The organism is Prosthecobacter sp. Pr1 (genome assembly GCF_057652315.1).
Genome location: NZ_JBYFBS010000005.1, coordinates 115,344 through 230,686, shown reverse-complemented (window position 1 = coordinate 230,686; position 115,343 = coordinate 115,344). Strand labels below are relative to the sequence as shown.

The 115,343-nt window shown below is 59.0% G+C and carries 99 protein-coding genes, 2 tRNA genes and 1 pseudogene (2 of these 102 cut by a window edge); 68 read left to right on the top strand and 34 right to left on the bottom strand.

Annotated features, from left to right (window positions below):
• From AC24GY_RS10610 to AC24GY_RS10600, 3 genes are all read left to right on the top strand, one after another.
• Positions 1-335, top strand: partial view of an efflux RND transporter permease subunit gene (locus AC24GY_RS10610; RefSeq protein ID WP_487682677.1) — the end only. Its footprint begins 2,782 nt before the window's first position; only the last 335 of its 3,117 coding nucleotides appear in the window; its start codon lies beyond the left edge, outside the window; the stop codon is at positions 333-335.
• Positions 332-1,738: an efflux transporter outer membrane subunit gene (locus tag AC24GY_RS10605; protein ID WP_487682675.1), complete on the top strand. Its 1,407-nt coding sequence runs from the start codon at positions 332-334 to the stop codon at positions 1,736-1,738. The genes AC24GY_RS10610 and AC24GY_RS10605 overlap by 4 nt, the downstream gene beginning before the upstream one ends.
• Positions 1,739-1,844: 106 nt before the next feature.
• Positions 1,845-2,225, top strand: a complete 381-nt coding sequence (locus AC24GY_RS10600) for a RidA family protein (RefSeq protein ID WP_397384686.1) — start codon at positions 1,845-1,847, stop codon at positions 2,223-2,225.
• 65 nt (positions 2,226-2,290) lie between these two features.
• Here AC24GY_RS10600 and AC24GY_RS10595 read toward each other — a convergent pair whose 3' ends face one another.
• Positions 2,291-3,976, bottom strand: coding sequence for a formylglycine-generating enzyme family protein (locus tag AC24GY_RS10595; protein ID WP_487682673.1), 1,686 nt, complete (start codon positions 3,974-3,976; stop codon positions 2,291-2,293).
• A 327-nt stretch (positions 3,977-4,303) separates the two neighbouring features.
• On the opposite strand from AC24GY_RS10595, the gene AC24GY_RS10590 reads away from it, so the two are divergent.
• The 4 genes from AC24GY_RS10590 (at position 4,304) to AC24GY_RS10575 (ending at position 6,883) form a co-directional block, all read left to right on the top strand.
• Entirely contained in the window at positions 4,304-4,867 is a 564-nt protein-coding gene (locus tag AC24GY_RS10590; protein ID WP_487682671.1) for a WcaF family extracellular polysaccharide biosynthesis acetyltransferase, read from the top strand.
• A gap of 101 nt (positions 4,868-4,968) precedes the next feature.
• Positions 4,969-5,700 carry a class I SAM-dependent methyltransferase gene (locus tag AC24GY_RS10585; protein WP_487682669.1) on the top strand — a complete coding sequence of 244 codons (732 nt, stop codon included), beginning with the start codon at positions 4,969-4,971 and terminating at the stop codon, positions 5,698-5,700.
• Positions 5,697-6,029, top strand: a complete 333-nt coding sequence (locus AC24GY_RS10580) for a hypothetical protein (protein ID WP_487682667.1) — start codon at positions 5,697-5,699, stop codon at positions 6,027-6,029. The genes AC24GY_RS10585 and AC24GY_RS10580 overlap by 4 nt, the downstream gene beginning before the upstream one ends.
• 23 nt (positions 6,030-6,052) lie before the next feature.
• Positions 6,053-6,883 carry an FkbM family methyltransferase gene (locus AC24GY_RS10575; RefSeq protein WP_487682665.1) on the top strand — a complete coding sequence of 277 codons (831 nt, stop codon included), beginning with the start codon at positions 6,053-6,055 and terminating at the stop codon, positions 6,881-6,883.
• Positions 6,884-6,948: 65 nt separating this feature from the next.
• Here AC24GY_RS10575 and AC24GY_RS10570 read toward each other — a convergent pair whose 3' ends face one another.
• Entirely contained in the window at positions 6,949-7,668 is a 720-nt protein-coding gene (locus tag AC24GY_RS10570) for a glycosyltransferase family 25 protein (RefSeq protein WP_487682664.1), read from the bottom strand.
• A gap of 84 nt (positions 7,669-7,752) precedes the next feature.
• Between AC24GY_RS10570 and AC24GY_RS10565 the strand changes: the two genes are divergently transcribed.
• The 12 genes and pseudogenes from AC24GY_RS10565 to AC24GY_RS10510 all read left to right on the top strand — a co-directional run bounded on the left by AC24GY_RS10565 (position 7,753) and on the right by AC24GY_RS10510 (position 21,418).
• The gene (locus AC24GY_RS10565; protein WP_487682662.1) at positions 7,753-9,063 is read left to right on the top strand and encodes a lipopolysaccharide biosynthesis protein; all 1,311 of its coding nucleotides are present in this window, start codon (positions 7,753-7,755) and stop codon (positions 9,061-9,063) included.
• 37 nt (positions 9,064-9,100) lie between these two features.
• A pseudogene (locus tag AC24GY_RS10560) lies at positions 9,101-10,150 on the top strand (NAD-dependent epimerase/dehydratase family protein).
• 465 nt (positions 10,151-10,615) lie between these two features.
• Positions 10,616-11,566: a CgeB family protein gene (locus AC24GY_RS10555; protein ID WP_487682660.1), complete on the top strand. Its 951-nt coding sequence runs from the start codon at positions 10,616-10,618 to the stop codon at positions 11,564-11,566.
• A 230-nt stretch (positions 11,567-11,796) separates the two neighbouring features.
• Positions 11,797-12,477, top strand: a complete 681-nt coding sequence (locus AC24GY_RS10550) for an FkbM family methyltransferase (protein ID WP_487682658.1) — start codon at positions 11,797-11,799, stop codon at positions 12,475-12,477.
• A 520-nt stretch (positions 12,478-12,997) separates the two neighbouring features.
• Entirely contained in the window at positions 12,998-13,732 is a 735-nt protein-coding gene (locus AC24GY_RS10545) for an FkbM family methyltransferase (RefSeq protein WP_487682657.1), read from the top strand.
• Positions 13,733-13,804: 72 nt separating this feature from the next.
• Positions 13,805-14,956 (top strand): hypothetical protein, encoded by a 1,152-nt coding sequence (locus tag AC24GY_RS10540; protein ID WP_487682655.1) that lies wholly within the window; start codon positions 13,805-13,807, stop codon positions 14,954-14,956.
• On the top strand, positions 14,953-15,903 hold the full coding sequence (locus tag AC24GY_RS10535) for a glycosyltransferase family 2 protein (RefSeq protein ID WP_487682653.1): 951 nt from the start codon (positions 14,953-14,955) through the stop codon (positions 15,901-15,903). Before AC24GY_RS10540 ends, AC24GY_RS10535 begins: the two co-directional genes overlap by 4 nt.
• A gap of 13 nt (positions 15,904-15,916) precedes the next feature.
• A complete protein-coding gene (locus tag AC24GY_RS10530) occupies positions 15,917-17,143 on the top strand; it encodes a glycosyltransferase family 4 protein (protein ID WP_487682651.1) in 1,227 nt (408 codons plus the stop codon).
• The gene (locus tag AC24GY_RS10525) at positions 17,133-18,206 is read left to right on the top strand and encodes a glycosyltransferase family 4 protein (RefSeq protein WP_487682648.1); all 1,074 of its coding nucleotides are present in this window, start codon (positions 17,133-17,135) and stop codon (positions 18,204-18,206) included. Before AC24GY_RS10530 ends, AC24GY_RS10525 begins: the two co-directional genes overlap by 11 nt.
• 6 nt (positions 18,207-18,212) lie before the next feature.
• Positions 18,213-19,103 (top strand): glycosyltransferase family 2 protein, encoded by an 891-nt coding sequence (locus AC24GY_RS10520; protein WP_487682646.1) that lies wholly within the window; start codon positions 18,213-18,215, stop codon positions 19,101-19,103.
• A 211-nt stretch (positions 19,104-19,314) separates the two neighbouring features.
• On the top strand, positions 19,315-20,130 hold the full coding sequence (locus AC24GY_RS10515) for a class I SAM-dependent methyltransferase (protein ID WP_487682644.1): 816 nt from the start codon (positions 19,315-19,317) through the stop codon (positions 20,128-20,130).
• A 43-nt stretch (positions 20,131-20,173) separates the two neighbouring features.
• Positions 20,174-21,418 carry a glycosyltransferase family 4 protein gene (locus tag AC24GY_RS10510; RefSeq protein ID WP_487682642.1) on the top strand — a complete coding sequence of 415 codons (1,245 nt, stop codon included), beginning with the start codon at positions 20,174-20,176 and terminating at the stop codon, positions 21,416-21,418.
• Between the two features lie 43 nt (positions 21,419-21,461).
• Here the strand turns inward: AC24GY_RS10510 and AC24GY_RS10505 are convergent, their stop codons facing one another.
• On the bottom strand, positions 21,462-21,662 hold the full coding sequence (locus tag AC24GY_RS10505; RefSeq protein WP_487682640.1) for a hypothetical protein: 201 nt from the start codon (positions 21,660-21,662) through the stop codon (positions 21,462-21,464).
• A gap of 55 nt (positions 21,663-21,717) precedes the next feature.
• On the opposite strand from AC24GY_RS10505, the gene AC24GY_RS10500 reads away from it, so the two are divergent.
• The 7 genes from AC24GY_RS10500 to AC24GY_RS10470 all read left to right on the top strand — a co-directional run bounded on the left by AC24GY_RS10500 (position 21,718) and on the right by AC24GY_RS10470 (position 31,017).
• Complete coding sequence (locus AC24GY_RS10500) at positions 21,718-23,208, top strand: hypothetical protein (protein WP_487682638.1); 1,491 nt, start codon at positions 21,718-21,720, stop codon at positions 23,206-23,208.
• Between the two features lie 55 nt (positions 23,209-23,263).
• On the top strand, positions 23,264-24,175 hold the full coding sequence (locus AC24GY_RS10495) for a glycosyltransferase family 2 protein (RefSeq protein WP_487682636.1): 912 nt from the start codon (positions 23,264-23,266) through the stop codon (positions 24,173-24,175).
• Positions 24,172-26,481: a glycosyltransferase gene (locus AC24GY_RS10490; protein WP_487682634.1), complete on the top strand. Its 2,310-nt coding sequence runs from the start codon at positions 24,172-24,174 to the stop codon at positions 26,479-26,481. The genes AC24GY_RS10495 and AC24GY_RS10490 overlap by 4 nt, the downstream gene beginning before the upstream one ends.
• Before the next feature lies 1 nt (position 26,482).
• Positions 26,483-27,658 carry a glycosyltransferase gene (locus AC24GY_RS10485; protein WP_487682632.1) on the top strand — a complete coding sequence of 392 codons (1,176 nt, stop codon included), beginning with the start codon at positions 26,483-26,485 and terminating at the stop codon, positions 27,656-27,658.
• Between the two features lie 77 nt (positions 27,659-27,735).
• Entirely contained in the window at positions 27,736-28,749 is a 1,014-nt protein-coding gene (gmd, locus tag AC24GY_RS10480; RefSeq protein WP_487682630.1) for a GDP-mannose 4,6-dehydratase, read from the top strand.
• On the top strand, positions 28,749-29,684 hold the full coding sequence (locus AC24GY_RS10475; RefSeq protein ID WP_487683019.1) for a GDP-L-fucose synthase family protein: 936 nt from the start codon (positions 28,749-28,751) through the stop codon (positions 29,682-29,684). Before gmd ends, AC24GY_RS10475 begins: the two co-directional genes overlap by 1 nt.
• A 115-nt stretch (positions 29,685-29,799) precedes the next feature.
• Positions 29,800-31,017, top strand: a complete 1,218-nt coding sequence (locus tag AC24GY_RS10470) for a glycosyltransferase family 4 protein (RefSeq protein WP_487682628.1) — start codon at positions 29,800-29,802, stop codon at positions 31,015-31,017.
• A gap of 167 nt (positions 31,018-31,184) precedes the next feature.
• On the opposite strand, the gene AC24GY_RS10465 is transcribed toward AC24GY_RS10470, so the two are convergent.
• Positions 31,185-32,258 (bottom strand): alpha/beta hydrolase family protein, encoded by a 1,074-nt coding sequence (locus AC24GY_RS10465; RefSeq protein WP_487682626.1) that lies wholly within the window; start codon positions 32,256-32,258, stop codon positions 31,185-31,187.
• A gap of 415 nt (positions 32,259-32,673) precedes the next feature.
• Positions 32,674-33,369: a zinc metallopeptidase gene (locus tag AC24GY_RS10460; RefSeq protein ID WP_422314465.1), complete on the bottom strand. Its 696-nt coding sequence runs from the start codon at positions 33,367-33,369 to the stop codon at positions 32,674-32,676.
• 138 nt (positions 33,370-33,507) lie between these two features.
• Here AC24GY_RS10460 and AC24GY_RS10455 point away from each other — a divergent pair, with 138 nt between their 5' ends.
• The 4 genes from AC24GY_RS10455 (at position 33,508) to AC24GY_RS10440 (ending at position 36,680) form a co-directional block, all read left to right on the top strand.
• Complete coding sequence (locus tag AC24GY_RS10455) at positions 33,508-34,242, top strand: hypothetical protein (protein WP_487682624.1); 735 nt, start codon at positions 33,508-33,510, stop codon at positions 34,240-34,242.
• A 94-nt stretch (positions 34,243-34,336) separates the two neighbouring features.
• Positions 34,337-34,576, top strand: coding sequence for an acyl carrier protein (locus AC24GY_RS10450; RefSeq protein ID WP_294399132.1), 240 nt, complete (start codon positions 34,337-34,339; stop codon positions 34,574-34,576).
• A gap of 819 nt (positions 34,577-35,395) precedes the next feature.
• On the top strand, positions 35,396-35,842 hold the full coding sequence (gene tnpA / locus AC24GY_RS10445) for an IS200/IS605 family transposase (protein ID WP_487683016.1): 447 nt from the start codon (positions 35,396-35,398) through the stop codon (positions 35,840-35,842).
• A 676-nt stretch (positions 35,843-36,518) separates the two neighbouring features.
• Positions 36,519-36,680 carry a hypothetical protein gene (locus tag AC24GY_RS10440; protein WP_487682621.1) on the top strand — a complete coding sequence of 54 codons (162 nt, stop codon included), beginning with the start codon at positions 36,519-36,521 and terminating at the stop codon, positions 36,678-36,680.
• A 177-nt stretch (positions 36,681-36,857) separates the two neighbouring features.
• Here the strand turns inward: AC24GY_RS10440 and AC24GY_RS10435 are convergent, their stop codons facing one another.
• Both AC24GY_RS10435 and eno read right to left on the bottom strand, forming a co-directional pair.
• A complete protein-coding gene (locus tag AC24GY_RS10435; protein WP_487682619.1) occupies positions 36,858-37,181 on the bottom strand; it encodes a septum formation initiator family protein in 324 nt (107 codons plus the stop codon).
• Between the two features lie 6 nt (positions 37,182-37,187).
• A complete protein-coding gene (gene eno, locus AC24GY_RS10430) occupies positions 37,188-38,474 on the bottom strand; it encodes a phosphopyruvate hydratase (protein ID WP_422323032.1) in 1,287 nt (428 codons plus the stop codon).
• Between the two features lie 823 nt (positions 38,475-39,297).
• Here eno and AC24GY_RS10425 point away from each other — a divergent pair.
• The gene (locus AC24GY_RS10425) at positions 39,298-41,388 is read left to right on the top strand and encodes a hypothetical protein (protein ID WP_487682617.1); all 2,091 of its coding nucleotides are present in this window, start codon (positions 39,298-39,300) and stop codon (positions 41,386-41,388) included.
• A 14-nt stretch (positions 41,389-41,402) separates the two neighbouring features.
• On the opposite strand, the gene AC24GY_RS10420 is transcribed toward AC24GY_RS10425, so the two are convergent.
• Positions 41,403-42,698: a DUF1501 domain-containing protein gene (locus tag AC24GY_RS10420; RefSeq protein ID WP_487682615.1), complete on the bottom strand. Its 1,296-nt coding sequence runs from the start codon at positions 42,696-42,698 to the stop codon at positions 41,403-41,405.
• 398 nt (positions 42,699-43,096) lie between these two features.
• Here AC24GY_RS10420 and AC24GY_RS10415 point away from each other — a divergent pair, with 398 nt between their 5' ends.
• Positions 43,097-43,345: a hypothetical protein gene (locus AC24GY_RS10415; protein WP_487682613.1), complete on the top strand. Its 249-nt coding sequence runs from the start codon at positions 43,097-43,099 to the stop codon at positions 43,343-43,345.
• Positions 43,346-43,682: 337 nt separating this feature from the next.
• Here AC24GY_RS10415 and mutL read toward each other — a convergent pair whose 3' ends face one another.
• A complete protein-coding gene (gene mutL, locus AC24GY_RS10410) occupies positions 43,683-45,638 on the bottom strand; it encodes a DNA mismatch repair endonuclease MutL (protein WP_487682611.1) in 1,956 nt (651 codons plus the stop codon).
• Positions 45,639-45,774: 136 nt separating this feature from the next.
• Here mutL and AC24GY_RS10405 point away from each other — a divergent pair, with 136 nt between their 5' ends.
• The 5 genes from AC24GY_RS10405 to tgt all read left to right on the top strand — a co-directional run bounded on the left by AC24GY_RS10405 (position 45,775) and on the right by tgt (position 52,331).
• A complete protein-coding gene (locus tag AC24GY_RS10405) occupies positions 45,775-46,107 on the top strand; it encodes a HesB/IscA family protein (protein ID WP_487682609.1) in 333 nt (110 codons plus the stop codon).
• Positions 46,108-46,257: 150 nt separating this feature from the next.
• Positions 46,258-47,052, top strand: a complete 795-nt coding sequence (locus AC24GY_RS10400) for a hypothetical protein (protein WP_487682607.1) — start codon at positions 46,258-46,260, stop codon at positions 47,050-47,052.
• 518 nt (positions 47,053-47,570) lie between these two features.
• Positions 47,571-48,680: a phosphoribosylglycinamide formyltransferase gene (purN, locus tag AC24GY_RS10395; protein WP_487682605.1), complete on the top strand. Its 1,110-nt coding sequence runs from the start codon at positions 47,571-47,573 to the stop codon at positions 48,678-48,680.
• Positions 48,677-50,683, top strand: a complete 2,007-nt coding sequence (locus AC24GY_RS10390; RefSeq protein ID WP_487682603.1) for an ATP-dependent helicase — start codon at positions 48,677-48,679, stop codon at positions 50,681-50,683. The genes purN and AC24GY_RS10390 overlap by 4 nt, the downstream gene beginning before the upstream one ends.
• A gap of 19 nt (positions 50,684-50,702) precedes the next feature.
• Positions 50,703-52,331, top strand: a complete 1,629-nt coding sequence (gene tgt, locus AC24GY_RS10385) for a tRNA guanosine(34) transglycosylase Tgt (protein WP_487682601.1) — start codon at positions 50,703-50,705, stop codon at positions 52,329-52,331.
• 401 nt (positions 52,332-52,732) lie between these two features.
• Here tgt and AC24GY_RS10380 read toward each other — a convergent pair whose 3' ends face one another.
• Positions 52,733-52,993 carry a DUF1232 domain-containing protein gene (locus AC24GY_RS10380; RefSeq protein WP_487682599.1) on the bottom strand — a complete coding sequence of 87 codons (261 nt, stop codon included), beginning with the start codon at positions 52,991-52,993 and terminating at the stop codon, positions 52,733-52,735.
• A gap of 89 nt (positions 52,994-53,082) precedes the next feature.
• Positions 53,083-54,783, bottom strand: coding sequence for a glutamine--tRNA ligase/YqeY domain fusion protein (locus AC24GY_RS10375; protein ID WP_487682597.1), 1,701 nt, complete (start codon positions 54,781-54,783; stop codon positions 53,083-53,085).
• A 208-nt stretch (positions 54,784-54,991) separates the two neighbouring features.
• On the opposite strand from AC24GY_RS10375, the gene AC24GY_RS10370 reads away from it, so the two are divergent.
• From AC24GY_RS10370 to hemB, 6 genes are all read left to right on the top strand, one after another.
• A complete protein-coding gene (locus tag AC24GY_RS10370) occupies positions 54,992-56,302 on the top strand; it encodes a phosphoribosylaminoimidazolesuccinocarboxamide synthase (RefSeq protein WP_487682595.1) in 1,311 nt (436 codons plus the stop codon).
• Between the two features lie 92 nt (positions 56,303-56,394).
• Positions 56,395-56,469, top strand: a tRNA-Asn gene (locus AC24GY_RS10365).
• Positions 56,470-56,476: 7 nt separating this feature from the next.
• Positions 56,477-56,551, top strand: a tRNA-Met gene (locus AC24GY_RS10360).
• Between the two features lie 123 nt (positions 56,552-56,674).
• Positions 56,675-56,917: a hypothetical protein gene (locus AC24GY_RS10355; protein ID WP_487682593.1), complete on the top strand. Its 243-nt coding sequence runs from the start codon at positions 56,675-56,677 to the stop codon at positions 56,915-56,917.
• Positions 56,917-57,375: a type II toxin-antitoxin system VapC family toxin gene (locus AC24GY_RS10350; protein ID WP_487682591.1), complete on the top strand. Its 459-nt coding sequence runs from the start codon at positions 56,917-56,919 to the stop codon at positions 57,373-57,375. Before AC24GY_RS10355 ends, AC24GY_RS10350 begins: the two co-directional genes overlap by 1 nt.
• A 46-nt stretch (positions 57,376-57,421) precedes the next feature.
• Positions 57,422-58,396, top strand: coding sequence for a porphobilinogen synthase (hemB, locus tag AC24GY_RS10345; RefSeq protein ID WP_487682590.1), 975 nt, complete (start codon positions 57,422-57,424; stop codon positions 58,394-58,396).
• A gap of 20 nt (positions 58,397-58,416) precedes the next feature.
• On the opposite strand, the gene AC24GY_RS10340 is transcribed toward hemB, so the two are convergent.
• The 5 genes from AC24GY_RS10340 to AC24GY_RS10320 all read right to left on the bottom strand — a co-directional run bounded on the left by AC24GY_RS10340 (position 58,417) and on the right by AC24GY_RS10320 (position 67,613).
• Complete coding sequence (locus AC24GY_RS10340) at positions 58,417-61,260, bottom strand: DUF1553 domain-containing protein (RefSeq protein WP_487682588.1); 2,844 nt, start codon at positions 61,258-61,260, stop codon at positions 58,417-58,419.
• Positions 61,261-61,320: 60 nt separating this feature from the next.
• The gene (locus AC24GY_RS10335; RefSeq protein ID WP_487682586.1) at positions 61,321-65,064 is read right to left on the bottom strand and encodes a WD40 repeat domain-containing protein; all 3,744 of its coding nucleotides are present in this window, start codon (positions 65,062-65,064) and stop codon (positions 61,321-61,323) included.
• A gap of 24 nt (positions 65,065-65,088) precedes the next feature.
• Positions 65,089-66,483 carry a S1C family serine protease gene (locus AC24GY_RS10330; RefSeq protein ID WP_487682584.1) on the bottom strand — a complete coding sequence of 465 codons (1,395 nt, stop codon included), beginning with the start codon at positions 66,481-66,483 and terminating at the stop codon, positions 65,089-65,091.
• Between the two features lie 51 nt (positions 66,484-66,534).
• Positions 66,535-67,242 (bottom strand): class I SAM-dependent methyltransferase, encoded by a 708-nt coding sequence (locus AC24GY_RS10325; RefSeq protein WP_487682582.1) that lies wholly within the window; start codon positions 67,240-67,242, stop codon positions 66,535-66,537.
• A 131-nt stretch (positions 67,243-67,373) separates the two neighbouring features.
• Positions 67,374-67,613: a hypothetical protein gene (locus AC24GY_RS10320; RefSeq protein ID WP_487682580.1), complete on the bottom strand. Its 240-nt coding sequence runs from the start codon at positions 67,611-67,613 to the stop codon at positions 67,374-67,376.
• A gap of 149 nt (positions 67,614-67,762) precedes the next feature.
• On the opposite strand from AC24GY_RS10320, the gene AC24GY_RS10315 reads away from it, so the two are divergent.
• The 5 genes from AC24GY_RS10315 to purU all read left to right on the top strand — a co-directional run bounded on the left by AC24GY_RS10315 (position 67,763) and on the right by purU (position 72,890).
• Positions 67,763-68,824 carry a hypothetical protein gene (locus tag AC24GY_RS10315; RefSeq protein WP_487682578.1) on the top strand — a complete coding sequence of 354 codons (1,062 nt, stop codon included), beginning with the start codon at positions 67,763-67,765 and terminating at the stop codon, positions 68,822-68,824.
• Between the two features lie 162 nt (positions 68,825-68,986).
• Positions 68,987-70,009 carry a phosphate acyltransferase PlsX gene (gene plsX, locus AC24GY_RS10310; RefSeq protein ID WP_422321177.1) on the top strand — a complete coding sequence of 341 codons (1,023 nt, stop codon included), beginning with the start codon at positions 68,987-68,989 and terminating at the stop codon, positions 70,007-70,009.
• Positions 69,996-71,015, top strand: a complete 1,020-nt coding sequence (locus AC24GY_RS10305; RefSeq protein WP_487682576.1) for a beta-ketoacyl-ACP synthase III — start codon at positions 69,996-69,998, stop codon at positions 71,013-71,015. Before plsX ends, AC24GY_RS10305 begins: the two co-directional genes overlap by 14 nt.
• 225 nt (positions 71,016-71,240) lie before the next feature.
• Complete coding sequence (proB, locus tag AC24GY_RS10300; protein ID WP_422321179.1) at positions 71,241-72,017, top strand: glutamate 5-kinase; 777 nt, start codon at positions 71,241-71,243, stop codon at positions 72,015-72,017.
• Between the two features lie 12 nt (positions 72,018-72,029).
• The gene (gene purU, locus AC24GY_RS10295) at positions 72,030-72,890 is read left to right on the top strand and encodes a formyltetrahydrofolate deformylase (RefSeq protein WP_422321180.1); all 861 of its coding nucleotides are present in this window, start codon (positions 72,030-72,032) and stop codon (positions 72,888-72,890) included.
• 330 nt (positions 72,891-73,220) lie between these two features.
• On the opposite strand, the gene AC24GY_RS10290 is transcribed toward purU, so the two are convergent.
• From AC24GY_RS10290 to AC24GY_RS10265, 6 genes are read right to left on the bottom strand one after another with little or no spacing between them, the layout of a single operon-like run.
• A complete protein-coding gene (locus AC24GY_RS10290; protein WP_487682573.1) occupies positions 73,221-74,870 on the bottom strand; it encodes a glycoside hydrolase family 75 protein in 1,650 nt (549 codons plus the stop codon).
• A 45-nt stretch (positions 74,871-74,915) separates the two neighbouring features.
• Complete coding sequence (locus AC24GY_RS10285) at positions 74,916-75,593, bottom strand: ABC transporter ATP-binding protein (RefSeq protein WP_397385923.1); 678 nt, start codon at positions 75,591-75,593, stop codon at positions 74,916-74,918.
• Positions 75,594-75,631: 38 nt separating this feature from the next.
• Positions 75,632-76,093 (bottom strand): tRNA (cytidine(34)-2'-O)-methyltransferase, encoded by a 462-nt coding sequence (locus AC24GY_RS10280; protein WP_487682571.1) that lies wholly within the window; start codon positions 76,091-76,093, stop codon positions 75,632-75,634.
• A 6-nt stretch (positions 76,094-76,099) separates the two neighbouring features.
• Positions 76,100-76,609: a GtrA family protein gene (locus AC24GY_RS10275; RefSeq protein ID WP_487682569.1), complete on the bottom strand. Its 510-nt coding sequence runs from the start codon at positions 76,607-76,609 to the stop codon at positions 76,100-76,102.
• Positions 76,610-76,660: 51 nt separating this feature from the next.
• Entirely contained in the window at positions 76,661-76,978 is a 318-nt protein-coding gene (locus tag AC24GY_RS10270; RefSeq protein WP_397385920.1) for a YMGG-like glycine zipper-containing protein, read from the bottom strand.
• Between the two features lie 39 nt (positions 76,979-77,017).
• The gene (locus AC24GY_RS10265) at positions 77,018-77,254 is read right to left on the bottom strand and encodes a YMGG-like glycine zipper-containing protein (protein WP_422321352.1); all 237 of its coding nucleotides are present in this window, start codon (positions 77,252-77,254) and stop codon (positions 77,018-77,020) included.
• A 215-nt stretch (positions 77,255-77,469) separates the two neighbouring features.
• On the opposite strand from AC24GY_RS10265, the gene AC24GY_RS10260 reads away from it, so the two are divergent.
• Positions 77,470-78,075 (top strand): hypothetical protein, encoded by a 606-nt coding sequence (locus AC24GY_RS10260; RefSeq protein WP_422321353.1) that lies wholly within the window; start codon positions 77,470-77,472, stop codon positions 78,073-78,075.
• 3 nt (positions 78,076-78,078) lie between these two features.
• Here AC24GY_RS10260 and AC24GY_RS10255 read toward each other — a convergent pair whose 3' ends face one another.
• The 4 genes from AC24GY_RS10255 to AC24GY_RS10240 form a co-directional block, all read right to left on the bottom strand.
• Positions 78,079-79,185, bottom strand: a complete 1,107-nt coding sequence (locus AC24GY_RS10255; RefSeq protein WP_487682566.1) for an AMP-binding protein — start codon at positions 79,183-79,185, stop codon at positions 78,079-78,081.
• 2 nt (positions 79,186-79,187) lie between these two features.
• Positions 79,188-80,153: an enolase C-terminal domain-like protein gene (locus AC24GY_RS10250; protein WP_487682564.1), complete on the bottom strand. Its 966-nt coding sequence runs from the start codon at positions 80,151-80,153 to the stop codon at positions 79,188-79,190.
• Positions 80,154-80,196: 43 nt separating this feature from the next.
• Positions 80,197-81,093, bottom strand: coding sequence for a 1,4-dihydroxy-2-naphthoate polyprenyltransferase (locus tag AC24GY_RS10245; protein ID WP_487682562.1), 897 nt, complete (start codon positions 81,091-81,093; stop codon positions 80,197-80,199).
• A gap of 292 nt (positions 81,094-81,385) precedes the next feature.
• Positions 81,386-84,511 (bottom strand): PVC-type heme-binding CxxCH protein, encoded by a 3,126-nt coding sequence (locus AC24GY_RS10240; RefSeq protein WP_487682560.1) that lies wholly within the window; start codon positions 84,509-84,511, stop codon positions 81,386-81,388.
• 56 nt (positions 84,512-84,567) lie between these two features.
• Between AC24GY_RS10240 and AC24GY_RS10235 the strand changes: the two genes are divergently transcribed.
• Positions 84,568-86,793, top strand: a complete 2,226-nt coding sequence (locus tag AC24GY_RS10235) for a trypsin-like peptidase domain-containing protein (protein WP_487682558.1) — start codon at positions 84,568-84,570, stop codon at positions 86,791-86,793.
• A 103-nt stretch (positions 86,794-86,896) separates the two neighbouring features.
• Here AC24GY_RS10235 and AC24GY_RS10230 read toward each other — a convergent pair whose 3' ends face one another.
• Positions 86,897-87,739 carry a class I SAM-dependent methyltransferase gene (locus tag AC24GY_RS10230; RefSeq protein ID WP_487682556.1) on the bottom strand — a complete coding sequence of 281 codons (843 nt, stop codon included), beginning with the start codon at positions 87,737-87,739 and terminating at the stop codon, positions 86,897-86,899.
• 88 nt (positions 87,740-87,827) lie between these two features.
• On the opposite strand from AC24GY_RS10230, the gene AC24GY_RS10225 reads away from it, so the two are divergent.
• The 11 genes from AC24GY_RS10225 to AC24GY_RS10175 all read left to right on the top strand — a co-directional run bounded on the left by AC24GY_RS10225 (position 87,828) and on the right by AC24GY_RS10175 (position 100,485).
• The gene (locus AC24GY_RS10225; protein WP_487682554.1) at positions 87,828-88,799 is read left to right on the top strand and encodes a L,D-transpeptidase; all 972 of its coding nucleotides are present in this window, start codon (positions 87,828-87,830) and stop codon (positions 88,797-88,799) included.
• A gap of 9 nt (positions 88,800-88,808) precedes the next feature.
• Positions 88,809-90,230, top strand: coding sequence for a M81 family metallopeptidase (locus AC24GY_RS10220; RefSeq protein WP_487682552.1), 1,422 nt, complete (start codon positions 88,809-88,811; stop codon positions 90,228-90,230).
• Positions 90,231-90,285: 55 nt separating this feature from the next.
• The gene (locus AC24GY_RS10215; RefSeq protein ID WP_487682550.1) at positions 90,286-91,926 is read left to right on the top strand and encodes a prenyltransferase/squalene oxidase repeat-containing protein; all 1,641 of its coding nucleotides are present in this window, start codon (positions 90,286-90,288) and stop codon (positions 91,924-91,926) included.
• Between the two features lie 132 nt (positions 91,927-92,058).
• Positions 92,059-92,253 (top strand): hypothetical protein, encoded by a 195-nt coding sequence (locus AC24GY_RS10210; protein ID WP_487682548.1) that lies wholly within the window; start codon positions 92,059-92,061, stop codon positions 92,251-92,253.
• A complete protein-coding gene (gene ccoN / locus AC24GY_RS10205) occupies positions 92,246-94,630 on the top strand; it encodes a cytochrome-c oxidase, cbb3-type subunit I (protein ID WP_487682546.1) in 2,385 nt (794 codons plus the stop codon). Before AC24GY_RS10210 ends, ccoN begins: the two co-directional genes overlap by 8 nt.
• Positions 94,631-94,654: 24 nt before the next feature.
• Complete coding sequence (locus AC24GY_RS10200) at positions 94,655-94,807, top strand: hypothetical protein (protein WP_300931642.1); 153 nt, start codon at positions 94,655-94,657, stop codon at positions 94,805-94,807.
• Positions 94,808-94,820: 13 nt separating this feature from the next.
• A complete protein-coding gene (locus tag AC24GY_RS10195; protein ID WP_422321365.1) occupies positions 94,821-95,489 on the top strand; it encodes a cbb3-type cytochrome c oxidase N-terminal domain-containing protein in 669 nt (222 codons plus the stop codon).
• Positions 95,490-95,504: 15 nt separating this feature from the next.
• On the top strand, positions 95,505-96,938 hold the full coding sequence (gene ccoG / locus AC24GY_RS10190; protein ID WP_487682543.1) for a cytochrome c oxidase accessory protein CcoG: 1,434 nt from the start codon (positions 95,505-95,507) through the stop codon (positions 96,936-96,938).
• The gene (locus tag AC24GY_RS10185) at positions 96,901-97,083 is read left to right on the top strand and encodes a hypothetical protein (protein WP_487682541.1); all 183 of its coding nucleotides are present in this window, start codon (positions 96,901-96,903) and stop codon (positions 97,081-97,083) included. The genes ccoG and AC24GY_RS10185 overlap by 38 nt, the downstream gene beginning before the upstream one ends.
• A complete protein-coding gene (locus AC24GY_RS10180; RefSeq protein WP_487682539.1) occupies positions 97,080-97,772 on the top strand; it encodes a sulfite exporter TauE/SafE family protein in 693 nt (230 codons plus the stop codon). The genes AC24GY_RS10185 and AC24GY_RS10180 overlap by 4 nt, the downstream gene beginning before the upstream one ends.
• 361 nt (positions 97,773-98,133) lie before the next feature.
• On the top strand, positions 98,134-100,485 hold the full coding sequence (locus AC24GY_RS10175) for a heavy metal translocating P-type ATPase metal-binding domain-containing protein (protein ID WP_487682537.1): 2,352 nt from the start codon (positions 98,134-98,136) through the stop codon (positions 100,483-100,485).
• Positions 100,486-100,670: 185 nt separating this feature from the next.
• On the opposite strand, the gene AC24GY_RS10170 is transcribed toward AC24GY_RS10175, so the two are convergent.
• Positions 100,671-101,369, bottom strand: coding sequence for a class I SAM-dependent methyltransferase (locus AC24GY_RS10170; protein ID WP_487682535.1), 699 nt, complete (start codon positions 101,367-101,369; stop codon positions 100,671-100,673).
• A gap of 212 nt (positions 101,370-101,581) precedes the next feature.
• The gene (locus AC24GY_RS10165) at positions 101,582-102,865 is read right to left on the bottom strand and encodes a sulfatase family protein (RefSeq protein WP_487682533.1); all 1,284 of its coding nucleotides are present in this window, start codon (positions 102,863-102,865) and stop codon (positions 101,582-101,584) included.
• A 225-nt stretch (positions 102,866-103,090) separates the two neighbouring features.
• Between AC24GY_RS10165 and AC24GY_RS10160 the strand changes: the two genes are divergently transcribed.
• Positions 103,091-103,714 carry a hypothetical protein gene (locus AC24GY_RS10160; RefSeq protein WP_487682531.1) on the top strand — a complete coding sequence of 208 codons (624 nt, stop codon included), beginning with the start codon at positions 103,091-103,093 and terminating at the stop codon, positions 103,712-103,714.
• A 67-nt stretch (positions 103,715-103,781) separates the two neighbouring features.
• Positions 103,782-105,242 (top strand): DUF1501 domain-containing protein, encoded by a 1,461-nt coding sequence (locus AC24GY_RS10155; protein WP_487682529.1) that lies wholly within the window; start codon positions 103,782-103,784, stop codon positions 105,240-105,242.
• A gap of 241 nt (positions 105,243-105,483) precedes the next feature.
• On the opposite strand, the gene AC24GY_RS10150 is transcribed toward AC24GY_RS10155, so the two are convergent.
• Entirely contained in the window at positions 105,484-106,467 is a 984-nt protein-coding gene (locus AC24GY_RS10150) for an endonuclease/exonuclease/phosphatase family protein (RefSeq protein WP_487682527.1), read from the bottom strand.
• A gap of 82 nt (positions 106,468-106,549) precedes the next feature.
• On the opposite strand from AC24GY_RS10150, the gene fabG reads away from it, so the two are divergent.
• On the top strand, positions 106,550-107,296 hold the full coding sequence (gene fabG / locus AC24GY_RS10145; protein WP_487682525.1) for a 3-oxoacyl-[acyl-carrier-protein] reductase: 747 nt from the start codon (positions 106,550-106,552) through the stop codon (positions 107,294-107,296).
• Positions 107,297-107,753: 457 nt separating this feature from the next.
• Here the strand turns inward: fabG and AC24GY_RS10140 are convergent, their stop codons facing one another.
• From AC24GY_RS10140 to AC24GY_RS10130, 3 genes are all read right to left on the bottom strand, one after another.
• The gene (locus AC24GY_RS10140; protein WP_487682523.1) at positions 107,754-108,587 is read right to left on the bottom strand and encodes a CPBP family intramembrane glutamic endopeptidase; all 834 of its coding nucleotides are present in this window, start codon (positions 108,585-108,587) and stop codon (positions 107,754-107,756) included.
• 2 nt (positions 108,588-108,589) lie between these two features.
• A complete protein-coding gene (gene sppA, locus AC24GY_RS10135) occupies positions 108,590-109,624 on the bottom strand; it encodes a signal peptide peptidase SppA (RefSeq protein ID WP_487682521.1) in 1,035 nt (344 codons plus the stop codon).
• A 556-nt stretch (positions 109,625-110,180) separates the two neighbouring features.
• Positions 110,181-111,644, bottom strand: coding sequence for an AsmA family protein (locus AC24GY_RS10130; protein ID WP_487682519.1), 1,464 nt, complete (start codon positions 111,642-111,644; stop codon positions 110,181-110,183).
• Positions 111,645-111,783: 139 nt separating this feature from the next.
• Here AC24GY_RS10130 and AC24GY_RS10125 point away from each other — a divergent pair, with 139 nt between their 5' ends.
• A complete protein-coding gene (locus tag AC24GY_RS10125; protein ID WP_487682517.1) occupies positions 111,784-113,106 on the top strand; it encodes a glutamate--tRNA ligase in 1,323 nt (440 codons plus the stop codon).
• A 41-nt stretch (positions 113,107-113,147) separates the two neighbouring features.
• Entirely contained in the window at positions 113,148-113,603 is a 456-nt protein-coding gene (locus tag AC24GY_RS10120) for a hypothetical protein (RefSeq protein WP_487682515.1), read from the top strand.
• A 4-nt stretch (positions 113,604-113,607) separates the two neighbouring features.
• On the opposite strand, the gene cutA is transcribed toward AC24GY_RS10120, so the two are convergent.
• Positions 113,608-113,925 (bottom strand): divalent-cation tolerance protein CutA, encoded by a 318-nt coding sequence (gene cutA, locus AC24GY_RS10115; RefSeq protein WP_487682513.1) that lies wholly within the window; start codon positions 113,923-113,925, stop codon positions 113,608-113,610.
• 12 nt (positions 113,926-113,937) lie between these two features.
• Here cutA and AC24GY_RS10110 point away from each other — a divergent pair, with 12 nt between their 5' ends.
• Both AC24GY_RS10110 and AC24GY_RS10105 read left to right on the top strand, forming a co-directional pair.
• Positions 113,938-115,101, top strand: a complete 1,164-nt coding sequence (locus AC24GY_RS10110) for a two-component system sensor histidine kinase NtrB (RefSeq protein WP_487682511.1) — start codon at positions 113,938-113,940, stop codon at positions 115,099-115,101.
• A 142-nt stretch (positions 115,102-115,243) separates the two neighbouring features.
• On the top strand, positions 115,244-115,343 hold the 5' end (the start) of the coding sequence (locus tag AC24GY_RS10105) for an SWIB/MDM2 domain-containing protein (protein ID WP_422314952.1). Its footprint extends 182 nt past the window's final position; 100 of the gene's 282 nt are visible here — the first part of the coding sequence; the start codon lies at positions 115,244-115,246; the stop codon falls past the right edge of the window.

Below are 115,343 nucleotides of genomic sequence, written 5' to 3'. Positions count from 1 at the left end.
TGATCGACTTTGCTCTGCAAACCGAACGCGAACGAGGGCTTGATTCATTCCAGGCCATCTTTGAAGCCTGCAAGCTGCGTCTGCGCCCCATTTTGATGACCACCTGTGCCGCCTTGCTCGGTGCTTTGCCATTGGCACTCGGGACCGGCGTTGGCTCTGAGTTGCGCAGACCGCTCGGTGTTGCCGTTGTTGGCGGATTGATTGTCAGCCAGATGCTCACACTTTACACCACGCCCGTGGTCTACTTATTCCTCGATGGTCTCAGACTGCGGTTCCTGAAAAAACATCGCGCCGCTCCGGTCATGAATGCTGCTCCTGTTCCCGCTACTCTATGAATCGTCTTTTTGTCATCATTCTCCTGTTCTCCGCCGCAGGCTGCAGTTTCTCACCCAAGAAACAGGCTCCGGTGATGAATCTGCCGGCAAACTTCAAGGAGAGCCGCGGCTGGAAAGTTGCGCAGCCCGCCGATCATCTGCCGCGTGGCAACTGGTGGTCCATCTTTCATGACAGCGATCTGGACGCCATCATGAAAAGCTTGGAGGTTTCCAATCAATCGCTGCAGTCCGCCGTGGCGAAAGCGCAGCAGACCTCGGCTTTGCTCACGGCCGCCAAGCTTGCCTTCCTGCCAACGGCCTCTGCTACGAGCGACTACACCGTGAATAAGAGCGGTGCTCTAGGCGGTTCCAGCAACGCCAACTCCATCAATGCCGCCCGCAGCGGTTCAGGCGTGAAAAGTATTCAATCCGTAGGAGGATCGGCCAATTGGGAACTGGATCTCTGGGGACGTCTGCGGCATACCGCCAAGGCCACCAAGGCGGATGTCGAGGCGGTGCAGGCCGATGTGGAGTCCACCCGGCTCACCCTGCAAACTCAGGCGGCGCAGAGCTACTTTTCACTGCGTGCTGCCGATGCTCAAAGGCTCTTGCTTGAGCGCCAGGTAGCCAGCTACGCCAAGTCACTGGAACTCACGCAAAACCGCAAAGCACAGGGTGTGGCCTCCGAGGCTGATGTCGCTCTCGCAGCGACGCAGCTTGCGACCTCGCGTGCCGCTTTGATCGAAATCGGTGTGACACGGGCGACGATGGAGCATGCTCTGGCCGTGCTGACTGGCCGTGCCCCCGCCGATTTCGGCTTGAAGCCGGCCACTCTCACCTCGCACATTCCCGCATTGCCAGCCACGGCTCCATCAACGCTGCTTCAGCGCCGTCCCGATATCGCTGCGGGCGAGCGTCGCGTGGCTGCTGCCAACGAACGTATTGGTGCCGCCATCGCCGCCTTTTTCCCCACCGTCTCTTTGGGGACCGCCACTGGCTGGCGTGCCTTGGCCAACCTGTTTGCGCAGGGCAACAATTTCTGGTCGTTTGGTCCTGATGCCAGCCTGGCGATTCTTGACAGCGGCCAGCGGTTGGCCGCCAAGGCGCAGGCGGACGCCACTTGGAGGCAGGCCGTCGCGGATTACCGGCAGGCTGTGCTAACCGCCATGCAGGAATCTGAAGATGCGCTGTCCACGCTGCGCATTTTGGCCGCCGAAACTGAAGCCCAGAATGAAGCGGTGCATGCGGCCCGGGAGAGCGAACGAATCGCCACCAATCAGTATGAGGCGGGTACCCTGAGCTACATCAACGTTGCCACCGCTCAAGCCACGGCCCTGAATGCCGAGCGCAGTGCCATTGATCTCCGCTCGCGTCGTCTGAATGCGACCGTGGCCCTGATCAAAGCCTTGGGTGGCGGGTGGTGAGCATGGGTAAATTAATCACTGGAGCCAAGCGCGGCCCTGATGAGGCAATCGATGGCGAATGAATCTCGAGGCTTGAATCGCAGGTGTGGATCGTTAAGAGATTCGCATGGAACTCATCAACAACACTCCCCAGGTCCCGGCTGCGGTCGGTCCGTATTCTCAAGCAGTGAAGCATGGTGGCCTGCTGTTTTGCTCAGGTCAGATTCCCATTGATCCGGCCGCAGGGAAGATCGTGGCGACGGATGTGGAAGGTCAGACGACCCAAGTGCTGGCCAATATCCGCGCGCTGCTGGAGGCGCAGGGGCTGACGCTGAGCTCTGTCATCAAAGCGACCGTCTTTCTACAAAACATGGCCGATTTTCCCAAGGTCAATCCGCTCTATGAGGCGGCATTTGCCGGTCACAAGCCTGCGCGTTCGACCGTTGCCGTGGCAGGACTGCCTCTGGGAGCCTTGGTGGAGATCGAAGTGATCGCGGCGCTGTCTTAAGTGCCACCAGATCACCATCCTCTCCGGACCCAATCCGGCGCCTGTTGAAGTTGTGCTGATGGCACTTAAGGCGTGCCAAAATCCAGCACACAGCGGAAGCCCAGATCTGCACGGGAGGCATTCTTGAGCGCATGTGAGCGGGCGGATGTCAGCAGGGCTTCTTTGTCAAAGCTCAGCCAGCTGCCGCCGCGGATGACGCGCTCTTCCGGCGCACCGGGCCATGCATCCGCGCACCATTCAGAGACATTGCCGCCCATTTCATAGAGGCCCAGGGCGTTTCCGCGCGCGCTGTCCACAGGTGCAGTGTAGGAGTAATTGTCTGTAGTGCCGGGGATTTTGGTGGCATCCAGATTGGCAGCGAGTGCTTGCGGTTTCCAGTCATCCGGCTTGGGCGTCCAGGGGTAATGTGTTTTGTCCGCGAGATGCCTCGCGGCGGGATCGGTGCCGGTTTCATTTTTCAAACCCGCAGCCAGGCTCCACTCGGTGTCGCTCGGCAGACGGTAGGAGGCGGTGGCCGGGATGAGCTTGCTGGCGCGGTCACGCTCGGTCAGCCAGGCGCAGAAAGCCATGGCATCTTCCCAGGACACACCGGCGGCAGGATGATTCCCACCCAGCAGAAAGGAGGGTTTCTGGCTCCAGTTGCGTCCGGTATCCCGCAGCCAGGTTTCGAAATCGCGCACGCTGGTTTCCGTGACGCAGATGAGAGGGCCGCTTTTCTCCTGCAAGGGGACAAAGCGCATGCCCAGCGCATTGATGAAGGAGCTGCCATCCGCTGCTGCGGGTTTGAGACTTCCAGGGTCGGGCAGGCCGCCATCATCGCCCTTGCCCTGCATCTGCTTGCGCAGTGCTTCCACCGCAGTGGCGTCCACCTTGCGGCTGTCCGTCATGGCCTTCATGCGTTCCTCCAAAGCCTGCTTCTTCTCCGCATCGGAGGCGGCCAGGAGGCTGGCGGTACGACGTTTGTCGTCAAACACACAGCGAAAGCCGATGGTGGGGGCCCGCAGGTCTGCAGGAACGACATACTGATAGGCCGAGGTGAGGCATTCAGCACGGAAATAGGCCCAGGAGCCGCCGCGCAGGACCCCGGTCGGTTGCGCCCGGATCTCCACTGGCTGGGTCCATTCCCAGACATTCCCCGCGAGGTCAAACAGTCCCTCCCGAGTAGGAGTGAAGCTTCCTACCGGTGCGGTGAATGCATAGCCGTCGTTCGCGTAGCCGGTGATCTCACCATCGGCAAAGTTGGCGGTCTTCGCTGGCGGCGGCCAGTCCTGCCCCCAAGGATAGATTTGATCGTCCAGCAGACGGTCTTCAGCGGAGAGGCTGACCTTCTTGCGACCACGGGCCAGACCCACGGCAGAGTCCCACTCTTCCGGCGTTGGCAGGCGATAGCTCTGGGAGCTGTCGATCAGGTGCTGTTCGCGCTCAGTTTCGGTGAGCCAATTGCAGAAAGCCACGGCATCCTGCAGGTTGACGCCTACCACAGGGTGCTCTGGCGATTGCTCAAAGTGCGTCTGATAGGACCATGGATACTTTTTCTGGCGCAGAAACTCATTCCATTCGGAGAGCCGCGTCTCCCAGATGGCAAACTGCACAGTAGTGCCGGGAATGCTGGCAAAGCGCGTGCCCAGGCTGCTCACCCGAGGGGCATTTGGGCTGGCACCTTCAGGCTTGAGGCTGGTTTGTCCCTGGGCGCAAAAACACGCGGCCAAGCCGAGGACAAGGGCAGTCAGAAGGGGAGGGGGGCGGCGCATGGAAATGGATAAATGCAAAAAAGGCCGGGTTCATCCAAAAAGAACTCGGGACACCACGACAACTCATATTTTGCCGGAGAAAAATGTACGCTGCCAGCACAGCTTGGTGTCAAAGTGTTAACATACCGGAGAACTTTATTCTTTGCGCTGGGTATCAGCATGGTACAGTCACCTCCCTTTTTGAAAATGCCGATCCTACCACGGCAAACCATCCAGGCCGCCGCTTAAGCGACCTTTGGCGGCAGCTTGGCTGCGTGGTTCGTTTTTAAAGTTTTTGAGTCGTTTTGACGCTTTGTTGGCAGGGTAAGCAAGTGCTTCAAAGATCTGATGATTGATCTGTCCAAGTTTGCCAATAAGGGCTTTGATCGAGGTGCGGAGCGCTGGAAGGAGGCGGCCTGGCTTTTGACGAAGCGGATTTTTTTTCAAACTTCGGTGCCGTGGCCCTCTTCTTTGCGATCGTCCCTGCTCCGTTGGTTCGGTGCGAAAGTAGGCGCAGGCGTTGTCATCAGGGCGAATGTGAACATTTCCTTCCCATGGCGGCTGATCCTGGGTGACTACGTCTGGCTGGGAGAAGAGGTCATGATCCTGAGTCTTGCCCCGGTGAAAATCGGATCACATGTCTGCGTTTCACAACGTTCGTTCTTGTGCACAGGCTCACACGATCATCGCAGGGAAACGTTCGATTTGATCGTGCGTGGCATCACGCTGGGCGATGGTTGTTGGATCGCCGCACAATCGTTCATCGGTCCTGGAGTGGAGGTGGGCAGCGGAAGTGTGGTGAGTGCAGGAAGTGTGGTGATGAACTCAGTCCCAGAACGCATTTTGGTCAGGGGAAATCCTGGAGTGGTGATCAAAACTCTGGCCATGAACTCAGATTCTCTGCGACTTTGAAAACCTCGTGATTGAACTGCCCCATTGCGAGTACGTGACACTACCTCGCCGACGTTGCCATCGAAGTGCAACGTGTTGGCCTAAAAGCATCTGAAACCTCCATGATTCCTCATCCAATCCTGCCCCATCGCTACACCCAGCCCGAAGAGCGGCAGGACTACGTCAAAGAACTCTTCGATCAAGGAGCCGCGCATTACGATCCCATCGTAGGCTGGGGATTTTTTGGCACAGGCAATCTCTACCGTAGGACGGCGCAGAGCCGCCATGGATTGCGGCCTGGCATGCAGCACCTTGATGTCGCCTGCGGGACTGGCCTCGTCGCCGTAGCCGCCAGCCAAGTGCTCGGTGGTGATAGCACCATCACCTGCGTGGAGCCCAGTGATGGCATGCTGGCTGTGGCCAAGGGAAAGCTGCCAGGCGCGCGTTTCATCCAGAGCCGCGCGGAGAGCATGCCTGTCGAAGCCAACGCCTATGACTTCCTTACGGTGGGCTACGCACTGCGCCACTTCGCCGATCTGGAGGCCACTTTCCGTGAATTTCACCGTGTGCTCAAGCCCGGCGGCCGTGTCCTCATCATGGAAGCCACCCGTCCAGCGGGCAGGATCGGCTCCGCGCTCTTCAAGCTCTACTTCGGCATCGTGTATCCCTTCTTCGCCCGACTGCTCACCCGCAGCAAGAAAGCAGAAGAGATGATGGTGTACTTTTGGGAGACCATGGACGCCTGTGTCCGGCCTGAGGCCGTCGTATCCGCCCTCAAGGCCGCCGGTTTCCAAGACGCCCGGCGCATCGCCTGCATGGGCGTCTTCAGCGAATACGCCGGCGTCAAAGCATGATGAATCTTCTCATCACTGGCCGGGCAGGCTTCATCGGCTCAAATCTCATCCGGCAGGTCATTGGCCAGCCTGAGATCTCAAAGCTTGTCAGTCTGGACTGCCTTACCTCTGCCACTTACCTGAAGCCCGAACTCGAGGGGCATTCGCGCAGCCTCATCACTTTTGTCTCTGACCGGCCCGGCCATGATCGACGCTACGCCATGGATGCGACGAAAATCGGTTTCGAACTCGGCTGGAATCCCGACCACACCCTTGAAAAAAGGCTGCATGATACCGTGTCGTGGTATCTTCAGCATCAGGGCTGGGTGGAATCGATCACTCGTGACTAAATTCATGTGGGATCCCATCTTCAATGAACCGTCTCTTAAGTGTGCTGCGCCATCCGAAGCCGCTTCGTTTTTTGGTCGCCCAAGTATTCTGGCTCACCGGCTGGGGGCGGCGGATCACTTTTCCAATGCGTTCGTTTCGTCTCCATCTGCATCCGGCCAACCTTGCCTGGCAGCTCTGGGTGGACCGACATCAAAGGGATGCCGATTTGGACATCATCCGTTCACTTCTCAAACCGGGAGACACGATGATTGACGTCGGAGCCAACATTGGATTTACCGTCATGGAAGGGGCACGCGCCGTCGGCGAGAATGGTGTTGTTCATGCCATCGAGCCACATCCCTTCATTCATCGGTGTCTGGAGGAAAACCTCAGCCTAAACCAGTTCAGTTCACCGCAGGTTCAGCGTTATTCAGTTGCCGTTGCAGACGCCCCCAGTGAAGAGGGGGCGCAGTTCACCGATGACCGCCGTGACGACATGAATTTCATGGTTCCCAATGGTTCCGCTCAGCACTTGGGCTTGAACACTAAAAGTATCACGGTTCCAGTCACCACTCTGGATGTTTTGTTTCCAGACTTGCTTCGCTGTGATCTCTTAAAGATCGATGTCGAGGGAGTGGAACTCGCCGTGCTGCGCGGTGCCAGCAGCCTGCTCAAAAACACCCGGCAGATTTTGATTGAGGCCGGAGATCCGAACTCAGTTCGTCATGGCTTCACCTCCAATGATTTGCTGACGTATTTGGAATCAGCCGGATTTGAAGTGCGCTCCGTGGAGCAAGGGAAGGGGATGAATGCTCCCGTTCAAATTGAAGATTACCGCAATCTTGTCGGAAACTGGCTGGCCGTTCGCAGGTAGACAGTAACGCTGGCTCAGACATGGAACGTATTGATCACAGAGTGAAGGCAACGACTCTGCGCCGATCATGGCCTTGCAGGGTTCAAGGCGGGATCGTTCATCCAACTCTCGAACGCCCCTTGGGTGACCAAGGGCGGCTCAGCCCAGTAAGAATGGATGTGCAAAGCTTGGCCTGCGGCATTCAAATGCCAGTCAATGGGACGGTTGAAAGGCGGATGCGCAAACCGGCTGGACAACACACGCTCCGCGCAGCCGGGATGAATCAGATACGCCTCCGTGCAGCGGGAGCAGCCGCCCCCACCCCACAGCAGGCCGCGTTTCCAGCCGCGCCAGTAGAGACGCTTGCCGGCGCGGCGCAGCCACCAGGGTACATGCAGATCGCAGCCCAGTCCGACAAAGCACATGTCCCACTCTTTGGGCAGCTCATTCAGGCAGTCTATCAAAGCGGGCAGAAAGCCAGGACGGATCAGGACATCATCTTCCAGGATCAGATGCCATGCGTGCGGCTCAGCCAGGACTTGGCGGTACACCGCCAGATGCTTCAAGACCAGAGAGACCGAACCCGCTGCGATCACTTTTGGGTCTCCCCACTCGCCGCGTTCAAACGCACCGTCTGCCAGCACTTCCTCGCGATCATGCGCTGTCATCCAGCTGACCGGAAAGTGGTCCAGCCCATGCTCCCGCAGCACACGCTCCATATGCGCCCGGCGTTCCGTCAGGCGGGTATAATGAATGACATGCACCCGCAGGTTTTCCGGAGTGATGGCGGCAGCGGCTTGTTGCATATGAGGATGGCAGTTTTTCACACACCCTGCAGTTCCTGCAACAGCTAAGAGCTGCCAGCTTGCTCAGCTCCTCACTCTTCTCGAATGTTATCATGGCTGTCACTTCGCCACAATCGACTGCGCCTGTACCGCTGGAGCGCGATCTTTGGCGGCTTCGCATTGGTGCAGCTGTTCGTACAGGCGCTGAATGCCATCGCGGGTTTCCTGCTGGTGCGCACTTTGGAAAAGCCGGACTACGCCTGGTTCACCATCGCCAGCAGCATGAGTGCCACGCTTTCCGTCCTGGCGGATGCAGGCATTGTCAGCGCCGTCACCTCCATTGGCGGCACGATGTGGCAGGACAAAGCATCATTGAAAGGCCTGGTGCATGCCGCGCTGCGTCTGCGGATGAAACTGGCAATTCTCTCATCGGTCATCGTTGCGGGCATTTCCTTATGGCTGCTGCTGCGCAATGGTGCAGGTCTCCCCTCCTCATTGGGGCTCACCGTGCTGGTGCTCGCGCCCATCTGGCAAGTTTCCACCACTTCAATTTTCAATGTCATCAACCGTCTGCAATCGCGCACCAGGCAGCTTCAGGTGGCAGATCTCGTGCCTGCACTTGTCCGCACCTCGGTGACGGCGGCTCTGGCACTGCTGGGCGGGCTCACTCCGCTCACTGCTCTCATGGCGGTTCTTGTCGCCCATCTTACCCAATATGGAATTGTTCGCAGGCAGGTTCTTCCATTGCTGGGGGAGCTGCAGCCCACTGGCATCGCCGATCATGCGGCGCGCATTTGGGAGGTGGTGCATCAGCTGCTGCCGAACTGCATTTTCATCTGCATTCAGGGCCAGCTCGCCACTTGGCTGATCAGCGTCTTTGCCACCACGAGCGAGGTCTCGGATCTCGGAGCGCTGAACCGCCTCGCCGTCATCTTCGCCGTGCTGGCCGGTCCTCTGGGGCAGTTCGTGTTTCCTTCCTTCGCCCGTGCCTCCGACAGAAAACGGATGTGGGCCATGGCGATCTCCCTGGTGGCTGGCACGGTGGCGTTCAGCATTGTTCTTCTAGTGTTCGCCTGGTGGCAGGGGCATTGGTTCCTCTGGCTCCTCGGCGGGAAATACGCGCATCTGCAGCGGGAAATGGTGTTGGTGCTGGCGGGCATGGCCCTCAACAGTTTGGCCGGTTTTGTTTGGGGAATGAATGTATCTCGTGGCTGGATTCGTCTGGCCTGGCTCAATATTCCGCTGACCCTCGCTACTCAGGCGGTGGCAGCCTGCCTGCTGCCGCTCGACAGTGTGATAGGGTTGGCGTGGTTCGTTATCGTCGCGGCGGTGGTGCAGTGTGGCCATGCCTTAACCACATGCCTCTTTGGTCTCACTCACGACAATCGTATCCAAGCACCGTCGCCCCAGTGCTGAAAGCTGTCACTCATTCTTTCCGACCTCCATTTTCTCTATCAATCTCCTCGTCACAGGTTCCTCCGGACTCATTGGTTCCGAAGTTGTCGGGTATTTTTGTCAACTGGGCTGGCAGGTTCACGGCGTGGATAACAACATGCGCGCCGACTTCTTCGGCCCTCAAGGGGACACCCGATGGAATCAGGAGCGGCTCAAAACGGCTCATCCCACATTCCAACACCTCGAGCTCGACATCCGGGACCGCAAGGCCGTGGTGGACTGCTTTTCTTCATTAAAGCCTCACGTTGTCGTTCACACCGCCGCCCAGCCCAGCTACGATCTCGCTGCGTCGCGCCCCTTCGATGATTTTGACACGAATGCCGTCGGCACGCTGAACATGCTGGAGGCCACCCGGCAGCACGCGCCCGATGCCGTATTCAGCCACATGAGCACGAACAAGGTTTACGGGGACCTCCCAAATACGATCAAAGTCAAGGAACTTGCTAATCGATGGGACTACGACGACCTGGTATACGCAAATGGCATCACCGAGGAGTTCTCCATCGATCAGAGCAAGCACAGCCTCTTCGGCGCGTCGAAGGTGGCTGCCGATGTCATGGTGCAGTAGTACGGGCGCTACTTTGGCATGAAGACCTGCGCCCTGCACGGTGGCTGCCTCATCGGCCCGAACCACAGCGGTGTCGAGCTTCATGGCTTCCTCAGCTATTTGATCAAGTGCAACCTCGCTGGAAAAAAGTACAATGTCTTCGGCTACAAGGGCAAGCAGGTGCGGGGTAATATACACAGCCTGGATGTCGTCCGCTTCATGCATGCTTTCTTTGAAAATCCCCGCTGCGGCGAGGTGTACAACATCGGCGGAGGTCGCGACAACAGCGTCTCCATCCTTGAAGCATTTGAAAGAATCACCGCTCTTTCCGGCAAACCCATGCAGTGGGAGTATGTGGACAAGAACCGGGAAGGGGACCACATCTGCTGCATCAGCGATCTGATCAAGATGGAGGCTCACTATTCAGGATGGCGGATCACCAAGACACTGGATGATGTCTTTGAGGAGATCCATGCCGCCAGCCTGGCAATTCATCACTAACCCGGATCGCTCATCTTAGCCAAGCACACTACGTGACGTGTCTTTTGCACACTCTCAGATACTACCTGGCAAACTCCTTGAGAGAACTGCTTTATCTGGAATCCATCCGTGGACTTGCTGCTTTGACAGTGGTTTTCACTCATTTTGTCGCTGTCTTTTATCCTTCCTCCATCTTCGGCGGAAGCTATTAGCCTCATGAGACGTGGGAATGTCTTTTCCGAAATACACCGATGGGCATCTTTTTGCCGGGCACGCCGCCGTTGCTTTGTTTTTATTCTAAGCAGGTATGTTTTGAGTGTCTAGTTTTTGGCCCCATCCGCAAAAACAAAGTCTCATCCAAGGCCAATAGAGATTGTCATTGCCTGGGCATCAATCTGCCTTGCTCCGATTCCGCATACTCGCTCTGTGCCGAAATGTTCACTGCCAAAAGGATGAGCCCCAGAAGAGCAACCGTGGGTTTATAGAATGTTCCAAGTTCTGCTTCCCACGCACGAATCGCACATTCTTCCGACCATCCGCATGCTGGTTCGGGCGCTTGAGGCCGAAGGTGTGCCATGCCATTCCAGCCTGCTGCAAAAAAGACCTCTCCGTGCTCTGGCCAGGCTTGCAGTCATGCTCAAAATAAGGAGGCTTCCTTTTCAAAACAGAAAGGAACCATTCTTCGCCCAGCTCAATCACGTCTGGCCCGCCGCTTTCTTCCCGTATATGCTGAGGAACCCACTGGTCACCTACAGCTTTGATCTGTGGCCCGATTTGTGGGACGGGTGGCAGCAAGTGTTTGAATACGCCCGTCCCAAAATTGCTTTCATTTCCGCCAAAGGCCCCATGGCGGAAATGCAAAGACGGATTCCTGGAATCGATTTTCGTTGGCTTCCTGAAGCGGTCGATCCTGACTGCTTCGATCCTTCCCTGCCTTTGATCAAACGGCCCATTGATGTCTTGGAGATGGGGCGACCTTTCACTGCTTTCCACGAACGCATTCGCCTGCCTCTCGCGAGAGCCCGCATAAACCATCGATTTCCGCTTCAGGGGCTTGTCGCCCCCACCCCTCATGAAGAAGTGCTTGTGAGCTACAGCCACGCCAAAATATGCATGGTTTTTCCCCGTGCCATCTCCCATCCCGAACAGGCTAAAGGTGTCGAAACCTCGACCTTCCGCTACTTCGAATGCATGGCCTCCAAGACACTGATGTTAGGCCATTGCCCCGCTGAACTGGTGGAGATACTGGGGTATAATCCCGTTATCGAGGCCAATCTGGACAACCCTGCCGAACAAATTCTTCGTGACCTGCTCCCCCACATCTCCGACTACCAGACGTTGGTAGACCGCAATCACGCTACATTGTCCTCCACCTGGACGGTTCATCATCAGGCCAGGGCCATTCGGGGTGCACTGGACGAGTTATCCGTTCTTTAGCCAAAATTGTCTCCATTGGATCTCCAACACGACAAAAAATGATGCAATTGCTACGTCAGACCTGCAGAATACTCTTCCCATCGCTGTGGGATCGCTTGGTCCTATGGAAATCAAGCAGGACTGAGAGGGTATGGTACTCTGAACGTGCTGCAATTGTTAAAGAGTGTCCAGATAACGCACGGATATTTCGGGTGCCAAATGCGGGGAAGGTGACTAATGGAATCCAGCTCATGCACAATGGCTTGCGTGTGATCAAGGATTGTTACTATGGCCAGGGTGGCACAAGCATTCTCAGCACCAACATGGGTTGCCACGAACCCCAGGAAGAGGCTGTATTTGATAACATCATCCGGAATTTGCCATCTGGATCCACAATGGTCGAACTCGGTGCTTACTGGGGATTTTATTCCATGTGGTTTGCCAAAGATGTTAGAAATGCCCGCGTTTTTTTGGTCGAGCCAGATGCTCTTCACTTGGACATCGGGCGGAAAAATTTTGAGATCAATGGCCTGCATGGAGATTTCACACATGCCTTCATCGGAGCTGCGGATGGCATTGATCCTTCTGGCGCGGCCGTCCGGTGTGTGGATTCCTTGGCAAAGGAGAAAAATTTGACTCACATCTCCGTTCTTCATTCCGACATCCAGGGCTTCGAATTGGATATGCTTAAAGGTGCCAGCAATCTCTTGAAGGAACGTCGTGTCGATTATCTCTTCATTTCCACTCACAGCATGGATCTTCACTATGGCTGCGCCGATTTTTTAAAAGCAATCGGTTACACGGTAAATGTCTCCGTCGATCTTGATGAAACTTACAGTGTTGATGGGTTGCTTGTCGCCCATTCGCCGACTGTGTCACCTCCTGACTTCGCTCACCCCTCTCGCCGAATGGTTAAGCCTGCCTCCAGCTGATGAATTTTCTTCTCAAAAGTGTTGTAGCCTCACCGATACAGGCTGTTCTGCGCAAGATCGGATGCCAACTTTCTTTTCTCGACGGACGAGACTTGCCAAACGACTTGGGGTGAAGGGCTTCTTGATACAAAATTTGTCAACGATGCTCAGTTCAGGACACTAGACTCTGTCGTCAGTGAGTTGAAATTTCCCGAAGTCGACCTTTTGAAAATAGACATGCAAGGGGGCGGGGCATTTGATATTGAAGGGGGCTGAACAATTCAGCGCAAGAAAGTTCATGCATCTCGCATTTTATGAATTTATCACCCTGCCAACTTGACAAGGACAGCTTAGATTTGACGCCGCACTGACCGCTTTTTTTCGAAAGAGGGTTCGATCTCTACCATATGTTTAAGCTGAGCCGCGATAATAAGGGATATCTCCGACAATTGGATGCAATCTTTGTCCAATAAGGGGTAACGTTCGACTCACTCAATGACTTTTGAAGTTATCATTTGAACTCAATCAAAAACTTTCTCAAATGCTGCAAAAATTGATTCTATCGTTGCTGCGGCGGATTCTGCGCCCCTTCGGGGCTTCCGTTGTTCGACTTCCACGCCTACCTACTGTGGAAGATCTCATTTTTCAATCCTTCGCGAATGCCAAGCAGGTTCGCTTCATTCAAGTGGGGGCTCATGACGGGACGCACAATGATCCAATCAGTTGTTTCAGAAATCGATCCAACTGGCAGGGGCTTTTGCTGGAGCCGAACCCTCGTGTTTACACTCGTTTGGTGAAGACCTTGGCCGCCAACCCCAATCGCCAAGCCCTCAATGTGGCCATCTCGGAGAAAGGTGGCTCGCTGCCCTTTTATGTGGTGCGCAATCCAGAAAGCTGCAGAGGAGGTCACTTTTCCGATCAAGTCTCATCCTTTGATCGTGAACATGTGGAAAAGATGCTCATTTGGTTTGGTTATTCCCAAGCGGAGTCCACCGACTGGATTGAGGAGACCCTGGTTGAAACGGTGACGTTTGCCGAGCTGCTCGACCGTTCGCCCGAACGGAATCTGGATCTTCTGTTCATCGACGCTGAAGGTGCTGACTTTCGACTGCTCAAGACTTTTCCCTTCGATCACTGCCGCCCCGGCATGTTGGTGTTCGAATATGCGCACCTTAACGCAGAAGAACGGCATGAGTTGCTTCCCTTCCTTTCGATGCACGGCTACTCGTTTAGCGTTGTTGGGGAGGACATTGTTGCTGTTCTCTGGCCGCACTGAGCCCGTTTCATCGATGGCCTGCCTTGTAGTACTGTCGATGAGCCACAAAAGTCTCGTTCATTTTCTGGTTCGTTGAAATTTGTTTTCATTCAGTGCTTCAGTCTTGGTGACGTCGGCGGCGGACCAAATATCCTCCGTTCGGTTGCCGAAGACGCCCCTGTCCCAGTCGCCAGCATCTGCACCGGATTTGGAAAGGAGCGTGCGGCATGGACGCTGGAAGAGTCGCTGATCCCCATTCGTCCCTCTCTCGGCAGGATTGATCGGACTCGTTTCGCTTGGTTGGGTGGCTACGTGGAAAGTCTTTGGAGCAGGTGCTTTGCGCAACGGCTAGAAAGGGAGTTGGTGAGGTTGAACGCCACCGATGTTCACCTGCTGCCTCATTCTTGGGGCGACTTTGTTGCGGGTTTTCGGGTGGCTCAACGGCTGGGATTGCGGGTGCATATCAGCATCCATGATGACTTCACCTACACTGCAAAGGAGCATCCCAGACTGGCGAAGATGGAGGTGGTTTTGCGGGAGGTCTGGCTGCAGGCCGCCACCCGATTCGTGATTTCACAGGAGATGGGTTTGGAGTATTGCCGGCGCTACGGTGACCGAACCTACCTCATCCACACGGATGGATGCGCCCCAAGTTTAGGATTGAAGTTTGTTCCCCCTTCAACTGAGGTCCGGCTCTATTTCATGGGCATGTTTAACAACACATACCTTCCCAACTTCCGAGCATTGATGACCGCATTGGAAAGACATCAAACAACCATCGGCCATGGGCGCCCCGTCCGGTTCACCGTACGAACACAGGGGTTCAATCCTGAGAATCTTGTCGGCAAGGAGTTGGTGAATCTTCTGCCCTTTGCGTCCTCTGAAGTTGTGGGGAAAGAAATGGGCTTTCAGCATCTCCTTTATTTACCTCTGCCACTGGAACCAGAATGGAGCAATCTCTGCCAGTTTAGTCTTTCCACGAAGATGGTCAGCTATATGGCGTCTGGTGTTCCGATTGTTTATCATGGTCCTGAATCATCAGCTGCGGGTCGCTATTTACGTCGAAACGATGCCGCTTTTGAGCTTTCTACCAATGATCCGGATGTCATAGCACAGAAGCTTGCGGATTTCCTGGCCGACACAGGGCGGATGAGAGTGATTAGCGAAAATGCTCAGTCTGCCGTGAAGGCAGATTTTGATCGAATAACGCTTAAGAACCGGTTTTGGACCGCAGTGATTAGATGATGCAGATCGATTTCATGCCAATCCACATCTCGTTTGTTATTCCCACGTTCAATCGAGGAGTTGTGCTGGTGGAGGCCATTCGCATGTTGCTGAACCAGGATTATCGCGCACATGAAATCGTAGTTGTGGATCAGTCCACGGAAACACCGCCATCCGTTTCCAAGCAATTGAACCAGTGGAGCCTTGAGAAGCAAATTGTCTGGATCAGGCAGGAAGAACCGAATGCCTCCATGGCGCGCAACCGGGGAGCGCTGGCATCTACGGGCGATGTCGTCGTTTTTCTCGACGATGACATTGTGGTGGACTCCAGATTTGTTCGTTCGTACGCCGCAGCTTTTGCTGATGTAAAAGTGAGGGCTGTCTCAGGCATGGTGCTGGAAGGCCAGGGCGAAAAAGTCTCTGAACTCGACCCTCGTGCTTTCGATCCTGAAATCGGATGGTTGTTTTGCAAACGTAACTACAACAAGCCATTCACAGGAAGTTTTTTGATGGCTGGAAACATGGGGGTGCGGCGGGAGGATTTCATTGCAGTAGGGGGCATGGACGAATGTTTCATGCGCGGCGCTTTTCGTGAAGAATCGGATTTTGGGATGCGTTGGAAGAGGAGCGGGCGAGTCGTTTACTATTGTCCTGAAGTAAGCCTTTACCATCTGGGTGGGGCTGGAGTTGTGGATGGCGGCGCACGTCATTGGACGCGTAAGAATTTTTGGACGGGCTGGCACCACTACTTCGGTTCGTGGTATTTTCTGCTTAATCACGCTACGTGGAAGTCTTTGCCCTACCTGCTGGCGGTTGATATCCGAAGCGCCGGCTTTAACAAGCGCACCTTGCGCACTCCCTGGATGGTGCCTGTACATCTTCTTCGCTGGCTGTCAGCATTTCCTTACGCACTGTGGTGTCGTTTCGCCGGGCCACGACTGATTCAGCAGAACACTGACAAGGTTTGACTTTTGTTGTCGAATGACCTTCGAACGCAACCGGCCATTGATCGATGTAGCTTATTGTGGGGTTCACCAAGCCTTCCAACTGGCTCTGGCTGCACAAGAATCAAGCTGGCTCAGAAGGTTTGACTGTTCCATATATGATGCCCCGGGGAAGTGGGGTGGATGGGTTGGAGGGATACTTGGAGCCAAGGCAACGCTTAATCGAAGATTGAACGGCCTTGATCCGGCTCTAATATTTGAACATCCCTGGCCTTTTCTCAAAGATTGGGTGGCACGGCGTATTCACGGAAATTGTGAATCGATGGCATTGTTTGAGTCTTTCGATGGATTGACGGCGCGTTTGATCGAACATTCTCCCCCGGCGCTTTTCGTTGGCACGGAACGTTGTGATCTCCTGAGCCTTCAAGCCGCTGCCCGCAGTGGTGCTTGCACCATTCACGACTGCCCGCAATTGCATCCTACCACTCTTGCTTCACTGATGCATGAGGCTGCGGATGCCTGCGAGGTTTCTTGGAACGGATTCGCTGACGGTGAGGCGATGAAGGAGCGCAAAATGCTTGAGTACGAACTCGCTGACCGACTCTTGGTATACTCGGATTTTCATCGTCAGAGTTTCACCCAGACAGGATTCGATGAGCGACGTTTATTTCAGTGCCCACTGTGGGTGGACCATGATTTTTGGCAACCGGCATCCAATGAGTGCAGGAAGGAAAAAAAATGTACTGCATTGCGTCTACTCTTTGTGGGAGAGTGGTCTTTGCGCAAAGGTCTTCCATTTCTCTTCCGTGCGCTACAATCGTTGCCGAAAGGGGTCACCCTCACTTTGGTTGGTGTTTCGACCAACCAGTTTCCCATTCCTGACAGGGTCGGGGGCGTAAAGGTGGAAGCCTTGGGGGCCGTTGGTAAAGCACAACTTCGCACACTTTATTCCACCCATGACCTCCTCGTACTGCCATCCATAGCAGACTCTTTTGGCTTCGTGGCACTGGAAGCCATGGCTTGTGGCATGCCCGTCCTGCTGACGGAGAATTGCGGTGTGCCTGTTCCTGATCCAAAATGGCGCATTCCAGCCATGAGTTCGGAGGCTCTTACTGAACAAATCGTCGGCTACTTGGATCAGCCGCAGAAGTTGATGGAGGCTGCCAGCAAGGCATCCCCGTTTGCTGTGAACTTTACGGCAAAAAGATATCGCGATCAAATTCGCCTTCTCTACCAGGAGATGCTCGGGCACGATGGCATCTGACCATCTGCTGCATAATAAAAATATAATGTCGCAGCACTGGCTCATCTATTCTCCGGCCTTTTATCCCTTGCAAGGGGGGGTGGAAACCGTGGTGCAAATCCTAGCCACTGAGTGGTCACGTCAGGGGATTGAGGTGACGGTGTTGACTTCGACTCCGAATCCGGCAGTCGATTCGTTCCCCTTCCGCGTCATCCGCCAGCCTTGTTTTGTGGCCACCGTTGTCGCCTATCGTTCTGCCGACGTCGTCATCCTTGCCAATATCAGCCTGTGGGGGCTGCTCCCGCTGCTGTTCTGCGGTTCCAGCCGCCCGCGTTGGATTGCTACCCACCATATCTGGTACGAGAACCCTGGCCATCCGGTCAGACCTCTCGACCGTCTCAAAAAAGCTCTCGCTTGCTTTGCCGATGCCAATATCTCCGTCAGCCACGCAGTGGACCAGTTCCTTCGGCTCAACGGTCAGGTGATTCCTAATCCTTATGATCAACAATTGTTTCGACGGCTGCCTGAGATCAAGCGGAATCGAGATATGGTCTTTCTCGGGCGTCTGGTTTCGGACAAGGGTTGCGATCTCCTTCTGGATGCTTTGGCGCTCCTGCGTGATCAGGGGCTCACGCCTTCCCTCACCATCATCGGGGCAGGTCCCGAACAACCCGCTTTGGAGGATCAGGTGAAGCGGTTTCATCTGGAAAATCAAGTCTGCTTCACTGGCCTGAAATCAGGAGAAGAACTGGTGCGGGTGCTCAATCATCACCAGATCATGGTCATCCCCTCTCGCTGGAACGAGCCTTTTGGTGTCGTCGCGATCGAGGGCATCGCTTGCGGTTGCGTCGTCATAGGTTCCAATGGGGGAGGACTCCCCGAAGCCATCGGGCCATGCGGATGGACCTTTCCAAATGGTTGTGCAAATGAGTTGGCCGATGCTCTTAGGGTCGCATTCACGCAGCCAGGAAAGGTCGAAGCCTGTCTCAGCCAAGGCCCTGCTCATTTAGTGGTGCACGAGAAGCAGGTCGTCGCAGCACAATATGCCCGGGTTATCTTTGCGATTTTACGAACTGCATCCTGACTAATTGTGACACTGGGAGTACTGATCACCAATTTCCAAGCGTGGAATACCACCTTGGCCACGCTTCGTTTGGTACTGCAACATGCCGGAGGAGGACTGGCTCAAATTGTGGTGGTAGACGATGCTTCGGATGCTCCTGACCAGTGGATTGGAGATCCCTTGGTGGTGGTGCATCGTAATCAAACCAATCTCGGTTATGCTCGAAGTGTGAACGTGGGCATGCGGCTTATGAAAACGGACTTGGTTGTCATCCTTGACTGTGATGCCCAACCTCTCACGCCATTTGTGCAGGAAATACGCCAGCGCTTTCTTGCCAATTCAAAACTGGCGGCACTCGGATTTACTCAAACCGATAGTAGTGGCGATTTGCGACCTTCAGGTGAGCGAGTGCCTGGAGTGGTTGACTTCGTTCTTGGTCCCGGCTTGTTCAATCGTCTCCCCGTAAAATGGAGGGAGTTCCTCCTGCCAGACGCATCAAAATGGTGCATTCACTCTTGTTGCATGGCGGTGCGAACCGAGAGTTTCCGCGCAGTAGGCGGGTTTGATGAAAGGTTTGACTTTTTGGATGCTGACATGGATTTCAGCTGGCGCTTGCTGGAACACGGATTGGTGAATGAAATTACCACTCAAGTGCTGTGTTTCCATCCGGGTGGCGGCAGTCCGCAAACTACTGGGCAGCGAGTGCTAAGACATCATCGAAATCGCTGGCTGCTACTGCGCCAACATGGATGTATTCGATTTCCAGTATTGATGAAATCGGCTTTGTTCGTGCGCCATCTTGCTGAATTCGGTCTCCTCGCTTTTTTGTCGCTCACCCCCGCACGCCACCGATTTTTAAACAAGTTGAACACGCGTTGGACTCTTCTGAAAACCGTGGCGACAGGTTATGCTATATAATTGCATTATTGACGTTGCTTGCACTATCAATAGCTGGAGTTAAAGGTCATTCAATAGAATCACTTAATTGCCAAAAATATCCTTCGAGTTGATTCAGAATGCCTCATTTATGTCAGTGCTATCTATGTTTATTTTATGTGCATTTGTAAAAATGTATTTCGTAAACTAAACACTTCAAAAAGTAATTGGCTGTTCATTAAATTTTATCTTCATGCGTAAATGGATTAAATTTGTCTTTCATGCTCTTGTTCCAGAGAGAATCAAAGTGCTATTATTGTCAGTGCGATCACGACGATTAAGCCATGCACGGCTCAAGGAGTGGGGGATGCCGCAAGTTAATGATAAGTTGATTCAGACATTTGGGAATAAGTGTATAAATGGACTTTTTCCTGGAATGATCCTGCCCAGTTTTCTTTACTCTGAGCAGATGGGGCCCTTTTTACTTGGAACATATGAGCAGGAAATTGCTTCATGGCTGAAGGCACAGAAAAATCGTAAATTCACATTGGTTATTGATATAGGATCCAAATTTGGTTTTTATGCTGTCGGTTTGGCGCAATGGTTTCCAACTACCAAGGTTATTGCATTTGATACTGATCCATGGGCGCAAAGAATGACACGGCGATTTGCTGAATCCAACAACACACCTAATGTGGAAACGCAAGGTTATTGTTCGCTAAAATGGCTGTCGAGGCATCTTTCTCCCTACTCATTGATCATTAGCGATTGTGAGGGCTATGAGTTTGTTCTCTTTCAGAGAGGGGCGATTCCGAACTTGAACACGGCAACACTAATTGTTGAATCTCATGACCTCCCACCGTGGGAAAAGCATGCCAAACTTATTGAGTCTTTTCAAAGCACACACGAAGTAGAGGAAGTTTCATTTGATACAAGTGATAGGAGTAAGCGTGCTAACGTAGACCTTTCATTTCTAAGCGATTCGGAGCTTTCTTTAGCTGTAGGTGAACCGAGAAGTTCCTTGCAAAAGTGGTTATATTTTCGGCCCAAATTGTTAGATGCAGTGTAAATTTTTTATAACTGCCTGAGTCTTATTGCATTTCTTACTTATTGTGAATATTCTCATCTCTCACCTCACCGGCAACCCCAATAGTTGTGCTGCTGGTGTGGCTTTCGCAGAGGTGGATAGTTTGGCGGCGTTTCATACGACGCTTGTAGTGCCAATGTGGCTGCGACGTGTGATTGCCCGGCTGGGACGGCGCAGTGGAATGGCGCAGCAACGGATGTTCCCTGAATTGCTACATCCCCATCTGCGCGCCCATCCAGCCCGTGAGATGCTGCGCTTGGCCTGCCGAGGATCGGCCCTGCTACGTAAAAGTACTTTGATCAAGCGTCTGGGTTCGCTGGACAAGGTTCTGTGGCGCTTTGATACGGATGTGGCAAAGGCGGTGAGGCGAAGCCAGGGAGTAGATGCTGTTTACGCCTACATGGGCGCAGCTGAGAAGACCTTTGAGGCTGCCAGGCAACGCGGGATCCAGACGATCTACGAACTGCCCACTCCCTACTGGCGTTTTACACGAGACATTGTAGCGCAAGAGGCGGTTCTGCAGCCAGGCTGGGCTTCTACGCTCCCGGCTCTGGAGGCGGCGAGTGCTGCCATGCAGCGGCGGGACAGGGAACTGCAACTGGCAGATCTCATCCTGGTCCCCAGTGCTGTGGTTCGCGACAGTCTGCAACTGGCCCCAGCGTTTCGTGGGGAGGTGTGTGTGATCCCTTATGGATGTCCGGAACCCATTCAAAGTTCAGTGTCTACAGTTGAAAGTTTCACGGAGCCGAGATTGCGTATTCTTTACGTGGGAAGCCTAAACCAAGGAAAAGGGCTGGCCTATCTGGCAGAGGCCATGGATGGTCTGGCTGACGCAGCCACGCTGACCGTGATCGGTTCCCGGACTGCCAGCGTGCCTTCTAAGGCGCTCGACCGCTTTCTTTCCCATCACCGTCATCATGCGGGCTTGTCCCACCATGAGGTGCTGGCAGAGATGTGTAAGCATGACGTTTTGGTGCTCCCAACGTTGTATGAGGGGCTGGCTTTGGTCCTGCTCGAGGCCATGTCCTGTGGACTCACCGTTATCACTACAGAAAATTCCGGGCTTGCAGGCCTGATCGAGGATGGCCGAGAAGGGTTTCTAGTGCCGTTACGAGATCCCGGGGCGATTCGTGACCGGTTGCGACGACTAGCGGACATCCCTGTACTCCTGCAGTCGATGCGCCGCGCCGCGCTGGATTGGAGTCACGGGCATTCTTGGCAGCGTTATCGAGAGCAACTGCGCAAGGTTGTTTTAAACTTCATGGTGTAGACTGGACATCATGCATCTTACACCGAAAGATGAACCTTGGGCATTACTGTGGCATCCGCCCCTGAGTGAAAATTTCCGCTTTAAATATATTGAAATCCGCATCCACGGTTAACTTTTTTCGGCGGAGCAGGAGGGCAGGCTTTCTTTGCGGTGTGATACGTTTTTTGAAACACGAAAGGACAAGAACGATCTTCGAAAGGCCGCAAACACTCTCTTGATTCCCAGTTTGAAGAATGGTTGGCATGATCGAAATATGCTTCAGCTGTGTGAAATTTGTAATCTTTGGTTCCTGAATTGACATGAAACTGACTATCCAACAGATGCTGGTGTTAGGGGGCTTCGCTTCCATCATCATCGTCTTTCTATCGATGATGAACTGGCGGCGAGCCGTGCATGCCGCGTTGATTGTGGCCTTGCTGGAAGGGGCCATACGCAAGTGGGTTTTTCCGCAGGGCTCCGAACTGGTGTACTTCTTCAAGGACATCATTCTCCTGGGGGCTTACCTCAAGTTTTTCCTGTTTCCCGATCCGGATACCCGCGCCTGGCGGTTGCGGGTGCCGGGCACTTTCATTTTTTGCGTTTTTGTTTCGTTGTTAATTTTTGGGGCGTTCAACCCGAATATCGGCTCGCTGCTTCTAGCGATTTATGGGCTCAAAATCTACCTCTGGTATGTGCCTCTTGCCTTCATGATTCCGCTCTTGTTCAAGAATGAACAACACATGACGACGCTGTTGTTTCGCTACTCTCTATTCGCCATCCCCATCTGTTTGCTCGGTGTCGCACAATTCTTCGCGGGCCCAGATTCTCCCCTCAATACCTACGCCACGAGCGAATACGGTGGAGTGAAGTCTGTAGCTACTTTTGGCGCGGGACAGGCGGCCCGTGCTCGAATCACGGGGACCTTCTCCTACATTGGCGGTCATGCCGTCTTTGTGACCGTCTTTTTTATCATCTCCTTGTGTCTTTTTACGGCAATGTCTGGGAAGAAGCAGATGGTGTTGTTGTTCGCCAATCTGCCATTGTTGTTAGCCAACGCTTTTATGACCGGCTCTCGTGGCACAGTTCTTTTCCTTTTAGTAATTGGAGGGGTGGTTGGTTTAACTTCCGCCATGATGAATATCGGTAAAAATAAAAGTACATTTCTGTATTTGATCATGGCCATTGTCGTGTCGATAGCTGGGGTGAGCATATTTTTCGAAAAAGCCGTTCAGGCCTTCGAAATTCGGAGGAAAACCGCCGATGATTCTACGGCGGGTCGGATCTGGCATCCTGCGTGGGCAGTTTTAGAGGCTGCCAAAGAGGTGGATATCATGGGGTTTGGTATCGGCATGTCCCACCCAGCTTCGAATGGGATTCGGAATGCTCTCCACATAGATCAGCCCAAACGAGTTTGCCCGCTGTATGATGCCGAAACTGGGCAAGTACTTGCGGAACTGGGATGGTTTGCATTTCTGATGTGGTATGGTTTTCGAGTGATGATGCTCTTTCATTGTTGGGAGGCTTTTAAACGCTTTCCTCCCTCAGTGTATCGTTCGTTGGCGCTTGGCTTCTTTTGCTATCATCTTGTGATGATGCCCGCTGGCATGACTTTGAACCACACGGCCAATGTTTTCCTTTGTGCCACCTGGGGATTCTGTCTGATCCCCCGTCTGGAGTGCATCGTGCGCCGCCGGAATGGGGCAGTTAACTCTACTCCAAATGATAGGCTTGCTGAACCATCGTTGCCCGCCAGGCGGGGGCGGGGTGTGCCCAGCACCCAGCCGGGCCGCGGGATCCATTCGGTCCGATGAGAGGTTCCCGCCGCAGATGGTCCGTGGCTGCAACTCCCCAAGGGGAGCGAGCATCATGGATGCCAAACCCAATGCATTGGAGGCAATGATCATACCCATCAGCGTGGCGGTGCCTGCCTGCAGACGGTCTGACCAGTTGCGTGCGACCCTGATCCGTCTGCAGGCATGCACCCCGCCGCCAGCAGAAATTCTGGTGCACCTGGACGGCAATGACAACGGATTGCGTGCGCTGGTGACAAGGGAATTTCCACAGGTGCGGCTGCTACACTCAAGCGCGCTCGTTGGCCCTGGCGGGGCGCGGAACCGATTGATGCAGGAGGCTCTCTGTCCGTGGGTGGCGCACTTTGACGACGATTCCTTTCCGCAGGACACGGACTACTTTGCCAAGGCCTGGAAACTGATCTCAGAACTGCCTGAGACAGCCGTGTTTTGTGCCAGTATCCTGCCCCTTGAGTCACCGGACCCGCAAGGTCTGTGGCGGCAGGCGTTTTACCCAGGCTGCGGCCATCTGATGAACCGGGACTGGTTCCGGCGCACACGGGGTTACCTGCCGGTGCCGATCGCGTATAATCTGGAGGAGGTGGATGTAAGCTTGCAACTGCATGAGTTGGGCGGGCTGTGCCTGCAATCCGGTGAACTCAGAGTCTTTCATGACCATTTGCCACCCGAACGAGAGGATGAAATCACCCAGGTGGCGATGATGATCAATACCGTGATTTTTCCTCTGCTGCGTTACCCCATGGCAATGTGGCCACAGGCTGGCGGCAGTATTCTGCGGCGCCTGCTGCAGCTCTCACTAAGAGGGGAGTGGCGTGTCATCCGGCGATCGTTGCGGACGCTTCCTGCCGCCATTGTTCAATATCTCCCTCTGCGTGCGCCCGTGTCATTTGCGGGTGTCCTATCCTGGTTGTTGCTGCGTCGTTTGCCCCTTCGGGTGGCGGTAGTTTCTTCGCCTGCGTCTTCATGACAGATCCCGCTTTCCATGCCCAAGACAATGACAAGCAGGAGACGCCGCGCTTTTCCGTTTGCGTGGTGACCTATCTGACTTCGCCTTACCAAGTGGAGTTCTTCAATGCGATCGCCGCCGGTGGCGAGATCGTTTTGCGTGTTATCTACCTCCGGCGACAGCATGGCGAGCATCCTTGGGGCCGGGTGGAACTGCTGCATGAGCATCTGGCACTGGAAGGTCAATTTGAGGTGACCGGCGAAGCTTTCCGTTGGATTTTGGCTGCCGACCTGACGGTGTGCAATTACTACACCCACTGGTTCGCACTGGCGGCCCTCCACCTCCGCCACTTGAGCGCACGCCCTTGGGTGTTCTGGGGCGAGCGTCCGGGCTTTCTGCGCCTCGGGTGGCTGGGCCGTCTGGCACGCAGGCTGCTGCTCTATCCGATCGCGAAAAGTGAAGCGCCGATTTGGGCGATAGGGCGAGCCGGGGTGGCGGGCTATCTGAGTGATTGGGGGGCAACGAAAACCTATGTGAATCTGCCCTACTTTTCGGGTCTGCAGCGCTTCCGCTGTCAACCGCGTCAGGTGCGGGGCAAGGAACGTGTGGTGCTGTATTCAGGCCTGCTGAATTCACGCAAGGGCGTGCTAGGTCTGGCCGAGGGGTTTCGAGCCGCCGCAAGGGACCACCCCCATCTGCGACTGATCATTCTCGGGTCCGGTCCATTGGAGAAACAGATGCGTCAGATCCTCTCATCGGTGGCCGGTCAAGTGTCGTGGGAGGGATTTCGCGAGTGGCATGAAATTCCTGCTTTCTATGCACGGGCGGATGTGCTGTGCCTGCCCACGCGTCATGATGGATGGGCAATGGTGGTGCCTGAGGCGCTGGCGGCCGGCCTGCCGGTCATTACCACGGTGGATGCCGGTGCGGCATTGGAACTCGTGACCCACGAGGTGAATGGCTGGCTGCTCCCGAATTCTGAAGCCAAAGCGATCGAGGGAGCCCTGCGCCGGCTGGCGGAACTTCCAGCTGATGAGCTGGATCAGGCTAGTTCTGCCGCACGTGAGAGCGTAAGTGATCATACTTTGGATGAAGGCCGCAGGCGCTTCGTGGCTGCCACCCGTGAGGCCATGGCGACGTTTCATTGCCGCCGTACAGATTCGCAGCGCAGGGCTCTGCATTTGCTGCTCACCGGAACCTATGCGCCGGACGGTCTACGAAGCATGAAGCGCTATGTTGACCTCGTAGAGTCGGTGACACAAACCTTTGCAGACTCTGTCGAACGAGTGGATCCGCCTGTGGTGCTGGGGGGCAGGTCTTGGATGCCTGCGCATGTGCAGAAGGTTCTTGGCTTTGCCGACAAATACGTATTCTTCCCTCTTTTCTTGCGTGGCCATGCCAGCTACCAAGCCATGAAAGGGATTCAATGCGTCATTCATGTTACCGATCAGGGATTGGGACCGTTGATTCCATGGCTGGCTGGCTTTCGTGTGATCGTAACTGTACATGATTTGATCGCCGTGAGAGCTGCCATCGGTGACATCCCTAGCATAAGCCGTGCGGGTTGGTGGAGGGGTGGGTTTCAAAGGTATATTTTCTGGGCGCTGCGGTTTCCTTCCACCCTCGTCTGTGTCTCCGAGAAGACACGTCAGGACTGTGAGCGTCTGGTGGGGCATGAACATCGTTTTCATGTGGTGCTGAACCCACTCGATCCGGAGTTCGACACACAGGTCGAAGCTGCGGCGCCTCCGAATCTGCCGGTCAACTTTTTGCTGCATGTCGGCAACGGGCTCTGGTACAAAAACCGTGTGGGGGTGTTGCGTATTTATGCCGCCCTCATTCAACGCATGAGTCTGGCTGCGATGCCGGAGATGGTGATGATGGGAGACCCCGCCACCGAGATTGAGCGACAACTGGTCGCAGAATTGGGAATCGGTGACCGTGTCATCTGGTTGGCTCGACCACCTACCTCATGGATCGTGGCGGCCTATGACAGGGCTCAGGCACTGATTTTCCCCTCGCTTGAAGAGGGCTTTGGCTGGCCTGTGCTTGAGGCCATGTCGCGTGGATGCCTAGTCTTCACCTCCAACCAACCACCGCTGACAGAAGTTGGTGGAGATGTCATTGAATACATTGATCCTGAAAATTGCGAAAGTGCAGCAGCGATGATCGCAGATTGTCTGCGGAAAGATGAGACATGGCGCCAGCAGCAGTCCCTGAAAGGCCGATTACGGGCCCAGGAATTTTCAGTCGAGCGTTTTTCGATGCAGATGAGCAAGGTCTATGAAAGCGTGCTGAACCCACTGCAAAACGAGCTGGCTCAATAGCATGAAATTGTCGATCATTCACGGCATCCACTCCATAGATCCCGATCATGGCGGTACGACGGAGGCCGTAAGGCTGCTGGCGTGGACGTCGGATTTGGTGACATCGACGGTGGTGAGCTCGGATGATCCGAAAACTGGCTGGGGCAGTGAGTGGTCCTGCCCGGTGCGTTTGCTGGGACCGGCGAAAACCAAGTTTGGCTGGACGCCGAACTGGGAGGCCGGGCTGCGAGATCTGCTGCAACCGGGCGCTGTCGTCGTGGTGCATGGTCTCTGGCAATATCATGCTCTGGCGGCAGCCAGGGCGGCGCGAGCAGCGAATGTGCCGGTGATCATTTATCCCCATGGCATGCTGGACCCTTGGGCGCTCAGGCAGTCGAGGTGGCTGAAATGGGCTGTTTGGTGGGCATTCAACCGACAAGTGTTCAGGCAGGCGGCTTGCGTATGCTTTACCACGGAGGATGAGCGCCGCCTGGCCGCACCCAAGCTGGGGAAGATTCGCGGAGAGCAGGTGATTGTGCCGCTTGGGGTTGAAGAGCCGCCGGATTCAACGGAGGTGCTGAAAGCCGAGTTTGAGAGCGCCCATCCCTCCCTGGCTGGAAGGAGGGTGTTTTTGTTCCTTGGCCGGCTCCATCCCAAAAAGGGGTGCGACCTGCTTCTTCAAGCCTTCGCTCGCTGGCAGGAGACTGATGATCCTGGCAAGTCTGTGCATCTTCGCTTTGTGGGGCCGCCGTATGCGGCTCATTACAGGGAAGAGCTCGAAGGACTATGCACCTCGCTTGGGTTGAAAATCGGTGTGGACGTGTCTTTTGCAGGCGGAGTGACAGGACGCGACAAATGGCGTGAACTGGCCGCCGCTGAAGTGCTGGTGCTGCCGTCGCATCAGGAGAATTTCGGGATCGTGGTGGCGGAGGCGCTGGCGTGTGAAGTTCCGGTGCTGCTGTCCGACAAGGTGAATACGGCACCTTTCATTGCAGAACATGGCGCTGGTTTGGTTGCTGACGACACCGTGATTGGCACCCTGCAGTTGTTGCAGGGGTGGTCACGCAAATCCGCTGATGAGAAGATGATCACCAGACGGCTGGCGCGTCAGTTGTATGTGACGCAGTTTGCCATTGAAACCGCACGCAGACGCTTTCTTGAAGTCGCAGAGGTGACAGCGGCCAAAGGATGCCGCTAGGCGTTGAGAGCGTCCTTGGTTGTTTATTCGTCTGAAACGGTTGGTGCCAGACCAGATTCATTGATTAATCTATCAAAATGAAAAAAGCACTCATCACCGGCATCACGGGGCAGGACGGTTCGTATCTGGCGGAACTGCTGCTGGCCAAGGGGTATGAGGTGCATGGAGTCATCCGCCGCTCCTCCAGTTTCAACACGGGACGCATTGACCACATTTACCAGGATCCGCATGTGGCTGGAGCGCGGCTGATTTTGCATTACGGGGACCTCGCTGATGCGGTGCAGATGGTGAAGCTGTTGTATGAACTGCAGCCGGATGAAATCTACAACCTCGGGGCGCAATCGCATGTGAAGGTGTCGTTCGACATCCCTGAATACACGGGGGATGTGGACGGGCTGGGCACGTTGCGCATTTTGGAGGCCATCCGTGAATCAGGACTGATGAAAAAGACGCGCTTCTACCAGGCCTCATCTTCGGAGATGTTTGGCAAGGTGCAGGAGGTGCCGCAGACGGAGAAGACGCCGTTCTGGCCGCGTTCGCCGTATGGCTGTGCCAAGGTCTTTGCCCACTGGCTCACGGTGAACTATCGGGAGAGCTACGGTCTGCATGCGTCCAGCGGCATCCTGTTCAATCATGAATCGCCGCGCCGCGGGGAGACGTTTGTCACACGCAAGATCACCCGTGCCGCCACGCGCATCAAACTGGGCCTGCAGGACAAGCTCCATCTGGGCAATCTCGATGCGAAACGCGACTGGGGCTTTGCCGGTGAGTATGTGGAAATGATGTGGCTCATGCTGCAGCAGGAGCAGCCGGATGATTATGTCATCGCGACAAATGAAACCCACAGCGTGCGCGAGTTTTGCCAGGAGGCGTTTGGGCTCCTCGGTCTCGACTGGGAGCAATACGTGATGCATGACGCCCGCTACGAACGCCCTGCCGAGGTGGATCTGCTCATCGGCAATCCGGAGAAGGCCCGCAGGCAGCTTGGCTGGGAGCCCAAGGTGAGGTTCAAAGAGCTGGTGAAAAAAATGGTGGACGCCGATCTTCTGCTGGCTGAACACGAGGCCAGAGTGAAACGTATTGAAGCATGATGAAGCTGTTTATTTCCGGGCATACAGGCATGGTGGGGAGCGCGCTGGTGCGGCGTTTCCAAAAAGTTGCAGGCGTGACGCTCGTCACGCGCACACGGCAGGAACTCAATCTGTCTGATCAGGCGGCGGTCGCGGCCTTTTATCAGGCTGAAAGGCCGGATGCAGCGATCATCGCGGCTGGCAAAGTGGGCGGCATTCACGCCAACAGCACCTATCCCGCCGAGTTCATTTATGAAAACCTGGCCATTGCGACGAACTGCATCCACGGTGCCTGGAAGGCCGGGGTGAAGCGTCTTCTGTTTCTCGGCAGTTCCTGCATTTACCCGAAGCTGGCTCCGCAGCCCATGCCGGAGGATTGCCTGCTCACCTCGGCGCTGGAGCCGACCAATGAGGCCTACGCCATCGCCAAGATCGCGGGGCTCAAGATGGCCGAATACTACCGCAAGCAGTATGGCGTGGTCTATCACTCCGCCATGCCGACGAATCTGTACGGCCCCAACGACAATTACCATCCGCAGAACTCCCATGTGATGCCGGCTTTGATCCGGCGCTTTCATGAGGCGCGGATGTCGGATCTGCCCGAAGTGGTGGCCTGGGGCACCGGCCGGCCGCAGCGCGAGTTCCTGCATGCGGATGATCTGGCGGACGCCTGCGCCTTTCTGCTGCAATTGGAAAATCCGCCGGACTTGGTCAACGTCGGCTGTGGCACGGATGTGACGATTCGTGAACTGGTGGAGATGGTGGCCGAAGTGGTGGGTTACAAGGGACGGATCGTCTGGGACAAATCCAAGCCGGATGGCACGCCGCGCAAACTGCTGGACACCACGCGCTTGAACCAGCTCGGCTGGCAGCCTCGCATCTCGCTCAGAGACGGGCTGGAGCAGACCTATGCATCTTTCATGGAGGAGATGCGGTCCAACCGCCTGCGCGGCTAAGAATCGCGTTCATCAAGCTGCGCTGCGGGTTGCGGCGCAGACGTAGCCTTGGATTCAGCGGGTGTTATTCCGCGACGTTCCACATTCTGAGGTGCGAGTGTCAGTTTGCCAAGCCATGAAAATCCTTCTGCTCAACCAGTGCTTCCATCCGGATCACGTGGCCACGGCGCAGCACCTCACGGATCTGGCGCATGAACTGGTCAAAAGCGGCCATCAGGTGACGGTGGTGGCAGCGTCGCGTGGCTATGACAATCCGGAGCTTCGGTATCCGGTGCGCGAGACTTGGCACGGCATCGACATCCGCCGCATCTGGACGCCGGGCCTTGGCAAGAAAGCCAAGTGGCGTCGTCTGGTGGATTTCGCCATCTTCTGGGGCAATGCCACACGCATCCTGCTGTTCATGCCCCGGCAGGACGTCACGGTCTGCCTGACTTCGCCGCCGCTCATCTCCACGCTCGGCACGGTGGTGGCCAAGCTCAAAGGCGGCGCGGTGGTGCCTTGGGTGATGGATTTGAATCCGGATGAAGCCGTGGCTGCCGGCTGGCTGAAGGCCGGGGGCATCGTCGAACGCACGCTCACGTTCATCCAAAACTGGAGCTTCCGGCGTGCCTCACGCATCATCGCGCTGGACCGCTTCATGGCGGAGCGCCTGATGGCCAAAGGGGTGAGCGCTGAGGTGATTCATACCGATGCGCCGTGGTCGCACGATCAGGCGATTCAGTACGACGTGGCCGCACGCGATGCCTTCCGGGCTGAGCACGGGCTCGCGGGCAAGTTCGTCGTCATGTATTCCGGCAATCACAGCCCCTGTCATCCGCTGGATGCCGTGCTGGCTGCGGCGGAAGAGATGCAGGGGGAGGAGCGGCTGCACTTCCTGTTTGTCGGCGGTGGCAGCGAGTTCAAAAAGGTGCAGGCATTTGCGAAAGAGAAGGCGCTCAAAAACATCACCTGCCTGCCGTATCAGCCGATGGAAAAATTGTCGGGTTCGCTGTCAGCGGCAGACCTTCATCTGGTGGTCATGGGGGATCCTTTTGTGGGCATCGTGCATCCCTGCAAGATCTACAACATCCTCACGCTCGGCATTCCATTCCTCTTCATCGGTCCGGATCAAAGCCACGGCGCTGACCTTGCGCGGCGGCTCAATCAGCCGGTGCACGGGCGTGTGGCTCGCAACAGGGATGTGCCTGCCATCGTGCAGCAGATCCGCGATGCCATGTCCCTCGGCACGCAGCCGGTCAATGCGGCGGCCAGGGCCCTCGGCGCGGAGTTTTCCCACTCGGTGCTGTGCCCCCGGCTGGTGCGCGTCATTGAGCAGGCGGGTACGCGGCATTAGACTTGTGCTTGGACGTAGGATGGGTGTGGCGACAGCCCGCCCGTCCATGAGCGCTCTGAAAACACTCGGGTCTGTGAGCGTCCTCGCAGTCGGGCGGTTTGGCGGAGGGACTGGGGGCGTGGCAATGTCTTCGACGCCAAACACGCCCAACCTACGGGCAGAGCCGTCTACTGAGCAGGCTGCAGCACGCGCTTGATGAGCTCGTAGCTGGCAAAGCGTTCGGTGTCGGGGAAGTCGTGATCGGAGTCGGGGTGGGCGATTTGCAGGTGTGACTCCGCCTTGAGCAGTCTGAACAAGGGCAGAGCTGCGTCTGCAATTCGGTCCACGCTCTGCCAGCGGAAGTTAGCATCCCGCAGCGGGGCATTCACAAAAACGTGGCGCGGGGCGAGGCAGGCGATGAGTTCGTAGTGGTCCCAGGGGCAGTCCTGCGGGTGGCCGAGGTAGTCCGCCATGCGCAGCATGTAGCGCTCCTGCACGTAGCCCTTGATGTTGCCGCCGTAGTAGTCCAGCAGCGAATCAAAGCCGCAGCTGGAGACGATGACCTGGATGCGGTCGTCAAACACGGCGGTGAAGATGGCATTGTGCCCGCCGAGCGAGTGGCCGATGGCGGCGTAGCCGTGGCTGCGATCCACGTAGGGCAGGGAATCCAGGTAGTCGAGGCCGCGCAGATTGTCCCAGATGGCCTTCATCGTGCCGCTGGGCATGTGCAGGGCTTTCAGATTGGGCTGGTAATCCGCCAGCAGCGGATAGCTGGGCGAGAGCGTGACGAAGCCGCGCTCGGCCAGTTCCTGCGCGTACTGCCGGTGTGGTTTGCCACCCAGGCCCACAACCACTTTGAAGCCGATTTTGTTTTCCGTGGGGTGCAGGCAGAGCACCGCCGGGGTTTTCGTGCCTGCCAGCGCTGTTTTGGGAATGCACAGGTAGGCGGTGACCTTGCCGCCGGGCTGGGAGGTGTAGGTGATGAGCCTGCGCACATAGCTGCCGCAGTCGGTTTCCTCCACGATCTGCGGCTCCAGCGCGCAGCGCAGCTCCGGGCCGGGCAGGGGCCCCGCGACCTGCTGAAACCCTGCCAGCGCCTCCGCACGGCGGCCCGTCCATTCAGCGGCGCTGGTGGCTACCTTGGTCGTGCCATCCTTGGCATGGTATTCGAGGAGGTTCGTGCGGCTCAGTCCGCGAATCGGTGGAACATCCTCCGCATAGGCGAGGCATGGCAGGGCGAGGGCAAATAAAACGCGGCGCATGGGAGCCATACGCCGCGTGTGGGAGGTTTGTTAGGCGGTATCTTTGCAAATCAAAGGAGTCCCATGCAGCCGGGGGAAAAGACGTGCTGTTCACCGCAGCAAGGACGGCGCAGCTTTTTGAGCGCCTGCGACGCGACAGACCCGAAATCACGGACGCGCACAACGCGTCCCTACCATCCCTTTTCGCACAACGCGTCCTTACCTCCCTTTTTCGCGCGTAGCACCCTGCAGGCTGGTAGGGATGCGTTGTGCGCGTCCCTGGAATTCTTCGTCCCTGCGCGGGCTGCTGCCTATGGCATTCTCCCTCCTTCCAAAAGCTTTCTTCTGCATCGCTTCCGCTGCCTTTAACGCCTGCCCCCCGCATCTCTCCTGCGGAGGGCGTGCTATTTGCATAGACACCGTCTAGCGTGCAGGCTCACTCATCCCGCCGGTTCCCGCCGAGCAGCATCATGGCGTAGTAGAGGAAGGTGCCCAGCGCGCTGATGAAGGCGGCCACGTAGGTCAGTGCGGCGGCGTCCAGCACTTTGCTCATCGCGGCGGTTTCCTCGCCGGGAGCCACGGCGCCTGTGCTGGCCAGCACGCGCTTGGCACGGGCCGTGGCGTCAAACTCCACCGGCAGCGTGATCAGCTGAAACAGCATCACCACGCCAAAGCACAGGGCCAGGATGGGCAGGGCGATCTTCGGCGCAAAGTAGATCAGGCCAAAGCCGACGAAGGGAATGATCTGCCCGGCGATGGTGGTGATGCCCACCGCCGCCATGCGCCACTGCAGCGGGGCGTAGAGCTGCTGGTGCTGGATGGCGTGGCCGCACTCATGCGCAGCCACCCCCAGCGCGGCCACGTTGGTGCCGTAGTAGTTTTCTTCGCTGAGCATGAGCTGCTTGTTCGAGGGATCGTAATGATCGCTGAGCTGCCCGCGGATCGGGTTGATGGTCACATCACGGATGCCGTTGATGTCCAGGATGCGCTGGGCGATCTGCGCTCCCGAGAGCCCGGAGCGTGCCGGCACCTGTGAATACCGTGCATAGGCGCTCTTCACGCGCCAGGAGGCATAGACGGACAGCGCCATCGTGCCAAGGAACAGCAGGAGGTAGAGAGGATCAAAGTACATGGTTCTTGAATGGGGTTGCCATTAATTACGCACACCATGCCCGTTTGGGCATCCCACGGGCATTGCAAAAGTGCGCGTAGTTTGTCACACAAAATCCCGTGTTGCTTCCCCACGAGGCTGCGATTGAGTCAGTCGTTCATGGAAACCGCCCCCACCACTCCCGCATCGGCCTCGGAGCCCATCCTCTGCCGCGTTACATCCTGGTACTACCGCCGCATGGGCATGCTGGCCGCGCTGTTCCTGATCTTCGGCCTCGTGTTTCTCCATGACGGCATGAGGGGCTATCCGCAGGAGCTGGCCATCGCGCAGGAGAAAGAGAAGTTCATGAAGGAGTTCCTGCCCTCGTTTGAAGCCGCCAAGAAAGAAGGGCGCCTCCCGCAGTGGATGGAGGATGCCAAAGCCAGGGGCATGCCCACCGGCGTGGACGGGGATTCACCCCGCTGGAAAAGCTACGCCGCGAAGAAGGGCTGGAAAGAGGAGCCCAAGCTCTACAGCGAGCGTGAGATCGCCGAGCAGTTTTATTATGGCTACGGTTGCTTTGTCGGGGCGCTGATCGCCGGCATCCTGATCCTGCGGAATCGCGGCAAGGTGCTGCGTGGCGAAGCCGACCACTGGGTGTCCCCCGAGGGTGCGCAGATCCGCTACGCCGATGTCTTTCGCGTGGACAAGCGCAAGTGGGAGCACAAAGGGCTGGCCTATGCGTGGTATCGCACGCAGGCCGGCGCGGAAAAGCGTGCGGTGATCGACGATCTGAAATACGGCGGCGCAGACAAGGTGCTGGAGCGTTTGCTGTCTCGTTTCAGTGGTGAATTGATTGAAAAAGTCAGCGAAAAAGCAGCCCCAGAATCCACATCTGCGGAGAAGGAAAAATAATGGCACTAGTTTGAGTTTGAAAAAGGCGGGAATTTCCCCTTGCCAAAGCAAATGCAGCCGCTAAAGCTCCGCCCCATCCCAACACCCCCAATCTATGGCAGAGAACATCACAGAAAAAGTTAGAGACATCATCGTTGAACAGCTTGGCGTGAATCCCGAGCAGGTCACCCAGGAAGCCAAGTTCATCGAAGATCTCGGTGCCGACTCACTCGACACCGTCGAGCTGGTGATGGCCTTCGAGGAAGAATTCGGCATCGACGTCCCTGACGAAGAGGCTGAGAAGCTTCAGTCCGTGGGCGACGTCGTCCGCTACGTCGAAGAAAACGCCGAGTAATACCGGCCTTTTTTAGAACTTCAAAAACAGCCAAGTGGTTCATTCCGCTTGGCTTTTTTGTTGTGGGGTGGCGGTGCTGGGGTGGGTGGCGGGGCGCTGCCTCACAGGAGCGCGGAATTGATTCCGCAGCATTGATTCGCTTCGCTCCCCTTCGGGCTCCCTGCGGTCGTCTATCTCGCTTCGCTCGGTTCCGCAAGCACCCATGCCGCCGCTTTTGCCTCCAGCACCGCCGTTCTAAAGCGTGTGCCGTCCACATGGTAATGCCGCAAACAAGCTGATCCTCGGCTTCAAGAGATGGATTCGTGAGCAAGAGTCTGGCGCTTCGGCGGAGTGCTGCGGAATAAATTCCGCGCTCCTGCCGCGTTTTTGGAGTGCGGTCGCGCAGTGAGGAACGAACGCAGCTACCGCTTTCGACGTGCTGCACGGCTCACGCATGCCACCAGTTGTTCGAAGGCGGGAGCCGGTGGTTCTTCGCCAGCCGGTCAGGTCACGCCCATCACGAGACGTTCGAAAGCGGCAGCTTCACCCTTTCAGGGGTGCGCAGCCGCACTCCAAAAAACCCTCGCGTGTCCACGTCGCCACATGGACTGCGGTCGCGAAGTGAGTAACGAACGCATCCCCCTCCTGCCGATGGCGGAGCCATCCAAGCCTGTAGCGAGGGGTTGAGCGTAGCGACACCCCTCGAACAACGTACACACCACCTGCAAATCCACGCGCATCGCGTAGCGATGCCAGCACGAGTGCCTCACAGTCGCCTGGCACCTCCCGAGGCGGCGTGGGGTTGAGTCCCGGAGTACCCGAGGCATGATGAATCGCGTCATGCCAAACACCTACACCAGCCTGCATTACCACATCGTTTTCTCCACGAGGAACCGCGAGCCGTGGATCTCCCGCGAATGGCGCCCGCGTTTGTTTGAGTATCTCGGCGGAACGCTGCGTGGGATGGGCGCGCATTCACACGAGGTCGGCGGCGTGGCGGATCATGTTCATCTCGTGGTGTCGCTGAAGCCCACGCACATGATCGCGAAGGTGCTTCAGGAGTTGAAGAAGGCGTCCTCCATTTGGGTGCATGAGGAGATGCACGTGCCGGAATTCGCCTGGCAGGACGGCTACGCGGCCTTCACGGTGAGCGCGTCCGTGCTGCCTGAGGTGCTGGCGTATGTGCGCGGGCAGGAGGAGCACCATCGCACGCGCAGTTTTCGGGAGGAATTGGAGATCATGTTGCGGAAATCCGGCGTGCGTTTTGAGCCGAAGTATCTGGACTGAAGGAGCGTGGAGGGAGGTGCCGTTTGAGGCGGCGTGGTTTTGAGGACGCTCGTGCTGGCATCGCTACGCGATGCCGGTGCCTTGATGGGGCGTGATGCGTGGGGTCGAGGGGTGTCGCTCCGCTCAACCCCTCGCTACAGGCTGGGATGGCTCCGCCATCACTGAACGGCAAGGTGCCGCTGGGGCTGCGGCGCTCCTCCGATTCCTGCATTCCGCATCAGAACCCATGGAGAGCTTTTGACTCCCATTGCAGGGTGGCATTTTCAGTCAAGATGATGATGCCACACCCGCACGTATTCTTGCTGCCTGCTCCCCGAGCCGGAGGCTCGAAAGATATTAGCCGGTGGTGAAGCGAGGCTTGCCGAGCGAGAACCACCGGATCACGCAAACCACACCCCGGGGCTCAAGGCCGCATGCCGGAGGTATGCGAGAGCCGTGCGCGGACTCCTCGCTTGCGCTGGGCGGTTGAACGCTTCTCGCCTACCACCGGCATGCGGCTCCGAGCAGGGTGGTTTCATGGACATAATCCGGTGGTTCGAAAGCTTGGGTAGCTTTTACAAATTCAGTGTGCAAAATGCCTGGTATGAATGGTGTTAACTGAGTGTCATTCTTGCCAGGCATTTTGTGCTCAGTAATCAAACCGTAGCTTCAACTAATGGATAGTAAATATGCAGGCATGACAGTTAATGAACGTCTTTACGTGAGTGGATTGCTCGATGAGTTTGAGAAAGCCGTCGGCGAGAAAAACACTGAAGAAGCTGCCCGCATTCTAATGGAAGTGGAACTCACAGAAGCTAACTTAAAGCCAATTCTGGAAAAATGGGGGCTATTCAAATGAAGCGTGATTATGAACCCACGAGCCAACCCATAGCGCGGAACGTGCCAGCCTAGGGGATGCTTCCGTCTGTACTTGATCGTCCAGCTTTGCTTTCAGTTTTTGCTGCTCGCGGCCTTCAAGGCAGAGGAATGGGTATGATTGCCCCGTGTCCTTTGCGGGGAGGCGGCGCAGTGCCTCTCAAAACCTCAGCACAAACTCGCCTTCCTTCTGCAGGTGCAGGCGGTCACGGGCGGCCATTTCGAGGTAGGCGTTGTCGTTTTTGATCCACTCCATGCGGCGCAGGAGCTTGTCGCGGTCGGTTTGCAGCACGTTGCGCTGCTCTTTGAGCATTTCCAGCTTCACGCGCATCGCGTTCTGCGTGTCGATGGGGTTGTCGCACAGGACATACACCACGGGCACAATGAGCAGCAGCAGGACGAAACGGGCCACCTTGAGGAATGCGCGCACCCAGCCTTCCCAGCGGGACTGGGGTTCGGATGCGCGCACTTCTCGGTAGTTCATAGAGTCTTAGACTTTCATGCGGCCGCCGAAGACGGCGTTTTCACCCAGTTCCTGCTCGATGCGCAGAAGCTGGTTGTACTTGGCGATACGATCGCTGCGGCTCATGGAGCCGGTCTTGATCTGGCCGCAGTTCGTGGCGACGGCGAGGTCGGCGATGGTGTAGTCTTCGGTTTCACCGGAGCGATGGCTCATGACGGCGGTGTAACCATGACGGTGGGCCAGTTCGACGGCGTCGAGGGTCTCGGTGAGGGAGCCGATCTGGTTCACCTTCACGAGAATGGAGTTTGCCACGCCCTGGTCGATGCCCTTCTGGAGGAATTCGACGTTGGTGACGAAGAGATCGTCGCCCACGAGCTGGGTGTTGGAACCCAGTTCCTTGGTGATGACGCCCCAGCCAGCCCAGTCGTTTTCGGCGCAGCCGTCTTCGATGGAGATGATCGGGAATTTCTTCTTCAGCTCGGCGTAGTAGGCCACGAGTTCGGCGGCGGTGCGCTCGGACTTGTCGGACTTCTTGAAGACGTACTTGTTCTTCGCCTTGTCGTAGAACTCGGAGGAGGCCACGTCGAGGGCGATGAAGATGTCTTCACCGAGCTTGTAGCCGGCCTTGTCCACCGCCTGGGCGATGACTTCGAGGGCGTGGTCCGCGCTCTTGAGGGTCGGGGCAAAGCCACCTTCGTCACCGACGGCGGTGCTCAGGCCCAGATCGTGCAGGATCTTCTTGAGGGCGTGGAAGACTTCGGAGCCGTAACGCAGGGACTCGGAGAAAGTCGGTGCGCCCTTTGGCATGATCATGAATTCTTGGAAGTCGATCGGGGCATCGGAATGCGCGCCGCCGTTGATGATGTTCATCATCGGCACAGGGAGCACCTTGGCGTTCGGGCCGCCGATGTACTTGTAGAGGGGCTGGCCCAGAGTGGCGGCAGCGGCCTTGGCCACGGCGAGGGAGACGCCGAGGATGGCGTTCGCACCGCACTTGGCCTTGGTCTTGGTGCCGTCGACTTCGCGCATGGCGTTGTCGATGCCGACCTGGTCGAGGGCGTCTGCGCCGATGAGGGCGTCAGCGAGTTCATTGTTCACAGCGTCGACGGCCTTGAGCACGCCCTTGCCGGAGAAACGCTTCTTGTCGCCGTCGCGCAGTTCGAGCGCTTCGTGTTCGCCTGTGCTGGCTCCGGAGGGGACTGCCGCACGGCCCATGGCTCCGCCTTCGATGTAAACATCCACTTCAACAGTGGGATTGCCGCGTGAGTCGATGATTTCGCGTCCGATGATGCGAGAAATGGTGAGTTCGTCCATGAGGATAGATTATTTAAGTTTTGCTAATAATTAGGATTTTTCAAGAAGGTTTCGAGAAATCTCCGGGGGACAGGCTTCATACACGGGTGGAGCGGGCGCTCAAATGGTAGTTTTTGACGATGCAGCAAGATGTGGGCCTGAATGGCGGGGGCAGGGGCGGGGAGTTTGGGCGGGTGAGGGGCCATCTTGGCTGGTTGGGGGGCGGTGGGTCTGCGGTTGAGAATGAGACGATGGCGTGGCCGATCTGTGCAAAAGCCCCAATGATGACATCGAAGCCTTCGCCTTGGTGGAGCACCTCGCGCAGCCATCTCGGCAGTCAGCCCGAGAGCAAGGCGAAGAGCAACCTCAGCACCTGATAAACGGGTGCCAGGTTCAATGGGTTCAAAACGGGTTCAAAATGGATTTTGACCCCATTGGGTTCATGGGTTCACGGGTTCATACCCTTATATAAGGGTATGAACCCGTGAACCCAAAACCCAGCCTCCAACGGGTGAACCTGAACCTGACCCTGAACCCAATGGTGAACCTGAATGATCCACTGAACCCACCGCCGGTGGAAATGGAAACTCACCCCCATTGACCCACCCATCCCTGAGCCTGTGAACGTGCTGCGGGCTGTGAACCTGCTGCGGGCTGTGAACCTCCCGCCAGTGCTCCTCCCCGGATGGACTTGGCAAGTCCTGCTCCTTGTTTCAGGCTTGTCACTTCGCGTGGGTGGAGAAATTATCATCTTCGATGACGATGCCATACCCCAAGACCGTTCCATGGCCAGCCGTGCTCTCATCGGCCCCATCCACCAGATGCCTTGCAGCCAGCCATCCGCATGAATTTCACGTCACCGCCACACTCTCGCACCGCAGCGTTTCTTAGCCTTTGCCTGGGGCTCTTCGGCCAGTCACTCAATGCCGCGCCGCCAGATCCCGGGCCTCAGCCCCTGCAGTTGCGGTCTGCGGCGGAGCGGGCGCAGGCTCCCGTCGTCCTGGCGGTGGTGGAGAAATCCGCGCTCAATGACCCCGCTGCCCTCGGCGGTCAGCACCCTTCAGGCGAAGCGCCCGTTTACCGTGTGCAGCTCAGCGTGACGGAAGTCCTGCGCGGGCCGCAGGATCTCGTGGGGCAAAAGGTCTTCACCTTCAGCTCCTCTGCACCCCCTTTCTCAGATCGCATTCAATTCGTCCGGCAGTCCCTGACACCGGGAACAACGTGCAAGCTGGTGATCATCAAAGAGCGCGATGGGCAGTGGTATGACATGGGCCTCGTGGCCGCACACGAGAACTCAGACGTCCTCGATTTCTGGGTGCATCCTGCACGTCTATTCAAAGGCCAGCGCGACTATGACTACATCGTGGACGAACTGCGGAGACGCCGCGACCACCCTGAAGACCAAGCCCAGAACGCAGCCGGCATCCCACAGCCGCAGCCGCCTTCCCCGGCAGACTTCCTTCCCCCCAGTGTCACGGCCAGCACCCCGGTGGTCCTGGCCGTGGTCGAGACGCTTTCTCTCAATGACGAGAAGCAGAGGATCGGGCAGATCCGTGGCGAGCGCCATGCTGGCCAGGCTCCCATTTACCGCGCTGAGTTCCGCATCACCGAGGTGCTGCATGGCCCCCAGATCCTGCTGGGCCAGAAATTCTACTCGGCCACCAGCGCGGAAAGATATGAAGACGATGGCGACAACTTCATTGTCCCCGGCCTCAAGCTCAAGGATGAGGGCTTGTTTGCCATCACTCCGCACCCTGCAAGCGACGATCTCTGGTATGATTCGGCTGTGCACTCCCCGCCGGATAGTGAGGAAATGCGGCCCATCTCCACACGCATGCTCAAAAATCGTGACCCGCGCTATGACGGCATCGTCAGCGGCCTGAGAGATCACCGGGACCACCCCGAAAAATACCCGGCCCCTGCCAAGCCCGCGTCGCCTCAGCCACGCCAGCCTCTGGCTCCTGTGGTCATAGGCGTGGTGTCGAAAAAGATGCTGAATCAAAAAGATCAGACAGGCGGTCAGCGCCCTTCCGGCACGGTTCCCATCCACCGCCTGCAGTTCCGTATCACCGAGGTGCTGCGCGGGCCGCAGGAGCTTCTCGGCAAGACCTTTGATTCTTTGTCCACGGCCACTCTTTATGGTTTGGAACATTTCAATTTCATCCTGCCGGATCTTTCTCCGGGAGATGAAGGCGTGTTTGCGCTCTACCAGGAGAGGAATGGAAGCTGGTATGACATGGGGATAGGCGGGCCTTTTGACGCACACGATCCATGGCTCAGCCTTCCGCGCATTCTCAAAAGGGGTGGCTCGGATTCCGGCTATGATTACTACGTCACCGAATTTCGCAGGCGCCGCGATCATCCCGAAAGGTCCCAAGATTTGACCCAGCCCTTGCCTTATCAAGATGCGAAGAGGGAGTCTCAGTTCCATCTCGTCGTCGGCGAAACCCAGTCGGTGCAGCCCTTCATAAGTCCAGGTTCCAGAGAGCCATTCGGAATGGTAGGCACCCTCAAGATCACCGAGGTTTTGCGAGGGCCGCAGGATCTGCTGGGGCAGACATTTCAAGCCTTCACCAGCGAGAAATTCATGTTGGGAAACACTTATTTTATCAACCCTGCGCTCAAACCCGGAGAGCTATGCATCAGTGCCGTGGCACGGCGTGGAGATGAGAAAAAAGAGCTGTGGATGTATTCGAAAGGGGGATTCGGTGTGGGCGAAGGCTGCCTGCCCTGCATTCAGGGGCGCAAGGTGAACCCGTTCTACGGAGACCCGCAGGATTATGACATGATTCTCTCACGCCTCCGGCACCGCCGCGAGCACCCTGAAGTTTACGCAAAAGTGGATTTCAATGTCCCGGTCACTCCAGCGCCAGTTTCCGCTCCTCCAAAGAGCGCAGGCGAAAAAGGCCAGCCGCCCTCCAGCTCAAAACCTTAAAGCGTTGACCTCACTCAACCAAACAACTGCGTGATCGGCCTGCCCTTGTCCGCGACGGTGAATGGGCGCTTGCTGGGGCTGTAGAGCACCTGATCCAGCGGAATGCCGAGGGCGTAGGCGATGGTGGCGTTGAAGTCGGGGATCGTCACTGGATTGACGGTGGTTTCGAGGCCGGAGTCATCCGTGGCGCCATAGACCTGGCCGCCGCGAATGCCGCCGCCTGCCATGAGGCAGGAGAAGCCGCGCGCGTGGTGGTCGCGACCGTCGTTCGCATTGATCTCGGGGGTGCGGCCAAATTCGGTGGCCAGCACCACCATGGTATCTTGTAGCAGGCCGTGGGATTCCAAATCCTGCAGCAGGGTGCTCAGGGCGGAGTCCAGTTCATCGCACAATTCGGGGACGCGGGTGAAGTTGGCATTGTGGGTGTCCCAGCTGCCGAAGGAGACTTCGACAAAGCGCACGCCGTGTTCCACCAGGCGACGCGCCAGCAGGCAGCCCTGGCCGAAGCGGTCGGTGCCGTATTTGTTGCGCAGGGCGTCGGGCTCCGCGCTGAGGTCAAAGGCGGCGAGCTCCTCGCTCTTCATCATCTTGAGGGCGTCGTCGTACATGTCGGCATAGGCGCGCACGTTTTTGACGTTGTAGGTCTCCGCAAACTGGCGGTCGAGCTGCTTGGCGACGCTGAGGCGGCTGTTGAAGCGCTCTTCGGTGAACCACTGGTTGGTTTTCACGTTGTTGATGCCGCTTTCGGGGTCGTTGATCATCAGCGGGGCGAAGCGGCTCTCAAAGAATCCGGCGCCGGGATGGCGGCTGTCATTGCCGATCATGACGCTGCCCGGGAGCGTGGGATTGCCGCGATCCTGAAACTTCTGCAGCCACGCGCCCATGGAGGGGTGGCGGATGCTGCTGCGCTGCGTGTAGCTGGTGTGCTGGTAGTAGTTGCCCTGCTCATGCGCGCCCTGCGTCGTCATCATGCTGCGGATCACGGCCAGCTTGTCCATCTGCCGGGCGATGAGGGGGATGTTGCCCGCGACGCGGATGCCATCGACGTTGGTGTTGATGGTCTTGGTCAGGCCCATGATTTCCTTTTTCTCCGGCTTCGGATCAAAGGTGTCCAGATGGCTCATGCCACCGTTCATGTAGAGATAGATGACGTTGCGCGCTGTGGCCGCCTGCTTCAGAGGCGAGGCACCTTGCCCGGGGGCGGCCAGAATGCGGGAGCCGAAGTGCGCTGCCGTGCTGACGCCGAGGAAGGTTTTGGCGGCACCGGAGACAAACGTGCGGCGGCTGAGGTCATTGCGGAAAGGATTCATGGACAGTGCAGGGGATGGGGGATTCGGCTCTTTAACGCAGGCAGGCGGCGGACTTATCACAAGATTTGCGTTCTTCGATGCATGGAGGTCAGGCCTCCGGCCTGACACCGGTCCGGGGCTTCCAGCCTTCGGATCAAAGGCGAGACGCCCCGATCCGTCTGACGGGGTGACGCCCATCCTCCGTGGTTCGGCGCGCTACCCCGGCGCTCTTTGCCCAAGATTGTCCCTGAAAGTTGACCACGGAATACACGGAATACACGGAAACCGGAGCCTGCTTCAAGTTTCCGTGTATTCCGTGTATTCCGTGGTTAATCCCATGGGTTGAATGCGTATCCAGAGGGGCTTTCCCTGGTTTCCTCAACGTTGACAACGCGAGTGCGGACAGGGATTCTCGGGGCATGAGTTCACTGGCCTTGGAAATTGATCTCGCGCTGCAACGTCTGGACCCGCCCAAAGCCTCCCGGCTTGAGCGACTGCTGCGCGATGGTCTGGCGCTGGCCTTGGGCGATGAAGCCCCGGTGATGCCCGCGCCTTCCCCAGCGGCCAGCTGCCGAAGCGAGTCGTTTGCGCGCCGGTTTGCGCCACTGAACGCGGTGCCGGATCGTGATTTGAGCGACATCGTGAACGAAAACCGTGGCGAATCATGACCGTCACGGCGGATGCCTGGATCCCGGCAGGGATCAGAGAAATTAGCCGGTGGTGAAGCGAAACCGCGCAGCGGTGCAGCGGGAACCACCGGACCATGTCCATGAGACATTCCCATGCAGGGAGCATGCCGGAGGTATGCGAGAAGTGTTCAGTCACCCAAAGCTCCCGAGGAGTCTGCGCACGGCTCTCGCATACCTCCGGCATGCGATCTTTGATACAACGGGATTGGTTCGCCTGATCCGGTGGTTCTCGCTCGGCAAGCCTCGCTTCACCACCGGCTAATCTCTCTGCTCCCTCCGGGAGCTTTTGAGACGGCGAGCACCAAGAACCAAGAACCTACCCCGGCGCTCTCCGGCCAAACTTCCGCTCCAGTTCGCTGGTGGAAATCTGCACCAGGGTGGGGCGGCCATGGGGGCAACAGTAGGGCATCTCGCAGGCGAAGAGGTCTTTCAGCAGCGCCTGCATCTCGGGAATGGAGAGCACGTCGTTGCTCTTTACTGAGGCGCGGCAGGCGATGGTGGCGATGGCGTCTTCGCTCAGGCGCAGGCTGGAGGATTTGGTGCTCAGGCTGCTGAGTTCTTCGATCACCTGATCCAGCCAGGCGGCGGGATCATCGGTCTTCAAAAACGAGGGCAGGGTTTCCACCTTGAAAATGTTCGGGCCGAAGGGCTCGATCTCGATGCCCAGGCGGTTCAGCGAGGGCAGATTCTGCCGCAGCAAATCGGCGTCGCGGGGCGTGGTTTGCAGGGTGACGGGAAGCAGCAGCCGCTGGCAGGGCACGCCGCCGGATTCGATGGCGCGGCGGAATTTTTCGAAGTTCACCCGCTCATGCGCGGCGTGCTGATCCATGAGGACGAGTCCCTCTTTGCCTTCCATCAGCACATACAGCTTCTGCAGCACGCCGATGATGCGGTACTCCGGGGCCTCAACGGGTTCGGCTTTGGCGGGGGCCGGGGCAGGGGAGGGCTGTGGTTCTTCTTGTTCCTCCGGCGCTGCGTTGTCTGTCTCGGCAGCCTCCGCTTTAGCAACCTGAGGCGGAACGACGGCTGCACTGCGACCAGCGGCGATTCTCTCCAGCACATCTGCCACGCGATGAGAGACAGCGGGAGCGGCTGGCTGGGGTCGCGGGGTGGATGCGGGCGCGGTTGTCGGTGCAGGGGCGATATTTCTCAGCGGTGCGGATGAAACCGCCACCGGCATGGAAAACTGCTCCTGGCGGCTGTCTGGCACCAGCGGCACTCGCGCTGCCGCTGGGGCGGCGGGCATGGCGCGTGCAGGGGCATGGCCCGTGGGCAGTTTGGCGGCGTTCTCCAGCGTGTGGCTCACACTGCGGGAGATGGCATCCCGCACGCTGTGGCCATCATGAAAGCGCACCTCTTTTTTGGCCGGATGCACGTTCACATCAAACGCGTGCGGATCCATCTGGATGAAGAGGAAGGTGACCGGATACTGCCCCTTCATCAGCGCGGTGTGGTAGCCCTCCCGCAGGCCGTAGGAGATGCTGGCGCTTTCGATCGGGCGGCCGTTCAGATATGTGGTCTGCATCTGGCGGTTGGAGCGGCTCATGCCCGGTCCGCCGATGTAGCCGGAGACGGTCACGCCCTGCACGGTGGTTTCCTCCACCTTCAGCAGGCGGGAGGCCAGTTCGTCACCCACCAGTCCGCGAATGCGTTCCAGCATGTCGCGCGTGGCCGGCAGGTGCAGCACGAGTTCTCCATTGTGAGTCAGGGTGAAGGCCGTCTGCGGATTGGCGATGGCATGCAGCCGCAGCTGCTGCTCCACGTGGGCAAATTCCGTGTTCTCCGTGCGCAGGAATTTGCGGCGGGCAGGCACATTGAAAAACAGCGAGCGCGCCTCGATCACCGTGCCCGGCGCACCGCCGTGGTCGCGCACGCCCACCAGCTTGCCGCCATTCACTTCGATCTCCGTGCCCACCAGCGCCGATTTCTCACGCGTGGCAAGCCGGAAGCGCGACACGCTGGCGATGCTGGGCAGGGCCTCGCCACGAAATCCGAAGGTGTGGATCGCGCCGAGGTCCTCCTTGGTCCGTATCTTGCTGGTGGCATGGCGCTCCAGACACAGCATGGCGTCTTCCCGGTCCATCCCGCTTCCATCATCGACAATGCGAATCATCGCGATGCCGCCGCGCTGGGCATGGACCTCGATGTGGGTGGCTCCGGCGTCCAGGCTGTTTTCCACCAGTTCGCGTACCAGAGCGGCCGGCCGCTCCACGACCTCCCCTGCCGCCACCTGGCTGGCGAGTGCGTCTGGAAGAATGCGTATTTTTGCCATGTATTTCGATAAAGTGCGGGGTGGGAGGCGTAGCCTGTACCACAACCCAGAAATGTTATCTTGGATGCCAGATGGGGATTTGCAATCTCCGTGCTTCTCGGCCATCAGACACACGACCGCCATTGCCTGCCCAACCATGATTTCCCTCACCTCCAGCGCCATCGAACATCTCAAATCCCTCATCGCGGAAAAGAACGCCGAAGCGGGCACCGGGCTGCGCCTGCGGGTGGAGAAGGGCGGCTGCGCTGGCATGCAGTACGTCATGGGCCTGGATCAGGCCAAAACGGACGACGAAGTGCAGTCTCAAGATGGTGTCTCGATTATCATCGATCACGACAGCCTCGGCTACCTGCGCGGCTGCCAGATCGATTACGTCGACTCCCTGGCGGATGCCGGGTTCAAGCTCACCAATCCCAACGCCGCCCGCAGCTGTGGGTGCGGCACCTCCTTTGAACCTCAGACTACCTGAATCTAAGACTTAGATTTATTGATTCCTCTGGCCATTATTGAAGCAATCTTGTTGCCAACTTATTCACAAAATTTCCTTTTCAAATTCAGTCGATATTGTAGAATTTGAACATTCCTGATCTATAAATACTAAAATTTTCGCAAAACTGTCATGCAAATCCGATTTTTGAGCGACGGCAATGAGTACCGTTCTTACGGTGGCGGGAGCTTTTCCAAGAAGAAAGACTCCGGCGGCATTTTCTGGTGGACGATTCTCATCACTTTGCTGATGGGCTTTGCCACCTTCTGCTGGTTCTTCAGCATCATGGTGTTCGCCCACCCTGAAAAACCATTCAATTACCGCGTGCTCGCACGTTTCGACAAGCTCGACCCCCTTCGCAAGTTCACCAACTACACCGTGCCGCAGGGCAAGTTCCTTCCTGCGCGTGATCTGCTGGCCGAGTTCTATGCCTTCAACAGCGAGCAGCTTGCCGTGAAGAATGATCTCCTCAAGCGGTCCTACATCCGCAACTACAAGCAGGAGCAGCCTCTCTATGTGAAGGGCTCCTTCCAGGTGATCAATGCGCGCCCTCTCACCGCCAAGGATGTCATCACCGAAGGCTGGGTGGTGCGTGCGCGTTCCGCAGACATCGAGGACGTGGACATTGAAATCGTGCTTCCGGGCAACAAGGAGAAGGCTGATCCATATCAGATTGGCGACTCCCTGATCCTCGATCAGAAGAGCACCTTCGCCGCCGCGCTGCACGTGCAGAAGTTTGATCAGGAGCGCGTCTGCATCACGCTCATGCCGCTTGCCTATCAGGGCTTCGCCACCAAGGCCGGGGAGCAGTTCAAAATGGCCCCGCCCGCCAAGCTCAACATGGACGCCTACTGGCCCCTCACCCGTGATCCCGGCGCCGCCGTTCTCGAAAGCACCGCCGACAAGGTCGTGTCCAAGCAAGGCTGAGTTTTATCTCCATCATCTCTCAAAAAGCGGAAGGCGATCCCTTCCGCTTTTTTTTTGTTCAGAGGGTGAGCTTCTTGATGGCATGTAAAGATACATCTAGGTAGCTCAAGGTAGAATGTGGTATACGGGTGCGCGGGCATGTTTGATATGGAGTGCGGTCGCGCAGTGAGGAACGAACGCAGCTGCCGCTTTCGACGTGCTGCACGGCTCACGCATATCACGAGTTGTTCGAAAGCGGCAGCCGGTGAACTTCCGCCAGCCCCTCACCCCACGCCAACCACGAGACGCTCGAAAGCGGCAGCTCCACCCTTTCAGGGTTGCGCAGCCGCACTCCAAATTCCCGCTGGCCACCGCTGTCCTTGCACCCGAAACTCCACCCGGGATCAAGGAAGAAAAAATCACCGAACCAACAACGAAAATTTGACTGCACCACCACCGCTCCGCCCCAGCTTCTCCATCCTTTAAATTTCCAACCTCTCCCACCTTGCATCCGCCACGCTTCGCGCCAATAGCAAAGCATGCCCGATGACTACACCCCCGCCACCATCGCCGATGTACGGCGCCTGCGTGACACCCTGGATCAGCAGGGAAAAAAACTGGTGTTCACCAATGGCTGCTTTGATCTCCTGCACGCAGGCCATGTGCGCTACCTTGAGCAGGCCCGTGCGCTCGGAGATGCCATGGTGGTCGCTTTGAATTCAGATCAATCCGTGCGCCAGCTCAAAGGCCCGGATCGTCCGCTCAATCCCGAGCATGATCGTGCGGAAGTGATGTCCGCGCTCCGTGCCGTGGATGCCGTCGTTGTGTTTGATGACGAACGCGCCACCTCGCTCATTGAAGCCATCAAACCGCATGTGTATGCCAAAGGCGGTGACTACACCGTGGAGTCCCTCAATCGGGAAGAACGCAACGCGCTGGAAGCCGCAGGCACGCAGATTTCCATCCTGCCGCTGGTGCCAGGGCGCTCAACCACGAAGACCATCAACAAGATGCAGGCGGGGGATTCTGGCGCGACAAAAAGCGGCCTGCTGCGCCTCGCCGTGCTGGGCTCCGGTGCAGGCTCGAATCTTCGCGCCATCATCGCAGCCATCGCTGACAACAAGCTGAAGGCTGAGATTGCCATCGCCCTCACCGATCAGGCAGAATCCGGTTTTCGTGAGATCGCCCGCGCCGCAGGGCTGCCCGCGCTGTTTGTCGATGGCGGTGACAATCCGCGCCGCCTCAGTGACGCGGCACAAAAGGAAATCTTTGAGCATCTGGAGCGCGCACGCATTGACGTCGTCGTGCTCGCGGGATTCATGCGCATTCTCAAGGATCCGGTGATCACCGCGTATGCCGGTCGCATTGTGAACGTGCATCCATCGCTGCTGCCGAAGTTCAAAGGAGCCAATGCTCCGCAGCTTGCCATTGATGAAGGCGAGCTGGAAACCGGCTGCACCGTGCATCTGGTGACTGCTGAGATCGATGCCGGTCGCATTCTGGCGCAGGCCAAGGTGCCGGTAAACATCGGCGACACGGCGGAGACGCTGCATGCGCGGATCAAAGTCGAGGAACACAAGCTCCTGCCCCAGGTGCTGAATGAATGGCGTGAACGTGGACTCCCCGTGCGAGGTGCGGGAGCGCCATGAGCAGCTTCACTGGAACACTCAATGCGCAGCAGCGCGAGGCCGCCACGACCATCAATGGTCCGCTGCTCATTCTCGCGGGTGCAGGCACGGGCAAGACCCGCGTGCTCACCGCGCGCATCAGCTTCATGGTGAACGAGGGCATCAACCCGAAGAACATTCTTTCGGTCACCTTCACCAACAAAGCCGCCAACGAAATGCGCGAGCGTGTCAAAGGCATGGTGCGCGACGGCCTCGGCAAGAAGGTTGTCGTAGGCACCTTCCACGCTTTTTGTGTCCGCCTGCTGCGCGAGTTTGCCGAGCACGTGGGCTACAAGAACAACTTCGCCATCTACAGCCAGGGCGAGCAGGAGACGCTGATCAAGCGGGTGCTGCAGACGCTGCTGGTGAAGGACGAGACGCTGGACCCCAGCATGGCGCTCTCCCGCATCAGCAAGGCCAAGAACGCAGGTGAGGGTTTGGGCGATCCCAAGGAAAGCCTCGATGCCGCCGTCATGGAAAAGTACATGGACGAGATGCGCGGGCTGAACGTCATGGACTTCGATGATCTCATCATCCTCGGGGTGCGCCTGCTGGAAGAGCATGCCGATGTGCGTGCCACGGTGCAGAGCCGCCACCACTACGTGATGGTGGATGAGTTCCAGGACACCAACTCGCTCCAGATGCGCCTGCTGCGTGCCCTGGTGCCCGCTCCTTACAACGTCTGCGTGGTGGGAGATGACGACCAGTCCATCTACGGCTGGCGCGGTGCGGAAATCACCAACATCACGGAGTTCGAAAACTTCTTCCCCAATCCGCACGTGGTGAAGCTGGAGGAAAACTACCGCAGCACCACGCCCATCCTGCACACGGCAAACAGCCTCATCAAAAACAACGTGGGCCGCCGCCCAAAGTCCCTGTGGAGCCGCAATCATGGCAGCGATCTCGTCCGCCTTATCGCCAATGAGGATGACAAGGAGGAGGCGGACATGATTGCGAAGGAGGTGGAGACCGCGCACTTCGCGAACAAGCAGCCGCTGGAAGATTTTGCCGTGCTCTTCCGCACCAATGATCAGTCGCGCGTGCTGGAGCAGGCCTTCCGCCAGCGCAAGATCGCCTACCGTGTGGTGGGTGCGCGCAGCTTCTTTGACCGGCGTGAGGTGAAGGACATTGTGAGCTATCTCTCAGTGCTGCACAATCCGCACGATGACATGGCGCTGCTGCGCATTTTAAATACGCCCACCCGTGGCATTGGCAGCGCCACCGCCGAGCTTGCGCGTGAGCGCAGCATGGAGAAGCACCACAGCATCTGGGTGGCGCTGTGCGACGAGGAATTCCTGCGCCAGATCCCCGAGAAAGGGCGCAATGCCATCCGTCTTTTCACGGCTCTCATCGTCAAATACTCAGGCCCGGCCAGCACCCCGGGAACCAATCTGGTGGACATGACACAGGCCCTGATTCTTGAGACCGGCTACATGGAGCATCTCAAAAAAGCCGCCAAGGAGCCGGAAGATTTCGCCGGCTGGGAGAACGGCATCAATGAACTGTACAAAAGCATGACGAATCATGCGGAGCGCGATCGCGCCAGCGGCCTCGCGGGTTTCCTGGATGAAGTCAGCCTCAATGATGAGCGCGAAGAAAAGGACGACATCGAAAAGAAAAAGGGCGTGTGCTTGATCACCATGCATGCCTCCAAGGGGCTCGAATTTCCGGTCGTGTTTCTGCCGGGGATGGAGCAGGGGATCCTCCCGCACAAACGCAGCTTTGATGAGGGCCGTGTGGATGAAGAGCGCCGCCTGTTCTACGTGGGCATCACCCGCGCAAAGCAGAAGCTCACGCTCAGCCACACTCGCACGCGCATGAAGTGGGGCAAGAAGCAGAGCAACATGCCCAGCACCTTCCTCAAGGAGCTCGACCGCAAGTACGTGGAAGAGCTCGACTACACCAAGCACATGAACGAAACCGTGACGCAGGAGGAAAACACCAACTTCTTCTCCGGCCTGCGCGCCATGCTGGCGGACAAGTAACCGCGTGCCGCTGCGTTCCATGTTGCCCTCCCGTCTCAATTTCCAGCTCGATGCGCAGGCCAGCGATTCCCACGCGCGCGCCACCACGTTTCACACGCTGCATGGCACCATTCAGTCGCCGCTGTTCATGCCCGTGGGCACGCAGGCCACGGTGAAGGCTCAGACGCAGGAGTCCCTGCATGCCTCCGGCTCGCAGATCCTGCTGGCGAATACCTACCACCTGCTGCTGCGTCCGGGGCCGGATGTTTTCACCAAGCTCGGCGGCATCCACCGTTTCATGAACTGGCCCGGCTCTGTGCTCACGGACTCCGGCGGTTATCAGATCTTCTCGCTGCCGCACTCGCGCTCCATGACGGAGAAAGGCGCGGTGTTTCAAAGCTACGTGGATGGCCAGCGCATCATGCTCAGCCCAGAGCTCAGCATTCAAATGCAGCGCGCCATCGGCAGCGACATCATGATGGTGCTGGACCAGTGCATCCCATCCACCGCCGATGAGAAAACCGCCCGCGCCGCCCTGCAGGTGACGCAGCGCTGGGCCGTGCGCAGCCTCGCCGCGCGTGAGGATTCGCCACAGTCCATGTTTGGCATCGTGCAGGGTGCGCTGTATCCGCAGCTCCGCCGCGAGAGCGCCGCAGGCCTCATGCAGCTTAACTTCGACGGCTTCGCCATCGGCGGCCTCGCCGTGGGGGAGGAAAAAAACGAGCGTGAAGACGTCTGCGAGCTCACCGCCGCGCTCCTCCCTGCAGACCGCCCGCGCTACCTCATGGGCGTCGGCACGCCGGTGGATGTGCTGGAGGCCGTGCATCGCGGCGTGGACATGTTTGACTGCATCATCCCCACGCAAGTGGCGAAGCGCGGCACCGCCTTCACCTCACGCGGCATCGTGGAGCTGCGCCGCTCCGTGTACAAATTCAGCGAGGACCGCCTTGATCCCACCTGCACCTGCCCGGTGTGCGCCACACACAGCCGCGCTTACTTGCACCACCTGACCAAAACGCAGGAGCAGCTTGGCTGGACGCTCGTGGGTCAGCACAACATCCACTTCTACCACCAGCTCATGCGCGAGATCCGCCAGAGCATTCTGGAAGACCGCTTCATGCCGCTCTACAAGGAGCGCCGCGAGATCCTGCCCATCGAAGATGTGGACCATCCCGTCACGCATCCGAAGCGCACCTCCACCAAACCGCAGCACGAAGGCGACTACGAGCTCCACGGCGAGCCACCCGCCATCCGGCACATCAGCAGCGGCAAAACGCTGCCCACGACAGCGCAGCTCGATTCCGCCATCGAATCCCAGCTCATCCAGCACCTACGCCAGCCTGCCGATGCGCCGCCGCTCATCGTCTGGGACACGCAGCTTGCCACCGCCGCCACCGGGCTCGCCGTCATCCTCCTCTACGAAGCCGAAGCCGCCAAAGGCCCCCTCCGGCCGCTGCATCTCATCAGCTTCAGCGAAGATCTCGCCCCGCTGCGCCTCGCCCTCCATCACAAACGCCACTTCCCCTACCTCCGCCACGGCGCGGCCGACACCCTCATCCGCCGCGATGCCTGGGAATCCCGCTACTGTCCCGGTCTGAAGTGGACCCTCATCCACGGCTCACATGCGGAGATGAAGACGAAGGCGCAAGCGGCAGATGTGGTGGTGTAGAGCGAACTTCCGAGGTGACTATTCAGGTTCTGCTGAGGCGCAATGTGCGCTCCCGAAATCTCTCCCCTCACCCAACCTCTCCCCGAAAGAGCTATGGAGCAACGGAGCCGTGGGCGGGGAGAGGGGATTCGCGTAGGATCACATGGAAACTTCATCGGAGCCGCAATGCGTCCCCCCTCTCCCCGTCGAGGGTATGGCTTGGTGCATGTCTTCTTCGGGGAACCGTAGCGAAGCGAAGATAGACGAAGTCAAAGGCTGGGTGAGGGGGCAACTGCAATCGTCGGGAGCGCACATCGGCCTCCCCGCTGGCGAATCAGCCCTCTTCATCTTGCCGACTTTAGAGGGCTTCTGAATAGTCACCATGGATGTCGTTCTCAACCAGCCGAATTTGGAAATTCGGCCTACTTCGTCTCCACATCAATGTCATGCGTCTTCGGCACCGGTTTCTCCTCCGTACCCTTGCGCCGCAGGAAGTGCCCGATGTCCACGCCGAAGTACGCTAGGCAGTTGATCAGCAGCGCAGTCGCCGCCGCTTCATCCAGATTGCCAAAGATGGGGATGTTGTCCGGAATAAACTCCGCCACGCCGAAGCCCACGTTCAGCAGGTAAAGAGCCGACACAATGCCCGAGGCGAGCACCAAAATATCACGGATCAGTTTCATAAGGGGAAGGGAATGACGAACGCAGTTTCACTGTGCCCCCACATGCGTCCCCACGCCAAAACATCCTTGGACGAAAATTGGAATGGCTCCTACTTCTTCACCCACCCATCCTTCAGCGTCACCGTGCGATTAAACACCGGCGCACCGGGCTTCGAATCGATCGGATCAGCATAGAAGTAAGCGACGCGCTCAAACTGCCAGTGTGTGCCGGGGGCGGCATCTTTCAGTGAGGGCTCCAGCTTGGCGTCGGTGATGACTTCCAGCGAAGCGGGATTCAAGAACTGCGCAAAATCGCCGTCTTCACCGGCATCCGCATCCGGTGTTTCCACCGTGAAGAGGCGGTCATACAGACGGACAGCAGCATCCACGGCATGGCGGGCGCTCACCCAGTGGATGATGCCTTTCGGCTTGGTGCGGCCCTCGGGCTTTTTGCCGTGGCGCGTGGCGTCGTCATACGTGCAGCGCAGTTCCACGATTTTCCCAGCCTCATCCTTGATGATCTCCTGGCAGATGATGCAGAAGGCAAACTTCAGGCGCACCTCGCCGCCGGGCTTGAGGCGGTGGAAGCCGTCAGAGGGGAACTCCATGAAGTCGTCGGACTCGATGTACAGCTCACGGCAGAGCGGCACCTGGCGTGTGCCCACAGCAGGATCTTCAGGGTGGTTCGGCGCTTCGAAGTGCTCGACCTGATCCTCCGGATAGTTCGTGATCACCACCTTGATGGGGCGCAGCACGCCGTAGGCGCGGTGGGAGATCTTGTTGAGGTCTTCGCGGATGGAGTGCTCCAGCAGCGCGATCTCCGTGAGCGAGTTGAATTTGGTCAGGCCGATCGTTTTGCAGAAGCTGCGAATCGCAGCCGCAGTGATGCCACGGCGGCGCATGCCGCTGATGGTGGGCATGCGTGGATCATCCCAGCCGTTGACGAGATCGTCTTTGACGAGGCGGAGCAACTTGCGCTTGCTCATCACTGTGTAGGTGAGGTTCAGGCGGGCAAATTCGCGCTGATACGGTGCGCCGGGCAGGCCATCGACGTTGTTGATGAGCCATTCATACAGCGGGCGGTGGTGCTCAAACTCCAGCGTGCACAGGCTGTGGGTGATTGATTCCAGCGCATCGCTCAGCGGGTGCGCGTAGTCATACATCGGGTAGATGCACCAGGCATCGCCCGTGCGGTGGTGGTGCGCATGCAGGATGCGGTAGAGGGCCGGATCACGCAGGTTCATGTTCGGCGATGCCATGTCGATCCGGGCACGCAGCACTTTTTCGCCTTCCTTGAATTCGCCCTTCCGCATGCGGCGGAAGAGATCGAGGTTTTCCTCCACGCTGCGGGCTGCACCTGCGCTGCGAGTGCCGGGGGAGGTGAGGGTGCCACGGTTCGCGCGCATCTCCTCATGCGTCTGATCATCCACATAGGCCAGTCCCTTGGTGATCAGCTGCTCGGCAAAGCCATAGAGCTTTTCAAAGTAGTCGCTGGCGTAGAAGAGGTTGTCGCCCCAGTCAAAGCCCAGCCATTTCACATCCGCCATGATGCTGTCCACATACTCCACTTCTTCCTTGGTCGGATTCGTGTCGTCAAAGCGCAGGTGGCAGCGGGAGTTCGGCGCATGCTCCTGGGCGAGGCCGAAGTTCAGGCAGATGCTCTTCGCGTGGCCGATGTGCAGGTAGCCATTGGGCTCCGGCGGGAAACGGGTGACGACCTGACCGCCGTTGCGACCTGCGGCGAGATCGGCAGCGATCATTTCACGGATGAAATCAAGGGAGGCGGGAGGTGTGGCGGCGGCTTCGGACATGGAGGGCGGAGTTTCCGCACTAGGCGTGATGAGTCAAGGAGGGGCGTTGAACCACGGAATACACAGAATACACGGAAATGACCCGATCTTCAGGATTCTGCCTTCCGTGTATTCTGTGTATTCCGTGGTCAAAGAATCAATGTTCTGTGAAGCTCGGGCCCTCTCGGCACTTGCGCAGGCGCGGAATCCGTTGTTTTTCCCCGGAACCATGTCCCATCCCGCCCCAGCGCCCACGCATCTCGATCTCTCGAAACTCGGCGAGCCCGTCTATCGCGGCTCCGTGCAGAATCTCTACGCCGTGCCAGATCATCCGGGCTACGTCGTGTGTGAGACCACACCTGCAGGCTCCGTCTTCGACGTCGGCTCCATCTTCAACATCGAAGGCAACGACCTGAACCGCGCCATCTTCCGCCACGCCATGTACTCCCGCCTCGCCCAGCCGGAAACCTGGCAGCGCGTGAAAACCGCCATCGAAAACACGCCGATGGACGCCGCCTGGCGCAAGGAACTGCTCACCGGCCCCATGGAAACGATGCTGGAGCGCGGCGCCGCGACGCATCACGTCGGCATGGTGGATGCCGTGACAGGTGAAATCGTCCGCTCTGGCCTTCCCGCCAATCCGAGCTGCTACAATGTCGTGCGCCGCTTCCCGGTGATGCACCCACCGCAGCGCCATCTGCTGGGCACCCACGTCTTTGACTACGCTCAGTTTCACCAGAGCGCCACGTACGTGGTGCCTCTGGAGTACATCGTGCGCTTTGGCGTGACCAGCGGCTCTTCGATCTTGAAAAAGTACCAGGGCTTGAGCGAAGCAGCCAAGCGCAGCTACGAGCAGGAGCTCGGCCTCTCCAAGCCCATGGGCGTGTGGGAGATGCTGGAGCGTCCCATCTACGACCTCACCAGCAAGTACGAGCCTGAAGACCGCGCCGTCAGCAAGCAGGAGGCCCTGATGATGTCCGGCCTCAGCAGCGATGACTTCCTGCACACCGTCAAGCTGGCCATCCTCGGCGGATGGGCCGTGCGCGAGCTTCTGGAAAGCGCCGGTCTGCTGCTGTGGGATCTTAAATGGGAGTTCGCCGTGGATCGCGAGGAACTGCTCTTTGTCGATACCATCGACGCCGACTCCTTCCGTGGTACCACCTTTCTCGAAGTGGAAGGCCGCAAGCTGGTCATTCATTACAACAAGCAGGCCATGCGCGACTACTACCGCCTCGTGCATCCCGACTGGTATGCAGGCATCAATGAGGCCAAGACCCAGGCGCAGAAGATCGGCAAGCCCTTCAAGCAGGTGCTCAAAGCCGGGCAGGCCGACGGCAAATGGCCGCAGACGCCGGTGGTGGACATCGAATTCCTCGATTTGCAGGCCCTCAAGACCGCGCTCATCCGTCAGCACGTGGCCGCAGAGCGTGATGCCGCAGAGATTCGCGCTGATTTGGAAGCCGCCGGCGTGGCTGAAGTCGAGTTCTATCGCCAGCGCGGATTGCTGGGTGATTTGCTCGCGGCAAATGCCGTGAGTTAAAAACTCTTCAAAATCAGTGCCAAAAAAACTTGCGTGATGGATGAGAACGTTTATCCATCTCGCCCCCTTCTTCGGGAGCGGGAAAAAGTGATTCCTGAGTAGCTCAGCGGTAGAGCGGGTGGCTGTTAACCACTAGGTCGTAGGTTCGAACCCTACCTCAGGAGCCATCGCAATGGCAGAGTAGCTCAGGGGTAGAGCAGAGGACTCATAAGCCTTTGGTCGGGAGTTCAAATCTCCCCTCTGCCACCACGATAACCCCCACACGTGGTAGGCCAAAAAATTGAGACTGGCGAACATGGTGCGCCCGGTTCGTTGATGATCTGACTCGGCAGCACTTGCCATGGGTCCGCAAAACGGCTATTTTTTATCGTAATGGCCACTGTAACACTTGATCAAACCTCGCGCATCGAAAGCCTGCTGGCTGCCGGTGAGCTGGTGTTTTTGTCGAAAGCCGGAAAAAAGCTGGGGGTCATCATTCCTGCTGTGGAAAAGGCGCACGGAGTGCCTCTGCCTGATTTTCGTACACGCCTTCGGCAGACATGGGGCAGCCGCGTGTTCAGTGACGCGGAAGTGAAAGCCATGCGCGAGGCCGAACTCGAACATTGCCACGGCTGATGCACTGCGCGGATACGTCCTTTTTATGCTCGCTTTACCGGCAGCAAAGCCATTCAGAACTGGCCATTGTAACTCTTGAAGACATTGGCGCTCCCATAGTGATTTCTCCTTTGCTTTCGTATGAATTTCGGCAGGCCGCCAGGTTTCAGGTGTTCCTTCGCTCCAAGGATGCCAGCAAAGGATATTTGGAGGCAGAAGCGATGGCAATGCTCGCGCAGTTTGACCTTGATCTGGATTCGGGCGTGGTTGTCGAAGCAGGTGTAAACTATGCAGAGATGGGCAGGGAAGTGGAACGGTTGAGCGAACGCTACACGATGAAACGCGGAGCGCGTTCCTTTGACCTGCTGCACATTGCCACGGCGTTGCAATGGCAGGCCTCTGTGTTTCTGAGTTTTGACGTTTTGCAGCGTGAAATTGCTTCGGCAGAGGGCCTGAAAGTTTTGCCGCTGATGCCTTGATTCGCCATTTGCCCATCGCCCGGCTTTCCCCCAATATTCACGGCAGATGAACCTTCCGATCCGTCCTCGTCGCAACCGCCAGTCTCCCGCCATCCGCGATCTCGTTCGCGAGACGGAACTGACACCGGGCCATTTGATCTATCCGCTCTTCTTGCAGGAAGGGGATGCCAACACTCCCATCGCTTCGATGCCCGGCTGCACACGCTGGAGCATTGAGGGGTTGGTCAAAGAAGCCGGAGAAGCGCACGCACTCGGCGTTCCTGCTGTCGTTTTATTTCCCCGCATTCCCGATGAACTCAAAACTCGCGGTGCCGAAGCCTGCCATGCGGATGACGGCCTCGTGCCGCGTGCGATCCGTGCGCTGAAAAGCGCGCACCCGACGCTGACGGTGATCACCGATGTCGCCCTCGATCCCTACAACAGCGACGGCCATGACGGCCTCGTGACCGATGACGGCCGCATTTTGAATGACGAAACCGTGGCCGTGCTCTGCCAGCAGGCGCTTTGCCATGCGCGGGCCGGTGCGGACATCGTGTCCCCGAGCGATATGATGGACGGTCGCGTGGCCGCGTTGCGTGCTGCGCTGGATGGCGCAGGATTTCAGGCCGTTTCCATCATGAGCTACACCGCCAAGTATGCCAGCGCCTACTATGGTCCCTTCCGTGGCGCGCTGGATTCTGCGCCGAAGGCCGGAGACAAGAAGACCTACCAGATGGACCCCGCCAATGCTCGCGAAGCCCTGCGCGAAGCCGCGCTCGATGAAGCCGAAGGCGCCGACATTCTCATGGTAAAGCCCGCAGGCCCCTACCTCGACATCATCGCGAAACTGCGCGCGGCCACTACGCTGCCCATCGCTGCCTATCAGGTCAGTGGCGAGTATCTGATGATCAAAGCCGGTGCCGCAGGTGGCTGGATCGACGAAACCAAGATCGTCAACGAATCCCTCATCGGCATCCGCCGTGCGGGCGCGGACATGATTCTCACGTATTTCGCGAAGCAATGGTCTGCCGCGTGGCGCTGAGTATCTGAGCGCCCGCTCGATTAATCCAAGAACCGAAACTCCGGCGTGGACCACAGCGTCTGGATGAAGCGCGCCCAGAGGTCTCGCACGTCATCTGCCGTGGCATTGCCGGACAGGCTGGATTCGAGGAAGTCGCGGACTTGCGCCTGCTCCTTCTCCGTGGGGGAGCGCTGCAAGGAGTTCTGGAACGCCGTCTCGATTCGTTTGTCAGTCTCAGGCGATGATTTGAGCACCACATCGGCCGCATTGCGCGCCTGCTCGATGACCTTCGGGGAGTTCATCAGAAAGAGCGCCTGCGTGGCCACGGTGCTGGTGGTGCGCTGGGCGATTGGCTGATTGATGTCCGCAAAATCAAAGACTTCAAACAGCGGGTGGCGCACATTGCGAAAAGCGGCGGTGTACAGGCTGCGGCGCGTGTCGAGGAACTGGTAGCCGTACTCGATGTTCTGAATCTTCTGATCGTTGGCATCCACTGCTTTGACCTCGCTGACACCGGGTCCACCAAAGGCGCGATCCAGAGTCCCTGCTGCCGTGAGCATGGCATCGCGCAGGCACTCGGCATCCAGTCGCTTGCGGTTCATGTGGCTGAGCAGGCGGTTGTCCGGATCCATCGCATGCTGGGCAGCGGAGGCCGCGCTCGTGGAAGCCATGCGGTAGGTGCGGCTCATGACCATCTGTTTGACGAGATGCTTCAGGCTCCAGCCGTCTTCGATGAACTTGATGGCGAGATAATCGAGCAGTTCGGGATGGCTCGGTGCTTCTCCGGTGGAGCCGAAGTTGTCAGTGGTGCGGACAATGCCTGCGCCAAAAAGCCAGTGCCAGATCCGATTGACCATGATGCGTGCCGTCAGCGGATTGTCACGGGAGGTGATCCACTGCGCCAGTTGCAGACGGCCGCTGGCTTCGGCGGGAATGCCGGGAGCATTGCCATGGAGCGCCGCCTGAATGAAACCACGCGGCACACTGGCACCCAGATTGCGAATGCTGCCACGGATGTGAATCTTCGCATCTTCTGGCGCGCTGTCTTCCGCCACGGACATGGCCTCGGGGCGGTCTGGAATGTCCTTTTGCAGCGCCTTGAGTTCTTTCTCCAGTCCGGCGAGGCGCTGCTTGAGCTTGCTCGCGGTGGCGGATTCTTTTTTGGCCGCCGGTTCAGCGAGGGTTTCATCCGCAGGTACAAACTGCACCGCATCAATGGTCACGTAGCCCTGCGAACCCGCATTGGAGATGAGAACGAAGCCCTGACCATTGGCCTCAAAGCGGTAGGTGCCCAGGGTGGCAAACTGCAGCCCTTTGAGGGAGTCCGTGGTCATCTTCACGCCTTTCAGTTCCTCTCCGTCCGCATGCAGGATGGTGGCGGTGGCGCTCTCAGCGCGGTTGGGCCCCGCATTAAAGGCCACGCGTACCTCATAGCGCCCGGTCTTCGGAATCTTCGGTGTGAAGGTCACGGTCTTCTCGCCTTTGCCTTCGTTGTTGTCACTCAGATAGCCGGTGCCGATGTAGGGCGCGTAGCTGATGGACTGCTTCCACATGCCCACTTTCTGCGCAGCGCTGTCATCCACCACGATGCCTGGCAGATCGCTCAGGGCGATGTTCTTCCTTGCCCGCAGATCCGCACTGCCAGCATCCCGCAGGTCGTCTTTGAGCGCGGCGATTTGATCCTTCAGCGCATTCACCTGCTGCTCGTGCTTTTGCTGCGCGACTTCCGCCTCACCGTCCAGCGGCAGCGGGGTGTCGATCCAATGCGCGACGTTGTCAGTGTGGTTTTTGAGCGTCTTCGTACTGCGCAGAATGCCCGCGAGCGCGTAGTAGTCCCGTGCAGAGATGGGATCAAACTTGTGATCATGGCAGCGTGCGCAGCCGATTGTGAGGCCAAGGAAGGCGCGCCCCATCGTGTCGAGCTGCTCATCCACGATGTCCATGCGCAGCATGCCTTTGTCCTGCTCCTCGTAGTTGGTGGGACCGAGCGCGAGAAATCCCGTGGCCGTGACCTGCCTGCGGCGTGCGGCGGAGTCGGTGGCTGGCAGCAGATCACCCGCCAGATGCTCGGTGATCATGCGGTCCACCGGCACATTGTCGCGGATGGCTTCGATGACATAATCACGGAAACGCCACGCATCTTTGAAGGGCAGGGAACGGCCCCCGCCTGAAGATTCAGCAAAGCGGGTGATGTCCAGCCAGTGCGAGGCAAATCGCTCCGCAAAAGCGCTGGAGGCGAGCAGTTCGTCCACGCGCTTCTCATACGCCTGCGGCGTCAGCGGTGCAGGCTGGGACAGGTCAGGCGGCAGTCCTGTGAGGTCAAAGGCCAGCCTTCGCTGCAAAATGGAGGTGCTGGCATCTGGCGCTGGCGCGAGCTGGTTGGCCTCCAGTTTGGCAAGGATGAAGCGGTCGATGTCATTCGCAGGCCATGCGGTGTTTTTCACCACCGGCACCGGCGCAGCCTTGGGCGGCTGGAAGGACCAGAAGCTGGCATCTGCCCGCGCGGACTTGCCTGCGCTGCCGGTGCTGGCCACGTCATCGCGCGGATCGGGGGCACCGGATTCGATCCAGAGCTTGAGGTCGGAGAGCTCGCTGTCCTTGAGCTTGCGCTTGGGCGGCATTCGTAAATCTCGGTCCGCATAGCTCACTGCCTGCCAGAGCTTGCTCTCGGCGAGCTTGCCAGGGAGCAGTGCCGGACCCGAATCGCCCCCGGTCTGCCATCCGGCACGGGAGTCCAGTCGCAGGCCGCCCTTCTGCTTGTCAGGGCCGTGGCAGTCGATGCAGTTCGCGATGAGCAGCGGGCGGATGCGCTGCTCAAAATGCGTCATGTCCGCAGCACTCGCGGCGGCGGAGATAGAAGCGAGAAAGAGGGCTTGTCGGATCATCGGGGGTGCGAAGGCAAACGAGACCCGTCAGGAGCGTCTTTCAGGCCGTGAAGTGCAGGCTCACTTCACATTCATGAGGCCTTCCCGTTGAATGACGGGATTTCGTTTGAAGGGCAGCACTCCGGTGAACGCTTCTGGGACGGAACTGAAGCTTGCCAGGTCGCGTTGCGTGGCACCATGCCAGAATTCCACGGATTTTTTGGGCGGCAGCGTGACTTCATACTCGATCTTCAGCATTTTGGCGGAGGGCCAGGAAACCTTGGGCTGGGTGGCGGCACCGTCCTGATAAAAGGAGAGCGCTGTTGCCGGGCGGGTCGGCCCGGAGAACTCCACAATGAGTGAACCGCCGAGCGCCGCGCCCGCCACAGGCGCCGCTGCGGGCTGCACCGGACGCCCGCTGGCATCGTACAGCGCCTTGACCGGTTCGGCGAAGGTGCTGACATAGACCAGATGCGCGACCACCGGCTGGTCCGTCTGATTGATGACGTGGTCGATGATGTGGGGCAGGGACTGATCCCCCGATGGACTGACGGAGCGCAAGACGGTGACCTGTTTGTGCAATGACGAGCCATTCACCGTGGAGGAGAAAGTCGTGGGTTGATCGTTCACCCAGGAAACATTGCGAAAAACGAACATGCCGGGGCTGCTGAAGGGAAGCGGCGCGCCATCAATCCACAACTGATGCGCGGAAGATGTGGTGGTGCTGTTGTTCAGACTGCCGCCGGCATCGATCTCCCACTGCGCGCCAAACTCGTCGGGGATACGGCGTGAGTTGGGATGGCGTGGAGGGATGGTGGTATCGTGCTCATTTGTCAGGCCAAAATTGACCCCGTGACGCCGCACGGATTCCAGCGTCAGGATGCCATGATCGGTCACCTGCGGCACCGTGATCTGCGCGGGCGACTCGCCATCCTTCAAGGTGATCACACGCAGCGCATGCATCACGTAGCGTGTCTCCCCGGGCGTCAGCGCGACGGGATGCCTGACGGTGAGTGTGCTGGTCTCCGGCTTCCACATCAGCCGCGCCGTGGTGCCACCTGAGGCGCTGCGAAACATGAACACCGGCACGGTGGCCGCCGCGCCTTTCTCCGGCAGCGCGGCGATCCACACGGCGTCCGCCGCGACCTTGAGCGCGCCGTCCGGCTCGATCACCACCGGTTTGAAGCTGGAATCGATGAATGACTTGGTCAGCGCGGGAAACTGCACGTCAAACTCGACCATGACGTTTTTGTCTTCGTTGCCCAGCAAGGTGAAGGCATCGGTGAAAGTCAGGAACGCACCGCCTGAACCTGCTGGATTGCCGACCTGGCGGGACACCCAGACATCCCCGGCCTGCCCTTCACTGATTTGGATGAGGCCCGCAGAAACATTGACGTACTGGCGGCTTTGCAGCGGCCGGAACTGCGGTTCACCAGGCCGGGCGCGTGTTTCGGCGTCGAAATTCATTTGGGCGCTCTGAAAACGATTCAAGTCATACGGGTGCGTGAGCTGGTGCGCCTTTGATTCAAATAGAGCGGAATCGACACGCAGCAGGCCAGCCTCCGGCAGACTTGCGCCTTTCGTGACCGTGCCGTTTTCACGAAAATCCCACAAGCCGCTGCCGAATCGATGCTCACGCCGGACGGTGGCAGAAGGCGCTGGTGAATTCGGCGTGGGAGTGGCAGCCGGTCTGGGGGGCGCAGTCGTCGGCATGGCGGCAGGAGCAGGAGCTGGCAGCGGCGTGAGCTTTGCCACATCCCACAGCGAGATGGCGGTGTTCTGGTGTCCGCACGCCACCATGGCGCCTTCGGCTTGCAGCGCTAGGCAGCTGATGTCGTTGGTCATCATGGGCGTCTGACCGATCAGTTTGCCGGTTTCGATCTCCCATACGAACAAGTGCTGCCGCTGCCGCACGTCGTCCATCAGCATCCAGGCGCAGCGTTTTTCATCCGCGCTCACCGCGGCCTTGATGTTGAGATCGGGAGAATAACCGCGCGCGGGTTTTTCGAAGTCGGGCAGTTTTGTTTTGCCGTCCAAGCTGCTGGCCCAGATGCGCGCATTCCCCTCACTGATGACGAACTGCCGCCGGGGCAGCACTGCGATGGGCTCGTAGCGGACCGTGGAGAGTTCCGCCACGGTGCCCTGCTGCAAATCCAGCCGCAGCCATGCCGAGGATGTCTCACCGAAAAAGGTGAAGCTGTCATCCTGGCCGAAAAACCAATGCTGCGAGCTCACTGGCGGCGTTTTGTCCTTGACCCCGCGTGAGATGCCAGCACCCAGCCCCCGACGAATCACGATCTGCGCGAGGCTGTTCGCCGTGATGAACCACTTTTCCGCAGGGTCGACGAAGACACCTGAATAAGACCAATCGCCTAACTGGGCCGAACTCACCCCGCCAAATGCCAGCTCCGGGTTCACGATCAGGGGTTTTTCAGGTGGCGGACCGCTGAGTGCTGGCAGCTTCCACCGGAGATAATTGTCGTGTTCTTCCGCCAGGGCCTCCGTCTCATTGGCCACCAAAGCCAGGGTGTCAAAGGTGCTCTCGACCGAGCTATGATGATGCTGGCTCTTCAACCAGGCACGCGGTTTGCGGGTTGCCATGTCCCAGACCCAGATCCCTTCGGAATCGTTGCAGAACAGCGTCCCGCCGTCTTTGGCAAACCGGAGCAGATGGGGCCGGCGCACCGACTGGCGGTGCCGCGCTGGATTGGTGGCATCCGTTTCACGCAGGCTGATGATCTCCAGGCCATGCTCGTGCTCCAGCAGCAGATGTCCGCCGTCAGGCGACAGGGTGCCGCCCTGACAGTCATCCAGCTTGATGCGTCGCGTCTTCTTCGAGGCCAGATCCGTCACACGTGCGGAGTCATCGGAGACAAGGACGATGGCACGACCATCCGGTGTGAACATGGCATTGTGCAGAGTGTCTCCGACTCCCCCGCCTTCAGTGACCGGGTGGTAGTCATGGTCTTCATAAACAGTACTCCACTTGCCGTTGTTCAGGCCGAGGCAGGTGACCTCGCCGTTTCCTTCCAGCAGGATGTGCCTGCCATCCGGCGCCACCGACACTCCACCCCGAAGCTCCTCCAGCGGTGGGCAGTTCACCTTCACCGGCTGCAAGGTGCTCAGGGGCAGGCGCAGCAGGACGGTTTTCTCCTCTTCTTTGTGCTGCATCCAGATTTCATCGGCACGCATCATCAGCCGCCATGACTGGAATTCGCTCCCTGACGCCCGCCCCTCGAAATCATGCTGGCGCAACAGCATGCCACTGGCGGCATCGAGCAGGCGCAGGCTCTTCTGATTGCTCCAGATGCTCAGCACGGCCACCATCTTGTCGTCCAGGGTGAACGCCGCTCCCGTGACGAATTCGTTTTCGCGAATCGGCAGTTTCCACAGCCGTTTGCCGTCCTGCATCCGGAAACAGCCAAACGCCCCCGCCCGCCAGGCCATCCGGTTGGTGGCAGGGTCAAGCGCCTCGTCGTCCTTGCGCGGCGACTGCGCGCAGAGCAGATCGCCGCGCTGCGAAACGCACCATGACTCCCCGACATTGAACATGGCCGTGCGTGCGGCACGAAACGTTTTCGGGTCCGGTTTCCAGATGCTCAGCCGGTGCAGTCCGACGGCGTGTGGCTCAAGCGCGAATATTTGTCCGCTGCGATGCCAGACTGGCGTGCCGCGCAGGTAGGGTCCCGGACCCGGGGTGCCCAAAAATCCAAGCAATGCGGGATTGGCCCCGTTGGCCTGTTCCAAAACGGGCTCAGCGCCATGCACCGGCATGAGAATCCAGGCAGTGAGCAGGAGGAGTGCGGACCTTAGAGGTGTGTTCATGATAGGGAAATGATTGGCTGCGGGTTACTTCACGGCAGGCAGTGGGAAGCCGACATCCGCCTGTGCGCCGGACTTTTGCTGCAGTCGCAGCAGCACGAGGGGTTTCTTGGGGCGCAGCCTTTCGATGTACTGCTCATCGCTGTCCTCAAGGGCGCGAGTGACTCCACGTCCGTTGACCCGCAAAATAAAATCTCCCGCCGCCACTTTGACTGTGCCGTCCGCTGTTTTGAAATCGGTGAGCGTCCGCAAGGCTTGAAAGTTCTTCGGCAGTAGAAGCTGATTGCGCAGCTTTTCGTTGACCAGCACCACCCGCAGTCCCGGGAGCAGCTCCCATTCCAGCGCCTGGGGCGGCGGCTTGGTTCCGGGCGTCTCAATCAGTGCTACCTGGACTTCCTGCACTTCGTTGTTCCGTGTCAGCGCGAGCTTCACGCGCTCTCCAGGTTGAAACGTCGTCATGCGCATGAGAAAGCGCGCACGGCTCGTCACTGCCTGCCCGTCCACCGCAGTGATGACATCTCCGGGCAACAGACCGGCCTGCGCCGCCGGCTGCCCTTCCTCGACCTGCATCACCACGGCTCCTTTCACGGCGGATCCCAGTTTCAGCTCCGCGATCACGCCGTCCGTCACATCGACCAGTCGAACCCCGAGGAAGCCTCGCCGCACCTGGCCGTTCTTCAGCAGATCCTCCGCCACCTTCAGCGCCAGATTCACCGGAACGGCAAGTCCTATGCCCTCTCCGCCATAGCGCGCCGTGTTCATGCCGATGACGCGACCGAGGCCATCGATCAGGGGACCGCCGGAGTTGCCCGGATTGATGGCGGCGTCGGTCTGGATGAAATCCTGCAAGCTGCTGGCAAGGCCGTGGATCTCCGCACGTCCGGTGGCGCTGACAATGCCCAGAGTCACGGTCTGCTCCAGGCCAAAGGGGCTGCCCAGCGCCAGCACCACATCTCCCGGCTCCGTGGCATCACTGTTTGTCAGGGTGGCTGGCTGCCATGTGCCGCTCTTTGCCCGCAGCAGCGCCACATCCGTCGCCCCGTCCATGCCCACGATTTCAGCCGGAATATCCTCGGTGCTGCCACGTGCCCGCAGCATGATCTCCTGAGCCCCGTTCACCACATGGTAGTTGGTCATGACCAGCCCCTCCATGGTCAGCACGATGCCGCTGCCATTGCCGGCGGGCCGGCGTGTGTCATGCGGCATGAGGTCATAACGGTCATCCAGCCATTCGTTCCTAGGCTTCCAATGCCGCACCCAGATCGTCACCACGCTGTCACGCGCGGCTCCCACGGCATTACGATAGCTCAGCACGACGGTTCCTGGATTCGCCAGCGGCGCGTCATCCCGCTGCACCTTTGAGGTCAAATCCTGGCCTGCCGCCATGCAGGTCAGCAAGAAACAGCAGAGCAATAATCGCATTTCGCGAGCCTAACCAACAGCCCGAGAAACTGGCAATGAGAATTTCCAAATCTAACTTAGAAAAAGCATTACGTGGTGCTGGGCAAAACGATCCAGCACCCGCGTTTGCGACAGTCCCGCCTGCTTGGCCATCTGCGTGAGATCGGCCAGGGTCTCAGGGAAGTCGTAGGCGGAGACGTGGGCGCAGGCTTCTTCAAGATGCTCCGGCAGCACCTCCGTCCACAGTGTGCGCATGCAGTTCAGGTAGCTGTCGAGGTACTGCTCACGTGTCTGGCCGTCCTCGCGCACGACATCGACCAGGATGAACTGACCACCCGGAGCCAAGCGCTCGGCGCAGGCGCTGAAGAGGCGCTGCTTGTCTGCGGAATCCAGATGATGCACGGCAAAGCCGCTGAAGATGACGTCAAAGGCCGAGTCCGTGTCCTCCACCGCCTTCAGCATGTCCTTGTGGTGCAGCCCCGTGTTGGCAATGCCCTGCAAATACGTGCGCGCTTCACCCAGAGCGAACGCGGACAAGTCCACCCCATCATAGCTGGCCGGCGGTGCCGTTTTCAGGCAGGGCGCCAGGAAGCGCGCGTTCCCACAGCCAAGATCGAGGAGGTGATAAGGCCCCTGCGCGTGGCGCTGCTGCAGCACCCCGGAGACGTGGTCGTAGATCTCACGGTGGAACATGTAGTTCTTCTCGGAAATCGCGTCGTAGAGCGTCCAGGCTTTGCGAAAAAGGGCGGTGTTGTCGTCTTGAGTGAGGGAAAGGCTCATGTTTTGCGGGAAAGGGGACCGCTGCAATCGAGAGCGATCACAGCGGCGATGCCGTTGTGCACCTTTCTCACGTGGATACTGGTTTTCAACTGCGGCACCACTAGCATGCCAGCGTGCGCTTGCCGCGAGTCTTAATAGGGGCGCGGAACGATGATGTGCCCGCCGCCATGGGGGCGGTACCAAACGCCGCGATGATTGTAATACCGCACTCCGCCGTGGTGGTAGGGCCGTGCACCATAGGGCAGAACAACGGGCCTGACGACAGGCCGGCCCACAGGTCTGACGATCGGCCGGCCATAGCCGGGGCCGACAACGCATGAGGCCAGCGTGAACAGAACAAGGGCGGAGCAGAACAGATGCTTGAGTTTCATGATGTGGATTGGGTTGCGTCGTTAAACTGACCCCTCTTGGACGAAGTTGCTGAAATTTATTTCACGCTTCTTGATCGAAAGGCTGTGATTTCCACTTTCGTTTACTGCCTCCCGTTTCACATTCCCCGCTCCCATCCCCCGTCCCGTCCATGACTCCAGCCGAAGCCAAAACCCAACTCGACACCCAAGTCCGCGAAATCATCAACTGGCATTTCTCGCCAGAAACCGGCTGTCCCTTCTGGCTCGACTGGGCCAAAAACAATTTCGACCCCCGTGGCAAGGTGAACAGCTACGAAGACATCCTGGCAAACTTCTCCCATTTCCAGGACGAATGGCTCCGCGATCAGCAGCCGGAAGTCTGGGTCCCCGCCGCCTTCAAAGGCAAACCCTTCAACATCTTCGAAACCGGCGGCACCACGGGCATGCCCAAGCAGCGCATTGGCTGGAATGACTTCCGCGTTGATTACGAGGAGTTCAGCCACAAGCTCGACGACAAGCACTTCCCGCCGGGTGAATCATGGATCATGGTCGGCCCCACCGGCCCCCGCCGCCTCCGCCTCGCCGTGGAGCATCTGGCCAACTACCGCGGCAGCTCCTGCTACTTCGTCGATCTCGACCCCCGCTTTGTGAAGAAGCTCATCTCCAACAAGCAGTTCGACGTCGCCCGCCAGTACATGGACCACGTGGTGGATCAGGCTGTGCTCCTGCTGAAGAATCGCAAAATCTCCGCCATCTTCACCACCCCCAAGCTTCTCGAAGCCCTCGCTGAAAAGGTGGATCTCTACTCCGCTGGCATCCGTGGCTGCTTCGTCGGTGGCACCACCATGACGCCTCAGTACGTGCGCTTCATCATCGAAGAAGTGCTGGAAAACCGCATCGGCTTCTACCCCACCTACGGCAACACCCTGATGGGCCTGGCCGCCAGCGTGCCGCTGACCCCGGAGGACAATTTCTCCATCACCTACTACGCACCGCAGCCCCGCGCCGTGCTGCGTGTGGTGGATCCGAAGAACACCGACCAGACCGTCGAATACGACGCCTGGGGCCGTGTGGAGCTCACCACCCTGACCAAGGAGTTCTTCATGCCCCGCTTCCTGGAGCGTGACGAGGCCATGCGCCGCAAGCCCCGCGCCCCCTATGCCTGGGACGGCGTCGCCGACGTCCGCCCCTTCGGCGCGATGGAGAAAACCATCGTGGAAGGCGTGTACTAGACGCGCCGTTTAAGCCTGCGTTTTTTCAGCCGGGAGTGCAGTCACTGCACTCCCGGTTTGTTTTTGTCCTAGATGGCCAAAAACTCCCATTTGCATTCCCGCTTCCGCACGCTTTAAGACTCGTTTCCCGATACTTTTGAAGACTCTCACGCAACCGCAGGAATGAAGATCGCACTGGATGTCATGGGGGGCGATTTCGCCCCGCAAAACCCCATTGGCGGCGTCAAACTCGCCCTCGAGTCGCTGCCCGCCATCACCAAACTCTTTTTGGTGGGCGTTCCGGCTGCCATTGAGCAGGAACTGCAGAAGCAGGGAATCTCCAGCCCGAAACTGGAAATCGTCCCCGCCAGCCAGGTCGTCGAAATGTCTGACAGCGGCATCGACGCCGTGCGCAAGAAGAAGGACAGCTCCATCAGCGTGGCCGTGGATCTGGTCAAAGATGGCAAGGCAGATGCCGTGGTCAGCGCCGGTCACACCGGTGCCGCCGTCACCGCCTCTCTGATCAAACTGCGCACCCTCACGCACATCGAGCGGCCTGCCATCGCCTCGATCATGCCGTCATTGACCAAGCATTGGATCTTGATCGATGCCGGGGCCAATCCTGACAGCGAGCCTGCGCATCTGGTGCAGAACGCCATCATGGGCAGCGCCTTTGCCCGCCACGTGCTGGGCCGGGAAAATCCCAGCGTCGGCCTCATGTCCAACGGCACCGAAGCTGAAAAGGGCAATGCCTTGTGCAAGGAAACCGGCAAGCTGCTGCGCCACACTGCTGGGCTGAACTTCATCGGCAACGTCGAAGGCCATGACGTGTGGGAAACGCCGCCGGATGTCGTCGTGTGCGACGGCTTCACCGGCAATGTCATTTTAAAGAACGCCGAAGCTCTGGCGCACACCATTTTCAGCATGGTGAAGAGCGAAATTAAGAGCGGCTTCTGGACCAAGATCGGCGGCCTGCTGGCCAAGCCCGCCTTCAAGCGCGTCCACTACCGCACCAATCCCGACGAGGTCGGCGGCATGCCGCTGCTGGGCCTCCGGGGCATCACCATCATCTCCCATGGCAGTGCATCTCCGCTTGCCATGAAGAACGCAATCCGTCAGGCTTGCGAATCCATCCAACATCAGGTCGGGCCTCACATCGAAGCCGCCGCCACCGCCCATTCCATTTCCCTCCATGCCCGCTCCTAGTTCCCAGCCCTTTTGCGCCTCCAGCATCATTGGCACAGGCAGTTACATGCCTGAAAAAGTGCTGACCAACGAAGATCTGTCCAAAATTGTCGATACCTCCGACGAGTGGATCACCTCCCGCACCGGCATCAAGGAGCGCCGCATCGCCGCGCCAGAGCAGGCCACCAGTGATCTCGCTTCCGAAGCGGCCCGCCGCGCCATGGCCAGCGCCGGAGTGGCTCCAGAGGACATTCAGCTCATCATCGTCGCCACCGTCACGGCGGACATGTTCTTCCCGTCCACCGCCTGCTTTGTGCAGAAGAAGATCGGAGCCGTGAATGCCGTCTGCTTTGACATCTCGGCCGCCTGCTCCGGCTTTTTGTACGCCCTTCAGGTCGCGCGTCATTTCATCAACACCGGCAACCGCACCACCGCCCTCGTCATTGGCGCGGAAAAGCTCAGCAGCCTGATCAACTGGAAAGACCGCAACACCTGCGTGCTTTTTGGCGATGGAGCCGGCGCAGTGGTCATCCGCCGTGCCGATGAATCGGAAACCGACGCTCCCGGACGAGTTCTGTCCACGGTCATGGGCACGGACGGCACTCTCGCTGACGTCCTCAAGGTTCCAGGCGGCGGTTCCGCCTGCCCAATCACCCCCGAAAACGTCGAGTCGCATCCCAACACCATTCACATGGAAGGCCGCGAAACCTTCAAGCATGCCGTCACCCGCATGCTGGAGGCCTCTCAGCAGGCGCTGGAAATGGCCGGTCTGACCGCAGCGGATGTCTCGCTCGTCATTCCACATCAGGCCAATGCGCGCATCATCAGCGCCATCGCCGAACGTCTGAACCTGCCGCTGGAGCGTGTGTTCATGAATCTCGACAAATACGGTAACACCAGTGCCGCCACCATTCCCGTCGCTCTCGACGAAGCCAACAAGGCCGGTCGTCTTAAAAGAGGCGATGTCGTCCTCCTCGTCGCCTTCGGCGGCGGCTTCACCTGGGCCAGTTCCGTGGTGCGGTGGTAAGATTCGGATTGGCCGCAAAGAGGCACAAAAAGGGCAAAAATCAGAGTCTGATCTTCTTTCGATTCGGGCTCTGAATCACGGTTGGATTCCGTATTCCCTGGCATAGCCGCCCCACGCCTCTTTTTTGAACCTCTTTGCGCCTTTTTGTGGCCATCTCTGTGCCTTTTGCCCTTTGCATCGCAGCGCACCCCGCCATATTCGCCGCCCCTCGTTCCCCCCTGACTCATGGCCTCCAAGCGCATTGTTCTCAAATTCGGCTCCGGCATTCTCACGCGCAAAGACGCGCCTGAACCCGATCCCGTGCAACTGCGCAAACTCGTGGAGGCCGTCGCACTTCTGAAGCGTGCCGGGCATTCGGTTGTCGTCGTCAGCAGCGGTGCCGTGGCCTCCGGCCTGAAGCCGCTTGAATTCAAGCAACGTCCAACAGATGTGACCACCCTGCAGGCGCTCGCCGCCGTGGGCCAGACGCACCTCATGCACGCCTATGAATCGCTCCTGCGGGATCACGGCCTGCACGTCGCTCAGCTTCTCGTCACGCATGAAGATTTCGAAAACGCGGATCGCGCGCCACGCGTCAAAGCCGTGCTGGATCGCCTGATGGAGTTCTCTCAGGTGGTTCCCGTCATCAATGAAAACGACTCCGTCGCCATCGAGGAACTGCGCTACGGCGACAACGACAAGCTTTCCTCCCGCGTCGCCCGCTTCTGGGGCGCCGACGTCCTCATCCTCCTCACCAGCGCTCCCGGACTTCTGCGCGATACCAAGAAACCTGAAGAGGGCCCGATCCCTGTCGTCGAGAATGTCGATGACGTGATCCACCACGCCGAAGAGGAAAAATCCACGCTCGGCACAGGCGGCATGATTTCCAAACTGCGCGCCGTGCAGGACGCAGTGCACGGCGGTGTGGAGTGCATCATCGCCTCCGGTCGTCATGCCGAGCAGATTCCCAGCCTGATCGAAGGCCACGGCATTTGTACGCGTTTCCCCGCCTCACGTTCGTAATCCTGATTCACCATGGCCTCTGCTGACATCGCAACACTCCTCATTCATTGCCCGGACCGTCCCGGACTCGTGCATGATGTGACCGGGTTCATTTTCTCCCATCAGGGGAACATCATCGATCTGCAGCAGCACATCGACCCCGAGCAGAACGCCTTTTTCATGCGCCTGGAATGGAGCCTGGAGAAGTTCACGCTCGACAACGAAGAGATCGAGTCACGCCTGCAGCCCATGGCGCGCCGGCATGAAATGCAGATGCGCCTGAGCTTTGCCAGCCAGCGCAAGCGCATCGCCCTCTTTGTCACCAAGGAGAACCACTGCCTCTACGATCTCCTCGCTCGTCATGAATCCGGCGACCTGCCCGTGGACATCCCGCTCATCGTTGCCAATCACGAGACCCTCCGGCCGGCGGCAGAGCGCTTCGGCATTCCATTCCATCACTTTCCGATCACGAAGGACAACAAGCTCGCGCAGGAGGCGGCCCAGATCGAACTGCTGCGCCAGAACCGCATCGACACCGTTGTGCTGGCCCGCTACATGCAGATCATCAGTCCGGCGATGATCGCGGAGTTTCCTCACCGTATCCTGAACATTCATCACAGCTTCCTGCCTGCTTTCGTCGGTGCGAAGCCCTACCATCAGGCCTTCCAGCGCGGCGTGAAGATCATCGGCGCCACCAGTCACTACGTCACCGCAGACCTCGACGAAGGTCCGATCATCCACCAGGACGTCATGCGCGTCAGTCACGAAGACAGCGTGCAGGACCTCGTTCGTCTCGGTCGCGATCTGGAAAAAACCGTCCTCGCTAAAGCTCTCTGGTGGCACTCACGTGACCGTGTGCTGGTCGTCAAAAACAAGACCGTGGTGTTTGACTGAGGATAGCAGACAGCAACGCTGCCAGGCATGAGTGGCACTCAGTTAAAGGGGGCGTGCGTTCTTGAGGTCTTGGGCACCCGAGTCACGCGCCAGCGTCTTGGAGTGCGGTGGCAGAGATGCACGGCGCAAGCCTGCATCGCCGACACCGCTTTCGCTAGGTGTTGTATGCTCCTCTTGGCCTGAGACTTCTGTCCGGCCTGCGAAAGCGGCGTCGCGCCCAGGCTTGCCGCACGCACTCCAAGACGCTGCCGCGTTCTCGTGAGTGCAGGACCAGAAGCAAGCGAAGCGAACGATACCCAGCCTTAACTGAGTGCCATTCTTGCAACGCATTTACTTCTTCTTCGCTTTCGCACCACTCGATTTGGCAGGTGCGGCCTTCGGTGTGGCTTTCACTTCACCGGACTTTGTCGCATCGGGGGATGGCGGGATGGGGGTGAGATTGATCGGTGCCGTGGCGGGGCCGGGCAGGGGAGGCGTTGTGGTGGATGGCACTCCCGGAGGGGTCGTTATCGTTCCTGGAGTGCCGGGGGTGGCTGCGTCACTGGCCGCAGGTGGCATGACGGTGACGGGTGGCGGCGGCTCCGGTTTCTTGAACGGGTCTTCCCAGGTGTGCAGCTCAAAACCAGCACCCACGCCGCCCACTTCTCCCAGCAGAGCCAGGCATTTCTCCCGCCATTTCGCGAGGTCTGGAGCACTGCGCTCCTTCTCCGCCGTGCCGGGAAAGATGAGGTAGGTCACCTTGAGATCGCTTTCGGGCCGGATGTAGGGCGTGGCCTTGGGATTGATGGTTTTGGCCATGAGCAGCGAAGCTTCGCCCATTTTGAAGCTGGGGCCGTAGTCGCCGCAGATGGCGGGATAGATTTTTCCTTCGTGAATGACGGCCGCGTAGTCCCCGATCTGCGGCGTAAACTTGTTCTGATCCGCATAGCCGCGGAACAGCAGCGAGATGACGATGAAGGGGTCTTTGTCCGCGATGAGGCTGCTGCGCACCTTGAAGTCGGAGACCTCAAGCTTGAGCTGGTCGATCATCACCTTGAGCTCTCGGTTGCGTGATGAACTCAGGCCCTTCTTTGAGAATTCATCCTGCGCCTTTTGCAGGCGGTCCTCCCATTTGGCGAGAAGCGGGTTCGGCGTCTTCGTGGTCTTCGCCCACGCATAGCTGGTGAAGGGCTGGTAGTAGTCGGAAAGGTAGATGTACTCCTCCAGCGTCGGCATGCGGTCGCCATCCGAGCCGTCGGCCACCACATCCATCTCCGACTGCACGAGCAGCGCGCGGCGCTGCGTGGTCGGGTGGGTCAGTTCCAAGATGGTCTCGGTATCATAGAAGTTGTGACGGTCGAGGATTCTATTCAGGCGCGTGAGGTCGTTCTGCACGCGGTTGGTTTTGTTCTCGTAAAGCTTGTGGTAGAAGCCGCTGACCTTCGCTGCTGGCAGCATGACACCGAGTCCGGGCAGGATCGCGGGCAGGTTTTTGTTGATGCGGGAGAGTTCGTCCAGCGTCTGGTTCGCCTTCGGCACGCGGATGCTCAGCTGGAATTCCGCCTTGTAGGCCTCGGGATCAAGCCGCTCCAGGCTGGCAAAGCCACCCTCTTCCGTGATCAGGTTTGTTTTGACCGTGATGCCGTTGAAAAGCGTGGCCACATCGATGTCCTTGCGCGGGATGTATTTCTCCGGCAGCGGCGGCTGGACTTCGCGGATGACTTCCTTGGTCACTTCTTTGACGACGGGAACTTCCTTGATCACATCCCGCATCACATCACGCGTGACGATGCGCTCCTTCGTGCTCCGTGCGGAGGCGACGATGTCCTGGATGGCTTTTTTGATCTTGCCGGCAAAGGGGGTGAATGGCAGCACCAGCGCGATGAGCAGGGTGAGCAGAAACAGCAGGCGGATGAGCGAGCCAAAGCAGCCGCGCTTCCGGCGCTGTGATCCTGGGAAGGGAGGGGAGTCCGTGGCGGGCATGGGAGATTCCGAAGACATACGCGTGCAGAAGTTTAATCTCGTTTCAGCACCAAGGCGAGTGCATCAACCTTCTTCGAGACGGCCTTCTTTGAGGAGCAGGCGGCGGTCACCGCGCTTGGCCAGGGTTTGATCATGCGTGACGACAACGAGTGTTTTTTTGGCCTCATCGACCACCTGCATCAGCATGTCGATGACGCCGCTGCCGGTGCTTGCATCGAGATTGCCGGTGGGTTCGTCGGCGTAGATGATGCCGGGGTTGTTGATGAGCGCGCGGGCGATGGCCACGCGCTGCTGCTCGCCACCGGAAAGTTCGGTGGGCAGGTGTTGGAGGCGTGCCGTGAGGCCCACCTTGTCCAGCAGTTCACGGGCGCGGGTCTCGGCTTTTTTGCCGCCGATCATGGCCGGCAGCATCACATTTTCCAAAGCCGTGAGTTCCGGCAGCAGGAAGTAATGCTGGAAAACAAATCCCATGACCTCGTTGCGCGTGCGCGCACGCTCGGCGGCTGCCGCCTGATACAGCGAGCGGCCATGCACCATCACATCGCCCGATGTGGGCTGCTCCAGCCCGCCGAGGACGTAGAGCAGAGTGGTTTTGCCTGCACCGGACTGGCCGCAGAGGAACACCTTTTCACCGGCGGCGACTTCGACATTGACGCCGCGTAGCACGGGCAGATCATGCCCCGCAAGGTGGTAGGTACGGTGCACATCGTGTGCGGCGAGTGGGGCTGCTTCCTGGCTCATGTAGATAAGGGTGTACGCTCCGCAGATGCCACGCGGCGTCAAGACATGATGCCCGCCAGCGTGCGTTGTCTGAGCGTCTCATACATCACAATGCCCGCAGCGGTGGCCAGATTCAGACTCCGCGTGCCCTGCATCGGGATGCGCAGGCAGCGCTTCGGCTGGATTACCGAGGCCGGGATGCCACGTGTTTCCGGGCCGAAGACGAGGAAAATCTCATCCGCTGTGAGGTCGGCCTCCCAGTAGGTATGTTCGCCCTGGCATTCGATGAACCAGCAGGCGGCCCCGGCAGGAATCTCCGCCGCCAGTGCCTCCCAGCTCTCCCAGACACGCACATCCACCTCCGCCCAGTAGTCCAGTCCGGCGCGTTTGAGCTGCTTGTCATCAAGGCTGAAGCCGAGCGGCTTGATCAGATGCAGCCGCGCATTCGTGGCCAGGCACAGCCGTCCGATGGCACCCGTGTTGTGCGGAATCTCCGGCTGAAACAGGACGACGTTCAGCATGCGGCCTCAACCTTTGAACACAAAGAGCTTCCGGCAGATGAAATTCACAAGAGTGGACGAAACGATCAGCAGCAACTGGGCTGTCAATGTGCTGATGCCATACCACTTGATGAGATACGGCCCGGAAAGCAGGCCAATGGCAAACCCAGTCGAGCTGACCACCGAAAAGTAGACAAACTCCAAGACCCGGTGATGCCGTCCCGGAGTGAACACCCACAGTGAATTGGTCACATAGGCAAAGATGTTGCCAAAGAAAAAGGCGATGATGTTATTGTAGATGCTGTGCACCGCACGCACCTCATCGGTCACACCACTGCTGACCAGGGCTGGATACATGCCCCATCTGGACAGGGCATAAAAAATCACCGTGGTGAGGGTCAGCGATCCTATGCCGCAGATGCCATACTTGATGAACTGGATCAGCGGATGCGTGTCCCGCGTGTTCAGACGCACCAGAATCGAACGCCAGTCGTTCTCACGAAAAAATAGAAGAGCCTCACCGATTTTTGACATCATCAGGTGAGGCTCTCCGGGGATCGTTGCTATGCAAGCAAAGATGCGATGCGTTTAGTAGTAGTGGTAGTTGCCGTTGCGGTCGTAGTAACCCTGCTGCTGCTGGCGTCCACGGTAGCCCTGCTGCTGGCCCTGGTAGTATTGCTGCTGGTTGCGCTGGTCACGGGAATTGCCAATGGCGTTGCCACCCAGGGCACCGAGGCCGGCACCGATGGCGGCGCCTTCCAGGCCACGTCCGCTCTGGTTGCCGATGATGCCACCGACGGCTGCGCCGCCGAGTGCACCAATCACAGAACCTGTTTGAGCATTAGGGCCGGAAGCGCAGGAAACCAGCGAAAGGGCGGTGAGGGCAGTGAGGAGAGTTTTTTTCATATTTGGGTTGATGGATTGTATGTATTTGCAGAGACTTGATTAATAGTAGTAACCACGACGGCGGTCACGGGCATTGCCGATGGCATTGCCACCCAGAGCACCGAGCGCACCACCGATGGCAGCGCCTTCGAGGCCACGACCACTTTGGGAACCAATGATGCCGCCGACAGCAGCACCGCCGAGTCCGCCGATAACAGCGCCCTGTTGAGCGGCCGGGCCGGTGGCGCAGGATGAGAATGTTGCAGCAGTAATGAGGGTGAGGATGAGATGTTTCATAATAGTTTGATTGTTGTGATCAAGCAGACTGCTTTGTCGGTAAATAGGCTCTAATTGTTCATAAAGAAAAGCGAAATCCTAAAGGCATGACAAGTTGACATCTACAATACGCAGCCCGCGATAACTCCGGCCTGCTCCGGCTTTCTTTATTTGACGCGCATTCTGCCAGCGGTTACAAACCCTTCCGCTCCCCCCCCTCCAACTTTTCTATGCACGTGCGTTTCTTTCTTCGTAGCCTGTTTGCCGTTTCACTCCTCAGCCTCACCGCTTTGCCGGTTCAGGCCGAGCAGCTGCCGCTGGATCACCCCTGCGCCGCCCTGGTGAAAAAGTACCTCACCGCCGTCGTGCAGCAGGACTGGAAAACCGCATCCCAGATGCTGGTTCCCTCCTCCCTGGAGCGCCGTCAGCGTGAAACGGTCAACATCATCAAGTCCGCCCCCACCATGTCCGATGAGGAGAACATGCTCGCCGGTTACAATGTGAAGGGCGTGAGCGAACTGGAAAAAATGTCGCCTCAGGAGTTCTATCAGGTGGATCGCGAAGCCTGGCACAAGAAGCTCAAGCTCACCCCCGAAGCCACGAAGCGGAAGCAGGAGACTCTCAAAGTCATCGTGCTCGGCCTCGTCCAGGAAAAGGACAAAGGCTACGTCCACGCCACCGTCCGCACTTCCCAGGAAACCCTGACCGACAAGATCGAGGAGCTCTTCCTCATCTCCTTCATCACCGATCCGGCCAATCCGAAAAACTACCTCATCTCCCCCGAGATGAAGGACCGCCCAGTCATCACCCCGCTGGATGGCTCGGCTCCGAAGGAAAACTGATCGTCACAGCAGCTCCCGCAGATTTGCCAGGAGCACTTTGCCCAGATCGCTGCGCGGTATCGCCTGCAGCCTGCTGACATCTTGAATTTGCTCAAAAGGCCTCAACGTTTCGTTGAGGCCTTTTTGCATCTGCGCGGCTTCATCCTCAGTCATGCCGCTCACGGCCAGTACCAGTCGGCTTTCTTTGCGAGCATCTGCGACATCACAAACGGCCGCGTCTGCAGTGCTTGAGCCAAGTTTGAGCCGCAGCGTCTCGATGCGGTCCTGAATGGGGCCCAAGGCCACCAGTTCACCGAGGATCTTCACCGTTCCCGCCTCGCGCCCGAGGAAGCGCAGGCGGCGTGTTCCTCCCGCTTCAATAATCTCCACTCGGTCACGTGTGCGCAGACCCTCTGCCGGAATCGGCTCCCAGCGCCAGCGACCTTCCTCGCTGATCGCATAGCCCAGCGCCAGCGCGGGGCCGCTCACAGTGAGCACGCCCTCCGCATCCGTGCGCACCTGCCAGATCGGCAGCACCTCCAGTTCGGCGCCCGGACGTGGCTGCGCCGCCACGCTGGAGCCCGTCTCCGTCATGGCATAGGTGCGGTGCACCTGCCAGCCCAAGTCCAGTGCCGCAGCCTCCAGCTCTGCATTCAAAGCCCCACCACCCACCAGCACCGCACGCATGGATGCCGGGGCCCTCAGTTGCGCCGCTACCAGATCAAAGATCTGCGTGGGCACCAGTGAGGCCAGCGTTGCGCCCACAGCTTCACACGTCTGCACAAACGCCGCTGCATTCCACTTACCCTCCAGCCGGGTGATGGCGCTGCCGCTGAGATGCGCACGCGCGAGAATGCCGAAGCCTCCCACATGATGCGTGGGCAGCGCCAGCAGCCAGTGGTCCTGCGCCGTGATGCCGAAGTGCTCATTCACCGCGCGCGCAGAGATCAGCAGCGCCTGCTTCGTCAGTCCCACCCATTTACGCGCGCCCTCCGTGCCGCTCGTTTGAAAAAAGCACCAGTCTCGCGCCTGCAAATCCCGTGCCGCCATTTCGGCCAAGCCCGCACCTTCCATCGTGTGCTCAGAGCGGCCCACCCACACGCTGCCGTCCGTCCAGAAATCGGGTTCCATTTTCACAGCCGTCTCCATGGCAGCGCCTCCAAAACATCGCCAAATCCAAGCCCGCCACCGCTGCGGTCCGCTGACAAATGGCCGCCGTGAGATGTCACACGCTCAAAGAACTCATCCTTCTCAAACAGATGCTCCGTGCACAGCCCGCAGAAGTCCAGCGCCTGCCCCTCGGACTGCGCCACCGCCGCTTCATACGCCGCAAACATCTGCCCCAGCGCATGATCCATCGCCGAGGTCAGCACCAGCGGGTGCTGCGGATGGGTCTCCGCCACGATCCGCCAGTCACGCCGCGCGGGCTTCACCACCACCGCATCAAAGCCCTGCGTGCCGTCCTTCCAGCCTTTGTCCAGCGCCAGCTTCACACCCCACTTTTGCCGCACAGCCTCCCAGGCCGCCGCATCGTAGGGGAAGGGGTCCTCCACGAAATCCAGCGCACGGTACACGCGCAGCGGCATGAACTCGATGAACTTGCCAAATGTCAGCCGGTCCAGCACGCCGTTGAAATCCACGCGCAGCCGCACGCCCTGCGTTTCAAACCGCTTCGCGCAGCCTTCCAGAAAGCGCGTTGTCTCGCCATAATTCGCAAAACCCTTCGCCTTGATCGCGGGCCAGCCTTCCGCCAGAACGCGCTCCATTTGCGCCTCGGTGTCGGTGGCAAAGCTCCACGAATAGTGACTGCGCGGAATCTCCAGTCCCTCAAACAAACTCACACCCGCACGCCGCGCCGCACCGTCGATCTCCGCACAGCGCAGCGCCATCGCCGTCACCGGAGTCGTGATCCCTTCACTGAGCAGACGCAACTGCTCCTCCACCGGCGCATCGCCAAACTCCGGCCACGGATGCACGCAGCCATAGCCGCCATCCACGCAGATCAGTGCCCCCGCAAACACCCGCCGCATCGACACCGCATTCAGCGCCACGCCGCTGCGCAGGAGATACTCATGGACATAGATAGGGGCGTCGGTCATTCGGGTTTAGCTCTTGTAATTCTATACGCCGCACCCGGCGTGTTCACCGCATCACATCCGCACTCTTCACGATCCCCCAGCACATCAGCCCCGCAAACAGCAGCAGTTGCCCGCCGCTCATCGCCAGCAGGCGGTTGTGCCCCCGGCTGGGTGGTTCGGCGATCACCCGCCACGCCACGAACAAGCCAATTGGCAGCGTGATCAGCGGCAGCGTGAACGCTCGCGGCCAGCCCTGCTCAAACCAGTAAATCCCCGCCGCATGAGCCGCCACGATGAGTCCCACAATCTCCGCCCGCGCAAAGCCCACGCCGAAGCGCACGGCCAGCGTCTTCTTGCCGGTCTGCCCGTCCTCCGCGACATCGCGCAGATTGTTGATGGCGATCAAGACCGTGCTCAGGCAGCCGATTTGAAAGCCCGCCACGATGGCAGCCTCATACCACTCCCCGGTTTGTACAAAGGCCGTGCCCGTCACCGCTACGAAGCCGAAGAACAAGATCACAAACAACTCTCCCAGCCCGCGATACGCCAGCGGCACCGGCCCGCCCGTGTAGCCAAAGCAGAAATACAGCGATGGAATGCCGATGAACAGAATCGGCAACCCCCGCGCCTCAAACAACGGCACCGCCAGCAGTGTCGCCACCGCCAGCATCAGCCACGCCGCAAACTTCACCGCCCTCGGCGAAGCCACACCGCTGGCCGTGATGCGCTTCGGCCCGATGCGTGCCTGTGTGTCCGCCCCTTTGATGGAATCCAGCGCGTCATTGAAAAAATTCGTCGCGATCTGCAGCGCCCCGCAGCTTCCCAGCGTGCAGAAGGCCAGCCACCAGTCGAAGTGTCCCGAAATCTTCGCCCCCAGCGCGCACCCCACCACCACAGGCGCGATGGCTGCTCCCAGTGTTTTCGGGCGTGCAGCGGCGATCCAGTCGAAGAAGTGAGGCATGCAATAAGAATGACGAATGGCCGCGCTATCGCAAACCATTTGGGCTGCGGTTGCGCAGTGAGGAACGAACGCAGCTGCCGCTTTCGCAGGCCGGACGGGCATACGCATGCCAAAGCGCATTCGAAAGCATGAGCCGGGTGGTTCTTCGCGAGCCGTTCAGCTTGCGCCTGTCACGAGACGTTCGAAAGCGGCAGCTCCCGCAGCCGCACTCCAAAAAAGCTGGGCATGCACCCAGCTCTGAGTGGAGTGCGGACACTGAGTGAGCCGTACGCTTGCAGCCTCCCCTTCGTCATTACTTCGGCATCTCCACCTGCCCGTTCGACATCAGGTAGGCGATCAGATTTTTCACATTCTCGTCTCCCAGCGCCGACAGAAGTCCTTCCGGCATCAGAGAAATCGGAAGCTGTGCCTGCTTCACGATCTGTGTGCGCTCAATGGTGATCCGCTCGGCTGGCGTCTGCACCGTCAGGGTGCGTTCGGTCTGCTCGGGGATCACGCCAGTGATGGTGCGACCATCCTTCAGATTGAGCACGCTCACGCGGAAATCCGCAGGCACCACGGCGCTGGGGTCCAGGATGTTTTCAAGCAGGTACTTCAGGTTGTGGCGGTCGCTGCCCGTCAGCTCAGGGCCGATGGCGCCGCCCTGTCCATAGAGTTTGTGGCAGGCGCTGCATGCCGACGTGAAGATCATGCGTCCTTTGGAGGGATCGGCCTTGGCCAGGGTGTCCTTCGTCAGCAGTCCTTCCCATTTCGTAAACTCCGCCTTCTTTGCTTCCGGTGTGTCGCGAATCTCGCCCCAGGCTTCAGTGAGCAGGGTGTTGAGGGATTCATCGCCCAGGCTGCGGATCTGCCGCGCCTGGAAAGGGGAGATCGCTGTTGCTGGCACCTTCTTCGCCTTGATCGCTTCCAGCAGCGCCTTCGCGTAGCTCGGGCGTGAGGTCAGCGTCGCCACCGTGGCGGCCTGCTGCTCTTCGCTGCGGCCGGGCCATGGATTCAGCATCGCCTTCGGAATGTTCGGATCGTCATATGCCGCCAGTGCATTGCGTGCCACGGTGCCCAGCACCTTGTCATTGATCTGCGCACGAATCACGGCCAGCAGCTCCGGCTTGGCGGTGCGCGTGAGGCTCTTGAAGGCGTTGAGGCGCGCATTCGCATCCCCCTCCGTGTTTTTCACGATGGCGATCAGTTCGTCCGCTGCACGTCCGCTGCCAAAGACTGCGGAGAGCGCGAGGAGAGGGGACGTTGCCGTTCCCTTGTCCGCTCCGGCAGCCGGGAGACCGCCGCTCTTGGTGATGAACTCATCCCAGCCTTTCGGCTTCTTCGCCGAGCTGAAACCATCCAAGCCTGCCGCCAGTCCGGCCAGCACATCGTCACGTACATCTTTCTGCTCCGTCATCAGCGCCACCAGCGCATCCACCGCTTCCGGCTTCGTTTCGATCATCTCCGCGATCCGCCGCGCCACCAGACGGCGCACGGTGGGCAGCTTTGCCTCCTTGATCAACTCCACGCCCTTGAGCGGGTCCGCCGCCACGGCAGGCTCGATGCCATACCAGATCATGAGCGGCTGCTGGCGGTCATTCGTGTCTTCTTCGTGCTTGGCCAGAGCGGTGGCGATGGGCCAGCGATACTCCAAGGGAATTCTCTGCAAGCCGGAAGCGATGTTTAAGCGAACGAGCCCTGAAGTTTCTGAAGTGGCCAGCTGGATTGCGTCAGGCAGCACTGCGGCAAAAGTCCTGTCGGGATTGATGAGCCACGCACCATTGGTGTACACTCCTTGGCTGTTTCGCTTGTCATCCTCCTTGGCTATTTCAGACAATGCATACCAATTCGTGTCAGCAATAGTTCTTACTGCCGTAGCTCGAATCGATTCGTCTGGAGACCGTGACTTTCCAATCAACAATTTCATCGCGATGGCAAAAGTGACCTCTCTGTCGATTGTGTTCGCGACCCCTAGGCGGTTGTCTGCATTGGTGAGAACGATGCCCGGCTTCAATGCAGGTGCAATGTTCGCAATCTTCTTGATCCTGTCACTGAATCCCACGGACCTAGTTTGCAGCTCAAGACTGGCTTGCCTCACCCACCAACTGTTGGACGAGTCCAACTGCTTCACGAGCGCTTCATCCTTCATCGCCGCCACGTTGATCGGCTCGCCCTTCTTGGACTCCCCGTAAACGATCTTGTAAATGCGACCGCTCGTCCGGTGCACGCCGTCGTTGTCATGGCACTCGCCGCTGTCGCTCCAGTCGGAGACGACGACGTTGCCATCGGGGCAGGTGAGGAGGTCGATCCCGCGGAACCACTTGTCCTTGGCCTGCATGAAGTCAGGCGCGTGCTTGCCCACGTAGCCGCAGCCTTCGCGCTCCAGCCGGTCCATGTTGATGCGGTTGCCATGCAGGTTGCAGGTAAGCATGGCGCCCTCGTATTCCTTCGGCCAGACTCCGCCCTGGTAGATGAGCATGCCCACATGCGCGTGCCCTCCGCCGAGCTCCGAGGTCTTCGGGCTGGCGCCGCCTTTGCGGATGTCGCTCCATTTTTCCGCGCCCGTGTCCCAGTGGAAGTGATCCGCCGTCTGCTCGATGATCTCGTACACATGCGGATTGAGATGCGTGCCAAACATGCGGCGGTAGTACGCGCCAGGGATCACATGCCACAGGTGGCCGATCACCGTGTTGATCATGAACAGCTCGCCATTGGCATTCCAGTCATGACCCCAGGAGTTCGTGCCGCCGTGCGCCACGGTTTCCAAAATCTTCAGCGTGGGGTGGTAGCGCCAGATGGCGCAGTTCATCTTGATGCGCTTGTCCGCAGGCGTGCCCGGCGCTCCAACGCTCGAAGTGTCGGTGATGCCGTGGCGGCCATACAGCCAGCCGTCCGGACCCCAGCGCAGACCGTTCACGATGTTGTGTCCGATGGTCTTCACATTGAATCCATCCAGCAACACTTCGGGTTCACCATCCGGCACATCGTCACCGTTTTTATCGGCGATGAAGCTCAGCGTGCCATTGTGCAGCACCCACACGCCGCCGTAGCCAGTTTCCACGCTCGTGAGGTAACTGCCGCCTTCCCAGAAAACTTTGCGCCCGTCATGCTTGCCGTCGCCGTCCTTGTCTTCCAGGATGATGATGCGGTCCCTCAGCTTGGTGTCCCAGCGCATGGGGTTCTCCGCATAGGTGTAGTTTTCCGCCACCCAGAGACGGCCCTTCTTGTCCCAGCTCATCGCAATCGGCTGCTGCACATCCGGCTCGGCGGCAAACACCACGCACTTGAAGCCCTTCGGCAGTTCCATCGTCCGCGCCACCTCCTCGGCAGGCATCGGCTCTCCCTTTTCGGTGTTGAAGGGTTTCGGGAATTCATCCGCCCATGAGGCGAGAGTTGAAAAGGACAAGAATGACAGAAAGGCGGCGCGGCGTATGCTCATAAACGAAAGTGGACCTTTCCAAACGCCCGGCACGTACGCAATCTTCAAATCATCCCATGAAACGCACCCTCTTTTTTCTGGTCGTGTTTTCCGTGTGTTTCACGGTCGAGGCCACCGCCGCAACCAAGGGCGCCGCCAAACCTAAAAGCCCGCCTGCCCGCACCGCCACCGATCTCGCCGCCTCCATCCGCCCCTCGCTGGTCAAGATCACCCAGCTCGGCCGCGAAGGCACTGACGGCATCGGCTCCGGCTTCATCATCAGCGAGGACGGCCTCATTGCCACGAATCTGCATGTCATCGGCGAGGCCCGCCGCCTGCAGGTGGAGATGAACGATGGCAAAACCCACGATGTCACTGTCGTCCAGGCCAGCGACAGCCACCACGATCTTGCCTTGATCAAGATCGACGCCAAGGGTCTCAAGCCCCTGCCGTTGGGAGATTCCAGCAAAGCCCGCCAGGGCGATCCCATCGTCGCCATGGGCGCACCTGAGGGACTGGCTTTCAGCATCGTGCAAGGGGTGCTTTCCGCCACCCGCGACATCGACGGACTGGAGATGCTGCAGGTCGCCGTGCCCATTGAGAAAGGCAACAGCGGCGGCCCCTTGCTGGACATGCAGGGAAACGTGCTGGGGCTGCTCACATTGAAGTCCCTCAAGACCGATAACCTCGGCTTCGCCATGCCGGTGAACGACCTCAAAACCCTCATCGAAAAACCGAACCCCGTGCCCATGTCCCGCTGGCTGACCATCGGCGCGCTGAATCCCAAGCAGTGGCAGACCTTTCTGGGCGCACAGTGGACGCAGCATGCCGGCGTCATTCGCTCTGAATTCCCCGGCGCAGGCTTTGGCGGCCGCGCACTCTGCCTCTCCACACAAAAGGTCCCCGAGGGCACCTTTGAGACGTCGGTGACGGTGCGGCTCGATGACGAATCTGGTGCTGCGGGCCTTACTTTTTGCTCGGATGGCGCGGAAAAGCATTACGGCTTCTATGCCTCCGGCGGCAAGCTGCGCCTCACCCGCTTCAACGGCCCCGATGTCTATTCCTGGACCATCCTCGCCGATGTCCCCAGCGATGCCTACAAAGCCGGGGAGTGGAACACCCTGCGTGTGCGCGTCGAGCCGGAGCGACTGGTCTGCTTTGTGAATGGCAAGCAGGTGATCGAGAGCGACGACACCGGGCTGCGCAGCGGCTCCGCCGGGCTGTGCAAATTCAGAACCACGGTGGCGGATTTTCGCAATTTCCGCGTCGGCACCGATCTCGCCGAAAAACCCCTTCAACCCGAAGTCGCCTCCCAGCTCCGCTCCAAGGTGGAGGAATACATCGCCGCAGCCGCCACCGCCGACAAAACCTTGGAAGGACTGTTGGAAAACCCCGCCGCCGCCCGTCGCGTGCTCGTGGAGCAGCGCCGCAGGCTGGAGGAAGAAGCCGCGAAGCTGCGCGAACTCGAGCACGAGCTGCACCGTCGCGCCATGACCAAGGAAATCCTCGCCGAACTCGCCAAGCCCGAGCCGGAGATCAATCTGCTGCGCTGCGCCCTGCTGCTGGCACGCCATGACAATCCAGAGATCGACATCAACACCTACTTGAACAGCTTCAAGGCCATGGTGCTGGATCTCAAAGACGATCCCGAAATCACGAAAGGAACCATCCCCGCCGTGAAGCGCCTCAGCCGCTACCTCTTTGAAGAGAACGGCTTTCATGGCAGCCGCGGCGACTACGGCAGCCGCTCCAACAGCTACCTCAATGAAGTCCTCGATGACCGTGAGGGGCTGCCCATCACACTCAGCGTGCTCTATGTGGAGCTCGCCTCCGCACTCGGCGTGCAGGGCGTGTTTGGCGTTCCACTCCCCGGCAAATTCATGGTGGGCTATCGCGACGGCCCCGAAGGCGAACTCCAACTCGTGGATGTCTTTGAGCATGGCAAGCTCATCACCGTGGAGCAGGCAGCGATGGACCTCACCGAAGACGGCCATTTCCCCGAGGGCTCCCTCTCTCCCACCACCAAGCAGGCCATCCTCCTGCGCATGCTGCGCAATCTCATGAGCAGCGTCTTCGATGACAGCCGCTCCCTGCGCGAATCCCTCCCGTATTTGAACCTACTCCTCGCCATCGATCCCCAGTCCGCCGCCGAACGCCTCACCCGCGCGCAGATGCGTCAGCGCCTCGGTGAAAAGGCTGGCGCAAGAGAAGATGTGACCTGGCTGATCGAGAACTTCCCCAATGATGGTCCTCCCGAGCTCATGCAGCAGCTCGACCGCTGGTTGCAGTCACTGCGGGAGTAAAACACCCATCGCTGTTCTGTAGTACCGGCTTTAGCCGGTTCTGGACAGCGCGCCCAGACCGCCTAAAGGCGGGACTACAATACGAAGAATTGCGAGCAAGGCCTCACCCCTTAAACCCCGCCAGCCGCACCCCAAACAGCCAGCGAAACGGCGGCTTGAGCGCGATTGCTTTTCGCAGTCCATGGGGCAGCAAGTCCAGCAGCTTCTCACAGATCACCGCCGGCCAGGTGGGCAGCAGCATGAATTTGCCACGCCCGCCGAAAATGATGCGTGTTTTGGCAAAGCCAACCTGACGGAAAAGCGCCGAGAGATCACCCACGGTGTATTCCTTGAGGTGAAACCCCTTCGCTTCACGATCAATGATGCAGCTGATGTCATGCGGCCCGGTCAGGCGGCTGGGGGTGATGCAAAGATAGACGCCACCGGGAGCCAGCGAGGCATGCAGGTGACGCAGCTGCTCCACCGCATCCTCCGGGTGCAGGTGCTCCATCAACTGATTGCTGTAGGCCACATTCACGCTGCCCGGTGCTACGGGGATGGTGCTGCCGTCAGACAGCACCAGCCGCAGATTCTCCGGCAGCGTGCGTTTGCGGGTGATTTCATCGGACACGTCCACCGCCAGCACCTGGGCCACTTGAGCCGCCACCGTTTTGGCCAGCTCACAATCTCCCGGCCCGACTTCGAGGAACACCGTTTTCGGTGTCAAAAAGGGCGTCAGAATCTCCATCTTTTCCGCCACATCGGCCGCCAGCCGTTCGGGGGAGGACTTGTTGGTGTGCTGAGGGTGCTGCGGCACGCGTTTGAACAGCTCGTCATAGACTTCGGAGTAGAGCGTGCGGCGCTGTTCCTTGGTCGCATTTCGCAGCCGGTCGGCGAGTTCGCGCTCCACTTCGTAGTGTTGGCGGAGCTGTTCCGGGGTGCGGGTGTCGGTGACGGTGACGGGCATGGATGTCGAAAAGCTAAGCGCCATAACCGTTTCAGGCAAGGGTTCGCACTCTCTTGCTCATTGCCGAAGGCGAATTAGCATGGAGGCGATGCTGAAACACCTCCTTCTGCTCTGCCTGTTCACGGTTGCGGTCCAAGCCCAGGACCTGGGGCCGGCCAAAGACGACCCCTCCGTGCCCAAGGACCGCGACACCATCCTGCGCATCCAGATCTTCCTCGACAAAAACCTCTTCGGCCCCGGCAAGCTGGATGGCGCCATCGGTGAGTTCACCTACAAGGCGGTGGTGAACTACAATTTCGCGCACGGTCACAAGGATCTCTACAACTGGGCGCGCATTCAGGAGGAAGCGGAAGCCGAGGTGCCCATCATCTTCGCCGCGTTCAAGATTCAGCCCATCCTGACCCGCTACGTGACCGCCGACCTGCCCGAGGACTACGAAAAGGCGTCGGTCTATCCCTTCATGGCCTACCGCAGCATGCTGGAACTCATCGCCGAACGCTTCCACACAGACGAGTCCTTCGTGGCCGCCATCAACCCCAAGAAGAATATGGCCGCGCTCAAGCCCGGAGACATCATCGTAGTGCCCAACGTGAAGTCCTTTCGCATCGAGGACATCAAGCCGATGCAGGGCTTCAAAACGGATGCGACCCTCAGCAGCCACACCATCGTGGTGGACACCACAGAGCGCATGGCCGCCATCTACAGCGACAAGGAGATGATGCTGGCCGCATTCCCCATCACCCCCGGCAAGCCGCAGTTCATCCCTGTCGGCACCTGGAAAGTGGTGACCATGATGGCCACGCCCACCTTCCGCTATGACAAGCGGTTCCTCGAAGAAGGCGTGCGCGGGGAGGAGGCGTTTCAGATTCCACCCGGGCCGAACAGCCCCATCGGCGTCATCTGGTGCGGCCTGAGCAAGTCGGGCATCGGCCTGCACGGCACCGCCATGCCGCGCACCATCGGCCGCACGCGCAGCGCCGGCTGCGTCCGCTTTGCCAACTGGGACGCCATTCGACTTCCGCAACTCATTCGGCCAGGAACGCGCGTCATTGTGCGTTAATCTTCCACCATGCGCATCCTCATCGCCGGTCTCTTCCACGAGACCCACACCTTTCTCGACGGCCTCACCCCGCTCTCCGATTTCCAAATCCTGCGAGGCGAGGAACTCTGGGCCAGCAAAGGAGACTCCTCACCCCTCGGCGGCGTCCTGGAACTGGCCGATGAATTCGGCTGGGAGATGATTCCAACCGCCGACTACCGCGCGCAGCCTTCCGTCACCGTGGCGGATGAAGTCATCGAGCAGTTCTGGAACGACATCGCCCCCGCTGCTGCCAAAGCCGACTATGACGCCATCTACCTCGTGCTGCATGGTGCCATGGTCTCGGAAACCCTCCTCGATGTGGAAGGCGAAATCCTCCGCCGACTGCGCACCCTCACCACGGTTCCCATCTTTGGGGTCTTCGATCTGCACGCCAATTTCTCGCCGCAGATGGCTGCGCTGGCCGACTGTTTGGTAGGCTACCGCGAAAACCCGCATACGGACGCACGCGAGGCTGGATTGATCGCCGCGCGCCTGCTGAACCGCTGCCTCACCACCGGCCAGCGTCCGCACATGCAGCTCCTGCAGCCGGGCCTCAACTGGCCGCCGACCGGCACCGGCACGGCGAATGATCCCATGCTGACGCTGGAAACGATGGCGCGGCAGTTTGAAAGCGAGAACCCCTCGCTCTGGGTCATGAACATTGTCGCAGGCTTCAGCTTTGCCGACACCCCGGACACCGGAGTCAGCTTCGTCGCCTGCACCACGGCAGATGCGACGCAGCCGTTGGAAGCGCTCAGCAAGCGTGCGCATGAACTCAGCCACCTCGGCCAGATCACCGATCCGTCCGCAGATGAAGTTCTCGAACAACTCAAGCCACTTCCTGAGGGCTTGACCGTGCTTGTGGAACCCGCCGATAACATCGGTGGCGGTGCCCCCGGAGACTGCACCGGACTGCTGCGTGCGCTCATTCGCCATGGCATTCCAAACGCTGCCATTTGCATCAACGATCCGCAGTCCGTCAGCGAGATCGAAGCCGGTGCACGCACCCTCAAACTCGGCGGCAAAGGCAGCCGTCTTGACCCAGGCCCGCTGGAACTCGAAGTCGAACTCGTCGCCTTAAACGGCGGTAGGTTTGAACTCGAAGACAAGAACAGCCACCTCGCCAGCATGTGCGGCGATGCCTTCGACATGGGCCGCTGCGCTGTGGTCCGGCATGCAGGCATCACTATTCTCATCACCAGCGTGAAGACCCCGCCTTTCGACCTTGGGCAGTGGCACAGCCAGGGCATCGCGGTGGAAAATCTCTCGGTGGTCGCCGTCAAAGCCGCCGTGGCACACCGCCGCGCCTATGACAAGATCGCCGCCCGTATGCTGTGGGTGGATACGCCGGGACCTTGCAGCAGCAATCTGCAGACGCTGCCGTACAGGCATTTGCAGCGCGGTAGATAAATTCATCCCAAGAGGATCTTCAGTGCAGCGTGATGCGGTGTGATTCCACGCCGCCATGAACACGAACGATCCCAATCAGCCGTCTGCGTATCAAGTGCCACCCGGCTGGGAGCGGTTTCAGCCGCCGCCTGCGGCGGAACCCATTATGCAGGCGGTGATGGTGGAAGATGCGGCACCATTACCGCAGGTGCGCACTTCGGTGTGGCTGCGGTGCTGGCGGCAGTTGGGTGGTGGCTCGCTTTTGCTAAGCCTTGCGGTGCATTTCGGTTTGTTGCTGCTGGCTGGTGTGATCATCGTCGGCTCCCAGATCGCGAAGAAGGAGGTGGACTTCATTCCTGCGGGGCAAACTCAGGTGAGTGTGGAGGCTTCGCAAGATTTGGAACATCGAGTCAGCATGAAGCAGATGAGTGCGATGGTGAGAAGGGTGCCGCAGACACGGATTGGGGTGGAAGTGGGAGAGGGGCCTGTGCTGATGGACGGTGAAGCGATGCCGTTGCCGGAGGCAGGGCAGGGGGGTGATATTGGAAGGTTGTTTAATGTGCTTATCAGCAATGGTTTAGGCGCGGATGGGGCCGGGCCTTTGACCATGCTGGCTCGTGCTCCCAACATGTTTGCAGGGCGTTGCTCGATGCAGAACCGGCTTGAGAAATTGAGGGAAAATGGGGGCACGCCGGAGTGTGAGATGGCAGTTTCGCGCTCGTTGGCGTGGTTGAAGACGCAGCAGAATGCGGATGGTTCGTGGGGGCGGGCGAACAAGGCGGCGATGACGGGTTTGACGCTGCTTTGTTACCTGGGGCGCTGCGAGACGCCGGATTCTGCGTTCTACGGCGACAATGTGCGCAATGGGATGCTCTATCTGGTGGAGCTGGCGCGGAAGAATCGGTATGGGATTTTGGCGGAGAATCCTGTGTCGAATTCCGCAACTTATGAGCATGGAATCGCGACTTACGCGCTCGGCGAAATGTATTCGTTTTACCGGCTGGGAAACCGCAGCCTGCCGGGATTGCGTGATGTTTTTGAGAAGGGGGTGCAGCTCATCATCGAGCAGCAGAATCCGCAGGGCTCATGGACCTATGGGGGCAAGGATGCGGGGCTGCCGACTGCCTACAACAAAGACAGCCGGGGTGAGGATTTGTCGGTGAGTGGCTGGCAGTTTCAGGCGCTCAAGGCGGCGAAGCATTCGGGTTTGAAGATTGCGGGGCTTGATGGGGCAATCAAACGCTGCTGTGATTATTTGGAATCCAAGCAGACGAAGGACGGTGGGTTTGGCAAAACGAACCGGGATGAGCATTACAACCAGTGGAGTCTTACTGGCTGTGGGGTGCTGGGATTGCAGACTTTGGCGTACAACAAGGCGACGCCGGTGAAGAAGGGGATCCGTTTTCTGCGGGAGTTTCTCACCAGCGAACCGCTGGACTGGGAGCGCAACTGCAACCTGTACTGCTGGTACTATTACACCCAGGCTTTCTTTCAGGCGGGGGCGGATGACTGGAAGTTCTACAATGCGCAGTTTTTGCCGCAGATTCTCGGTGCGCAGCAGGCCGACGGCTCCTTCAAGCGGGGACGTCCGAACTGGCCTGCAGGGGATGCGGCGGACGCGATTTACCGTCAGTGCCTGTGCACGCTTCAGCTTGAGGTTTATTTTCGTTATCTCAAGGTCGCGGATCGTGATGAGCCGTCGATTTTCGAGAAGTGATGGGTGCGGAAAAAGCGCAGGAATTGCGCTGCGCCACAAGATCGGGTGAGGCATTACCAAGGGGGGGGGAGCGACGGGGGGGAATCTGCGCTTCTATGGGTCCAGCGAGAGCCTGATGCTCCGCAGCCCCTTATGGAAGTTTTCGCAGTCACCATCTTCGTCAGCCTGATGTTCGCCGTCCTTTTTGCGGCCCTGTATCTGGCCGAGCGGGGGCAAAGACGGCGGGGCAGCCTCGAACAAGATGCGCTGCTGCCACTCGACGAACCAGAGGGCACTCGCGTGACCGTGCCTGCAACACTTTCCTCACAATCCCTTTCCCATGACTAGCACCGCAGCCTCCAAAGTACCCATTGAATTCAACGACAAAGTCGTGCGCCAGTTTATGCTGGCCTCGATCATCTTCGGCGTCGTTGCCATGCTCGCAGGCGTGTTCATCGCCAGCCAGCTCAACTTCCACCAGCTCAACCTCGCTGAATGGCTGACCTTCGGCCGCCTGCGCCCGCTGCACACCAATGCGGCGATTTTTGCGTTCGTGGGCAACATGATGTTCGCCGGCATCTACTACTCCACGCAGCGGCTGTGCAAGTGCCGCATGGGCAATGACACGCTGAGCGCCATTCACTTCTGGGGCTGGCAGCTCATCATCGTGGCGGCGGCGATCACGCTGCCGCTGGGCCTTTCACGCGGCAAAGAATACGCCGAACTGATCTGGCCGATCAACGTGGCCGTGGCGGTGATCTGGGTGGTGTTCGCGGTGAACTTCTTCCTGACGCTGCACAAGCGCAATGAGCCCAGCCTCTACGTGGCACTGTGGTTCTACATCGCCACGATCGTGACGGTGGCGATGCTCTACATCGTGAACCATCTGTCGATTCCCACGAGCTGGACTCATAGCTACGGTATCTTTGGTGGTGTGCAGGACGGTCTGGTGCAGTGGTGGTACGGGCACAACGCCGTGGCCTTCTTCCTGACGACGCCGATCCTCGGCATCATGTACTACTTCCTGCCGAAGGCGGCAGAGCGTCCGGTGTACTCCTACCGTCTGTCGATCGTGCATTTCTGGTCGCTGGTTTTCCTCTACATCTGGGCGGGTCCTCATCACCTCCTGAACACGGCGCTGCCAAAGTGGCTGCAGATGCTGGGCATGTTCTTCAGCCTGATGCTGTGGGCACCGAGCTGGGGCGGCATGCTCAACGGCCTGCTCACGCTGCGCGGCGCCTGGGACAAGCTGCGCACAGATCCGGTGATCAAGTTCTTCATCGCCGGTGTGACCTTCTACGGCATGTCCACCTTTGAAGGACCGCTGCTTTCCATCCGTGCGGTGAATTCGCTCTCCCATTACTCCGACTGGACCATCGGGCACGTGCACAGCGGGGCGCTCGGCTGGAACGGCTTCATGGCTGCGGGTCTCTTCTACTGGCTGGCACCGCGCCTGTGGGGCACCAAGCTGTATTCCATCAGCATGGCGAACTTCCACTTCTGGATCGGCACGCTGGGCATCCTGCTCTATGTGGTGGCGATGTGGATCAGCGGCGTGATGCAGGGGTTGATGCTCAATCAGGTCACTGCTGACGGGCTGGCTGTGAAGAACACCTTCCTGGACACGCTGCAGGCGATCCGCCCGCTCATGGGGCTGCGCATCATCGGCGGCGGCATGTTCCTCCTCGGCTGGATCGTGATGTGCATCAATCTGTGGAAGACCATCCGCAACGGCAAGCCGGTGAACGAAGTGCGTGAGGTGGCGGTGCTGCAGCGCGGCCAGACAGACACGATGGGCATGAAGGAAACCTTCTTCAACGACCCCACGGCCTGCACCTTTGGCGCGATGCTGCTCATCTTTGGCTGGATCTTTCTCCCTCCAGGCGCTGACATCGCCTCCCTGATCTGTGCAATCATCTTCGGCTTCCTGGCGGTGCGCCGCTTCCAGAAGACGAGCCACACATGGGCGCTCTGGTATGAAAGCCTGCTGCACAACTACCTGCCCTTCACGGTGCTGACGTTTGTGGCCGTGGTGATCGGCGGTCTGATCCAGATCATCCCGACTGTGACGGTGAACAGCGCGAAGAACGTGGAAGACCGCATCCAGAAGCTCTATGAGCCGCTGGAACTCGCAGGCCGCGACATCTATGTGAGCGAAGGCTGCTACAACTGCCATTCGCAGATGATCCGTACGCTGGTGCCGGATGTGATGCGCTACGGTGACTACTCCCGCCTTGGCGAGAGCATCTATGACCATCCGTTCCAATGGGGGTCCAAGCGCACGGGTCCAGATCTGGCACGTGAAGGCGGACAGCGCCCGGACTCCTGGCACTATGAGCATTTGATGGACCCGCGCTCGATGTCTCCGCAGTCCAACATGCCGCCGTATGCGCATCTGAACACGAAGCCGTTTGATCAAAAAGCACTGCCCGCAAAGATTGCCGTGCTGCGTCAGCTTGGAGTTCCTTATCCGCCGATGGATGGCACGGAGATCAAGATGAAGGCGCTTGAGCAGGGCGTGAAGATCGCCACGGAGCTGAAGAAGTCGAACATCGTGGTGCGGCCTGACAGCGAGATGGTGGCGGTGATCGCCTACCTGCAGAAGCTCGGCCAGTTCGAGCAGCCAGCGGTGGAGGAAGCCCTCGCGAAAAAAGGCCAGGGAGTGCCATTCCCGCTGACCCCGATCATTCCTGACAACGGCCGCCGAGCCAACGGCGCAGAGTAACCCCACGCCCCTCCCCAGCAGCCCATGTACAAGCGCATCATTTACGAAAACTGGCACCTCGTCGTGCCCGTCATCTCCTTCGCCACCACCGTGCTCGTTTTCGGCATCATGACCCTTCGCGGCATGCTGCTGCGCAAAGACAAGGCCGAGCACATGTCACGTCTGCCACTTGAATAACTCCCTCTCTGCCATGGACCCCAAGAAGCCATCCCCCAACAACGAGCCCCAACTTCGCGACCACATTTACGACGGCATTCAGGAGTATGACCAGAAGCTGCCGAACTGGTGGCTTTTCACCCTCTATATCGCCATCGCGTGGTTTGTGGTTCACTGGCTGTGCTACTACCAGCTCGGCCTGGGCAGCAGCGACACGGTCGTGATCGACAAGGCGATGGCCGAGATGCAGACGGCACGTGACAAGCAGATGGAATCCATCAGCGACGAGCAGCTTTGGGCGCTCTCGCGTGATCCCGCTGCCGTGGAGGCCGGCAAGGCCACCTTCATGACACCGGGCATGTGCGTGACCTGCCACGGGCCTGACCTTACCGGCATGCTCAGCGGCGCCAAGCTGCCCGGCCTGCCACTGAACGATCAGGAATGGAAGCATGGCGGCAAGCCGACGGAGATCTTCAAGATCGTGCGCAAAGGCTCGCCCGACATCACCAAAGGCATGGCCGCATGGGAACTGGTGCTGGGCATGAAGCGTGTGAGTGAAGTGGTGGCGTTTGTCCTGAGTCATCACAAAGAAGGCGAGCCGATCACGCGCGCCGCAGATTCACCGGGAGCCGCCCCTGCCGCGCCCGCAGCAGCAGCTACTGCTGCACCCGCCGCCGTCATCCCACCGCCTGCCGCCAAATAGCCGCCAGGCCTCCATATGCCACTCAACCCCCTGAACCTCGTTTCTCTTGGATCCATCAATGAAGATGGCAGCAAGAAGACACTGCACCCGGCCGATGTGTCCGGCAAATTCACGCGGGGCCGGCGCCTGGTGGCGCTGCTGCTGCTCATCACCTATGTGGCGCTGCCATGGATTCCGGTGAACGGATTTCCAGCGGTGTTTCTGGATGTGCTGAACCGCCGCTTTCACTTCATGGGCCTGACGCTGGCGGTGCAGGACCTGTGGGTGGGGTTCTTTCTCGTGACGGGACTTGGGTTCTCGCTGTTTTATATCACCGCGCTGTTTGGACGTGTGTGGTGCGGGTGGACCTGCCCTTACACGGTGTTTCTGGAGCACATCTACCGCCGTATTGAGCGGCTGGTGGATGGCGATGCCTCGGCCCGGCGCAAGCTCGACGCGGCACCGTGGACGGCGGGAAAGATCGCCAAACGTGTGGTCAAACACGCGCTGTACATCCTTTCCTCGCTGATCATCGCGCACATCTTCCTGAGCTACTTCGTGTCGCTGGAGAAGTTGTATGAGATGATGCACCACTCGCCGCAGTCGCACATGATCGCCTTTGGGGTGGTGATGTTTCTCACCGCCGGTCTTTATGGGGCGTTCAGCTGGTTCCGTGAGCAGTTTTGCGTGATCATGTGCCCGTATGGCCGCATGCAGTCCGCGCTGGTGGATGACCACACGATCAACGTGGGCTACGACAAAAAGCGCGGCGAGCCACGCGGCAAGGCGGGCACTGTGGGGGCGGGAGACTGCGTGAACTGCCTGCGCTGCGTGCAGGTGTGCCCCACGGGCATTGACATCCGCAACGGGCTGCAGCTTGAGTGCATCGGCTGCGCGGCATGCGTGGACGCCTGCGACACCATCATGACGAAGCTGGGAAGGAAACCCGGGCTGGTGCGCTACTCCTCCCTCGTGGGATTCAACGGCGGCAAAACGCGCTTCATCCGCCCGCGCATTATTCTGTATACCGGGCTGCTGTTTCTCGGGGTGGCGGTGTTTGCGTTTTCGGCAAGCCGGATCGAGCCGATGCGCGCCAATGTGCTGCGCATGCAGGGCTCGCCGTATTATGTGACGAACAACACTGTGCGGAACCAGTTCCTCGTGCGCCTCATCAACAAGCGCAATGAGCCGCGCACCTTCACGCTGGCTCTGGATGGCGGACTGCCCGCAGGACTGGCCGCCGCAGGTGCGGACGCGCCGATCACCATCGCCGCGCAGGGAGATGAACTGAAGCCGCTGATGATCACGCTGCCGGAGAAAGACTTCAAAGCCCCATTCAAGCTCAGCATCGTCATCACCGACACGAAGGACGGCAAGATCTACCGCACCAAGCCTTTCGAGTTTACCGGCCCTGACCCAACCCTCAAATCCAATGACTACCTTGACCCCGGACAATATCTCCAAAAGTGAAACCTTGGGCTGCATCGCCAGCCGCCCGTGGCTGTGGGTGGTGCTGGCCTTTGTCATGCTTCTCAGCGCGTGGAGCGTGCTGTTTTACATCGCACTCAACAATCAACCGGAGATCGTGCCGCTCAAGCATCTGATACCGGCATGATGCAGATCGACACCAGCGCCGCAGCCTTCGTGGCCGGCATTGTCACCAGCGTCCACTGCGTGGGCATGTGCGGGCCGCTGTCGTGTTCGTGGGCCATCGGGCCGAAAGGTGGCGGCTTCATGCGCAGCACGGCGCTGTACCACACGGGGCGCATGATTTCTTATGGCGCAGCGGGCGCGATCGCCGGAGCGATAGGCGCGGTGCCGCTGGCTTTTTTCCAACATGGGGCGGGCATGGTGCTGCCCTGGCTGCTGGTGCTGGCCTTTGCCTGTGTGGGACTGGGGCTGGATGCCTGGCTGCCCAAGCCGCGTTTTCTCTCCGCCGGGCTGCGCCGGGTGCAGACGGCGGCGTTTAAGATGAAGAGCACCTGGCGTGCCGCGCTTCTCGGGCTGGCCACGCCGCTGCTGCCATGCGGGCCGCTGTACATGATGCTGGCGCTGGCCTCTGCGAATGGCAGCGCTGTGAAGGGTTCTGGATTTGCGGTGGCTTTTGGTCTGGGCACGCTGCCGCTGCTGTTTCTGGCGCAGACGCAGCTTCATTTGATGGGAGGGCGGCTGCAGCCTGCCACGATGCGGAAAGTGCAGCGTGGGCTGGCGCTGGTGACGGCGGTCGTTCTTGCGTGGCGGCTGCGTGATACGCTGGACTTTGGAAGCAGTGAGGCGGCGAGCTGCTGCCATGCGATGAACTGATATTCGATGCTATGAATGGGGAAATATTAATGCGGGGCCTTGATCGCGGCAGGGATGCGGCGGGACTCTGTGCAGACGCTGCTGGTGAGCATGGGGTGAGGCGGAGTGGTGGGTTTGCTTCCCGGTCATTAACGCATATTTACCAGGGGAGCCTCGCCAAGGCTCGGCACCCCTTCGCTATGATACGCAGTCCCGTTGGGACTGAAGTGTGGCGGAGAGGAATGGCGAATGATGGTAGTGCCTGTTTAGGAAGGGGCAACGTGCTGCATCGGGGGCAGGAGACCCCGACACCTTGGCTTTGGATCGCTCGTACGGCTTTCAAACACAGCCTGTCTAATCATGCTGCCAAGATCTACTGTTTATGAATACAACATGCCAGCATTGCGGGACACCGGTCCCCAACACCCGAAGCGACGGCTTTTGCTGCGCGGGCTGCCGGTCTGTGCATGACATGCTGCAGCAAAATGGGCTGGAACATTTTTATGATCTCAAGTCCGGACTGAACCTGCCGCCCGTGCCTGCGCAGGCCATGCGGCAGCAGGACTATGGCTGGCTGGAAACCGCCACGCTGGCTGCAGAAGGCACGCGGGTGAGTGAGGATGTGGCCGCTGAACTGAGCGTGTCTGTGCAGGGGCTCTCCTGCATGGCGTGCATCTGGCTGATCGAGCGGGTGTTTGCCAAACTGGGCGGCACGCAAATCAATGTGGACATCTCCAGTGGTGAACTGCGCATGGCGTGGCAGCCGGGGAAATTTCAGCCGGTGGAGTTTGCGCGAGAGCTGCAGCGCTTTGGCTATCTGCTGGGCATGCAGCGTGCCGACGGTGGGCAGACCCGTGACAACGGCCTGGAGCGCCGCACTGGTGTGTGCGGTGCCTTTGCGATGAATGCGATGGCCTTCTCCCTGCCTGCGTACTTTGGCATGCCAGCGGACTTTCCATTCGCACACTGGTTTGATCTGGTGGCAGCGGCCTCCGCGACACTGTCGCTGCTGGTGGGTGGAAGCTACTTCGCGCAGCGTGCGTGGCATGCGCTGCGTGCGGGGGTGCTGCACATTGATACTCCGATCACGCTCGGCATTCTGGCCGCCTATTTGGGGTCACTCATCGGCTGGATGAGCGGGGAGCCGGGGCTGAAGTACTTCGACTTTGTGGCGATGTTCATCTTTCTGATGCTGGGCGGCAGGTTGGTGCAGCAGATGGCGGTGGCGAGAAACCGCCGCAGGCTGCTGCGTGACCCCTCCATTCCTGAGGCGGAGATGCTGGAATCTTTGCAAGCAGGCGCGACCTTCACCGTGAAACCCGGGCAGGCGGTGCCGGTGGCCGCGAAACTGACCGATGAGCATGCGAGCATCAGCCTGGAGTGGATCAGCGGTGAGAGCGACTCCTGCACGCGAAGCAGCGGCCAGCTTCTTCCATCGGGTGCGCTGAACGCGGGCACGCGTGCGCTGAATGCGGTGGCTCTGGAATCTTGGAGTGAATCAACGCTGCACAAGCTGCTGGATGCACGCCGTGGAGGGGATCACAGGGATCTGCGACTGGAAAAACTGCTGCGCGGATATTTGGTGGTGGTGGTGCTCGCGGGTGTGGTCGGCGGACTTTGGTGGTGGTGGCATACGGGCGAATGGGCGCGGGGGCTGCAGGTGATGATTTCCGTGTTCGTTGTCTCCTGCCCATGTGCCCTCGGCGTGGCAGCACCGCTGGCGGATGACATCGCTGCAAGCCGTGCGGCAGATCAGGGCGTCTTTGTGCGCACGCTGGGTCTGTGGAAGAAGCTTACGCGTTTGCGTCAGGTGGTGTTTGATAAAACGGGGACGCTGACGCTGGAGAATCCGATGCTGATGAATCCTGCGGTGCTGGATGAACTGGATGACCAATCCCGCCAGATGCTGCGCCATCTGACCAGCGGCAACCTGCACCCGGTGAGCCGCAGCCTGTTTGATGCCCTGGGCGGCATGCACAGCAAAAACCTGGATGACGAAGTCTGGGAGGAACCGGGACAGGGGCTGCGCTGCGAGCATGAGGGCGCGGTGTGGGCGATCTCACGGCCGCAGGATTCGAGTGCAGATGCGATCTTCACACGGGATGGAGTGACGCTCTGCGCCTTCCGTTTTCGTGATGCGCTGCGTGCGGAATCTCTGGCGCAGGTGGAGGCGCTGCAGGCACGTGGGCTGCGAGTGAGCATCCTCAGCGGTGACCGCGAGGCCAAGGTGGCGGCGATCGCCCAGCAACTGCATCTGCAGCCGGAGCAATGGCAGCACAGCCTGACACCGGACGAAAAGGCGGCGTGGATCTCCGGCCATGAGCCGCAGGGCACGCTGTATATCGGGGATGGCGCGAATGACAGCCTGGCGTTTGATGCGGCTGCGTGTGCGGGCAGTCCGGTGACGGGGCGCAGCTTTCTGGAGCACAAGGCGGACTTCTATTTCCTGGGGCACAGCATGCGCTTCATGAGCAGCCTGCTGGACATCGCCGCGACGCACCGTCGTGCGGTGCATGCGGTCTTTGGGTTTTCGGTGACTTATAATATTGTCACGGTGATCGTGGGACTGATGGGGCATCTGAGTCCGCTGCTGGCTGCGATTCTGATGCCGCTGAGTTCTTTGGCGACGCTGTCGCTGGTGGCGCTGGTGTTTCGGCGTGGTGGGAACGCTGGGGTGAGGAAGTATGTGGAGCCGGATGTGGCGGGTGGGGTTCCTTGTGTGACGGCGTGTTGAGTGATTTGTTGGATGTGTAGCGCTATTGAAGCCTGAACCCCAAGCTGGCGAAGTTTTTTTGGGCCCCTCACCCCGGCCCTCTCCCCGAAGAAAAATAGATGTTGTTGTCGTGGCGCAGGGGCGGGGAGAGGGAGAACGGCTTTGGCCGCCTTGGAAGTGGGGACACTGCATGATTTTAAACGCGCCTAGATGAGATGTGGGAAGCGACATGGGGCAGGTGGCGCATCATCCTCTGTGTCTTCGAGGTGTGAGCGTGTTTTTAGCCAGAGTTTCAATGTGCCGTCGTAGGCTGTTTTGATGCAGGTGTAGCATTCGGGGACTTCGGCGCAGCTGCCGTAGTAGGTGACGATGCGTGTGCCGAGGGGTTTTAGCTCCAGCTGCTGCTGCACGTGGAGGGTGTAGTCGTCGTAGAGGCGTGACTCCATTTCCACATCGTGGTCGATGCGCAGCATGGGGAGGATGTTTTCCTCGAAGGGGTTGAAGAGATAGAAGGCATCGAAGGGGGCAAAGGGGACGGTGGTGATATTGCCGTGAACGATTTCAGCCCGAGTGATGCGGAGGCGCTCCAGGAGATCGCGTGCGGCTTTGACGAGCCGACTGCGCTGCTCCACGCCGGTGAAGTGGCCGAGGGTGGTGGTGGCACCGACGGCGCAGAATTTTCCGGGGCCGCAGCCGATGTCCAGCACGCGGGTGCCGGGCTTCTCGACGAGCATTTGCGCGGCCATCTGGCAGACATCCATGGGGGTCCAGTGACAGGCGGATTGTTCGCGAATGTGCTCGGGATAGTGCTGGTCGAATTCGTGATCTCTGAATGCGGTCAGGAATTCGGTGTCGGACTCGATGGGGGGAGTCGTGCCGGGAGGTGGGTAGAAACGAGTGGGCATGAGGTCGGCCGGGACTGCCAACTCGGCGGTCAGGGGGAGCCCGTGAATCTGTCGATCCGGGGAAGGGGAGCGAGAGGTTATTTCACGGGAGCATTACGGACACATTGGTCTGTGGATGCCGGAATGAAAGCGAGACGTTGCCGGAGCTGTAACGTGAGGCTGCTTATGGAGGGCGTGGGCGCTGGCCGACAGACAGGAGTGTCTGTCGTACTTCATGGCTTCCACCATGCGTCCAGCTTTGCGGTCAGTGCTTTCACTTTGTCTGCGTTTTCGGCTGCGAGGTTTTTCTCTTCGGTGGGGTCGGCTTTCAAATCATACAACTCCACGACGTCCTTTGGCTGGTTGGTTTTGTCGGGGACGATGAGCTTGTCGTAGCCGTTGATGATCCAGCGCCAGCGCAGGCTGGCGGCGGGGACGTTGAGATCGACGAAGTTGTGGGTGAAGCATTCGCCGTAGATGGTTTTGCGGGCGCTGACGGAGGAGGTGTCGAGGAGGTCGATGCCGGGGAAGGTCTTGGTGGGCGCGATGCCGACGGCTTTGAGCAGGGTGGGCACGAGGTCGATGGATTGTGCGAGGTCTCCGGACATTTTTGGCTGCACGTGGCCGGACCAGCGGATCATGATGGGGGTGCGCAGGCCGCCATCGTACTGGCTTTGTTTCGACTTGTCAGCGTAGCGTCCGGTCTTGGGATTGGTGATCCAGCCGTTGTCGCTGAGATAGACGAAGATGGTGTTTTCCTTCATGCCATTGTCGTCGATGTGCTTGATGAGTTCGCCGCAGGTTTCGTCGAACCAGTCCACCATGGCCCAGTATTTGGCCACATGCTCGCTGGGGGCTTTGTCCTTGTATTTTTCCAACAGGCGCTGCGGCGGCGTGTGGGGATCGTGAGGCATCATGGGGGCATACCAAACGAAGAAGGGCTTTTGCTGCTTTTTGGCTTCGCTGATGAAGTCATAGATGGGCTGCATGGTCTTGCGGCCGATGTCGAGGCCGGCATCTCCATGGCGGCCGCCGTGGGTCATGCCATGGGTGAAGCCGCCGCGCTCGTAGCTCTTCTGCCACCACTTGCCGGTTTGCAGGCTGAGGTAGCCTTTCTGCTTGAGCATGGTGGGCAGCGTGCCGGCTTCTTCGAGGTGCTTGCTGATCACTTCGCGACCGGCGTCAAACTGCGGGCTGGTTTGAAACTCGCGCGGCTTCATGCCGACGGGGATGGGGGGATCGTTGCTGGTGACTTTGTGCTGATGGGGATAGAGGCCGGTGATCAGCGAGGCGAGGCTGGGGCAGCAGAGGGTGCAGGGGACGTAGCCGCGGGTGAAGGTAAGGCTCTCTGCGGCAAGGCGGTCCAGATTTGGCGTCTGGATGGTTTTGTGGCCCATGAAGCCGTAGTCGCTGTACAAATGATCGTCCGAAATGATCATGACGATGTTTGGTGGTGCATCGGCGGCGGTGAGCAGGCAGGGCAGGGCGAGCAGCGAGAGGAGAAGGCGGCGGATCATGGGCGGATGGGAACGATGGGTCTGCGGGGCATCTTGCCGTGCAAATCGGACCGCAATTGCAGGAAGAAGGCAATCCAGACTTGCGCATGCGCGCCGGAACGGCAGCCTAGCGGGATGATTCGGAAACGCTTTCGGCGCGTGGTGCCGGCGCTCAGCATCTGCCTTTTTTCACTTACCTCCTGCAAAATGCACGTGGGCTCGTTTGCCTACAGAGCCATGCACAGCATGTCGAACCCGCTGACCTCGGAGCCGCTGGACTATCTGCCGTTTCCGGATCTGAAGCAGTGGGCCGCTCTTCCGGGACCCATGCTGGAAGTGCAGGGGGGCAAAGCTATCCCGCGCAGTCTTTTTATACGCGACGAGGAGCTGCCGAAGGGATCGCCGAAGGCCAAGAGACCGAGCTCGGGGCTGACGGGCAAGGCGGGGGATCTGATGGGGATGGTGACTTCGCTGCTGGCGATTGCGGCGGGATCCACTTCGGATGACAAGCTGGGGTCGATCGACGACACACGGCGTCAGCTGGCGGTGAATGAATTTCCTTTTGTGCTGCTGCAGGGGGAGGACCTTGTTTATGTGAAGGCGGACAAGCAGATGTGGCCGCGTCTGGCGCGTGCCGACAAGTGGAGCAAAATCACCGTGATCACGAAGGACGGCACGTTCTTTGGCATCGCGCAGCGGATTCATTTTCGCAGTTCATCTTCGGAGGTGGTGCTGGAGGGGGACCCGACGGTGCAGTCCGGGCAGCAGCACATCAAGGGGGCGAAGCCGGATGCGATCATGATTTTGGATTTTGCGAAGCGTCGTGTGCTGGTGAACGGGCCGGTGGCGGAGAAGAAGCTGTTTCGGTGAGTTGACGGGAGGTTTTTCATTTTTCGGTCCGACGCAAGCCTGTGCCTTCTGCCTGCGTTCTTTCGACATGGATCCTTTCCTTGAATATCATCGCAGCCAGACCCGCCGGCAGTTTTTTGGCCAGACTGGCTTGCGTCTGGGTGGCGTGGCGCTGGCGGGCATGATGGGTGAGCAGTTTGCGAGCGGTGCCTCCAGCCTCGTGCAACCGGCGCTGCCCGGGCTGCCGCATTTTGCGCCGAAGGCGAAGCGGCTGATCTACCTGCACATGAATGGTGCGCCTTCGCAGCTGGATCTGTGGGATCACAAGCCGCAGCTGCAGCAGCATTTTGACAAGGATTTGCCGGACAGCATCCGCAACGGGCAGCGCATCACGACGATGACGAGCGGTCAGGCGCGGTTTCCGGTGGCGCCGAGCATGTTCAAGTTTACGCAGCACGGGCAGTGCGGGCGGTTTGTGAGCGAGCTGCTGCCGCACACGGCGAAGATCGTGGATGAGATCGCGGTGATCAAGAGCGTGAGCACCACGGCTATCAATCATGATCCGGCCTGCACGTTTGTCATGACGGGCAGCGAGGTGCCGGGCAAGCCGAGCATTGGTAGCTGGCTTGGATACGGGCTGGGCAGCGAGAGCAATGATCTGCCGTCGTTTGTGGTGTTTACGCCGACCTTCCCTGCGGCGAGTCAGGCGCAGGCATTGTTTACGCGGATGTGGAGCAGTGGTTTCCTGCCCACGAAGTATACGGGTGTGGCGCTGCGGGGGCAGGGGGATCCGGTGCTGTATGTGAAGAATCCGCCGGGGGTGGATGGCAGTGACAGGCGGACGATGCTGGACGCGCTGAACAGGCTCAATAACATCAACCACGCCCGCATTGGGGATCCGGAGATCCAGACGCGCATCGCCCAGTATGAGATGGCCTTCCGCATGCAGACGAGTGTGCCTGAGCTGACGGATCTCAGCAAAGAGAGCAAGGCGACGCTGGAGATGTATGGGGACGATGTGAACCGCAGCGGCAGCTTTACGCACAGCGCCATCATGGCACGGCGGCTCATCGAGCGCGGCACGCGGGTGGTGCAGATTCTGCATCGCGGGTGGGATCAGCATAGTAATCTGCCGAAGCTGCTGCGTGGTCAGGTGGAGGACACCGAGCGTGCCTGTGCGGCGCTGATCATGGATTTGAAACAGCGCGGGCTGCTGCAGGACACGCTGGTGGTTTGGGGCGGGGAGTTTGGGCGTACGGTCTATTCACAGGGCACGCTGACGAAGGAAAACTATGGACGTGATCACCATCCGCGCTGCTTTACCATGTGGATGGCAGGTGGTGGCATCAAAGGCGGTGTGGAGCACGGGGAGACGGACGACTTCAGCTACAACGTGGTCAAAGATCCCGTGCACATCAATGATCTGAATGCCACGATTCTCCACCTTATGGGCATTGATCACCGCAAGTTTAGCTTCAAATTCCAAGGGCTGGATCAGCGGCTTACGGGAGTGGAGGAGCACAGTCCGGTGAAGGCGGTGCTGGCGTGAGGTGAACTTCGAAACGCAATCCTTGTTCCTCAATCGTCTATCACGTGGAACCACTGCGCTCTGCAGCCTGAAGGATTGACGATTGTCGAGCCATCGATTTTTGATTGTTGAAGTGACCGAACGACAGGGCCTTCGCGATGTGTTGAATGTCCTTGTGTACTCAGTCCGCCGTCCTGCCTGCGAAAGCGGCGTCGCGCCTAGGCTTGCCGCCGCACTCCAAGACGCTCTGCGTACGCGTGAGCTATGGCGCGCTTCGCACAATTTCCACCGTCACGGAGCGGTGGTCGGAGCCTGTTTCGGGGCCGAGAGTGCGCTTTTGGATGGTCAGGCCGCGTTTTACGAGGACGTGGTCGATGGGGATCATCATGGGCAGGTTTAGACCCCAGGTGGGTGGCCAGACGGGATCGACGGAGCGGAAGTCCAGGCCGCCCTTTTCGCGCAGCAGGCGCATGCCCTCGCACCAAGGCGTGGTGTTGAGATCACCTGCCACGATGACTTCGCCGGTGAGGCCAGCGACGAGAGTGGCGATGCCTGACAACTGATCGCGCCATTCATGCGCCCGCTGGCCGCTCGTCGGCGGGATGGCATGGGTGCCAATGAAGGTGAGAGGTCTGCCAAGGTGATCGAGATTGAGCACGAGAGTGGGCAGCCGCCAGATGGAGAAGCGGCGAACTTCGGAGCTTTTCAGGGGCAGCCGCGTGTAGCAGGCGATGCCGAAATGGCCGTCGCTCAGTTCTTCCAAGTGATGCGGGTATTTGATGCGAAGCTGCTCCAAGGATGCGCGCCAGGAGTCATCGACCTCCAGCAAGCAGACGATGTCCGCGTCTGTCTGCATCACATGGCTGACGGCTGAGGTCTGGTTTTTGTTTTGCGTCAGGACATTGAAGGTCATGACGCGCAGTGCCTTCTCATGGGGCGTATCTGCCACCTCGGCCGTTTGGTGGAAGGCTTCAATTATTTGGGCGTTCCAGAGCAGGGAGATCAGTGAGATGAGCACCAGCCAGGTGCGACGACGAATCAGCGCGTAGATCACCACGAGGGCGCAGACGATAACGTATTGAAGCCGGAAGTGTGAAAGGAGATCGAAAACCCAGCCATAGCGGCCCAGGCTGCCGAGCCAGGTGCAGGGGAGGGCCAAAAAGACGATGACATCACAAAGCCCGCCCAGTGAGACGGCTTTTTTTACAGGGATAGGTTTGTCGGCTGGCGGCGCGTCGTCACTCATCGGCAATGCAGGACCCTACGCATGCGGGGTGTCGATGCACCTTCTTCTTGCACGCTGAAGCATGCCGTTCATGGATGAAGGCATGGGTAAACTTCAAGATAAGATCGCAGTCGTCACCGGTGCCGGACGCGGCATTGGCAAAGCCATCGCCGAAACCTTTGCCGCCGAGGGCGCGAAAGTGGCCGTCGTCAGCCGTACACTGGCCAATGCGCAAAGCGCTGCGGATGCCATCAACACCACCTATCCCGATGCTGCTAAGGCTTATGCACTGGATGTGGCCGATGGGGCGGCCTGCGCCGAAGTGGGCAAGCAGATCCTGGCGGACTATGATCACGTGGACATTCTGGTGAACAACGCGGGTGTTACCAAGGACGGGCTGCTGCTGCGCATGAGCGAGGAAGACTGGGACGTGGTGCTGGACACCAATTTGAAGGGCGCTTTCAACATGGTGAAGGCGTTTCAGCGCAGCATCCTGAAGCAAAAAGGCGCGCGCATCATCAACATCAGTTCTGTGATCGGCTTGATCGGCAATGCGGGGCAGGCGAACTACGCGGCGAGCAAGGCGGGCCTCATCGGATTCACGAAGTCCCTGGCGCGTGAGTTTGCAGGTCGTGGTGTTACGGCGAACTGCATCTGCCCTGGGTTCATCGCCACGGACATGACGCATGTGCTTAATGATGCCGTGAAGGGTGAGATTTTGAAGAAGATCCCGCTTGGTGATCTCGGCGCAGGTGAAGACATTGCTGAAGCCGTTCTTTTCCTTGCCAGCCCAGCGGCCCGTTATATCACGGGACAGGTGCTGGCCGTGGATGGTGGGATGGTGATGTGATCTGGTAGCTGGATGCTGGATCCTTGATGCTAGATTTCAGAATCTAGCATCAAGTGTCTTGGCGGTGTTGGACAACCTGCTTTGACGCTTACGTTGTCACGCTTGGACATAGCGGCGTTTTGTGTCACCGATACGCGGTTCCACGAATTTTGAGAGGGTACGGCTCCTAGTGCTTGAAGGCTGCAAACTCGCGGCGGGGCTTATTGCAGACGCTGCTGGTGAGATTAAAGTGTGGCGGAGTGCTGGGTTTGCTTCCCAGGCTGGTTGCCGGAACCCAGGGGAGCACTCGCTAGAGCTCGGCACCCCTGGGCTGAAATACGGAAGGCCGTTGGCCTTCAAGACAAGGATGTCAGTCGATCGCGCAAGTCTCTATAGTCATCCAATCGACGGATCGATTCAGGGGACTTTGTTCGGAAATGCGTTTTCGAAAATAGCTGTGGCTTCCAGAAGGTGGGTTCTAGGTCTTGTCTCCAAAGATCATCGCCAGGATGCTCACGGAATTGAAGATGGAGTGAAGCAGCATCGGCACCAGGAGGCAGCCGGTGATTTCGTAGGCGAGGCAGAAGAGCACTGCGAGCATCCACAGGGGCAGCAGGCTGCCTACGTGCATGTGGATGATGGCGAACATCAGGGAAGAACTCAGCGCCGCGAATGGGGCATCGGTGTAGCGTTTGAGCACGCCATAGACGAAGCCGCGAAACAGGGTCTCCTCTGCCAGGGGGGCAATCACCACGGCCAGGAAGATCACGAGGAATTTGAAGCCGATGCCGTCTGATTTCTGGAAGGCTTTGACGGTTTCCTGGGGCTCGAGGTCGGTCCAGAAGTTCTGCAGCCAGGTCACAGTGATGGCCGAAACCACATTCACGGAGATCAAGATGATGATGGTGAAGATTCCCAGCGTCACCGCCAGCGAGCGCCAGTGCAGATTCTGCAGGCCAAAGAGTTCGGCTGGATTCAGGCCGCGCACCTGAAAGAGGTAGAGCAGAAGTCCTGCGCAGACGGTGAGATGGAACACCATGCCGAGAACCAGGCTGCCGTCGTTGACCGTATCTCCTCCGGACTGGCCCGACTCATGGGGCTGCATGGAGAGGATGAAAAGCAGGCCTATCCCGGCCAGCACCAGCAAATCCGGCGCGCCGTAGGGACGAGAGAGCACGGAGCCTTCATGGTTCCAGGAGACTTCTGGACGCGCGTGCCGAAGCAGCCAGTAACTGACCAGCGCCATGGCGGTGGCGATGCTGACAAAGACGGACAGATCGTGCAGGACCCCGAATGAATGCACATCCAGCATGATCAGTGGGCGAAGCTCGGGGGAAGGTAATAGGGGACGCCTGGCAGCAGCTTTGGCAGCAGGCCGCTGCTCAGATCCAGCTGCACCTTGGCAGGTTGAGCGCCCGCTTTGGCGGAGGCCGCGCCGAACACGTCAAAGAAACTGACGTCATGACGATACTTCACGACGCCAGCATCAGCGGCTTTGCCGAGGGTTCGAGCGAGGGCGTAGGCATCCTCCACATAACCGATTTGATCCACCAGTTTGGCGGCGAGGGCTTCACGACCTGTCACCACGCGGCCGTCGGCCACGGTGCTCTTGAGCTGCTCTTTCGGCACGCCGCGTGCCTCGGAGACGATGCCGAGGAAGCGGTCGTACATCTGCATCACCAGATTCTGCACGTAGGCCTTTTCATCTTCACGCATGGGGCGCGCGCCGCTGAGCGAGTCCTTGAAGGCGCCGCTGGTGAAGGCGGTCATGGACAGGCCCACTTTGCCAAACAGTTCGCTGTAGTTCATGGTCTCAATGATCACGCCGATGCTGGCGGTCAGGGTGGTTTCGCTGGCCACGATTTTGGTGGCACCGCAGGCCACGTAGTAGCCGCCCGAGGCCGCCATCGAATCCATGTAGACGACGACCGGCTTGACCTTGGCGGCTTTCTTCACCGCATTGTAGATGATGTCTGAGGCGGTGACCTCGCCGCCGGGGGAGTTCACGCGCAGCACGATGGCTTTCACGTTGGTGTCCGCCACGGCCTGCTCCAGTGAGTTTTTGATGGACTCCACGCTGGGCATGGCTTCGGCAAAAAGACCGCTCATGGTCATGGATGAAATGACACCTTCGAGGTCGATGTGGACGATCTTGTCGCGCGAGGACTGCTTGGGGGACTCGACGGTGGATTCATGCAGATGGCGCTTGGGCCGTGCGGTTGAAAAACCGGCGTCAGCGCCGACATCGAGGTCCAGCTTGCCGAGGAACTGGCCCACATTCAGGCCGAGACTCACAATGAGTCCGAGCAGCAGCAGGGCAATCAGGCATCCATAAGATTTATTGCTCATATAGGGGATGCTAAGCGGCGTGTGATGACTTGCCAAGTATGAATGGCGCTCAGTTAAGGGCGCTGTTTGTGGGTTTTGAAGTTAGACGCACAGACCGCGACGATGCGGCGTTGAAAGACGCTGCTGGTGGGCGCGGCGTGGGAAGAATGCGGTGGGTTTGCTTCCCGATAAGATGGGAATGGACCCAGGGCGGCCTCGCTGACGCTCGGCATGCCCTGGGCTGCGGTAGGTCGCACCTTTGGTGCTGAGAGGCGGCGGCTACAGAGCGAAAAACACTGCCTTATACTAGGCGGTGTTTGAAAACCACGGCGTTGAGTCAGGTTACAGCATTGCGGAGATCGCGACAGCGTCAGCCCTCTCGAGCTTTACGCATGCCATGAGGCACTCGAAAGCGCCGGAGGACCGGCGCACTCCAAAACGCAAAGCGCCAGCGTAGCCATGGTTTTCAAACACGGCCTAGTAGTACTCGTGCCAAACATTGATGCCGAATCTCACTCCTCTTACGGAAGTGTGGAATATTGGCAGAATCAAACCACTGGCAGTTGCCGTCGATGCGTTATTTGAACAGACCTTTGAGGCCTTTGAAGGTGTTGATCAAGTCCTTGGCTTTGTCTTCGATGTCATTGCCCAGCAGGTTTTCGAGTTTCACCTGGAGGTCGGGTTTGACCTCGGGGTGGGAGAGTGAGCCGGTGATGGTGAGGTCGAAGGTTAGGCGACCGCGGCTGTCGGAGAGGCCCTCTACGATGAGCTTTGAGATGGTGCGATTGATGCCGCGGCTGGCGATGCCCTGCATGAGGCTTTGCTTCATCGCCTCTCCACAGGAGAGGCGGGTGAGCATGCCCTGCTGGTCTTTGGCGAAGTCCATCCAGGAGTCACGCTTGATGGTGTACTCGTAGTCGGGGAGCGCAAACTGGGTGTCTTCCAAGAAGCGCATGGATTGCTCGCGGTAGAGGATGTGGGCGTGGACGTCCTGCGCGAGCATGCCGCCGATGCGGACGGCGCTGAGGTCGATGCCGTACTTCATGAGCTTGTCCAGATGCTGGCCGGCGGTCTCGCCGATGGTCATGTTTCCGCCGATGGAGGAACCGCGATCGATGATGAGGTTCAGATCCGCCGCAGGGGACCACATGCGTGTGGCGGGATCCACGGGATTGACGTCTCCTTCGCCGTGGAGGGTCATGTCGGCAAAGCGCACCTGACGGACCTGACCGCCGATCTTGGCGACGCCATCCACCAAGGCCTTGGCGGCGAGGCGGACGTGGAGTCGGTTGTGTGCGGTGAGGTCTGCGGGGTCGATGTCGATGTCGGTGAGTGCGAGGCTGAAGTCGCTGATGTCGGCTTTGAACTGTGAATCCACGCCTTGATTGGTGACGCGGAAGTGCGCCTGCTCGATGCTGATTTCCTGCAGGGAGAGACGTTCGGCGCTGGGCTCAGGCGGGGGAGGCGCGGGCTGCTCCGAGACAGGTGGAGTGGTCAAAGCGGGTGCAGGCACTCCGGGCGAAGGGACGGCGGCCACGGGCGGTGATTGGACTGGGATGGCGCGAGGTACTTCTTCCTGCTGCATTTGCGCGAGCTTCTCGGGAGGTGGCTGAAAGAGCTTTTGCAGAGAGCTGCCGTCTTGAGGGCTGACGGTTTCAGTCACGTCCAGGCCGATGATGCGCAGGACGCGCGGATAAAAATGGCGGTGCCACAGGCCTTCGGGGACCAGTTCCAGATAGGCCATTTCGATATTCACCGGCGCGTGCTGCATGGGCGGACGGGCTGCGATGGGGGTGCCGGCGTATTGATCGCGCGGGCCGATTTTGATTCCTGACAGGCGCAGGCTGGGCGGCCAGGAGAGGATGGAGAGGTTGACTTCATCGAGCTGGACGCGGGCATTGATGTTCTTTTCCGTCTCAAGGGTGAGGCGCTCCTGGTTCACATAGCGGCGCAGCCACCAGACGCCGCCCAGAGGGGCCGCCACGGCGAGCAGCACGCCGAGACCGAACAGGATGAGCAGGATGCGGGTGATCTTCTTCATGCCGGTGAGCATAATCAGTCCTGTGAGATTTGAAATTTGAGATTTGAAATTTGAATTGGCGAATTCCGGCTATTGTCGACACCCCCTGTTTTAACTCGTTCTGAGCGGGCAGGATTGCCCGCACTACTTCCTTCCAATTATGTCCATTCGCGTCCGCTTTGCTCCTTCCCCCACCGGTGATCTCCACGTCGGAGGCGCCCGCACGGCTTTGTTCAACTGGCTCATGGCCCGCAAAAGCGGCGGCACCTTCATCCTGCGGGTGGAAGACACGGACGGAGCGCGCAATACGGCGGAAGCCGCTGCTGGCATTATCAAAGGCATGCGCTGGCTCGGGCTGGACTGGGACGAAGGCCCGGAAGTGGGCGGTGACTGCGGCCCATATTTCCAAAGCCAGCGCAAGGACATCTATGACGCCTATTTCAAAAAGCTGGAGGACGCGGGGCGCGTGTATGCCGAGGCGGATGGCGCGATGCGTTTCAAATTCAGCCGCACAGCGATCACGGTGCATGACCTGGTTTGTGGAGATGTGACGTTTGCTCCGACGGAGGAGCCGGACATGACGATTCGCCGCCCGGATGGCAGCTACATCTTCCACTTTGTGAACGTGGTGGATGACATCGAGATGCGGATGACGCACGTGCTGCGTGGTGAGGATCATTTGTCCAACACCTGGAAGCACATTGATCTTTTCAATGCCTTTGGTGCCACGCCGCCGACTTATGCGCACATTCCGCTGATCCTGAACCCGGACGGCAGCAAGATGAGCAAGCGGGATGAAGGCAGCGCCATCGAACACAGCTACATGAATGCGGGTTTCCTGCCTGCGGCAGTGTTCAACTACCTCTGCATGCTGGGGTGGACGCCGAAGGCGGAGAGCGAAAAGCTCTCGCGCGAGGAGCTGACGGCGCTGTTTGATGCGGATGCCATTCACAGCAGCAACGCGAAGTTTGATCTCAAGAAGGCGCTGTGGTTCAACGCGCAGTATCTGCGTGAGCTGAGCCCGGAAGAGTTGCTGCAGCACGCACGTCCGTTCCTCTCGGCCAAGGGGCTGGCTTGGACCGATGATGCGATGGCTGCTGCTGCTGTGCACAGCGTGCGCGAGAAGGTGAGCCTGCTGACCGAACTGCCGGAGTGGGTGCATTACTTCTTCCGCGAGGACTACCCTTTCGAGGCGGATGTGGTGACGAAGCTCAAGGCCAAGCCTGAGAATGCGGGTCTGCTGAAGGCTGCTGCTGAGCAACTGGCCCAGGCTGCGGAGTGGACAGAGCAGGGCGTGCATGATGCTGTGGAAGCGGCAGCGAAGGCGCTGAGCGTGAAGCCGGGTGCGATGATGCCGCTGCTGCGCTTTGCGTTGAGCGGGCAGTCACGCGGGCCGGGGGTGACGACGATTGCGCATTTGATTGGGAAGGAGAAGACGCTGGCGCGGATTGAGAGGGCGTTGGCGGAGGTGCTGGGGGCCTAACTGGTGTTTCTTCGCGAATAATCGATTGTTCTGCTGAAGCCATGACACGCTCAGAAATGGCTTGTTACATTCGCAAAGCTGCAGAAGACGAACTTCTTCCAGCTGAGTGGGAGGCCATCATGGTCAATCATTATGAAGACATCGAGGCCGAATCAGCAAGAGCTGCTGTGGTCAGAGTCTTCCAAAACAAACATTTTTGCGATCCAGATGAATTCAAGAGACGGCTGCAAAGCATTGCTGGTTCTCTAGAACTTCCTGTCAATGAGAACACCTTTTACTATCGAGGTGGTGGCGCGGGAATTTTACAGACCCTCATGCTGGGAGCAGGGGCAAGCACAGTTGTGTATGAACCGCTGCGAAGCGGATCACATTATGATCTGCACCGGGCTATCGAATCCGGTGAACAGCCAATCTGCGAGTATATGAAACAGGGGCTTCGTCAGAGTTTTCGCGTAACCAAGGCGACAGAATACGGCCGACTAACAATTCAGGTGTGACATCTTACACAAGGCTGGACCCCACCCAGCGGGCATAGGCCTCCGTCACCTGATCTGGTTTCAACGCCACGATTTCGGGGACGTCGTAGGGGTGGAGTTCGTGGAGGCGGGATTCGAATAGGGGCCAGGCGGTGGGGGTGGTTTTGAAGATGGCGAGGACTTCGGCGGAGGTTTCGACTTTGCCCTCCCAGCGGTAGATGGATTCGACGGCGGGGATGAGATTCACGCAGGCGGCGAGTTGCGATTCCACCAGTGCCGTGCCAGTCTCGCGGGCTTTCCCGATGTCGGGGAAGGTGCAAAAGACGATCAGGAGGTCGTTCATAATCGCCAGCCTATGAGATCTGCCTTCATTGACAAGCTTATCAAACGCATGGACCGCCTCGAACCGGGGGAGGTTCAGGGCATCGTGCTGGAGCTGGTGAGGGAGAAGAAGTTTCAGGAGAAGGTCTTCGAGGCGCTGCAGGAGGGGGTGATCCTGCTGGATACGGAGGGCAAGGTCAGTTACGTGAACCGGGCGGCGTGCACTTTCTTTGGACTGGAGCAGGACCAGGTGATTGGCCAGCGGCTGGCGCAGGGGGTGCGGGGGCTGGACTGGAATGAACTGCTGAAGCCGGGCACGGTGGTGAGCCGGGATCTGGAGGTGTTTTACCCGGAGAACCGGTATCTGAATTTCTACATCACCAGCATCGACGATGATTCGGCGCTGGGTTTTGTGATGCTGATCCGTGATGTGACCGAGACGCGCAAGCGCACGGAGGAGCAGCTGGAAAGCGAGCGGCTGAATGCCTTCACGCTGCTGGCTGCCGGGGTGGCGCATGAACTGGGGAATCCGCTCAATTCTTTGACGATCCATCTGCAGTTGCTGGAGCGTCGCCTGAAGAAGATGGGGGCGAAGGGGGCCAGCCTGCGGGAGCACCTGGATGTGGCCACGGGAGAGATCAAGAGGCTGGATTTTATCATCGGGCAGTTTCTGGCGGCTATCCGGCCGACGAAGCCGCAGCTGCAGCGCGTGCAATTGCGCGAGCTACTGGATGAGTGCGTGCGCTTTCTGCAGCCTGAGATCGAGGCCTGCAAGGTGAAGCTGAAGCTGGACCTGCGCTCTGATTTGCCGGCCATGCCGCTGGATGCGGGGCAGATGAAGCAGGCGGTGTACAATCTCATCCGCAATGCCTGCCAGGCCATGCCCAATGGAGGAACCCTGACGATCAACGGCACCTTCACGGACTTCGAGGTGCGCCTGAGCTTTGAGGACACGGGGAAGGGGATCAATGCGGAGCAGATGGGCAAGCTCTTCCAGCCCTTTTCCACGACCCGGACCACGGGCACGGGCCTGGGGCTGCTGATTGTGCGCCGAATCATCCGTGAGCATGGCGGGGAGATCGACATTGAGAGCCGTGAGGGGCTGGGCACCCGGGTGAGCCTGTGGCTGCCGCTGGTGGAAAAGAGCGTACGGATGCTGGAGTCTGGGCGGGATATGGGGGCAAAAGCCGAGACGTAGGCGTAGGGTTGAGTGTGGGCTGGCTACGCGGATGGCCTACTGTTTCTCAATATTACGTAAAAGATTATAATTATCGCCTCGGATCAATCCGATTCATCACGGAGGTTGACCATGGGGCAAAATTCGGCCAGCATTTACCCCCATGTCTGACTCAACCAATCCGAAACCCGCCCGCAAACTGAACCCAGCCCTTAGCAAACCCGTCCAACCGGATGAGATTCTCGCGAAAGTGATCGGCTCCG

Coding starts and splice junctions, on each gene's coding strand:
- AC24GY_RS10525 (WP_487682648.1), top strand. CDS start 17,133: ATGGCATCTGACCATCTGCTGCATAATAAAAATATAATGTCGCAGCAC.
- AC24GY_RS10465 (WP_487682626.1), bottom strand. CDS start 32,258: ATGCGCCGCGTTTTATTTGCCCTCGCCCTGCCATGCCTCGCCTATGCG.
- purU (WP_422321180.1), top strand. CDS start 72,030: ATGGCCTCTGCTGACATCGCAACACTCCTCATTCATTGCCCGGACCGT.
- AC24GY_RS10420 (WP_487682615.1), bottom strand. CDS start 42,698: ATGAATCCTTTCCGCAATGACCTCAGCCGCCGCACGTTTGTCTCCGGT.
- tgt (WP_487682601.1), top strand. CDS start 50,703: ATGTTGCCCTCCCGTCTCAATTTCCAGCTCGATGCGCAGGCCAGCGAT.
- AC24GY_RS10280 (WP_487682571.1), bottom strand. CDS start 76,093: ATGCTGAACGTCGTCCTGTTTCAGCCGGAGATTCCGCACAACACGGGT.
- AC24GY_RS10305 (WP_487682576.1), top strand. CDS start 69,996: ATGCCCGCTCCTAGTTCCCAGCCCTTTTGCGCCTCCAGCATCATTGGC.
- AC24GY_RS10200 (WP_300931642.1), top strand. CDS start 94,655: ATGTACAAGCGCATCATTTACGAAAACTGGCACCTCGTCGTGCCCGTC.
- AC24GY_RS10580 (WP_487682667.1), top strand. CDS start 5,697: ATGATGAATCTTCTCATCACTGGCCGGGCAGGCTTCATCGGCTCAAAT.
- sppA (WP_487682521.1), bottom strand. CDS start 109,624: ATGAGCAATAAATCTTATGGATGCCTGATTGCCCTGCTGCTGCTCGGA.
- AC24GY_RS10370 (WP_487682595.1), top strand. CDS start 54,992: ATGTCCCATCCCGCCCCAGCGCCCACGCATCTCGATCTCTCGAAACTC.
- AC24GY_RS10150 (WP_487682527.1), bottom strand. CDS start 106,467: ATGAGTGACGACGCGCCGCCAGCCGACAAACCTATCCCTGTAAAAAAA.
- AC24GY_RS10490 (WP_487682634.1), top strand. CDS start 24,172: ATGACAGATCCCGCTTTCCATGCCCAAGACAATGACAAGCAGGAGACG.
- AC24GY_RS10120 (WP_487682515.1), top strand. CDS start 113,148: ATGACACGCTCAGAAATGGCTTGTTACATTCGCAAAGCTGCAGAAGAC.
- AC24GY_RS10530 (WP_487682651.1), top strand. CDS start 15,917: ATGACCTTCGAACGCAACCGGCCATTGATCGATGTAGCTTATTGTGGG.
- eno (WP_422323032.1), bottom strand. CDS start 38,474: ATGGACGAACTCACCATTTCTCGCATCATCGGACGCGAAATCATCGAC.
- AC24GY_RS10225 (WP_487682554.1), top strand. CDS start 87,828: ATGCTGAAACACCTCCTTCTGCTCTGCCTGTTCACGGTTGCGGTCCAA.
- AC24GY_RS10590 (WP_487682671.1), top strand. CDS start 4,304: ATGATTGATCTGTCCAAGTTTGCCAATAAGGGCTTTGATCGAGGTGCG.
- AC24GY_RS10170 (WP_487682535.1), bottom strand. CDS start 101,369: ATGCCCACTCGTTTCTACCCACCTCCCGGCACGACTCCCCCCATCGAG.
- AC24GY_RS10255 (WP_487682566.1), bottom strand. CDS start 79,185: ATGGAACCCGATTTCTGGACGGACGGCAGCGTGTGGGTGGGCCGCTCT.
- AC24GY_RS10325 (WP_487682582.1), bottom strand. CDS start 67,242: ATGAGCCTTTCCCTCACTCAAGACGACAACACCGCCCTTTTTCGCAAA.
- plsX (WP_422321177.1), top strand. CDS start 68,987: ATGAAGATCGCACTGGATGTCATGGGGGGCGATTTCGCCCCGCAAAAC.
- AC24GY_RS10515 (WP_487682644.1), top strand. CDS start 19,315: ATGCGTAAATGGATTAAATTTGTCTTTCATGCTCTTGTTCCAGAGAGA.
- AC24GY_RS10535 (WP_487682653.1), top strand. CDS start 14,953: ATGATGCAGATCGATTTCATGCCAATCCACATCTCGTTTGTTATTCCC.
- tnpA (WP_487683016.1), top strand. CDS start 35,396: ATGCCAAACACCTACACCAGCCTGCATTACCACATCGTTTTCTCCACG.
- AC24GY_RS10440 (WP_487682621.1), top strand. CDS start 36,519: ATGACAGTTAATGAACGTCTTTACGTGAGTGGATTGCTCGATGAGTTT.
- AC24GY_RS10155 (WP_487682529.1), top strand. CDS start 103,782: ATGGATCCTTTCCTTGAATATCATCGCAGCCAGACCCGCCGGCAGTTT.
- AC24GY_RS10335 (WP_487682586.1), bottom strand. CDS start 65,064: ATGAACACACCTCTAAGGTCCGCACTCCTCCTGCTCACTGCCTGGATT.
- AC24GY_RS10230 (WP_487682556.1), bottom strand. CDS start 87,739: ATGCCCGTCACCGTCACCGACACCCGCACCCCGGAACAGCTCCGCCAA.
- AC24GY_RS10450 (WP_294399132.1), top strand. CDS start 34,337: ATGGCAGAGAACATCACAGAAAAAGTTAGAGACATCATCGTTGAACAG.
- AC24GY_RS10545 (WP_487682657.1), top strand. CDS start 12,998: ATGCTGCAAAAATTGATTCTATCGTTGCTGCGGCGGATTCTGCGCCCC.
- AC24GY_RS10165 (WP_487682533.1), bottom strand. CDS start 102,865: ATGATCCGCCGCCTTCTCCTCTCGCTGCTCGCCCTGCCCTGCCTGCTC.
- ccoG (WP_487682543.1), top strand. CDS start 95,505: ATGCCACTCAACCCCCTGAACCTCGTTTCTCTTGGATCCATCAATGAA.
- AC24GY_RS10550 (WP_487682658.1), top strand. CDS start 11,797: ATGCACAATGGCTTGCGTGTGATCAAGGATTGTTACTATGGCCAGGGT.
- AC24GY_RS10600 (WP_397384686.1), top strand. CDS start 1,845: ATGGAACTCATCAACAACACTCCCCAGGTCCCGGCTGCGGTCGGTCCG.
- AC24GY_RS10500 (WP_487682638.1), top strand. CDS start 21,718: ATGAAACTGACTATCCAACAGATGCTGGTGTTAGGGGGCTTCGCTTCC.
- fabG (WP_487682525.1), top strand. CDS start 106,550: ATGGGTAAACTTCAAGATAAGATCGCAGTCGTCACCGGTGCCGGACGC.
- AC24GY_RS10275 (WP_487682569.1), bottom strand. CDS start 76,609: ATGATGTCAAAAATCGGTGAGGCTCTTCTATTTTTTCGTGAGAACGAC.
- AC24GY_RS10285 (WP_397385923.1), bottom strand. CDS start 75,593: ATGAGCCAGGAAGCAGCCCCACTCGCCGCACACGATGTGCACCGTACC.
- AC24GY_RS10375 (WP_487682597.1), bottom strand. CDS start 54,783: ATGTCCGAAGCCGCCGCCACACCTCCCGCCTCCCTTGATTTCATCCGT.
- AC24GY_RS10315 (WP_487682578.1), top strand. CDS start 67,763: ATGACTCCAGCCGAAGCCAAAACCCAACTCGACACCCAAGTCCGCGAA.
- AC24GY_RS10505 (WP_487682640.1), bottom strand. CDS start 21,662: ATGCCAACCATTCTTCAAACTGGGAATCAAGAGAGTGTTTGCGGCCTT.
- AC24GY_RS10575 (WP_487682665.1), top strand. CDS start 6,053: ATGAACCGTCTCTTAAGTGTGCTGCGCCATCCGAAGCCGCTTCGTTTT.
- AC24GY_RS10240 (WP_487682560.1), bottom strand. CDS start 84,511: ATGAGCATACGCCGCGCCGCCTTTCTGTCATTCTTGTCCTTTTCAACT.
- AC24GY_RS10160 (WP_487682531.1), top strand. CDS start 103,091: ATGTCGAACCCGCTGACCTCGGAGCCGCTGGACTATCTGCCGTTTCCG.
- AC24GY_RS10585 (WP_487682669.1), top strand. CDS start 4,969: ATGATTCCTCATCCAATCCTGCCCCATCGCTACACCCAGCCCGAAGAG.
- gmd (WP_487682630.1), top strand. CDS start 27,736: ATGAAAAAAGCACTCATCACCGGCATCACGGGGCAGGACGGTTCGTAT.
- AC24GY_RS10495 (WP_487682636.1), top strand. CDS start 23,264: ATGGATGCCAAACCCAATGCATTGGAGGCAATGATCATACCCATCAGC.
- AC24GY_RS10460 (WP_422314465.1), bottom strand. CDS start 33,369: ATGTACTTTGATCCTCTCTACCTCCTGCTGTTCCTTGGCACGATGGCG.
- ccoN (WP_487682546.1), top strand. CDS start 92,246: ATGACTAGCACCGCAGCCTCCAAAGTACCCATTGAATTCAACGACAAA.
- mutL (WP_487682611.1), bottom strand. CDS start 45,638: ATGGCAAAAATACGCATTCTTCCAGACGCACTCGCCAGCCAGGTGGCG.
- AC24GY_RS10475 (WP_487683019.1), top strand. CDS start 28,749: ATGAAGCTGTTTATTTCCGGGCATACAGGCATGGTGGGGAGCGCGCTG.
- AC24GY_RS10470 (WP_487682628.1), top strand. CDS start 29,800: ATGAAAATCCTTCTGCTCAACCAGTGCTTCCATCCGGATCACGTGGCC.
- AC24GY_RS10415 (WP_487682613.1), top strand. CDS start 43,097: ATGAGTTCACTGGCCTTGGAAATTGATCTCGCGCTGCAACGTCTGGAC.
- proB (WP_422321179.1), top strand. CDS start 71,241: ATGGCCTCCAAGCGCATTGTTCTCAAATTCGGCTCCGGCATTCTCACG.
- AC24GY_RS10270 (WP_397385920.1), bottom strand. CDS start 76,978: ATGAAAAAAACTCTCCTCACTGCCCTCACCGCCCTTTCGCTGGTTTCC.
- AC24GY_RS10355 (WP_487682593.1), top strand. CDS start 56,675: ATGGCCACTGTAACACTTGATCAAACCTCGCGCATCGAAAGCCTGCTG.
- AC24GY_RS10570 (WP_487682664.1), bottom strand. CDS start 7,668: ATGCAACAAGCCGCTGCCGCCATCACTCCGGAAAACCTGCGGGTGCAT.
- hemB (WP_487682590.1), top strand. CDS start 57,422: ATGAACCTTCCGATCCGTCCTCGTCGCAACCGCCAGTCTCCCGCCATC.
- AC24GY_RS10185 (WP_487682541.1), top strand. CDS start 96,901: ATGACTACCTTGACCCCGGACAATATCTCCAAAAGTGAAACCTTGGGC.
- AC24GY_RS10350 (WP_487682591.1), top strand. CDS start 56,917: ATGCACTGCGCGGATACGTCCTTTTTATGCTCGCTTTACCGGCAGCAA.
- AC24GY_RS10605 (WP_487682675.1), top strand. CDS start 332: ATGAATCGTCTTTTTGTCATCATTCTCCTGTTCTCCGCCGCAGGCTGC.
- AC24GY_RS10340 (WP_487682588.1), bottom strand. CDS start 61,260: ATGATCCGACAAGCCCTCTTTCTCGCTTCTATCTCCGCCGCCGCGAGT.
- AC24GY_RS10180 (WP_487682539.1), top strand. CDS start 97,080: ATGATGCAGATCGACACCAGCGCCGCAGCCTTCGTGGCCGGCATTGTC.
- AC24GY_RS10140 (WP_487682523.1), bottom strand. CDS start 108,587: ATGCTGGATGTGCATTCATTCGGGGTCCTGCACGATCTGTCCGTCTTT.
- AC24GY_RS10330 (WP_487682584.1), bottom strand. CDS start 66,483: ATGCGATTATTGCTCTGCTGTTTCTTGCTGACCTGCATGGCGGCAGGC.
- AC24GY_RS10485 (WP_487682632.1), top strand. CDS start 26,483: ATGAAATTGTCGATCATTCACGGCATCCACTCCATAGATCCCGATCAT.
- AC24GY_RS10380 (WP_487682599.1), bottom strand. CDS start 52,993: ATGAAACTGATCCGTGATATTTTGGTGCTCGCCTCGGGCATTGTGTCG.
- AC24GY_RS10405 (WP_487682609.1), top strand. CDS start 45,775: ATGATTTCCCTCACCTCCAGCGCCATCGAACATCTCAAATCCCTCATC.
- AC24GY_RS10555 (WP_487682660.1), top strand. CDS start 10,616: ATGTTCCAAGTTCTGCTTCCCACGCACGAATCGCACATTCTTCCGACC.
- AC24GY_RS10595 (WP_487682673.1), bottom strand. CDS start 3,976: ATGCGCCGCCCCCCTCCCCTTCTGACTGCCCTTGTCCTCGGCTTGGCC.
- AC24GY_RS10565 (WP_487682662.1), top strand. CDS start 7,753: ATGTTATCATGGCTGTCACTTCGCCACAATCGACTGCGCCTGTACCGC.
- AC24GY_RS10130 (WP_487682519.1), bottom strand. CDS start 111,644: ATGAAGAAGATCACCCGCATCCTGCTCATCCTGTTCGGTCTCGGCGTG.
- AC24GY_RS10455 (WP_487682624.1), top strand. CDS start 33,508: ATGGAAACCGCCCCCACCACTCCCGCATCGGCCTCGGAGCCCATCCTC.
- cutA (WP_487682513.1), bottom strand. CDS start 113,925: ATGAACGACCTCCTGATCGTCTTTTGCACCTTCCCCGACATCGGGAAA.
- AC24GY_RS10290 (WP_487682573.1), bottom strand. CDS start 74,870: ATGTCTTCGGAATCTCCCATGCCCGCCACGGACTCCCCTCCCTTCCCA.
- AC24GY_RS10235 (WP_487682558.1), top strand. CDS start 84,568: ATGAAACGCACCCTCTTTTTTCTGGTCGTGTTTTCCGTGTGTTTCACG.
- AC24GY_RS10320 (WP_487682580.1), bottom strand. CDS start 67,613: ATGAAACTCAAGCATCTGTTCTGCTCCGCCCTTGTTCTGTTCACGCTG.
- AC24GY_RS10250 (WP_487682564.1), bottom strand. CDS start 80,153: ATGACCGACGCCCCTATCTATGTCCATGAGTATCTCCTGCGCAGCGGC.
- AC24GY_RS10245 (WP_487682562.1), bottom strand. CDS start 81,093: ATGCCTCACTTCTTCGACTGGATCGCCGCTGCACGCCCGAAAACACTG.
- AC24GY_RS10400 (WP_487682607.1), top strand. CDS start 46,258: ATGCAAATCCGATTTTTGAGCGACGGCAATGAGTACCGTTCTTACGGT.
- AC24GY_RS10390 (WP_487682603.1), top strand. CDS start 48,677: ATGAGCAGCTTCACTGGAACACTCAATGCGCAGCAGCGCGAGGCCGCC.
- AC24GY_RS10195 (WP_422321365.1), top strand. CDS start 94,821: ATGGACCCCAAGAAGCCATCCCCCAACAACGAGCCCCAACTTCGCGAC.
- AC24GY_RS10265 (WP_422321352.1), bottom strand. CDS start 77,254: ATGAAACATCTCATCCTCACCCTCATTACTGCTGCAACATTCTCATCC.
- AC24GY_RS10175 (WP_487682537.1), top strand. CDS start 98,134: ATGAATACAACATGCCAGCATTGCGGGACACCGGTCCCCAACACCCGA.
- AC24GY_RS10125 (WP_487682517.1), top strand. CDS start 111,784: ATGTCCATTCGCGTCCGCTTTGCTCCTTCCCCCACCGGTGATCTCCAC.
- AC24GY_RS10435 (WP_487682619.1), bottom strand. CDS start 37,181: ATGAACTACCGAGAAGTGCGCGCATCCGAACCCCAGTCCCGCTGGGAA.
- AC24GY_RS10210 (WP_487682548.1), top strand. CDS start 92,059: ATGGAAGTTTTCGCAGTCACCATCTTCGTCAGCCTGATGTTCGCCGTC.
- purN (WP_487682605.1), top strand. CDS start 47,571: ATGCCCGATGACTACACCCCCGCCACCATCGCCGATGTACGGCGCCTG.
- AC24GY_RS10425 (WP_487682617.1), top strand. CDS start 39,298: ATGAATTTCACGTCACCGCCACACTCTCGCACCGCAGCGTTTCTTAGC.
- AC24GY_RS10215 (WP_487682550.1), top strand. CDS start 90,286: ATGAACACGAACGATCCCAATCAGCCGTCTGCGTATCAAGTGCCACCC.
- AC24GY_RS10110 (WP_487682511.1), top strand. CDS start 113,938: ATGAGATCTGCCTTCATTGACAAGCTTATCAAACGCATGGACCGCCTC.
- AC24GY_RS10220 (WP_487682552.1), top strand. CDS start 88,809: ATGCGCATCCTCATCGCCGGTCTCTTCCACGAGACCCACACCTTTCTC.